The sequence below is a fragment of the Psychrobacter immobilis genome (genome assembly GCF_003148585.1).
Lineage (GTDB): Bacteria > Pseudomonadota > Gammaproteobacteria > Pseudomonadales > Moraxellaceae > Psychrobacter > Psychrobacter immobilis.
In genome coordinates this window covers 1-115,343 of sequence record NZ_QGGM01000007.1, presented here as the reverse complement: position 1 = coordinate 115,343, position 115,343 = coordinate 1, and the positions used below count along the sequence as shown (strand labels likewise).

Annotated in this window: 99 protein-coding genes and 4 tRNA genes (1 of these 103 running past the window's edge); 56 read left to right on the top strand and 47 right to left on the bottom strand. The window is 43.3% G+C overall.

Annotated elements, in window-relative coordinates; genetic code table 11:
* Positions 1-720 carry the beginning of an McrB family protein gene (locus C8D84_RS07610; protein ID WP_109591239.1) on the bottom strand. It extends 741 nt beyond the left edge of the window, so 720 of the gene's 1,461 nt are visible here — the first part of the coding sequence; it begins with the start codon at positions 718-720; its stop codon lies off the left edge, out of view.
* 346 nt (positions 721-1,066) lie between these two features.
* Here C8D84_RS07610 and C8D84_RS07605 point away from each other — a divergent pair, with 346 nt between their 5' ends.
* Complete coding sequence (locus C8D84_RS07605; protein ID WP_109591217.1) at positions 1,067-1,768, top strand: DUF4442 domain-containing protein; 702 nt, start codon at positions 1,067-1,069, stop codon at positions 1,766-1,768.
* A gap of 118 nt (positions 1,769-1,886) precedes the next feature.
* Positions 1,887-2,375, top strand: a complete 489-nt coding sequence (locus tag C8D84_RS07600) for a RidA family protein (RefSeq protein ID WP_109591215.1) — start codon at positions 1,887-1,889, stop codon at positions 2,373-2,375.
* Positions 2,376-2,535: 160 nt separating this feature from the next.
* Here the strand turns inward: C8D84_RS07600 and gspE are convergent, their stop codons facing one another.
* Positions 2,536-4,089: a type II secretion system ATPase GspE gene (gene gspE, locus C8D84_RS07595; RefSeq protein WP_109591213.1), complete on the bottom strand. Its 1,554-nt coding sequence runs from the start codon at positions 4,087-4,089 to the stop codon at positions 2,536-2,538.
* 161 nt (positions 4,090-4,250) lie between these two features.
* Between gspE and C8D84_RS07590 the strand changes: the two genes are divergently transcribed.
* Positions 4,251-5,075, top strand: a complete 825-nt coding sequence (locus C8D84_RS07590; RefSeq protein ID WP_087814573.1) for a thiazole synthase — start codon at positions 4,251-4,253, stop codon at positions 5,073-5,075.
* Between the two features lie 113 nt (positions 5,076-5,188).
* A complete protein-coding gene (locus C8D84_RS07585; RefSeq protein WP_109591211.1) occupies positions 5,189-6,628 on the top strand; it encodes a WS/DGAT/MGAT family O-acyltransferase in 1,440 nt (479 codons plus the stop codon).
* Between the two features lie 53 nt (positions 6,629-6,681).
* Here C8D84_RS07585 and C8D84_RS07580 read toward each other — a convergent pair whose 3' ends face one another.
* Entirely contained in the window at positions 6,682-7,509 is an 828-nt protein-coding gene (locus tag C8D84_RS07580; RefSeq protein ID WP_045452546.1) for an inositol monophosphatase family protein, read from the bottom strand.
* 346 nt (positions 7,510-7,855) lie between these two features.
* Positions 7,856-9,913 (bottom strand): 1-deoxy-D-xylulose-5-phosphate synthase, encoded by a 2,058-nt coding sequence (gene dxs / locus C8D84_RS07575; RefSeq protein ID WP_109591209.1) that lies wholly within the window; start codon positions 9,911-9,913, stop codon positions 7,856-7,858.
* A 554-nt stretch (positions 9,914-10,467) separates the two neighbouring features.
* Here dxs and ribA point away from each other — a divergent pair.
* From ribA to C8D84_RS07560, 3 genes are all read left to right on the top strand, one after another.
* Entirely contained in the window at positions 10,468-11,142 is a 675-nt protein-coding gene (gene ribA, locus C8D84_RS07570; RefSeq protein WP_109591207.1) for a GTP cyclohydrolase II, read from the top strand.
* 30 nt (positions 11,143-11,172) lie between these two features.
* Positions 11,173-12,180: an oxygen-dependent coproporphyrinogen oxidase gene (gene hemF, locus C8D84_RS07565; protein WP_109591205.1), complete on the top strand. Its 1,008-nt coding sequence runs from the start codon at positions 11,173-11,175 to the stop codon at positions 12,178-12,180.
* A 493-nt stretch (positions 12,181-12,673) separates the two neighbouring features.
* Complete coding sequence (locus C8D84_RS07560) at positions 12,674-13,144, top strand: c-type cytochrome (RefSeq protein ID WP_045443409.1); 471 nt, start codon at positions 12,674-12,676, stop codon at positions 13,142-13,144.
* 112 nt (positions 13,145-13,256) lie between these two features.
* Here the strand turns inward: C8D84_RS07560 and C8D84_RS07555 are convergent, their stop codons facing one another.
* The 3 genes from C8D84_RS07555 to C8D84_RS07545 all read right to left on the bottom strand — a co-directional run bounded on the left by C8D84_RS07555 (position 13,257) and on the right by C8D84_RS07545 (position 15,745).
* Positions 13,257-14,243: a mechanosensitive ion channel family protein gene (locus C8D84_RS07555; RefSeq protein WP_109591203.1), complete on the bottom strand. Its 987-nt coding sequence runs from the start codon at positions 14,241-14,243 to the stop codon at positions 13,257-13,259.
* Between the two features lie 115 nt (positions 14,244-14,358).
* Positions 14,359-14,940, bottom strand: a complete 582-nt coding sequence (gloA, locus tag C8D84_RS07550; RefSeq protein WP_109591201.1) for a lactoylglutathione lyase — start codon at positions 14,938-14,940, stop codon at positions 14,359-14,361.
* Between the two features lie 166 nt (positions 14,941-15,106).
* Positions 15,107-15,745 (bottom strand): carbonic anhydrase, encoded by a 639-nt coding sequence (locus C8D84_RS07545; protein ID WP_045443399.1) that lies wholly within the window; start codon positions 15,743-15,745, stop codon positions 15,107-15,109.
* 492 nt (positions 15,746-16,237) lie between these two features.
* Between C8D84_RS07545 and potA the strand changes: the two genes are divergently transcribed.
* From potA to C8D84_RS07520, 5 genes are all read left to right on the top strand, one after another.
* Complete coding sequence (gene potA / locus C8D84_RS07540) at positions 16,238-17,500, top strand: spermidine/putrescine ABC transporter ATP-binding protein PotA (protein ID WP_109591199.1); 1,263 nt, start codon at positions 16,238-16,240, stop codon at positions 17,498-17,500.
* Positions 17,500-18,378 (top strand): spermidine/putrescine ABC transporter permease PotB, encoded by an 879-nt coding sequence (gene potB, locus C8D84_RS07535; RefSeq protein WP_109591197.1) that lies wholly within the window; start codon positions 17,500-17,502, stop codon positions 18,376-18,378. The genes potA and potB overlap by 1 nt, the downstream gene beginning before the upstream one ends.
* Positions 18,378-19,208 carry a spermidine/putrescine ABC transporter permease PotC gene (gene potC, locus C8D84_RS07530; RefSeq protein ID WP_109591195.1) on the top strand — a complete coding sequence of 277 codons (831 nt, stop codon included), beginning with the start codon at positions 18,378-18,380 and terminating at the stop codon, positions 19,206-19,208. Before potB ends, potC begins: the two co-directional genes overlap by 1 nt.
* 108 nt (positions 19,209-19,316) lie before the next feature.
* Positions 19,317-20,207: a LysR family transcriptional regulator gene (locus C8D84_RS07525; RefSeq protein WP_045452563.1), complete on the top strand. Its 891-nt coding sequence runs from the start codon at positions 19,317-19,319 to the stop codon at positions 20,205-20,207.
* A gap of 321 nt (positions 20,208-20,528) precedes the next feature.
* Complete coding sequence (locus tag C8D84_RS07520) at positions 20,529-21,521, top strand: tetratricopeptide repeat protein (protein ID WP_109591193.1); 993 nt, start codon at positions 20,529-20,531, stop codon at positions 21,519-21,521.
* Positions 21,522-21,648: 127 nt separating this feature from the next.
* Here the strand turns inward: C8D84_RS07520 and C8D84_RS07515 are convergent, their stop codons facing one another.
* The 4 genes from C8D84_RS07515 to C8D84_RS07500 all read right to left on the bottom strand — a co-directional run bounded on the left by C8D84_RS07515 (position 21,649) and on the right by C8D84_RS07500 (position 24,484).
* Positions 21,649-22,020: a CrcB family protein gene (locus tag C8D84_RS07515; protein ID WP_109591191.1), complete on the bottom strand. Its 372-nt coding sequence runs from the start codon at positions 22,018-22,020 to the stop codon at positions 21,649-21,651.
* Between the two features lie 61 nt (positions 22,021-22,081).
* Complete coding sequence (gene tsaD, locus C8D84_RS07510) at positions 22,082-23,140, bottom strand: tRNA (adenosine(37)-N6)-threonylcarbamoyltransferase complex transferase subunit TsaD (RefSeq protein WP_109591189.1); 1,059 nt, start codon at positions 23,138-23,140, stop codon at positions 22,082-22,084.
* 351 nt (positions 23,141-23,491) lie between these two features.
* A complete protein-coding gene (locus C8D84_RS07505; protein ID WP_109591187.1) occupies positions 23,492-24,001 on the bottom strand; it encodes a c-type cytochrome in 510 nt (169 codons plus the stop codon).
* A gap of 84 nt (positions 24,002-24,085) precedes the next feature.
* Positions 24,086-24,484 (bottom strand): hypothetical protein, encoded by a 399-nt coding sequence (locus C8D84_RS07500; RefSeq protein ID WP_109591186.1) that lies wholly within the window; start codon positions 24,482-24,484, stop codon positions 24,086-24,088.
* A gap of 409 nt (positions 24,485-24,893) precedes the next feature.
* On the opposite strand from C8D84_RS07500, the gene rpsU reads away from it, so the two are divergent.
* Both rpsU and C8D84_RS07490 read left to right on the top strand, forming a co-directional pair.
* Complete coding sequence (rpsU, locus tag C8D84_RS07495) at positions 24,894-25,109, top strand: 30S ribosomal protein S21 (RefSeq protein WP_010195908.1); 216 nt, start codon at positions 24,894-24,896, stop codon at positions 25,107-25,109.
* Between the two features lie 144 nt (positions 25,110-25,253).
* A complete protein-coding gene (locus C8D84_RS07490) occupies positions 25,254-25,703 on the top strand; it encodes a GatB/YqeY domain-containing protein (RefSeq protein ID WP_109591184.1) in 450 nt (149 codons plus the stop codon).
* Between the two features lie 47 nt (positions 25,704-25,750).
* On the opposite strand, the gene C8D84_RS07485 is transcribed toward C8D84_RS07490, so the two are convergent.
* A complete protein-coding gene (locus tag C8D84_RS07485) occupies positions 25,751-27,421 on the bottom strand; it encodes a M48 family metalloprotease (RefSeq protein ID WP_228244510.1) in 1,671 nt (556 codons plus the stop codon).
* A 493-nt stretch (positions 27,422-27,914) separates the two neighbouring features.
* Between C8D84_RS07485 and C8D84_RS07480 the strand changes: the two genes are divergently transcribed.
* The 4 genes from C8D84_RS07480 (at position 27,915) to thiS (ending at position 30,291) form a co-directional block, all read left to right on the top strand.
* Complete coding sequence (locus C8D84_RS07480; RefSeq protein ID WP_109591182.1) at positions 27,915-28,370, top strand: sulfurtransferase TusA family protein; 456 nt, start codon at positions 27,915-27,917, stop codon at positions 28,368-28,370.
* A 241-nt stretch (positions 28,371-28,611) separates the two neighbouring features.
* On the top strand, positions 28,612-29,475 hold the full coding sequence (rpoH, locus tag C8D84_RS07475) for an RNA polymerase sigma factor RpoH (RefSeq protein WP_198329691.1): 864 nt from the start codon (positions 28,612-28,614) through the stop codon (positions 29,473-29,475).
* A gap of 113 nt (positions 29,476-29,588) precedes the next feature.
* Complete coding sequence (locus tag C8D84_RS07470) at positions 29,589-29,966, top strand: DUF423 domain-containing protein (protein WP_109591180.1); 378 nt, start codon at positions 29,589-29,591, stop codon at positions 29,964-29,966.
* A 124-nt stretch (positions 29,967-30,090) separates the two neighbouring features.
* Entirely contained in the window at positions 30,091-30,291 is a 201-nt protein-coding gene (gene thiS, locus C8D84_RS07465) for a sulfur carrier protein ThiS (RefSeq protein ID WP_045443372.1), read from the top strand.
* A 237-nt stretch (positions 30,292-30,528) separates the two neighbouring features.
* On the opposite strand, the gene hpf is transcribed toward thiS, so the two are convergent.
* Together hpf and C8D84_RS07455 are read right to left on the bottom strand one after the other, a co-directional pair.
* Positions 30,529-30,897, bottom strand: a complete 369-nt coding sequence (gene hpf, locus C8D84_RS07460; RefSeq protein ID WP_060490316.1) for a ribosome hibernation-promoting factor, HPF/YfiA family — start codon at positions 30,895-30,897, stop codon at positions 30,529-30,531.
* A 416-nt stretch (positions 30,898-31,313) separates the two neighbouring features.
* A complete protein-coding gene (locus C8D84_RS07455; RefSeq protein ID WP_109591178.1) occupies positions 31,314-32,969 on the bottom strand; it encodes an RNA polymerase factor sigma-54 in 1,656 nt (551 codons plus the stop codon).
* Positions 32,970-33,282: 313 nt separating this feature from the next.
* Here C8D84_RS07455 and C8D84_RS07450 point away from each other — a divergent pair, with 313 nt between their 5' ends.
* A complete protein-coding gene (locus C8D84_RS07450) occupies positions 33,283-34,179 on the top strand; it encodes a nitrilase-related carbon-nitrogen hydrolase (RefSeq protein WP_109591176.1) in 897 nt (298 codons plus the stop codon).
* Positions 34,180-34,227: 48 nt separating this feature from the next.
* Here C8D84_RS07450 and C8D84_RS07445 read toward each other — a convergent pair whose 3' ends face one another.
* The 4 genes from C8D84_RS07445 to C8D84_RS07430 all read right to left on the bottom strand — a co-directional run bounded on the left by C8D84_RS07445 (position 34,228) and on the right by C8D84_RS07430 (position 38,305).
* Positions 34,228-35,262, bottom strand: a complete 1,035-nt coding sequence (locus C8D84_RS07445; protein WP_109591174.1) for a tyrosine recombinase XerC — start codon at positions 35,260-35,262, stop codon at positions 34,228-34,230.
* A gap of 14 nt (positions 35,263-35,276) precedes the next feature.
* On the bottom strand, positions 35,277-36,164 hold the full coding sequence (dapF, locus tag C8D84_RS07440; protein ID WP_045443366.1) for a diaminopimelate epimerase: 888 nt from the start codon (positions 36,162-36,164) through the stop codon (positions 35,277-35,279).
* A gap of 260 nt (positions 36,165-36,424) precedes the next feature.
* On the bottom strand, positions 36,425-37,780 hold the full coding sequence (gene lysA / locus C8D84_RS07435; protein ID WP_109591167.1) for a diaminopimelate decarboxylase: 1,356 nt from the start codon (positions 37,778-37,780) through the stop codon (positions 36,425-36,427).
* A gap of 93 nt (positions 37,781-37,873) precedes the next feature.
* Positions 37,874-38,305, bottom strand: a complete 432-nt coding sequence (locus tag C8D84_RS07430; protein ID WP_109591165.1) for an LptM family lipoprotein — start codon at positions 38,303-38,305, stop codon at positions 37,874-37,876.
* A 527-nt stretch (positions 38,306-38,832) separates the two neighbouring features.
* Between C8D84_RS07430 and C8D84_RS07425 the strand changes: the two genes are divergently transcribed.
* The 11 genes from C8D84_RS07425 (at position 38,833) to C8D84_RS07380 (ending at position 53,965) form a co-directional block, all read left to right on the top strand.
* Positions 38,833-40,065 carry an acetate/propionate family kinase gene (locus C8D84_RS07425; protein WP_109591163.1) on the top strand — a complete coding sequence of 411 codons (1,233 nt, stop codon included), beginning with the start codon at positions 38,833-38,835 and terminating at the stop codon, positions 40,063-40,065.
* Between the two features lie 215 nt (positions 40,066-40,280).
* Positions 40,281-42,437, top strand: coding sequence for a phosphate acetyltransferase (pta, locus tag C8D84_RS07420; RefSeq protein ID WP_109591161.1), 2,157 nt, complete (start codon positions 40,281-40,283; stop codon positions 42,435-42,437).
* A gap of 281 nt (positions 42,438-42,718) precedes the next feature.
* Positions 42,719-43,633: a nicotinate-nicotinamide nucleotide adenylyltransferase gene (locus tag C8D84_RS07415; RefSeq protein ID WP_109591159.1), complete on the top strand. Its 915-nt coding sequence runs from the start codon at positions 42,719-42,721 to the stop codon at positions 43,631-43,633.
* Between the two features lie 141 nt (positions 43,634-43,774).
* Positions 43,775-44,188: a ribosome silencing factor gene (gene rsfS, locus C8D84_RS07410; protein ID WP_045443355.1), complete on the top strand. Its 414-nt coding sequence runs from the start codon at positions 43,775-43,777 to the stop codon at positions 44,186-44,188.
* Between the two features lie 225 nt (positions 44,189-44,413).
* Positions 44,414-45,196, top strand: a complete 783-nt coding sequence (locus tag C8D84_RS07405) for an MOSC domain-containing protein (protein WP_109591157.1) — start codon at positions 44,414-44,416, stop codon at positions 45,194-45,196.
* Positions 45,197-45,396: 200 nt separating this feature from the next.
* Positions 45,397-46,272, top strand: coding sequence for an N-acetylmuramoyl-L-alanine amidase (locus C8D84_RS07400; RefSeq protein ID WP_109591155.1), 876 nt, complete (start codon positions 45,397-45,399; stop codon positions 46,270-46,272).
* A gap of 211 nt (positions 46,273-46,483) precedes the next feature.
* Positions 46,484-47,230, top strand: coding sequence for a pyridoxine 5'-phosphate synthase (locus C8D84_RS07395; protein WP_109591153.1), 747 nt, complete (start codon positions 46,484-46,486; stop codon positions 47,228-47,230).
* Between the two features lie 265 nt (positions 47,231-47,495).
* Positions 47,496-48,686: a glycine C-acetyltransferase gene (gene kbl / locus C8D84_RS07390; RefSeq protein ID WP_109591151.1), complete on the top strand. Its 1,191-nt coding sequence runs from the start codon at positions 47,496-47,498 to the stop codon at positions 48,684-48,686.
* Positions 48,687-48,774: 88 nt separating this feature from the next.
* Entirely contained in the window at positions 48,775-49,800 is a 1,026-nt protein-coding gene (gene tdh, locus C8D84_RS07385) for an L-threonine 3-dehydrogenase (protein ID WP_045443351.1), read from the top strand.
* 117 nt (positions 49,801-49,917) lie between these two features.
* Complete coding sequence (locus tag C8D84_RS13745) at positions 49,918-50,091, top strand: hypothetical protein (protein WP_170108287.1); 174 nt, start codon at positions 49,918-49,920, stop codon at positions 50,089-50,091.
* A 142-nt stretch (positions 50,092-50,233) separates the two neighbouring features.
* The gene (locus C8D84_RS07380) at positions 50,234-53,965 is read left to right on the top strand and encodes a hypothetical protein (RefSeq protein WP_109591149.1); all 3,732 of its coding nucleotides are present in this window, start codon (positions 50,234-50,236) and stop codon (positions 53,963-53,965) included.
* 369 nt (positions 53,966-54,334) lie between these two features.
* Here C8D84_RS07380 and purL read toward each other — a convergent pair whose 3' ends face one another.
* The gene (gene purL / locus C8D84_RS07375; protein WP_109591147.1) at positions 54,335-58,345 is read right to left on the bottom strand and encodes a phosphoribosylformylglycinamidine synthase; all 4,011 of its coding nucleotides are present in this window, start codon (positions 58,343-58,345) and stop codon (positions 54,335-54,337) included.
* Positions 58,346-58,794: 449 nt separating this feature from the next.
* Between purL and C8D84_RS07370 the strand changes: the two genes are divergently transcribed.
* Positions 58,795-59,289 carry a pyridoxamine 5'-phosphate oxidase family protein gene (locus C8D84_RS07370; protein ID WP_109591145.1) on the top strand — a complete coding sequence of 165 codons (495 nt, stop codon included), beginning with the start codon at positions 58,795-58,797 and terminating at the stop codon, positions 59,287-59,289.
* A gap of 92 nt (positions 59,290-59,381) precedes the next feature.
* On the opposite strand, the gene C8D84_RS07365 is transcribed toward C8D84_RS07370, so the two are convergent.
* The 7 genes from C8D84_RS07365 to acs all read right to left on the bottom strand — a co-directional run bounded on the left by C8D84_RS07365 (position 59,382) and on the right by acs (position 66,751).
* On the bottom strand, positions 59,382-60,155 hold the full coding sequence (locus tag C8D84_RS07365; protein ID WP_109591143.1) for a hypothetical protein: 774 nt from the start codon (positions 60,153-60,155) through the stop codon (positions 59,382-59,384).
* A 485-nt stretch (positions 60,156-60,640) separates the two neighbouring features.
* Positions 60,641-61,312, bottom strand: coding sequence for a CDP-diacylglycerol--glycerol-3-phosphate 3-phosphatidyltransferase (gene pgsA, locus C8D84_RS07360; protein ID WP_045443785.1), 672 nt, complete (start codon positions 61,310-61,312; stop codon positions 60,641-60,643).
* A 790-nt stretch (positions 61,313-62,102) separates the two neighbouring features.
* Positions 62,103-62,339 (bottom strand): hypothetical protein, encoded by a 237-nt coding sequence (locus tag C8D84_RS07355; protein WP_227675952.1) that lies wholly within the window; start codon positions 62,337-62,339, stop codon positions 62,103-62,105.
* A gap of 132 nt (positions 62,340-62,471) precedes the next feature.
* Positions 62,472-62,723, bottom strand: coding sequence for a hypothetical protein (locus tag C8D84_RS07350; protein WP_109591141.1), 252 nt, complete (start codon positions 62,721-62,723; stop codon positions 62,472-62,474).
* 134 nt (positions 62,724-62,857) lie between these two features.
* Positions 62,858-63,286: an MgtC/SapB family protein gene (locus C8D84_RS07345; protein WP_109591139.1), complete on the bottom strand. Its 429-nt coding sequence runs from the start codon at positions 63,284-63,286 to the stop codon at positions 62,858-62,860.
* A 79-nt stretch (positions 63,287-63,365) separates the two neighbouring features.
* Entirely contained in the window at positions 63,366-64,559 is a 1,194-nt protein-coding gene (locus tag C8D84_RS07340; RefSeq protein ID WP_109591137.1) for an NAD(P)/FAD-dependent oxidoreductase, read from the bottom strand.
* Positions 64,560-64,789: 230 nt separating this feature from the next.
* Positions 64,790-66,751: an acetate--CoA ligase gene (gene acs, locus C8D84_RS07335; protein WP_109591135.1), complete on the bottom strand. Its 1,962-nt coding sequence runs from the start codon at positions 66,749-66,751 to the stop codon at positions 64,790-64,792.
* Between the two features lie 532 nt (positions 66,752-67,283).
* Between acs and C8D84_RS07330 the strand changes: the two genes are divergently transcribed.
* Positions 67,284-68,600, top strand: a complete 1,317-nt coding sequence (locus C8D84_RS07330; protein WP_109591133.1) for a BaiN/RdsA family NAD(P)/FAD-dependent oxidoreductase — start codon at positions 67,284-67,286, stop codon at positions 68,598-68,600.
* Positions 68,601-68,895: 295 nt separating this feature from the next.
* On the top strand, positions 68,896-69,864 hold the full coding sequence (locus tag C8D84_RS07325; protein WP_109591131.1) for a pirin family protein: 969 nt from the start codon (positions 68,896-68,898) through the stop codon (positions 69,862-69,864).
* 138 nt (positions 69,865-70,002) lie between these two features.
* Here the strand turns inward: C8D84_RS07325 and nemA are convergent, their stop codons facing one another.
* The 3 genes from nemA to trpB all read right to left on the bottom strand — a co-directional run bounded on the left by nemA (position 70,003) and on the right by trpB (position 73,772).
* Complete coding sequence (gene nemA / locus C8D84_RS07320; protein ID WP_109591129.1) at positions 70,003-71,106, bottom strand: alkene reductase; 1,104 nt, start codon at positions 71,104-71,106, stop codon at positions 70,003-70,005.
* A gap of 341 nt (positions 71,107-71,447) precedes the next feature.
* Complete coding sequence (locus C8D84_RS07315) at positions 71,448-72,350, bottom strand: DMT family transporter (protein ID WP_109591127.1); 903 nt, start codon at positions 72,348-72,350, stop codon at positions 71,448-71,450.
* 216 nt (positions 72,351-72,566) lie between these two features.
* Positions 72,567-73,772 (bottom strand): tryptophan synthase subunit beta, encoded by a 1,206-nt coding sequence (gene trpB, locus C8D84_RS07310; protein WP_228244514.1) that lies wholly within the window; start codon positions 73,770-73,772, stop codon positions 72,567-72,569.
* 413 nt (positions 73,773-74,185) lie between these two features.
* Between trpB and C8D84_RS07305 the strand changes: the two genes are divergently transcribed.
* Entirely contained in the window at positions 74,186-75,784 is a 1,599-nt protein-coding gene (locus C8D84_RS07305) for a GMC oxidoreductase (protein ID WP_109591123.1), read from the top strand.
* A gap of 246 nt (positions 75,785-76,030) precedes the next feature.
* Here the strand turns inward: C8D84_RS07305 and C8D84_RS07300 are convergent, their stop codons facing one another.
* From C8D84_RS07300 to C8D84_RS07290, 3 genes are all read right to left on the bottom strand, one after another.
* Positions 76,031-76,585, bottom strand: a complete 555-nt coding sequence (locus C8D84_RS07300) for a YfbU family protein (RefSeq protein WP_087814528.1) — start codon at positions 76,583-76,585, stop codon at positions 76,031-76,033.
* A 14-nt stretch (positions 76,586-76,599) separates the two neighbouring features.
* On the bottom strand, positions 76,600-77,100 hold the full coding sequence (locus C8D84_RS07295) for a hypothetical protein (protein WP_087814527.1): 501 nt from the start codon (positions 77,098-77,100) through the stop codon (positions 76,600-76,602).
* A gap of 93 nt (positions 77,101-77,193) precedes the next feature.
* A complete protein-coding gene (locus C8D84_RS07290; RefSeq protein ID WP_087814526.1) occupies positions 77,194-77,637 on the bottom strand; it encodes a hypothetical protein in 444 nt (147 codons plus the stop codon).
* A 233-nt stretch (positions 77,638-77,870) separates the two neighbouring features.
* Between C8D84_RS07290 and C8D84_RS07285 the strand changes: the two genes are divergently transcribed.
* From C8D84_RS07285 to C8D84_RS07245, 8 genes are all read left to right on the top strand, one after another.
* A complete protein-coding gene (locus C8D84_RS07285; RefSeq protein WP_109591121.1) occupies positions 77,871-78,890 on the top strand; it encodes a lipoate--protein ligase in 1,020 nt (339 codons plus the stop codon).
* 220 nt (positions 78,891-79,110) lie between these two features.
* Positions 79,111-80,058, top strand: a complete 948-nt coding sequence (locus tag C8D84_RS07280; RefSeq protein ID WP_109591119.1) for a PAAR domain-containing protein — start codon at positions 79,111-79,113, stop codon at positions 80,056-80,058.
* Between the two features lie 73 nt (positions 80,059-80,131).
* On the top strand, positions 80,132-80,824 hold the full coding sequence (locus C8D84_RS07275; protein ID WP_109591117.1) for a hypothetical protein: 693 nt from the start codon (positions 80,132-80,134) through the stop codon (positions 80,822-80,824).
* Positions 80,825-80,895: 71 nt separating this feature from the next.
* Positions 80,896-81,912, top strand: coding sequence for a PAAR domain-containing protein (locus tag C8D84_RS07270; protein WP_201554987.1), 1,017 nt, complete (start codon positions 80,896-80,898; stop codon positions 81,910-81,912).
* Positions 81,913-82,202: 290 nt separating this feature from the next.
* The gene (locus tag C8D84_RS07260; RefSeq protein ID WP_109591111.1) at positions 82,203-82,772 is read left to right on the top strand and encodes a hypothetical protein; all 570 of its coding nucleotides are present in this window, start codon (positions 82,203-82,205) and stop codon (positions 82,770-82,772) included.
* Between the two features lie 30 nt (positions 82,773-82,802).
* The gene (locus tag C8D84_RS07255; RefSeq protein WP_109591109.1) at positions 82,803-83,708 is read left to right on the top strand and encodes a tetratricopeptide repeat protein; all 906 of its coding nucleotides are present in this window, start codon (positions 82,803-82,805) and stop codon (positions 83,706-83,708) included.
* Positions 83,709-83,739: 31 nt separating this feature from the next.
* The gene (locus C8D84_RS07250) at positions 83,740-83,928 is read left to right on the top strand and encodes a lipoate protein ligase C-terminal domain-containing protein (RefSeq protein ID WP_109591103.1); all 189 of its coding nucleotides are present in this window, start codon (positions 83,740-83,742) and stop codon (positions 83,926-83,928) included.
* Positions 83,929-84,007: 79 nt separating this feature from the next.
* The gene (locus C8D84_RS07245; protein WP_109591101.1) at positions 84,008-84,907 is read left to right on the top strand and encodes a hypothetical protein; all 900 of its coding nucleotides are present in this window, start codon (positions 84,008-84,010) and stop codon (positions 84,905-84,907) included.
* Positions 84,908-85,069: 162 nt separating this feature from the next.
* Here the strand turns inward: C8D84_RS07245 and C8D84_RS07240 are convergent, their stop codons facing one another.
* On the bottom strand, positions 85,070-87,205 hold the full coding sequence (locus tag C8D84_RS07240) for an NADPH-dependent 2,4-dienoyl-CoA reductase (RefSeq protein WP_109591099.1): 2,136 nt from the start codon (positions 87,203-87,205) through the stop codon (positions 85,070-85,072).
* Between the two features lie 432 nt (positions 87,206-87,637).
* Here C8D84_RS07240 and C8D84_RS07235 point away from each other — a divergent pair, with 432 nt between their 5' ends.
* The gene (locus tag C8D84_RS07235) at positions 87,638-89,302 is read left to right on the top strand and encodes an AMP-binding protein (protein WP_109591098.1); all 1,665 of its coding nucleotides are present in this window, start codon (positions 87,638-87,640) and stop codon (positions 89,300-89,302) included.
* Positions 89,303-89,429: 127 nt separating this feature from the next.
* Here C8D84_RS07235 and C8D84_RS07230 read toward each other — a convergent pair whose 3' ends face one another.
* From C8D84_RS07230 to hemA, 5 genes are all read right to left on the bottom strand, one after another.
* Positions 89,430-89,849, bottom strand: coding sequence for a DUF6691 family protein (locus C8D84_RS07230; protein WP_109591096.1), 420 nt, complete (start codon positions 89,847-89,849; stop codon positions 89,430-89,432).
* A gap of 74 nt (positions 89,850-89,923) precedes the next feature.
* Positions 89,924-90,361 (bottom strand): YeeE/YedE family protein, encoded by a 438-nt coding sequence (locus C8D84_RS07225; protein WP_109591094.1) that lies wholly within the window; start codon positions 90,359-90,361, stop codon positions 89,924-89,926.
* 161 nt (positions 90,362-90,522) lie between these two features.
* Positions 90,523-91,656, bottom strand: a complete 1,134-nt coding sequence (locus C8D84_RS07220; protein ID WP_109591092.1) for an aminotransferase class V-fold PLP-dependent enzyme — start codon at positions 91,654-91,656, stop codon at positions 90,523-90,525.
* A gap of 388 nt (positions 91,657-92,044) precedes the next feature.
* Positions 92,045-92,221 (bottom strand): hypothetical protein, encoded by a 177-nt coding sequence (locus C8D84_RS13740; RefSeq protein ID WP_170108286.1) that lies wholly within the window; start codon positions 92,219-92,221, stop codon positions 92,045-92,047.
* A 100-nt stretch (positions 92,222-92,321) separates the two neighbouring features.
* Positions 92,322-93,677 (bottom strand): glutamyl-tRNA reductase, encoded by a 1,356-nt coding sequence (hemA, locus tag C8D84_RS07215; RefSeq protein ID WP_055123581.1) that lies wholly within the window; start codon positions 93,675-93,677, stop codon positions 92,322-92,324.
* Positions 93,678-94,228: 551 nt separating this feature from the next.
* Here hemA and C8D84_RS07210 point away from each other — a divergent pair.
* The 10 genes from C8D84_RS07210 to C8D84_RS07165 all read left to right on the top strand — a co-directional run bounded on the left by C8D84_RS07210 (position 94,229) and on the right by C8D84_RS07165 (position 103,274).
* Positions 94,229-96,205 (top strand): tetratricopeptide repeat protein, encoded by a 1,977-nt coding sequence (locus C8D84_RS07210; RefSeq protein ID WP_109591090.1) that lies wholly within the window; start codon positions 94,229-94,231, stop codon positions 96,203-96,205.
* A 156-nt stretch (positions 96,206-96,361) separates the two neighbouring features.
* Positions 96,362-96,994 carry a lipoprotein insertase outer membrane protein LolB gene (lolB, locus tag C8D84_RS07205; protein ID WP_087814722.1) on the top strand — a complete coding sequence of 211 codons (633 nt, stop codon included), beginning with the start codon at positions 96,362-96,364 and terminating at the stop codon, positions 96,992-96,994.
* Between the two features lie 66 nt (positions 96,995-97,060).
* The gene (ispE, locus tag C8D84_RS07200) at positions 97,061-98,023 is read left to right on the top strand and encodes a 4-(cytidine 5'-diphospho)-2-C-methyl-D-erythritol kinase (protein WP_109591088.1); all 963 of its coding nucleotides are present in this window, start codon (positions 97,061-97,063) and stop codon (positions 98,021-98,023) included.
* Between the two features lie 167 nt (positions 98,024-98,190).
* A tRNA-Gln gene (locus C8D84_RS07195) sits at positions 98,191-98,266 on the top strand.
* A 244-nt stretch (positions 98,267-98,510) separates the two neighbouring features.
* Positions 98,511-98,586: transfer RNA gene (locus tag C8D84_RS07190), tRNA-Gln, on the top strand.
* A 110-nt stretch (positions 98,587-98,696) separates the two neighbouring features.
* Positions 98,697-99,644 carry a ribose-phosphate pyrophosphokinase gene (locus C8D84_RS07185; RefSeq protein ID WP_045452669.1) on the top strand — a complete coding sequence of 316 codons (948 nt, stop codon included), beginning with the start codon at positions 98,697-98,699 and terminating at the stop codon, positions 99,642-99,644.
* Between the two features lie 421 nt (positions 99,645-100,065).
* On the top strand, positions 100,066-100,740 hold the full coding sequence (locus tag C8D84_RS07180; RefSeq protein ID WP_045443278.1) for a 50S ribosomal protein L25/general stress protein Ctc: 675 nt from the start codon (positions 100,066-100,068) through the stop codon (positions 100,738-100,740).
* 196 nt (positions 100,741-100,936) lie between these two features.
* Positions 100,937-101,518 carry an aminoacyl-tRNA hydrolase gene (pth, locus tag C8D84_RS07175; protein WP_109591086.1) on the top strand — a complete coding sequence of 194 codons (582 nt, stop codon included), beginning with the start codon at positions 100,937-100,939 and terminating at the stop codon, positions 101,516-101,518.
* Positions 101,519-101,618: 100 nt separating this feature from the next.
* On the top strand, positions 101,619-101,999 hold the full coding sequence (panD, locus tag C8D84_RS07170; protein WP_045443274.1) for an aspartate 1-decarboxylase: 381 nt from the start codon (positions 101,619-101,621) through the stop codon (positions 101,997-101,999).
* A gap of 294 nt (positions 102,000-102,293) precedes the next feature.
* Entirely contained in the window at positions 102,294-103,274 is a 981-nt protein-coding gene (locus tag C8D84_RS07165; protein ID WP_060490271.1) for a calcium/sodium antiporter, read from the top strand.
* A gap of 62 nt (positions 103,275-103,336) precedes the next feature.
* On the opposite strand, the gene C8D84_RS07160 is transcribed toward C8D84_RS07165, so the two are convergent.
* From C8D84_RS07160 to C8D84_RS07150, 3 genes are all read right to left on the bottom strand, one after another.
* Positions 103,337-103,990, bottom strand: a complete 654-nt coding sequence (locus tag C8D84_RS07160; RefSeq protein ID WP_109591084.1) for an RDD family protein — start codon at positions 103,988-103,990, stop codon at positions 103,337-103,339.
* 241 nt (positions 103,991-104,231) lie between these two features.
* Positions 104,232-104,308: transfer RNA gene (locus tag C8D84_RS07155), tRNA-Arg, on the bottom strand.
* Between the two features lie 187 nt (positions 104,309-104,495).
* A tRNA-Ser gene (locus tag C8D84_RS07150) sits at positions 104,496-104,585 on the bottom strand.
* A 351-nt stretch (positions 104,586-104,936) separates the two neighbouring features.
* Between C8D84_RS07150 and C8D84_RS07145 the strand changes: the two genes are divergently transcribed.
* On the top strand, positions 104,937-105,743 hold the full coding sequence (locus C8D84_RS07145; RefSeq protein ID WP_109591082.1) for a hydroxymethylpyrimidine/phosphomethylpyrimidine kinase: 807 nt from the start codon (positions 104,937-104,939) through the stop codon (positions 105,741-105,743).
* A gap of 102 nt (positions 105,744-105,845) precedes the next feature.
* Here the strand turns inward: C8D84_RS07145 and C8D84_RS07140 are convergent, their stop codons facing one another.
* Together C8D84_RS07140 and proC are read right to left on the bottom strand one after the other, a co-directional pair.
* On the bottom strand, positions 105,846-106,415 hold the full coding sequence (locus tag C8D84_RS07140) for a YggT family protein (protein ID WP_060490268.1): 570 nt from the start codon (positions 106,413-106,415) through the stop codon (positions 105,846-105,848).
* Between the two features lie 152 nt (positions 106,416-106,567).
* Positions 106,568-107,401, bottom strand: a complete 834-nt coding sequence (gene proC, locus C8D84_RS07135) for a pyrroline-5-carboxylate reductase (RefSeq protein ID WP_109591080.1) — start codon at positions 107,399-107,401, stop codon at positions 106,568-106,570.
* Between the two features lie 218 nt (positions 107,402-107,619).
* Between proC and C8D84_RS07130 the strand changes: the two genes are divergently transcribed.
* Positions 107,620-108,132: a GNAT family N-acetyltransferase gene (locus tag C8D84_RS07130; RefSeq protein WP_109591078.1), complete on the top strand. Its 513-nt coding sequence runs from the start codon at positions 107,620-107,622 to the stop codon at positions 108,130-108,132.
* 36 nt (positions 108,133-108,168) lie between these two features.
* Here C8D84_RS07130 and tilS read toward each other — a convergent pair whose 3' ends face one another.
* The 3 genes from tilS to ppx all read right to left on the bottom strand — a co-directional run bounded on the left by tilS (position 108,169) and on the right by ppx (position 112,515).
* Positions 108,169-109,728 (bottom strand): tRNA lysidine(34) synthetase TilS, encoded by a 1,560-nt coding sequence (gene tilS / locus C8D84_RS07125; RefSeq protein WP_087814731.1) that lies wholly within the window; start codon positions 109,726-109,728, stop codon positions 108,169-108,171.
* 230 nt (positions 109,729-109,958) lie between these two features.
* Positions 109,959-110,762: an acetyl-CoA carboxylase carboxyltransferase subunit alpha gene (locus C8D84_RS07120; protein WP_087814733.1), complete on the bottom strand. Its 804-nt coding sequence runs from the start codon at positions 110,760-110,762 to the stop codon at positions 109,959-109,961.
* Between the two features lie 226 nt (positions 110,763-110,988).
* Positions 110,989-112,515 (bottom strand): exopolyphosphatase, encoded by a 1,527-nt coding sequence (gene ppx, locus C8D84_RS07115; RefSeq protein ID WP_109591075.1) that lies wholly within the window; start codon positions 112,513-112,515, stop codon positions 110,989-110,991.
* A gap of 472 nt (positions 112,516-112,987) precedes the next feature.
* Between ppx and C8D84_RS07110 the strand changes: the two genes are divergently transcribed.
* Positions 112,988-113,329, top strand: a complete 342-nt coding sequence (locus C8D84_RS07110) for a DUF962 domain-containing protein (RefSeq protein ID WP_227697748.1) — start codon at positions 112,988-112,990, stop codon at positions 113,327-113,329.
* Positions 113,330-113,345: 16 nt separating this feature from the next.
* On the opposite strand, the gene C8D84_RS07105 is transcribed toward C8D84_RS07110, so the two are convergent.
* Positions 113,346-115,094 (bottom strand): AMP-binding protein, encoded by a 1,749-nt coding sequence (locus tag C8D84_RS07105; protein ID WP_109591071.1) that lies wholly within the window; start codon positions 115,092-115,094, stop codon positions 113,346-113,348.
* Positions 115,095-115,343: the final 249 nt, after the last annotated feature.

Genomic DNA, 115,343 nt, shown 5'->3' with positions numbered 1-115,343 from the left:
ATAATGCTGCTCTGGATCATTTGCTGCCCGTTGACACAGTTTTAAGAATGCACCATCTTGAATGGCGTAATTCATTTGAGATGAGCTACTCGTTGCATGATTAGACGCTACCATGACAGGACGAATGCCTTCGACAAACTCTTCATAGCCATACGCTTGATGGAAGCTAACCATGGTAAAGCGCTGCTGGCTAAAACCTTGATTTGGATTAGCTTGGCTTTGGTTGACACTGTTATCACGCTGCGCTTGCTGAAATTCGGCAAGTTGCTGCGATAGCTCTGTTAATAACTCAAAGCTTTCTGGCAGCAAATACCACGCACCGCCCTCATCTTTATCAAAATAGGCTTGGCTGGCACGGTTTTTATAAGTCACAGTTTTTGAATTGGTAGGGCTATGCATTTGAAGGACAGACCAAGCCGTATTGCTTAAGTTTTTTTCGCGGGCATTCTGCGCCGCTTTCGCGACAAAGAACGCATGATTGACGATTTCAGGCACTTTTACCAAGTCTTGGTGTTTAGATTGAAAATCCAAAAGTACCAAGCATACGATTTCACGCCAGCTAAGCTCTTGCAATAGCTGCCCCAACAAATCTGCCTCATCGGCTCTCGGCAGATAGTCGGTATATCGCTTAGCAATTTGTAACAGTCGATAGGTTTTCCCCGTACCAGTAACGCCTGTATAAATGATATTGGTCGGCACATGAATTGACGTGTCAGGCATAGCTTCATCCAGCATAGAAAAAGGAAATAAGAAAAATAATCAATAAGATACACTAAAATGTCATCATTATAGCGTGGCTGTCTTTATGGCATCCAGCAGCACTGTTTATGAAAGCATCTGAGTGATACGATAGTGCTTTGAGCGATAGCATTCCTAGCATCTAGAGTATCATGACGTTAGCCCTATTTTATAAGCGCAGCAGTTCATGCTAATAATAGTAGGCAGACGGCGGTTAATGTACCATAGTGAGCATGGCAGCTTGCACAATAGGCATCCTATCAGCTGCTATGATGAAATATATAACACTCAAAGCGTCATTTAATCTATTTACATTAAGGAATTTTGTATGTCAGGATTATTAAAAAAACTCCCTAGCAAGCTAACCAATAAATTGCCAGCCAAAACCTCTGACAGCACAAGATCGCCCGTCGAAAAACCCAACAGCTCGCTCAAGCCAATCAGCAATCAATTTACCAAACTGTTATCTATCACCAAGTACTTACCTGCCAGCGCACGTTCGAGCATTTTATCCAAAGCCTTTGGTAAAGTGGTGCCATATGTGGGCACAACGGGCGTCTATTATGAAACGGTCGAACCCAACCAAGTGGTCGTGAGCTTAAACAACACCAAAGCGGTGCAAAATCATATTGGCTCTATTCATGCGGTCGCCATTACCTTACTTGCCGAAACAGCGACTGGTTTTATTTTGGGTTTAAACCTACCCTCTGACCGCGTACTATTGATTAAATCGTACTCGGTTAATTTTTATCGCCCGATTAAAAAAGGCCAAATTGCAGCAGTGGCGTCTTTATCAGATGAACAGCGCTTAGATATCCTAAATACGCCAAAAGGTGAAATGGTGATTCCGTGCGTCATTCATGACCGTGAATCTGACAGTGATCGTGACCCTATCGTGGTTGAGATGACATGGGCTTGGATTCCTAAGTCTGAATTAGAAGCCCGCCGTCAAGGCAAAAGTAGCGAAAAGCCGCTAGAAGCTGACACTGAATCTAAAACAGAAGTCGAAGCTGAACAAAACGACCAATAACTGGTTAAGCATAAGTAAGACATAATGTGTCATCTAGTGTGATGAGACATTATGTTTGTTAAACTTGTATAGTGAATTTAGAAAAATTGTGAAAAAAACTTATAATAAGGAGACAGCGATGTCCAAGATTACCCATAAATTGACCGCCCATTTAACTCAGGCGTTGCTCGTGGGCGCGTGCTCACTAAGCCTTGCTATGACAGCGAATGCGGCGCCAATGGCAAATACCGCCAGCATCACTAAATCTAGTCCTGTGTTTCTTGGTGATGGCGGCAATTATCCTTTTTCAGAGGCAGTACGTGTGGGCGATACGCTATACATGTCTGGACAAATTGGTTTTAAAGATGGCAAATTGGTCAAAGGTGGTGTCAAAGCCGAAGCCAAGCAAGCATTGGATAATATTAATGAAACCCTGTTAAAGTACGGCTATCAAAAATCAGACATCGTCAAATGTATGGCGATGCTGACAGACATGGATGACTTTGACGATTTTAATAAAGTTTATAAAGCGGAATTGGCCCAACCTTATCCGGTACGTTCAGCCTTTGGCATCGCTGAATTGGCGGCAGGTGCCAGCGTTGAAGTTGAATGCATCGCTGCAAAATAATAGCGATGTCACACGTTAAATTATTAAAAGCACTGAAGTATTCAAAGCAGTAAAGAATGACCATCAAATAACTGGCTACCATAGCCAGTTATTTTTTTACCTGCTATTCAGACCCTTTGGCTGAAGTAGATTAAACCATCACCAATGCACTCTAGACATTTTACACAAGTATCGTGTCATCAGCTAAGGCACTCTCTTTCGTCACTCGTAGCACTTCCTCTAACGTCGTACGACCTGCAATGACTTTATGCAACCCATCCGCACGAATCGACGGTGTCTGCTGACGTGCGTACTCCTCTAGCTCATACTCGGCGGTATTACTATGAATCATACGGCGCAAGGTATCATCAACGGGCACCACTTCGTATATCGCCGTCCGTCCTTTAAATCCTGATTGATTGCATTTATCACAGCCAACTGGTTTGGGTAAATTGATAGGTTTACTTGTCAAAACTTTAGCGCCATTCTCTGAGACTGGCACAATACCAATTTCAGTAAATAACTTAGCCTGTTCGCTATCAGCCACTTGCCAGCCATGACAATGTGTACATAATGTACGCACCAAGCGCTGGGCGACGACACCAATCAGTGATGACGATAATAAAAATGGCTCAACACCCATATCTTGCAGACGCGTGACGGCACCAATGGCGGTGTTGGTGTGTAAAGTTGATAAAACCAAATGTCCAGTAAGCGACGCTTGTACGGCAATCTCTGCCGTTTCTAAATCGCGAATCTCACCAACCATCACCACGTCTGGATCTTGGCGTAACATTGCACGTAAACTTTTGGCAAAAGTCATATCGACTTTATTATTAACCTGCGTTTGCCCAATGCCATCGAGCTGAAACTCAATCGGATCTTCAGCGGTCAAGATATTACGGGTTTGGTCATTGAGATCGGTCAATGCTGAATATAACGTCGTGGTTTTCCCTGAACCTGTCGGCCCTGTCACCAAAATAATGCCGTGTGGGCGATGAATCAAGCGCTTGAGCTCGCTATAATCGTTATCAGACAGCCCTAAATACGTCATATTCAGGCGACCTGCTTGCTTATCTAATAGACGCATGACCACGCGTTCACCAAAACTCGATGGCAATGTCGATACCCGCACATCAACCTCACGCCCTGCCAGCCGTAAGCTGATACGTCCATCTTGTGGCACGCGTTTTTCGGCAATATCGAGCTTGGCCATGACCTTAATACGCGATACCAATAATGGCGCTAATTGGCGTTTTGGCGTAATAATTTCTTTTAATTCACCGTCAACGCGAAAGCGAACGACCAAGCGTTTTTCAAAGGTTTCAATATGGATATCTGAGGCGTTTAAACGTATCGCTTCGGACAACAACGCATTGATGAGACGAATGATAGGTGCATCATCTTGTTGATCCATCAAATCTTCAGTTTCAGGGACACTGTCTGCCAAACTATCGAGATCAGGATGGTCTTCGAGCCCAGCGGCAATATGTTGCGACTCACCAGTATTGCCTGCATAAGCGGCGTTCATGCGCTTTTCAAAGTCATCGGCGCTGATGCTTTCATAAGTGGGCACACCGCGTACACCTTGCTGCTGTAAAAATCGCACTGCCTCATTAATCGCTGATAATGGCGTGGCTTTGGTCAGCACCAAAGTCGCTGGCAGCTCAGGATCAATGGCAAGTATGGCCAAAATTTGATGGCGTTTCGCAAAACTGTACGGCAGTTGCATCATAAAAGCGACCTGATAGATAAAGATAAACTCAGAAAGAAACTCGTGTCAAAGCGTGGCAAACGTATTATGCTTAACTGGCTAAACCAAAAAAGACTGCAAGTAAGATTGCATGATTTTGTTATAATAGCATTTTGTTTTACTCGCCATTAGGATTTTCAGTTATGTCAGAGAACACAAGCACTGCTACTCATCCGACGCCCCTTTTACAAGACACTTTTACGGTCGGGAGTCGTACTTTTTCTTCTCGTCTGTTGGTCGGTACGGGCAAGTATAAAGATATGACTGAAACGGGCGCCGCCATTGGCGCGTCGGCAGCAGAGATTGTCACCGTTGCTATTCGTCGTACTAATATTGGACAAAACAGCAATGAGCCCAATCTACTTGATGTGATTTCCCCCGATAAATACACCATCTTACCCAACACTGCTGGTTGTTTCGATGCCGAGACTGCCATTCGTACCTGTAAGCTTGCTCGCGAGCTGTTAGGCGGGCATAATCTGGTTAAGCTTGAAGTATTGGGCGATGAAAAAACCCTCTATCCGAATGTGATGGAAACGCTAAAAGCTGCCAAAGTATTGATTGATGATGGCTTTGAGGTGATGGTTTATACCTCAGACGACCCTATCGTCGCTCAAGAATTAGAAAGTATGGGCTGTGTGGCAATTATGCCACTTGGTAGCTTGATTGGTTCAGGTCTTGGTTTGCTGAATCGTCACACCCTCAGCCTTATTATCGAAAATGCCAAAGTACCGGTATTGGTCGATGCAGGCGTTGGCACGGCCTCTGATGCAGCGCTGGCTATGGAGCTTGGCTGTGATGGCGTCCTGATGAATTCGGCGATTGCCAATGCGCAAAACCCAGTCATGATGGCCCATGCCATGAAGCATGCCATCTGGGCAGGGCGCGCGGCGTTCTTGGCGGGTCGTATGCCAATGCGTAAAATGGCGACTGCCAGCTCACCGCAAACAGGATACTTTTTTCAATAGCTTTTAAATTTAATGACCATTATTAAATTGATAGTATTTAATAAAAAGTCAGCTATAAAATAATAATAAAAGAAGTAACTTTTACTCAACTTATCGTCATAAAAGGATTTATTATGCGGCTTCTCACAGCAGTCGACCAGTTGTTTTTACTTCTTGAGTCGCGTAAACAGCCCATGCATGTTGGAGGTCTATTCCTATTCGAATTGCCAGAGAATGCGGGTAGCGGCTTTGTTTGCCAATTGGTCAAACAGATGCAAGATTCTGATGTGTCGCCTACCTTTCCTTTTAACCAAGTGCTTGAGCATTTGGCTTTTTGGAAAAAGGACAAGCATTTTGATGTTGAGCATCACTTGCATCATGTTGCCTTACCAAAGCCTGCACGGGTTCGCGAGTTGTTGATGTATGTTTCAAGAGAACATGGTCGGCTGTTGGATCGTGCCATGCCATTGTGGGAATGTCATGTGATTGAGGGTATTCAACCAGAAAACGAAGGCGACCCTGAGCGTTTTGCCCTATACTTCAAAATTCACCATTCATTGGTTGATGGCATTGCTGCCATGCGCCTTGTCAAAAAATCATTATCGCAATCGCCCACTGAGCCAGTAACGCTACCGATTTGGTCATTAATGGCACGCCATCGCAATCAAGTCGATGCGATTTTACCCAAAGAGCGCTCCGCATTACGCATCATTAAAGAGCAAATATCTACTATTAAACCTGTATTTACCGAACTGCTGGATAATTTGAAAAATTATGGTGATGACAGTTATGTCGGTACTTTTGATGCGCCGATGAGTGTGCTCAATAAACGCATCTCAGCATCACGGCGTATAGCCGCGCAGTCTTATGATATTCAGCGTTTTAACGATATTGCTGAGCGACTAAATATCAGTAAAAATGATGTGGTACTAGCGGTATGTGCGGGTGCTATTCGTCGTTATCTCATCTCCATGGATGCGCTGCCTAGCAAGCCACTCATTGCTTTTGTACCGATGTCGCTGCGTACAGATGACAGTGTGGCAGGCAATCAATTATCCTTTGTACTGGCCAATTTGGGCACGCATTTAGATGATCCCTTGAGCCGAATCAAACTGATTCATCGCAGTATGAATAACGGCAAACGCCGCTTTCGACGCATGAATCAAGCCCAAGTGATTAACTACAGCGTGATTGCCTATGCTTGGGAAGGTATCAACTTAGCGACCAGTCTATTTCCCAAAAAGCAGGCGTTTAACCTGATTATCTCTAATGTGCCTGGTTCTGAAAAACCACTATATTGGAATGGTGCACGTTTGCAATCGTTGTACCCTGCGTCTATTGTCTTCAATGGTCAAGCAATGAATATCACCCTTGCTAGTTATCTAGATAAGATTGAATTTGGGATTACGGCTTGTAGTAAAGCACTGCCGCATGTACAAGAAATGCTGACGCTTATTGAAGAAGAGTTGCAACTGTTGGAAACTACCAGTAAAGCGCTTAAGTTCCAAGGCATTACGGTTGAAGATAAAAGTAGCTATAAAGTTAATGGTAAAACAAAAAAGCTGGCTCCATAATGGAACCAGCTTTTTTGTTTTAATTTGTCTTAATAATTACGCTTAAGTGGTGCTTAAAATGCGTCACCCCACGTTGGAACAACCACTTGCATCAATGGCTTCAATAACTTAATGTTACAGGCGAAAATAGAGCCTGAAGTCATTGAGTTGTGTGCGCCTGTATGGTCAACCACCACGCCACGTGCTTCGGTCACGATAAGCTCACCTGCCGCGATATCCCAAGGCTTAATTGACATCTCAAAATAGCCATCAAAACGACCGGCAGCGACATAACATAAATCAAGCGCAGCTGAGCCTAGACGACGAACTTGACCGCCTGCTTCAGAGATCTTTTGCAAGCTTTCAAAATGCTGCTTGGCATAAGAGATGACTTCGCCATTGCGTTTACGCTCAAGCGGATGACCAGTGGTAAATAGACCACCATCAATCGTTTTGCGCTCGCTCACTTGCATGCGGCGATTGTTCAAGCGCGCGCCTTTACCACGGCTAGCAGAGAACATCTCATCACGGACAGGATCATAGATCACGCCATGTTGGGTTACGCCTTTATGCTGTACGGCGATAGACACACAAAACTGCGGCACACCATGGACGAAGTTTTTGGTGCCATCTAGCGGATCAATAATCCAGCACCAGTCTGCATCTTCACCGCGACCTTCTTGCATACCAAACTCTTCACCCAAGTACGAGTGATTTGGATAGCTGGCTTTTAGGGTTTCAATCGTCAGCTCTTCGCTAAAGCGATCAATACGCGTAACCAATCCATCAAGCCCTTTTGACTCAATATCCAATTCAATTTTATGGCGGTTTTGATGCGCATATAAAATCTCTTTACCAACTTTTTCAGCAGTACGTGCTGCGATGACGACCATGGGTTCCATAAATAACCTATTTGCTTGATGAATGAATGTCAAAAATAAGACGAGCTCTGTGCCCACAACATGCCAATCAGCCGCTGCATCACACTGTATTTATACGATTAAAAAAATGCGCCATTTAAAAGCGATGATCGCATTATACTAAAATTGTTCGATAAAAAACGAAAAAAACCATGACGTTCGCCAAACCAACCCAAATTTTGGTGGTCATCACAAACTGCGTAAGTTGTAAAAAAGTCAGCACCTACGACTAAGTAGGCGTTCGCTCTATCGATCGAGCTTTTATCTATTTAACCAATACTCTGTCCAAATGACAGCTAAAAATCTTAAAAATGTTCAAAGGTATAACTTACAACAGCAACTTTTCAAGCTGCCTTACCACACCATTAACATCTAAACCACAATCAGCCATTTGCTCTGCTTGTGAGCCATGGGCGACAAAGCGATCTGGAATGCCGATATTAATAACGGCAGGACGGTTATCTTTAAAGGCTGGTGATTCGTTAAGCAAATACTCATTTACTGCACTGCCCGCGCCGCCCATAATCATGTGCTCTTCCAAAGTCGCAATGTGTGTAATACCTTGCTCTAACAACTTTTCTAATAATGCCGTGTCTAAAGGTTTTACCCAGCGCATATTAATGACATGTACCTGACAATCTGATTCTATATCATTGTCAATTAAGCTTTCTGCCGCTTGCTGAGCCGTCGCAACCATGGTACCAAATACGAGTAGCGCCAGCTTTTTAGGCGCATCCTCACTACCTAATACCGACTCTATCACTGCCTCGCCAACGTTATAAGTCTGTGCTGGCGATGCGATAACTGCGCCAGTACCGACACCACGCGGATAGCGTACTGCCGTGCAGCCTTGATATTCATAGCACGTATTGAGCAAATGGTAGCATTCGTTTTCGTCTTTTGGCGCGGCGATCAGCATATTGGGCACGCAGCGTAAAAAGGCAAAATCGAATACGCCTGCATGCGTTGCACCGTCTTCACCGACTAAACCTGCTCGGTCAATAGCAAACATCACATCAAGGTTTTGCAAAGCCACATCATGAATCAGCTGATCATAACCACGTTGCAAAAACGTCGAATAAATCGCCACAATCGGTTTGACGCCTTGGGTTGCCATACCAGCAGCCAGTGTGACTGCGTGTTGCTCAGCGATGGCTACATCAAAAAACCGCTCCGGAAATTGACGGGCAAAATCAATCATCCCCGAGCCTTCTTCCATAGCAGGTGTGACGGCAAGCAGCTTATCGTCTGCGGTTGCTTTGTCACATAAGAATTGCCCAAACACTTGCGAGTATTTTAACGCAGGTTTGGTGTTGGACAGTGATTTTTCTGTGGCGACAGCCTGAGTATCATTCTTGACTTCGACAGGAAGCTTGCTGATAGCATGATAGCCGACGGGATCTAACTCAGCTGGGGCAAAACCTTTGCCTTTGGTGGTATAAATATGGACTAAAACAGGCCCTTTTATCTGCTTGGCAAGTGACAATACCCGCAGTAGCTCAGGGATATTGTGACCATCAAACGGACCAAAGTAGGTAAAACCAATCGCTTTAAATAAATTGTCTTCTAACTGCGGCACATCACGCATCTCTTTGTGACGCTTACGGCGATCAAAGCCTTGCATATCAGGGCGTTGGCATAGTACTGGCTCGCCTGCATCAGAGATATCAACCTGATATCCTGACTCCCACAGCATCGCTAAATGCCGTGAAAAACCACCGATAGAACAAGAGATCGACATGTCATTGTCATTTAAAATGACCAATAAATCCGCATCTTGTTGCACCGCATCATTCATCGCTTCAAACGCCATACCACCGGTCATTGCACCATCACCAATGATACAAGCTACTGTTTGCGCGCGACCTTGATAACGCAGTGCTAAGCTCATGCCTAGACCAGCTGAGATTGACGTCGATGAATGACCAACGCCAAAGGTATCGTAAACGGATTCTGCACGCTCAGGAAAAGCAGTCAAACCATCTTTTGAGCGAATCGTCGCCAACTGATCACGGCGACCCGTCAATACTTTATGAGCATAGGCTTGATGACCCACGTCCCAAACGATTTGATCTTGCGGCGTATCTAATAGGTAATGCAGCGCAATGGTCAATTCAACCACGCCCAAATTGGCACCAAAATGCCCACCGCTTTGACCTGCTGAATACAATAGAAATAGCCGCAGCTCATCAGCCAAGGTGATAAGTTGAGCGGTCGTCAGGGCATTCAGATCAGCTGGCGCTGCAATGCTATCCAGCAAAGGCGTATCAGGACGGACGCGTGGAATCACAGTATAAGTCTGCTGTAAATTCGACAGCTGGGCAGCAGAATCGACAGCTGGCATAGATACGGACTGAGACTGTGGGGAATGAGGTGACTGCTGCATAAACCGTACGATACCTACCAATCTGCTGACAAGACAGCCTCTTAGTGCAGAATGCTACCTAAGTGACGTCAATAATATCTACACCATTATTGGTGTAATCGACCATATAACTGTTCATAAATTTATTCAGGCGGCCTCTATGTCTTTATATAAACATATAGAAGCTGCGCCGAATAGCACATACGCTGCCGTAATGGACAGCGATGGAGCTTTGCTTTCGCGCTTTCATAACAAGGGATAATATTATGCCTTATTATTCTGCATCAATATCGGATGTTAGTGACGACATAGTAATGTAAGGGCAAAGACTTGTCACTGTATCCGTCAAAATAGTATGGCATAATAGCATTTATTTTTAATTGTCGCTTTAATCATCGTGCGTCGTTTGTGAACTTTGTGTGTTTTTATAATAAAGACAATCAGCATGCACTCTTTACGAATGAATTATACTGGCATCATCCTACTTTCATCATGCAGCTAGGATGTCATCGCTGTTTTAATATGGTTAAAAAAGACCCTCTACCGCCACGCTTATCGGCTTATGCAGGACATTAATGTCATATCAATTTATTACCAGTGCCAAACTACCTACTCGTCACGGCGAGTTTGATATTCATATCTTTGAAAACGACGAAGGTCAAGAGCATGTGATGCTGACTGTTGGTTTGCCTGTCGTCGACCAACATACGGCGGTGGATAGCTCACCGAGTCAAACGGACGCCACGCGAGCAGAAAAAACCATTCCATTGATTCGCATTCATTCAGAATGCTTGACGGGCGATGCTTTTAGCTCATTAAAATGTGACTGTGGGCCGCAGCTCAACACGGCGATGCAAGCAATACAAGAGACTGGCTGCGGGGCGATATTATACTTGCGCCAAGAAGGTCGCGGTATTGGTCTGACCAATAAGATTCGCGCTTACGCCCTGCAAGACCAAGGTCATGATACTTTAGATGCCAACCTCATGTTGGGCTTACCCGCTGATGCGCGCATTTATGATATGTGCGGCCCGATGCTCGCTCATATCGGTGTTGACGCCGTCAGACTCATCACCAACAATCCAGACAAAGTGGCTTATCTAACCGAGCACGGTATTAATGTCGTGGAACGCGTGCCTTTATTGGTTGGGGTAAATGATATGAATGCTGAATATTTAGCGACCAAGCGCGACCGCATGGGTCATTTGTTAGATAAAGATTTTAATACCGCGTTACATCTTAATAAGTAGACATCAATACACTAAATAAATAGATATTTTATGAGTATTTCAAATACAGATAATAAAACAGAGCTATCAGCGACAGACTTAACAGTGCCAGCCAATAACGACATCATGCGTGTGCGTGAGTTTTTGGTCGATTTGCAGGCTCGTATCTGTCAAGCCTTAGAAGCGCAAGAGCGCGATGGCAGCAGTGATAGCCAAACGTCGGCAGTCTTTATTCCTGATGATTGGGAACGCCCAGAAGGCGGCGGCGGTCGCTCGTGCGTTCTAGCAGCTGGTGAGGTGATTGAAAAAGCGGGTGTGATGTTCAGTCATATTCACGTGCATAACTTGCCTGCTTCAGCCACTGCACGTCATCCCCATATCGCTGGTCGTAAAGCCCAAGCCATGGGTGTCTCATTAGTTGTTCATCCCAAAAACCCGAACGTCCCAACCAGCCATGCCAATGTGCGTTTGTTCGTTGCTGAAGCTGAAGGCGAAGACCCTATCTGGTGGTTTGGTGGTGGTTTTGATTTGACGCCGTTTTATCCCGTACTCGCTGATTGCGTGCATTGGCATCAAGTCTGTCATGATCTGTGCGCGCCTTTTGGTGACAGCGTCTACCCTGATTTCAAGCAATGGTGTGATGAGTATTTTCACCTACGTCATCGTGATGAGCAGCGCGGTATCGGCGGCTTGTTTTATGATGATGTCAATACAGAAAGTCGCGGCTGGGACTTTGAAACCTGTTTTAACTTTATGAAGGCGGTCGGCAACGGTTATCTTGACGGTATCATGCCCATCTTTGAGCAGCGTAAAGATACTCCTTATACCGAGGCACAGCGCGAATTTCAACTTTATCGCCGTGGTCGCTATGTTGAGTACAACCTTGTTTATGACCGCGGCACGCTATTTGGACTACAAAGCAATGGTCGTATCGAGTCTATCTTAGTCAGTATGCCGCCGCTTGCCAGCTGGCATTATCGCTTTGAGCCGACTGAAGGCTCGCCTGAGTTTGCATTGACCGATTTTTATCTGAAACCACGCGATTGGTTGACTCTATAGTTTATGTGAATATAATAAAGGCTAAGGTATTTATTAGCTTGTCTTTAGAGAGTATCAAGAAGGTCAGCTATCTACGCTGACCTTTTTATATGAGCGCAAATTTATATGAGCGCAAATTTATATGAGCGCAAATTTATATGAGCGCAAATTTATATGAGCGCAAATTTATATGAGCGCAAATTTATATGACCGAAAATCACTGACTCAAAAATTACGATGATATAACAACTAAATTTACGTTCACTGCACAGATAACCGTTACAATGAAAACTATTGTTGGAAAAATCCTTTAGAAGCGAATGCGTTTCCAAAAGATGATGAGGTAATTTTTATAACAATACGCTTTATTTAAAAGCAGTATTTAAAAGAAACCTTTTAATTTAGAAGAAGCCTTTTTAGAAGAAGCCTTTAAGGGCAGATAATTAAAAACAGTATGTAAAGCCAGCGTTTATAAGCGCGCCTACTACTAACCAATTTTACAGGAGTAATTCACATGGCACAGGTTCATACCAACCAATCATTAAAATCTATCTTTGGTATCACATTGATGGCAGCCGCCCTAGGTCTAACAGCGTGTAGCACTGCCACTGACCCTGATGTAAAAGCCCGCCAAGATAGCATGAAAAGCTATGGTGATGCGATGGGTGTCATGGGTGATATGATGAAAGCACCTGACACCTTTGATGCTGCCGTATTCAAAGAGCAAGCCGCATTTTTAGCAGAAGACGCTGCTACGCCTTGGAGTCATTTTGAAAATAAAGAAGCCGTTGGCAATGCGACTGATGCCGTTTGGTCAAATGCCGATGGTTTTCGCGCAGAAGCAGAGAACTTTCAAAAAGTCACTGCTGAGCTGAACGCTGCTGCACAAACAGCCACTAGCATCGACGATGTCAAACCAGCCTTTGGTGAAGTCGGCGCTAGCTGTAAATCATGTCATACCGATTTTAAAGTCAAAACTGACTAAATTGTCATAAATTGATATCGTAAAAAAATCCGCCATGTCATTTGATATGGCGGATTTTTATTTCGAAAATATTGTGTAAAAGGTAGTTCTTTAAAATAACGCGCTAAACAAATTACTCTGCTACAGCTTTATTAACATCGTTATTAACATCGATCGCCTTTTGCTCATGCAATTTATTCATAATCGATGTCACTGATGGATCACTCAAATCTATCGTGCGTATCGGGAATGGAATGTTGACGTCTGCTGCATCGAGTGCGCTCTTAATCTCTACGATCACTTGATGAATCGAGGTCACTTTGTTGGCTTGAGTGCCATCTTCGATAAACCAACGTACCATCAAATCAATCGTTGAATCACCAAAACCCGTAGCAATCACACTTGGCTGCGCTTTCTTCGATACGCTTTCGACTTTATCTAACGCCTGTAGAATCTCAGCTTTTGCTGCTTCGATATCATCTTCATAGCCAATACCAACAGCCACTTGCAAACGGCGCTGCTTATAGGCGGTATTGACAGTCAATGCTGAGGTATACAAATCAGAGTTGGGAATAACCACTTGCCGACCGTCATACGTCTTGATAGTCGTGGCGCGTATTTTAATATCCTCAACCGTCCCTTCATAGTCGCCTGAGACAATCTGATCACCGATGCGAAACGGCTCTGAGATCAGCAGCAAAATACCAGAGAGCAAGTTTTGAAAAATATCTTTAAAGGCAAAACCAATAGCGACGGAACCAATACCGAGTGCACCAATCAGCTTGGCAGGCGTAAATCCTGGTACGGCAATCACCATAGCAATCATAAAACCGATAAAGATGATGAGTGCGCCGCCTACTCGCTGAAACACTTTAACCAAATTCTGATGCCGACTGCGACTGCCTAAAAGTTTGTATACCACTTTTTTGAAGACAATCGATAGAAACCAAAAAATCAGAATAACAATAATTGATGCGACAAAATAGGGAATGCGTTCAACAAAGCCAACCACTATCTCATTTGCTGAATCAATGATGCTTTGATATGTCAGCACATCTGTTGTCACTGGTTCAGGCGCTATATTGGTATTTACTGTCGTTTCTGCCTCAGAGGTAGGCATCTAGACGTCACTCCTTTGGTTGGTTGGCTTTATGCTTCCATTCACTCGATTAATTGATTGTTTGACTGGGGCATGTCCTAGATTAACTGACGTATTGACATACCAGCCTGTCAAGCTAGCCCATTAAATTTGCTTGTACAATTTCAATCCAGTAGCCATCAACATCTTTGATAAAGGCAATGTTTTTCATACTGCCATCTTCTGGACGTTTTTTGAATTCGACATTATTTTTATCAAACCAAGCAACCGCTTCATCGAGACTAGGTACGCTAAAGCAGATATGCCCAAAACCTTGTGGCTCACCATTACCATCATGATAACTGAAGTCAGCTTTCGTTTCGGTACCATAATTATGGGTCAATTCTAAAATGCCGCGTTGACGGAAGGCAAAGATTTCCAAATCATCACCCGCGGGCAAATTGTCGCGCTCGCTTTCGGTTAACTTGGCTAAAAAGTACAAATCAAAACCCATATCAGGGAATTTTTTTACCGCCAGCAAAGTCATACCAAGGACACCGGTATAAAACGCCAACGACTTGGCAGGATCTTTGACACGTAGCATGGTGTGATTAAAAGTAAAACCTGTCGTCTGTACTGAGATAGGCTGCACACCATCGGTATTGACGCTGCTCGTTGGCTGGGCGATAAGTGATTCGTTATTATTATCAGTGGCTGAGCCAGTATTTGCTGTAGACATAGTCATCCTAATATAGTCATCCTAATATTGACAAAATAGAGAGTTTAAAAGCAAGCGCGTGAATACTTTTTACGCGCTTGACCCTTTTATCATAATAAAAAATCGCGAAAGCATTGAGTGGGTTTTGTAAGAGCGCACACTTGGTGCTACCCATTTAACCGATTAATTAGCTGTCTAAGAAACGTACTTTTCCTGTCTCCAAATCATACTCTGCACCCACGACCAGCAATTGACCGCTATTGGTTAAATCCTCTAATGCCCGCGAGCCGTGTTTGAGCTGGCTAACTGACATACGGACGTTAGCGCGGATAGAGCGATCGACCAACTCGTCGGCATCGACATCTTGACCATTAGCAGTGGCCAGCTCATGCAAATTATAAACGCTTGGGCGAATGCGATCGACAATCGACTGCAAGTTGGGCGAATAGTTTTTCTCAGGATTGATCAGTGTCTCAACACAAGCCGTGACAGCGCCACAATGTGAGTGCCCAAGCACGACCACCAATTTTGTACCGAACTTTTCGGCCGCAAACTCAATCGAGCCAATCTGTGAAGGCGCGACGACATTACCAGCGACTCGAATAACGAACAAATCACCCAAGCCTTGATCAAATACAATCTCAACTGGTACTCGTGCATCCGAGCAACCCAAAATAATGGCCAAGGGATCTTGATCTTTAACCAATTCAGGTCGTCTTTGCATTGTTGGATCAGTAGTGGTCAAACTATCTATGTAGCGCATATTGCCTTCTTTTAAAAGCGCAAGAGCTTCTTGACCGGTTTTCGGGCGTGTATCGTTAGGCATAAGACATCCTTTATCATTAATAATATTAGCGTTATAAACAGCTTTCCACACATGTATTCAAACATAGATTTGCGAATGGCTACTAACCTATCAGGCGCATTGTGTTTGTCTGCCATACCGTGATTGTATAGGAATAAAAACCAAAAAATGATAAAAATTTTTGTTTAAATATCATCATAGAATGGCAGTTATTGCCAATCATACAGAATTATAAAGTTGGAAGTGAAACTGAAAAACAGAAATGCGTTAGCCAAAACCGAGCATCAAACAGACAACACCGAACTATCAAGCATCAACAGCCATTGACAGCTTAATCGTGTTGCTCGCAGAACTTATAACGAACTTGCACTGATTTATATCAAGGGTTTGTTATAATACGCGGCGACCAAATCGGGTTTACACCCATCGCTTATATCCATATCAAATCACCTTGACCACAGTGTCCTAAATAAATAGCTGTACTGCGATGTCGGACACGTAGGAATAAATATTATGACCAATTCACCGCCAAATATGCACAGAGCCTCTGCATCAGCTCAAGATGACAAAGTACTACTGCAACTGACTGGTCTAAAAAAAACCTATGATCAAACTGAAGTATTAAAAGACATCAATCTTGATATCAAGCACGGTGAATTTTTGACGCTGCTTGGTCCATCAGGCTGCGGTAAAACAACCTTACTGCGCCTAATCGCTGGTTTTGAGCAGCCAAACGCTGGGGCAATTTATCTAGACGGCGTACAGATGGCAGGCTTGCCAGCGGATAAACGTCCCGTAAACACAGTGTTTCAGCAGTACGCCTTGTTTCCACATATGAGTGTCGCGCAAAACGTTGCTTACGGGCTTAAGCTCAAAAAAGTACCCAAAGATGAGATTCAAACCCGCGTGCGCGAGATGCTCGCCATGGTACAGCTGGAGCATTTAGCCAATCGCAGACCACAAGACTTGTCTGGTGGTCAGCAGCAGCGTGTCGCCATTGCACGGGCCGTCATCAATCGTCCTAAACTGTTGCTACTTGATGAGCCCCTATCTGCGCTCGATCATAAGCTGCGTTTGCAAATGCAATCTGAGCTCAAACGGCTGCAACGAGAGCTTGGCATCACTTTTGTCTTTGTCACCCACGATCAAGAAGAAGCGCTATCGATGTCGGATCGTATCGCCGTGATGAAAGATGGCACTTTTCAGCAAATCGGCACGCCTATTGAGATTTATGAAACACCCGCGAATTTATTTACCGCCAAGTTTATCGGTGAGACCAACTTGTTTAAAGCGGAAGTCAGAGGCGTTTACCCTGAGCAACCAGATCGCGACGGTCGCGTGACCAATGGCCGTATCGAAGTCGAAGTTTGTGAAGCACAAGCACAAGATGGCCCGACCACCTTACGCAATCTACGCCGTCCTGATTTTGCTAACGATGTACAAGTGGGCGATATCGTTAATTTATTGCTACGCCCTGAAGATTTGCGAATTTATGACCCCAATGATAAAGAACATGGTGGCTTACTCGGGCGAGTGATTGAAAGCAACTATAAAGGTAGCACCTTAGATTCGATTATTGAATTAGCAAACGGTCACATTATTAAGGCTTCTGAATTCTTTGATGAGGATGATCCAAGTTTTGATTACAAGTTAAATGAAGGTGTCAAAGTATCATGGGTTGATGGCTGGGAGTGGGTACTACCAGAAGACGGTACGCTTGATGATGAAGCCAATCATCAAGCTGCCAGTTTAGCTGCTCAAAAGGATATTAGCTGATGGCAGGTCATAGCTTAGGCAGCAAAAGTCCTTTTCGTACCGTAACGCTTTGGCTGATTTGGGGTTGGTTATTGATATTTGCGCTATTGCCAAATATCTTAGTCATCGCTGTCAGTTTTTTGACCCGTGATAGCAGTGCTTTTATTAGCTTGCCTGTCAGCATCGACAGCTATATACGCATGATTGATCCGCTATATTTTGGCGTATTTATTCACTCGTTATGGATGGCAGGTATCACAACCATCATCTGCTTGTTACTTGGCTACCCTTTTGCTTGGCTGATAGCCAAGGCCAAAACGCGTTGGCAGCCGCTACTCATGATGCTGTTAATCCTACCATTTTGGACCAACTCTTTGGTGCGTACTTATGCACTAAAGTTACTGTTTGCCAATAATGGTTTGATTAATAAATCGCTGCTGGCAATCGGTATCATCGATGCCCCGATTGATATTTTATACACGCAAGTGGCGGTGATTGCTGGTTTGACGTACTTATTGTTCCCATTTATGGTGTTGCCGTTATACGCAGTATTTACCGATTTGCGTAATGACATGCTACTCGCTTCACAGGATTTGGGCGCATCAAAGACCCAGACTTTTTGGCATATCATATTGCCATTGACGACGCCTGGCATTATCTCAGGGGTATTATTGGTGCTGCTGCCTGCAATGGGTATGTTTTATGTGGCAGATATTTTGGGTGGTTCACGCAATTTATTGGTCGGCAATATCATCAAAAACCAGTTCTTGGATGCGCGTGACTGGCCATTTGGCGCAGCTGCCAGCGTGTTATTAACACTAGCAATGGCAGTATTATTACTCGCCTACCGTGCCAGTAGTCGCCGCATTGGCAAGACCGACTTTAATGAGGTGGCCTAATGTCTGATAGTTCACTGAATCATCAACTGAATAGCTCGGCAACTAAAAAAAGATCGTCTATTAAGATTGGCAGTATCGCGGCTAAAGGCTATCTTGGTCTCATTTATACCATGCTGTATTTGCCAATTATCGTCTTAGTCGTCATGTCCTTTAATAAATCAAAAGTCGGCTATAACTGGGGCGGCTTTAGCTTAAAGTGGTATGAGTCGCTGTTGAATAACCAAGCGATGCTCGATTCTTTTTGGCATTCTATTGTATTAGGATTGGTCGCAGCCACCGTCTCAACTTTGATAGGAACGCTAACTGCTCTCGCGCTACATCGGTATAACTTTCGCGGTAAAGGCTTATTAAATGGGTTGTTATTTGTATTAATGATGTCGCCTGAAATTGTACTCGCTATTTCATTATTGGCATTATTCTTATTAATAGGGTTGCAATTAGGGTTCGTCTCGCTGTTACTCGCGCACATTACTTTTTGCTTACCGTTTGTAGTCATCACGGTGTTTGCACGATTGAGCAGTCTGGATGAACGCTTGATGGAAGCCGCACGCGACTTGGGTGCTAGTGAATCAACGATGGTGCGTACCGTGCTCATTCCTGTCATTCTGCCCGCAGTGATGGCAGGTTGGTTGCTCGCCTTTACCTTATCGCTTGATGATGTAGTGGTTTCTACCTTTGTCACGGGGCCCAGTTATGAGATTTTACCGCTACGAATTTATTCGATGGTACGGGTAGGACTCAAACCAGAGGTCAATGCCATTGGGACTATTTTATTGGTTGCCTCGCTGATATTGGTCATTATTTCGCAGCTATTATTGCGTCGACGCTAATTTATCGCTGCTCATTTAATATTGCTGATTAAAAATCGGACTTTGAATGAAAATCAGCGCTATATCGATTATAATGAATTTTTCTCACTTTAGCGGTTAGGTTGTCTTATGTTAGAGCTTCGTCATCTCAATACCTTAACCGCGCTACGAGCGCATGGCTCATTGGCGGCGGCTGCCGATGAATTGCACGTCACAGCGTCTGCGGTCTCGCATCAGCTAAAAGAGCTGGAAAATTATTACGATATCAGCTTGGTCAATCGCCGAACACGCCCGCTGACTTTTACGCCAGCTGGCAAGACGGTATTGGCATTGGCAGATAGCATCATGCCGCAGGTCACTCGTACCAAATCCAACCTTAAACGCTTAGCTCACGGTCAAGCGGGTAGATTACGGCTAGCCTCTGAATGTCACAGTTGCTTCGATTGGCTAATGCCGATACTCAATCATTACCGCCGCGAATGGTCTGATGTAGAGCTAGATTTTGCGACTGGTTTTGAGCCAGAGCCGCACCACTTATTGATGGAAGGTGATATTGATTTACTCATTACCACCAGCGATTTACCGATAGACGGTATCAGCTATCAGCCGTTATTTGAGTATGAAAGTCGCTTGGTGCTATCACCAACGCATGATTTGGCGGCGCAGAAATTTATTGAGCCAGATGACTTAACCAATGAAACCCTGATTGCGTATCCAGTGGAAGCCAAGCGTCTCGATATTATTGCCAACTTTATGACCCCTGCGCAAGTAAGCTTTGATAGTATTCGCACTACAGAGTTGACGGCGATGCTGATTCAATTGGTTGCTAGTGAACGCGGTGTGGCGGCGTTACCTGATTGGGTGGTTGCTGAATATGAGAAAAAAGGCTGGGTCGTCTCGCGTCCATTGGGTACGGGTGTGCATTGTCAGCTATATGCAGCGACGCGCACATCAAGCCAAGATACCGCTTATATGCAAGGTTTTGCGAATTTATTAGAAGGTATTGTGAAGCCGGTGTAGTATTTCACTATCTACTAAATTATTCCAGTTAAGAAATATCATCCGCTCTCTTACGCTATGACGAGCGTTATGGTAAATAACGGTACCCTAGTGAGGACTTGAAGGTTCGGCTGTGTGCTAATGATAATAAGAGTTTGAATTATGGAAATAATTCCAGTGTACTTCGTAGTGTACATAACAGGCATTGAACATATTCCAATAATGGGTCTTATATTAAATGAAAATTAGCACAAAAAAGCCACCGAGCCGACAGCTCTAAAATATACCTGCTAACATGTTATTAACTTTACAACCTTCCAACTTTATAAATAGAGACTTGCCATGTCACTGCTGAAAAACTCAGTCATATACAAGCTAGTAATTTTTATAGTATCAGTATTTTTTTCTATATTAGCCACTGCCTCACCATTATCAGATGCTGAAATATTAGCCTTCGCATCAGCGACCATACCGGCTGAAGGTTCAACGATATTTAATCCTGTGAAACCTGTAACGTACCCAAAAACAGATGCAGATATAGCTCAAGATCGAGCAGATATAGCTCGGGCTGAGGCAGATATAGCCCAAGCGCAAGCAAATACAGCTAATGAAGACGAAATACATTTAGCTCAATATCAAGCAGATTTAGCTCAAGATCAAGCAAGTTTAGCTCAAGAGCTAGCTACATCTATGAAATTTAAAAATATTAGCAATCCACTGGAAGTACTAGCAGAGCAAGGTGATGCTAAGGCTCAGTATCTTGTTGGAGCAGAGTATTTCGGTGGTTTTGGTAGTGTCAAGGATTCTAAAAAGGCGTTTGAGTGGTGGCAGAAGTCAGCCAGTCAAGGAAATATTAATGCTCAATCTGATCTTGGAGGAATGTATTTTCATGGCGATGGAACCACTAAGAATTATAAAAGGGGGATTGAATGGTGGGAGAAAGCAGCTAATCAAGGAAATGTTAAAGCTCAACATAATCTTGGTGTGACATATCACAAAGGTTATGGTACTTATGGCGCAGGTAAGGATTATAAAAAGGCACTTGAATGGTATCAAAAAGCAGCTAATCAAGGGGCAGCCAGCTCACAAAATAATCTTGGTTTTATGTATTTCGAGGGTCTTGGCGTCCGTCAAGATTATAAAAAGGCATTTAAGTGGTATCAAAAAGCAGCTAATCAAGGAAATTTTGATGGGCAAAACAACCTTGGTCGGATGTACTTCAAAGGCTATGGGGTTCGCCAAAACAAGGCTAAAGCTAAAGAAATATTTGGTAAGACCTGTGATGGTGGAAATCAAGCTGGATGTGATAACTATCGACTACTGAACCAAGAATAGAGTTCTGGGTATACCCCAACGGAACCACCTAATTAGGCTGATTAATCAATTAATAGACCACTTAAAACAGACTGGTATAATGGAACCACTTATATTAGACCATTATGCGAATGGCATCTATCAAAGCTTATAAAACCAGCTTAAAGAAGTAAAATCCGATAGCGGTTGCTAGTAACGTCAGTCCCACATGTAGCCCAACCAATCCCAAACCTGCTAGTAGTTTACCAGCATTGATAAAGGTAAAAACTTCTGCACTAAAAGTACTAAAAGTGGTCAATCCGCCCAAAAAACCGGTAATCACAAATAGTCGGACATTGGGCGATAAACTGCTGCCCACGCGCTCAAACCACACCAGTGCCAACCCTATTAATAGTCCACCCAATACATTAGCACCAAGCGTCCCAAGGGGTATCCAGTGGTGCAGCGGATTAAAGCGAGCCAACCATGCCCGCAGGCAAGCCCCAATGGCAGCCCCTAGTCCAATAGCAAGCCACTGCATAGTTCATCCTTAGGTTTAATAAAGGTTAACGGAGATAGTATTAGTATTGAGCAAAGCCGTCTTACACTGCTGGTAGCTCAGTCATCGGCCAACGCGGCACACAGCTCACCGCTAAATCATCAGACTGCCCTGCCTGCAAGCGCTCATAACCAGCATAAGCAATCATCGCCCCATTATCAGTACATAATGCAGGCGGCGCATAATGCACAGTGGCATTTATCTTGGCAAGCTCACTCTCCAAAGTTTCACGCAAATGAGTGTTGGCACTGACACCGCCCGCAATCACCAATCGACTCATCTCTACTTGCTTTAGTGCTTTCACGCACTTTCGCACTAGCGTATCGACGACTGCATGCTGAAAGCTGGCGGCGATATCGGCGCGAACTTGCGGATCGCTGTCCGTATTATTCCCTGAGCCACCTGAACCATCGGTGTCTTTAATAAGGTTATGCACGGCGGTTTTCATACCACTAAAAGAAAAATCTAATCCGCGATGTAGCATGGGTCTTGGCAAATTGTAAGCAGTTGGGTTGCCTGTTTCAGCCAATCTGGCAATATTGGGACCACCCGGATAGGGCAAACCTAACATTTTGGCGGCTTTATCAAAGCATTCACCTGCGGCATCATCGATCGACTCACCCAATATCTCATATTGCCCGACACCACGTGCGGCGATGAGTAATGTATGCCCACCTGAGACCAATAACGAAACAAACGGAAAGGCGGGTGGATTGGCACCCATCAGCGGTGCGAGCAGATGTCCTTCCATATGATGGATACCAATGGCAGGAATATCCAAACCATATGCCAAACTGCGCCCAAATAATGCGCCCGTCATCAGAGCGCCAATGAGTCCAGGTCCCTTGGTATAAGCAATGGCATCAATCTCGCTTTTCTTCACATTACACTGCTCTAACAACTCATTAAGCAAAGGCACCAACTTACGAATATGATCGCGACTGGCAAGCTCAGGCACAACGCCACCATACAGTGCGTGCAGCTCTATTTGTGAATACAGGACTTGTCCAACCAGCCCTTGATTGTCACTATTCATCTGCTCACTGTCAAAAATCGCCAGACCTGTCTCATCACAAGAAGTCTCTAAACCCAATACTTTCATATTTTTGCCTTTATCATACTTTGGTCTGCGTATTATTTTTTACAACGCTGCTATCTTTTAGGTCGTGTCGTCTTTTTAAAAATGGTGATAAAAATGAGATAAATTGCCGTCAAACAAGGAAAGCAGCGTAAATACTATCGAGATATTAATAAGCTATTTGACAATGTTTGGCGATGTTTGGCGATGTTTGACAAAGTTTAGCCATTTTTAACCCATTTAGAGGTTAATCGATTGAATTGAGGACACGCCCTAGTATCTGCCAAAAAACGTGCATAAAAAAACCGCCATTGTCAGTCACAATGACGGTCAGTTTAACAAATTTCAATGGTCAATATCTCTTAATATACCGGATCAGCTAACTGCTTCAATCATGTAATCTACAGCTGCGTAAACTTGGGCTTCACTGACCTTATCGGTGGCTTGGGCTGGCATCTTATTAAAGCCTTTTGCCGAATGCATGTGCAGCGTCTCTGTGCCTTTAGCCAGACGCGGCTCCCACGCGGCTTTATCACCATATTTCGGCGCGTTCAGCAGCCCTCCTTCATGACAAACCTTACAGTTGGTCTCATAAAGCTTGGCGCCTGCATCCGCAGCCAACACTTCAGGCTCCGCGGAGATTTCCTGCACTGGCTTATCTTCAATGACCGTCGTCTCGGTATCTGCCACAGGTTCAGGTGTAACGACTTCAGGTTCGACTATAGGTGCGTCTTCTACCACTGCCGTTGTATCGGCAGATTCATTGACAACAGCAGGCTCTTCAACCGCTGCATTGTCACCACTACAAGCAGTGATTGCTAATAGCGCACTTAAACTAATGGCAGATAAGACCAGTTTATTCATACGCTGCTGTTTACTTATCATGATCACACCTCTATTCGATATTTCATGTTAGCGACTGTTTATGACAGCGCATAAATTCAAAACCTATCAACCCACAAACCGTGATTAGTTCGTAGCTGGTTCAGCGTCAGCAGTAGGCGTTGCCGCCGTATCAGCAGCTGGCACATCTGCACTACTAGCTGGCATAACTGCACTGTCAGCGACAGCAACATCGCTATCCGTTGCATCTGTCATATCAGTAGCAGTCGTCCCTGCTTCAGCAGCTGCAGCACCATCTACTGTGCCATCAGCTTCAGTTACTGGCGCTGGAGCCGTTTCTGGGAACTCCATTTTTTCAGCTTCAGGTGCGTTTTTGCGAGCCAGCTCAGCGGCTTCATCAACGCGATCTTTTGCCAATACTTCGTGTGATTCGCCTTCTTTTTCACCACTACAAGCGCTAATGCCAAAGCCAAGAGCAAGGATAAATGCGGTGCTTAGCGCTATATTTAGTCCTGTTTTTTTCATTCCAACATCCTCAATAAAATACACATAAAATGGTTAATATGCTGACTATTATATGCAAATTATCATAGCATAAACTCCAACCAAACCGTTATAGACAGTAGGGTTTTTTATTCATAGTAATTTTATACTTTGCATTTATAGTTTCATTAAAGCGGGAGCAAAAACCTGCGTTCTAACTACTTTTCTAATTGTCTCTGCGTATTGTACCTTGCAACTTAATGATAAATATGGATTAATGTGCTAAAATCATTGACTTAACTGACATTTTTTATTAAAATGCTTGCCCTTGTGCTCATGCGCAAGATTATCCTAGTTTGAGCTGATGCCTGTAATCTTGAGATATTACGGCTAAATACTAATACACAGCCAGACTAATGCCCTTATATCTCATCCTAATCGAGGAGTCTTCATGCCTGCAGTTAAGGTTAAAGAAAACGAACCAGTTGACATCGCTATCCGTCGTTTCAAGCGTGCTTGCGAAAAAGCTGGCGTATTATCAGACGTACGTAAGCGTGAGTTTTATGAAAAACCAACGCAAGTACGTAAGCGTAAAAAAGCTGCTGCCGTAAAGCGTTATAAGAAAAAATTACAACGCGAAACTATTCGTACCACTCGTATGTACTAATCGATAATTCGATTAATTAAGTACAAGTGCTACATTAACGCCACTGTTATCCATTGATATCAGTGGCGTTTTTTATGCTACAATTTTTATTATTATTGCTTAAAAATTTGAATAAATACCTCTTAACAAATAAGGATAATAACAATGAGCCAACTGAAACAGACTTTATCAGACAATGTCAAAGTGTCTATGAAAGCGCGTGAGCTTGAGCGTGTCAAAGTACTGCGTAACGTGCAAGCGGTTATCAAGCAAATTGAGATTGACCGTCAAATAGAGCTTGATGATGCGCAAGTCTTAGATATACTGCAAAAGCAGCTAAAACAACGCCATGAGTCGTTGAATATTTTTACCAAAAACAATCGTGATGATCTGGCAACCAAAGAGCAGTTTGAGATTGATATCATCAATGAATTTATGCCAAAACAAATGGATGATGCTGAACTTGCGGCCTTGGTCAATGCGGAAATCGCTGCACAAGGCGCAACCTCTATGCGTGACATGGGCAGTGTGATGGGTGTATTAAAGAACAAAACCGCAGGACGCGCAGACCCTGCGCTCATCTCTAAGCTGGTGAAAGATGCGCTGCAAGGCTAGTAATTAGTGTCATCAAAAGCTAATGACGACATCGTAAAAATAACCGCCTAAGGCTCAAAGTCTTTGGCGGTTTTTACTGCTTTGATTTCTGCATTGATATTGGCAAGCAATGGACGGGCGCTACTGGCTTGAGCCGTGGTTTGTAGTTTTTCCGCCAGTTGTTTGGCTTGGGTCAGTGACGTCAACGCACTCTCGTAACGACTACTCCATAGTTGGTCATGACTGCGATAGCGTAGCGCGTTAATGGTGGCAATATTTTTCAGGGACGCAGAGTCGGTCATTTTTGCCAGTTTTTCATTGGCCAGTTGCAGACTTTGCCAAGCATAACGGTCGCTTGGCTGCTGCTCGGTCAGTGGTTTAAGCAACGCTTGGGCTTTGATGGGCTGATTGCTATTGGTAAGCGCTTCTGCCAAATAAAGACGCAGATCACGACGCTCAGGATAAACACGCTGCTGGCTGGCTAATACGTCCGCCGCTTGTGACCATTTATTCTGCTCCGTTAGAATTTGGCTATGAGTAATCGATAGTAAAGGCTCTAAATTTTGGCGCTGCGTAGGCGGCAGTCGATTGATTTCAGCCAGTAAATCGCTTGCCTCTGTAAAGCGTTGCTGTTCGCCATACCAGTTCATCAAAGCCAATTTGGCACCTATGCTATTTTTAGCAGCCGTCATTAGCACTGTCTCTGAGGCGTGTTTACCCGTACTTTGGACACGCCAATAGAGCAGATCAAACAACGCCTGATGGCGCTGCTGCTGATTTAGTGACAGTGAGGGATAATGCTGGGCACGACTTTGTGCTTCACTTAAGCGCTCGTTACTCAGTGGATGCGAGCGTACGAAGCTTGGTAAAAATCGATTTTCAACTTGGTTGAGCTGGCTACGTTGGTTCATCGTGGCAAAGAATCGCGGCATCGCCCTTGGGTCGTAGCCTGCTTGGGTCATGATTTGCATGCCCACCCGATCGGCCTCGCGCTCATTATTTCGACTAAATGCCATCGTGCTGTTCATCGTTGCCGTTTGGCTACCCATCATCACTGCCGCCGCTGCATCACCATCGACCGCCGATGCTGCAATCGCAGCCAGCATACCGCCTATCTGCATCAGCAAGGCCTTTTTGCGCTCATCAGCACCACTTTCATAATGGCGCTGACTGATGTGAGCAACTTCATGCGCCACCACACTGGCAAGCTCATCCATACTGCTAGCGGCCAGAATCGTCCCTGTATTGAGTCCAATGACACCGCCTGGTGCTGCAAAGGCATTGATACTTGGGTTATCAATGATAACCAAACCCATCGGCGCTTGCTGCCTTGCTTGCGCATTGAGACGCCAAGTCATGTCTTTGACCGTTTCTTGAATCCAAGGATCATGCTCCATTTTGATACGACCATTGACGTTCCGTAACGACCATTCGCCGAGCAATTTATTTTGATATTGCTCAGCGAAGCTCAAGCCTTGTCCGCGCAAATTGGGCAGATTTAGCTCTTCTGAGCCGGTGGTTTGCCATGAATTATAATTGGATGCCATCGCTTTGCTGCTCGTATTAGCATTATTAAGACTATTCTCGCTCATGGCAGCAGTGGTCATCGTCATTAGTATCGCCGACAACGCCAATTTAATAGCGCTCGATAATGCCATCGAACGCGCGGCACTTTTACATTTTTTTCCCTGAGTCATGGGCGCATTACCAAGTATCGATTGTCTATTAAAATGGTTCAAGTACGTATCCTATGCAAGTGAGTAATGATACTGTTTTTGAAGTAAGGTGTTTTTGAAATAAGGTCTTTTCGAATGATTTTTTGACTAAACGTTTTTCGACTATACGAGCTTGCTGATATAAGGTCAATTCTAGTCTGCATTCGACTACCAATAACTCAGCTGTCCGTCACTATTGTGCAACATGGCTTTAGTCAATCCCCTATAAAATAGATATGGTGTCAGGCGCGCTCAGTCTACTATTTTTAGTACTTTTGCTCGTTTTCCTTGTATCTAAATTATCTTGAACAAACTATAGGTGATTCTAATGAACTGAATGTGACGTTGATTATATTCAACTTCAACTACATATCGGCTATTTGGTATAATGGCATTTCATGATTATAGGGTCTGGCCACTGCCGAGTGTCTTTTATGAATTACAGGCACTGTCATTGCGTGTTTGCGAATGTTCAATACAATCTAGTACAAATCAAAATATTTATAAGGTTTATTTTATGTCTGCTGATCGTCAGTCAACCACCGTATATTTTCCTTATTCTATAAACTTATCAGCAGATTTGTCTGATACTGAGCAGCAAGACATCAGCAACCTGTTAGACTTGTTACCAGCGCATACTGTCACTACAGATCATGAGGCGAATGAAACGCAGCCTGTTCATGTTCAACGTTTCGTTGATGGTCGCGGACTTGCTTGTCCAATGCCGCTGTTAAAAACCAAAGTGGCACTACGTGACGTCACAGCTGGCGGTTCATTATACGTGGTCGCAACTGATGCCAACTCACAGGCTGATATCACCGCTTTTTGTCAACAAAACCAGCAAACAAATGCCGCAAGTCAACTGCGATTAATCGTTAGTAGCATGACGGATCAGCCATCAGCGGATAGCTTATCAGCACAGCGTTTCGATACAATATATCACTTCATCATTACTAAAACTGATAGCAACTAAGTGTCGCTATCCTTTACAATTACAACTATAAAGATTTTTATCTGACTATTTGCGTCACTATTTAATCAAGGTCAAGAATATGGCTAATAATTCTACTGATACGGCAAAAACGAATAAAAAAGATGAGGCAGCTCCTATAAAAAACGAAGCACGTGATGCCGCATTAAAAGCTGCCGCCCAACGTCCACCTTATGATGCTAGCGCCTTAGGCGACACTAGCACCCGTGACTTAGTGCCAGCGATGCCGACTCATTTGTCAGCGCCTGGGGTCAATTTGGGCGCTTATATCAACACGGTGCACCAAATCCCAATTTTGACACCAATCCAAGAGCAAGAGCTGGCACATCGCTATTATGATGAAGGCGATGTAGAAGCGGCGCGTCTGCTCGTGATGTCGCACCTGCGTTTTGTGATTCATATTGCCCGCAGCTACTCGGGTTATGGTTTGCCGCAAGCAGACTTAATCCAAGAGGGCAATCTGGGACTAATGAAGGCTGTAAAACGCTTTGACCCGAATAAGGGCGTGCGTTTGGTGTCATTTGCAGTGCATTGGATTAAAGCAGAAATTCATGAATTTGTAATTCGTAACTGGCGCATTGTCAAAGTCGCGACCACCAAAGCGCACCGTAAATTATTCTTTAACTTACGTAGTCTCAAAAAAACCAACAACCAGCTAACGCTAGAAGAGGCTGATGCCATTGCCAAGGACTTAAATGTCACACGCAAGCAGGTGTTAGAAATGGAATCGCGGCTTACCTCTTATGACGCCTCGTTTGAGGCGCAATCTAGCGATGACGACGATGGACGTTATGCACCGCAGCTATTTTTGGAAGATGGTATCGATCCTGCCGAGCAGTTAGAAGAAGCAGATTGGGAAGAAAGCAACTCATCTGCATTGATCGCGGCAATGGATACCCTTGATGAGCGCTCACGCGATATCGTGGAGCAACGCTGGCTCTCTGAGCAAAAATCAACCTTACACGAATTGGCAGCCGTCTACTCTATCTCAGCAGAACGCGTACGCCAAATCGAAAAAAATGCCATGGACAAAATCCGCGAGGCAATGACCATTGATAGCGTTATTTTGCCAGATGATATTCAATAGTTATTACTTGTCAATAATTACTACCTGTAAATAGTTGTTACCTGTAAATAGTCACTACCTGTCAAGAGAAATTGGCTTTCAACAGCTATAGTTTTCAATAATACGAGTTTGTCATGTTAAATTGGATAGGCATTGCGGCGATCAATATGGCCATCGCCGTCGCTTTAGGGGCGTTTGGGGCGCATGGCCTAAAAAATATCGCCAGTGCTCAACAACTCGAATGGTGGCACACTGCAACACTTTATTTGTTTATACATGCGCTGGGTTTATTACTGGTTGGTCTGTTTATTCGCATGAAATATGCTACTCAAATCACTGCATGGCTATTACAAATTGGCATTATCATATTTGCTGGTAGCTTATATGCGATGACACTTGGCGCACCACTTTGGTTTGGCGCGATCACGCCTATCGGTGGTGTACTAATGATTGCAGGTTGGCTATGGCTAGCATTGTCATCATTTAAGATGAACAAATTGGTCGCAAAATAACCAATCGATCAAACAATAAGTAAGTTGCACTCTATAGCGTATCCTCGTTTTGAAAATGGAGATAAAAATGAGGACACGCCTTAGTACGCATAAAAGGATAAAAAATCATTAAGGAGTATATTTTATGAGTACCATTATCGTTAATGGTAAGAAACTACAGACTACCCATCAGACTGTGCAACTGGTCATCAATGAGCTTGGTCTTAGCCAAGGTCGTTATGCAGTAGAAGTCGATGGTGAACTGATTCCAAAGAGTGAGCTTGCTCAATTAAGTATCGCTGAAGGTATGAATATCGAAGTGGTACAAGCAGTCGGTGGTGGCTAATTAGCTAAAATGATGATCTATTGATTTGAAAATGAATGTGCTTAAAGAAATGTATTTAAAGGTGAGTTTTTAAAAAATAATTGCTCATAAAAAAGACCTCAACGTAGCAAACGTTCGAGGTCTTTTTCCGTTTTAGGCAATGTCATTTAGAGATATCTAAAAATGCGGCTATTTATACTATTTATTATTTCATCAGCCAGTAATCATTAACCTTTAAATATCCTAAACTCTATAACATTAGACTGCTGGAGCGGCATCATCTGTCATCAGCTCTTCATAGCGTCCATCACGCCCAGCACCCTGAGTCTTTTTGCTCTCCAACTTAGTTTTGTACTTGCGTACTTGTCTATCAAGTTTGTCTGCCATCTCGTTAATGGCTTTATACATATCATCGTCAAGCGCTTGGACAAACATCTCTTTACCCGATACTCGCATAATCGCTTCAGCCTTATGGCTCTTTATAGCACCGCTGTTATCTAATGATAAAATGACTTGAATACTTTGTATTTGATCAAAATGACGACCAATTTTATCAAGTTTTTCTTGAACAGCTGTGTTCATAGCGTCGGTAACACTGATATGGTGACCACTGATAGAAACATTCATATTATTGTCCTTTTATTATGACTTACATTGTTGCCTACGTTGTTGCTTACAATCAACAGATGAGCCAGCATTCCTGCTTTTTCACCCTGCCTTACCAACAATGAATGGGGTGTCTTTATTGATCAGCGCCTTTAGTAATCGATGCTTTTAGCAAAAATCGAACGTGTCCTTTCGTTGTCATTTTGATTAATGAGATAAGTAAATACGCTAAATCGACACTTAGATTTCGTTGTTGGTATGACTCTAATTTGTCATGAATATCAAATAGTAGCAAGACAGCAAAGTGTAATTAAATGTAATAAAAACGGTTGTTTCCTGAATGTTTCTATATAATCAAAAAATTTTATTTTTTATATTTATCAAGAAATATATTAGCGATAGCACGATTTCTCTCTTAACTCATTGAATTGTGACATTTAATATTTCTGTTTACGCTGAGTAGACGAGCCAATATTCATTGCTTCACGATATTTGGCCACGGTTCTTCTGGCGATATCGATACCTTCCGATAATAAACAATCTTTTATGCGACTGTCAGATAATGGCTTTTTGGCATCTTCATCGGCTATCAGTTGCTTAATCATGGCGCTAATGGCAGTCGATGAAATATCACCGTCGGTACTGCTGACATGAGATGAAAAGAAATGTTTGAGTGAAAATAATCCCTGCGGCGTCAAAATTGTTTTACTGGTGGTTAGACGTGAAACGGTCGATTCGTGCAAATCCACTTCTTCCGCAATGGCTTTTAGAATGAGCGGTTGCATGGCAGTTGCGCCATGCTGCAAGAACTCTTGCTGATAACGCACGATACTGGTTGCCACTTTTAATAAGTTTTGATTACGCTCTTCGATACTACGAATAAACAAGCGGGCATCGGTGAGGTTTTCACGCAGATATTGATTGTCGGGGCTGTCATCACCGCGCTTCACCAAATTGGCATATTCTTGATTGACTCTTAGCTTTGGCATGGTGTCAGGATTGAGGCGCACATTCCAGCCGTCCTCTTGCGTCGATTTATCTGAACTCGTCTGACTCTGATGGTGACGTATAGGCGTGACCAAAACATCAGGAATATCATAGCTGGCTGGCGACTGAGTATAGTCTGGTTGGCTGCTTTGAAATAGCAGGCCAGGTGACGGATTCAAGGTACGCAGTAAGTTAAGCGCGGGGGTAATCTGTGCAGGCGCGAGTCCAGTCCGCTCAGTCAATACTTTGATGTTATTGCTCACCAAATGCTCACTGGCTGACAATAATGCTTGCGCTTCTTTTAGATGGTCAGTATTTGCATCGAGCTTGGACAACTGAATCGCTAGGCACTCACTGAGATTTCGCGCCCCAACACCCAGCGGATCACAAGACTGAATAACACGTAAAACAGCCATGACTTCATCGTGCTCAACCGATTCGTCCCATTGATAAAAACTTGCCATCGTATCGAAGCTTTGCAACAGCTCATCGATATCAAGCCGCACAAAACCCATGTCATCCATAGAGTCTATCAGATAGGTTGCAATCAACATGTCCGCTTCTGAGAGATGCTTAAAGTTCAGCTGCCAGCGCACATGGTCTTGTATGGTGGCAGAAGTGCCGCCTTGATAACTGTCAAAATCCTCGTCACTTTTGCTCCCCGAACTGCTCGGCGTAGATGCATAATTACTGCTATCAGCACTACTTTCAAAGCTACTATAGTCGTCACTATCCATCGTATGATTGTCTATGGCACCATCATCGATACTGGCTTGCTGTAATTTGTCCAAGCTGTCACTAAAGTCTTCATCTGGTTCAGAGGTATGGGTATTACTCTCAGAGGTTGCACTAAATGAGTCAATATCAGCGCTCTGGTTCCAGCTATCAAGTGTCAATGACTCATCTACTCTATCGCCGCTGCCATAATCGTATTCATCTTCATCATCCTCAATACGTTCAAGCAATGGATTACTATCCAGCTTGGCCTGAACTTCTTGCGCAAGCTCAAGACTAGAGAGTTGCAGCAATTTAATAGCTTGCTGCATTTGCGGGGTCAGTTTTTGTGAGGTGCTCAGCGTGGTCGCCAATCCGAAAGACATACTCATGGGTGGCTTATTACACTCCGATACTGGTGATAGTCTATATATGTTGCCACTTAAAGTAGCGAGTTAACGTTATCAGGACATGACGATAGCATTTTTCGTGGCAATTTTGCTATGATAATTTATAGACGGTCCAATACGCTTATTACTTTCTACTTATAAAACTCTATAAATTTGACCGTTTTAGCATGAACTGCTAAACAATAAACAACCAAATCTTGTTGATAATAATAAGGCTATATAAAAAATACAAGGTACATGACACAAAACCTTCGAGCCAATTGAACCACTCTTAACATTAACCGAGAATAATACGATGAATGACCAAGCAAATAAACCACATCTTGTCACTGCTGCGATTCAAATGAATAGCCAGCAAGACATCGAAAAAAACGTAGCGGCTATAAAAGCTGCCATCAGCGATGCCAGTCATCAAGGTGCTCACCTTGTTGTCTTACCTGAAAACTGCTGTAGCATGGGCGAGCAATTTACCACCGCAGAGCGCTTTGATGCGCTATCAGCGACGATAGCAGACTATGCCAGTACTTACGGTGTCTATGTGCTGGCAGGCTCACTACCCTGCCCTTATCGCCCTGATGGCGTCATCGTGCCTGATGGCAGACTGCGCCAAGTCAGTCAGCTATTTGCCCCTGATGGTACGCGAGTGGCACGCTATGACAAAATTCATCTATTCACGGCGACGGTAGCAGATAAACATGGCAGCTATAATGAAGCGGCGACGTTTGAGCCCGGCACACAGACTGTAGTTGCAACAGTAGAGAGTGATCATGCTGCTTATCAGCTCGGTATGATGGTTTGTTTTGATTTGCGTTTTCCTGCATTGGCACAGCGCTTACGTCAAGCAGGCGCTGACCTATTAAGTGCGCCATCGGCATTTACTTATTTAACGGGGCAAGCACACTGGTCGCTGTTACTTCGCGCGCGGGCGTTAGACAGTCAGTGCATGGTCATTGGCGCAGCACAAGGCGGCGACCATATTTATAAAAACGGTGATATCCGTCAAACGTGGGGGCATACCACTATCACAGCTTTTGATGGCACGATTATTAACAGCTATGAGGATAGTGAATTAAACAATGCTATTCATAAAGATAATAAAAATTATGCTTTGATCTTGGCAATCTTAGACAAACAGACTCAACAGCAAGGCCGCCAAAAAATGCCCATTTTTGATTGTCATCGTTTGGCGTAAGTCAGTTTCAATGCTGAGTACTGAATAGTAAGTATTGAATATCGGATGTTAGGTGGTATTTTTTTCAGTGCTTGCATGAGTCGCGCGCGGATGAGCGCGATCATAGACTTGCGTGAGTTTAGCAAAATCGACATGGGTATAAATTTGCGTGGTACTGATATCGCTATGCCCAAGCATTTCTTGCACCGCGCGCAAATCACCACTGCCCGACAGCATGTGCGAGGCAAAACAATGACGCAATAGATGCGGATACATATTTTGTGCGATGCCAGCACGGGTAGCCGCAACTTTGAGACGCTGCTGCACTGCCCGTGTCGATAAACGCGTACCCAATTTTTCACTAATAAATAATGCGCTGTCCATTTGCTCCACCCACAGATTACGATGCGGTAGATAACGACTAATCGCTTCTGCTGCCTTGATACCTAACGGCACCAAACGCGTTTTATTGCCCTTACCTGTCACTCGCACGCGCAAATCAGCCAAATCTACATCTACCACATCCAACGCGACCAACTCACCTACGCGCAGACCGCTGCTATAAAGCAATTCAAACATCGCTTTATCACGTAGCCATAGGCGCGCTTGTTCCGGTGTGTCAGGCATCTCTTGGTCAAGCAGCTGAGTGAGCAAATCAACATCAGCGATAGACGGCAGCGGTCGAGGACTACGTTTGAGCTGATAGCCAGTCGTTGGATTGATACGTGCCAAGTTCTCTTCTATCAACCAGCCATAAAAATGGCGAATGGCTGACAGCTCTTGCTGGACGCTAGCAAGTGCCAGTTTATCTTCATCCAAGCGTTGACTAATATGCTGGGCTAATTGGCGCTTATCGCAGCGCGTCCACGTCAGGCGTTTCCCACGTAAAAATAGCGCCAATTGGTTCAGTCCTGCAAAATAAGCGGTCAACGTATGCGGCGAATGATTGCGCACCGACAAGACATTAAGCCAACGATGCACGGGCGCTAACAAATCACGTAATGCAGCATCCGACTCTATAGCCGCGGCGTGCTCGACTGATAGCCATGCTTTTGCCTCAGAATCTGAGGTAGGCTCCATCGTATGATTGTTTTTATTAGACATAGCCCTATTATCCATTAGCCTTCTGGATTGGGCTTGATGCCCGCTTGTGCCATCAGACCATCTGGGCTAAATACGCCTTCGTAAACAAAGGCGGTCGGACCGGTCATCATCACTGAATAACCCGGCTGCCATTTGATGATCATACTGCCACCATAAAGCTGCGCACGCACGTCTTCGCCTTCATCGAGCCAGCCTTCGCGGATACCAACCGCTACTGCGGCACAAGCGCCAGTACCACAGGCTTGTGTCTCACCGACACCGCGCTCATAGACACGCAGACGAATGTGACGCTGATTCATCACTTGCATAAAGCCGACATTGACACGGTCAGGAAAGGCGGGATGCGATTCGATGGCTTTGCCTAAGGTTTCAACGTCGGCATCGAGCACGTTATCAACTTTGATAACGGCATGCGGGTTGCCCATATTGGCAACATAAAGCTGTACAGGAGTACCATTTACATCGAGATGATAGGCGTTTTGAATTTTGGTTGTGGCTCTGGGGGTAAAAGGAATCTCGCTTGGTTCAAATTTCGGCTTACCCATATCGACTTCGACCCAGCCATAACGATCAGTGGTCAATGAAATGATGCCGCTTGCCGTCTCAACGCGTAGGCGCTGTTTAAATGACAGTTTACGCGCTTGCACAAAACGAGCAAAACAGCGCGCACCATTACCGCACTGCTCAACTTCTGACCCATCAGCATTAAAAATGCGATAACTAAAATCAACGTCAGGACGCATCGGTGGCTCAACGACGAGCAGCTGATCAAAGCCAATACCCAAATGACGGTCACCCAGTAACTGTACCAAATCCTTGGTCAAATCTAAGCGCTGAGTCACCAAATCGATGACCATAAAATCATTGCCCAGACCATGCATCTTCGTAAATTCTATTAGCATATCCTTGTTATCCTATCCTATTTTTATGTATGTCTTATATTAGCACGCTGTCAGATACAATCATAACTATCACCGCTATCAAATGCTAAGTTAACACGATGCTAAATCCACCTTGTACAGCCAAACTGACATCTCTCATTAGAGCAGGCCATAAAAAAGCCCATCATCAAAGACAACGGGCTTTTTATCTAGGGCATGTCCTCAATCTGAACGAAAACGCCTAAATGGGCTAAAAATGGCTAAATCTGTTGGTCACCGATTTATTTACCTTGCCACAATACTTCGTCTGCATATAGCGCTTCAATGGTTTCGCGTTTGCGAATCAGTTGATGGCTATCATCGGCGACCATTACCTCACTAGCACGCGGGCGTGAATTATAATTACTACTCATGGTAAAGCCATACGCACCAGCGCCTGTGATTGCTAAAACATCGCCTGCCGCGAGCGACAATAAACGGTCTTTCGCTAAAAAATCACCCGTTTCGCAAATAGCGCCAACGATATCCCATGGCTGCGTGCCATCAGTGTCGATGCCATTATCAGGCAAAGCACTTGGAATGACTGCCATTTCAGCTTGATATAACGCCGGACGAATCAAGTCATTCATTGCTGCGTCAACAATGGCAAAGTTCTTATGTTCCGTTGGTTTTAGCACATCAACCTTAGTCAATAATACCCCAGCATTTGCCACAATACTGCGACCCGGCTCAAAGAATACCGTTAAGCCAAGCTCGCTAAGTTTCGGTAATAACGCTTGAGCAAACTCGTCGATAGATACTGGTGTCTCATCGATATAACGCACACCCAAACCACCGCCCAAATCGATATGACGCAGCTCAATACCTTTATCATGTAAGTTATATATCAGCTCAATCACTTTATCCAAAGCCGCGACAAATGGCGCAACTTCAGTCAACTGCGAGCCAATATGACAGTCAATACCGACGATATCGATATGAGATAATTGCGCCGCTTGCTCATAGACGGCAACTGCGTCTTCGTGGGTGATACCAAATTTATTGTCTTTTAACCCTGTTGAGATATACGGATGCGTCTTGGCGTCGACATTCGGATTAACCCGTAGTGAAATTGGCGCAGGCTTATCCAATTTCTGTGCCACATCATTAATCAAAGTCAGCTCGCTGATTGACTCTACGTTAAAACAACCAATACCTTGGGTCAGGGCATACTCGATATCGCTATAAGTCTTGCCCACGCCTGAGAACACCACACGTGAAGCGTCACCACCTGCCGCCAATACCCGCATTAGCTCGCCGCGTGAAACGATATCAAACCCTGCGCCTGCTTGCGCCAATATACCAAGTACTGCAAGGTTAGAATTAGCTTTTACAGCATAACAAATCTGGTGCGTTAAACTGGCAAAGCTATCGCTATAAGCTTGATAGACATCCAAAATGGCTTGTTTTGAGTAGACATAACAGGGCGTACCATAGTGTTTAACCACATCATCAATGCTCACCTGCTCCATATACAATGCACCATCGCGATAATCTAGCGCGGGTAAATGGGCGGTTAAAGCTTGAGGATTAACATACAAGCCTTGCTCAGTTTGGATCGTGACAGATTCGCCAGTTTGTTGCTCAGAATGACTCATATAAACATCTCTAATTTCATCAGGTTACAAAGTTAAAAAAATCTTAGGGTGCACACCGAAATCTCGTTGACGGCATTGAGTTTTTAATAAAAATCAATAATCATTCGGGTCTTCACTGGGTTCCGGTAGCTTAAAATCATCCATTTCTTGATGACCATCATCTTGTGTCGAATAGGTACTACCCTGTATGTTAGCGCTATCCGTAGCTCCTTGAACCGTCTGGCTACTAGCGTCGGCGAGGTATAGATTGCCTTTTTGACCGCAACCCGTCAAACCCATTATAACCACCCCACTAATAATAAAAGTGGAGATAACACGGCGACCAAGATCAGCGACATTAGTGTGCTCAGTTTTCGAAAAGCGGTTAATAGTAAACATAGAATAGAGAACCTGTGACTTTGCAATGGCATGAGAATGATAAAAAGCACGAGTCATAAAGGCGATAGATCCAACCCTATAGACAGCTAAATAAAAGCTATCGCCATCGCTAAAAAATGACAATATGACTGCTTTGGATAATAGCATTATTACATAATGCTGTGTGCATACTGAATATCCCTAATCAATAAATTTGGACGAGTTTGGTTTTTCTAAGTTTTACTAGACCGTGCGACTGCCATTTACTAAGCGAGCGTTGATACTAGCGGTCTTAATGTATCGCTATAATGGTAAAACAGTCTATTATATTTACTTAGACAAATTTTCTTACAATTTATTATGAGCTATTATATTTGGCTGTAGCAGCCGACAAACCCTAGCGACACTCGGTGTACAGTTGTATTGTCTATACCACATTCTATCGATTTAACCCTTATAGTTATCGTGGTATAGCCCTAAAACTATGGTACATTATGTGTAGACCTTGCGACTGTGTTGAGGCGCTAGCATGCGACTTAACAAGCACTGATCAATAGTGCCAGCCCAAGAGTGACCAGAATCAGCAATGTACTTGCTTGACCTATGTCGGCATGGATGCGGCTGGTTTTTGTTTATTCAACCGGTACTCGTCTGTGATGAGTCACCCTTTACAAAATACAATCTAAGGACAGAGTATGAGCGCCAGCCTAACCACCACTTTTGATGACAAAAATACCGAAACATCGAATCTAATCAATCCCACCTTAGTCCTCAACTGTGGTTCCTCTTCTATCAAATACGCGCTGATTAGCGAAGACAATTCTATTCGTATCACTGGTTTGGCCGAAAACTTAGGACTCGATACTGCTCGTATCAAACACACGACGTTAAATGGAGATAAGCTGGAAATCTCTATCTCAGGTGGTCGTCATCAGTTAGCACTACAAAAAATCCTTGAGCTATTAGAACAGTATCATTTCATCGCCGTTGGTCATCGCGTGGTTCATGGTGGCCGTGAGTACTCTGCAGCAGTCCGTGTCGATGAGCATGTGCTGGACGAAGTAAAACGCTTAAAAATACTCGCACCCCTACATAACCCTGCCCATGCTTTAGGTATCGAAGCGGTACAGGCGATTTATCCTGATATTCCTCAAGTCGTCGTCTTTGATACGGCCTTTCACCAAACCATGCCTCCTGTTGCTTTTCGCTACCCACTACCAAAAGCCCTATACGAAGAACACAAAATCCGCCGTTATGGCTTTCATGGTACCTCTCATGCCTATGTCTCAGAGCGTGCCAGTGAAATTACTGAGTCTAAAGGCCCACATGGCTGGCTTACAGCGCATCTGGGTAATGGCTGCTCGGCAACTGCCGTTTATGACGGCAAAAGTTTTGATACCAGTATGGGTCTGACCCCGCTTGAAGGGCTCATGATGGGTACGCGTAGTGGTGATGTTGACCCAAGTCTACACATACACCTAAAGCGCCAGCTCGGTATGAGCTTGGAAGAGATTGATGCCATGCTCAATAATGAAAGTGGTCTATTGGGTGTCTCAGGATTGTCTAATGATTTACGTACCGTCGAACAAGCGGCGAACGAAGGTCATGCAGATGCCAAACTCGCTATCGAGATGTTCTGTTACCGCGTCGGTAAATATCTTGCCAGCTTAAGCTGCGCGTTACCAGAATTCACAGGCATTGTCTTTACAGGTGGTATCGGCGAAAACTCAGTCACCACCCGAACCAGTATCCTAGAAGTGATGCGTCATTTCGGCATAAAAGTAGACGCTGACAAAAATGCGAGCTTGTTTGGTGGTAGCGAAGGCAGCTTCCACGCAGACAATAGCAGTATCGAGCTATGGGTTGTGCCAACTGATGAAGAGTGCCGTATTGCTCAAGAAACACGTGAAGCATTGGGCTTACTCTAAGCTCGACACTTTTTATAAGTTGCTTATATTATAAGTTACTTGTAATTTTCTCATAAGCTTCTAGTCGTCTTATAAGCTTTTATTCATTAGACGTGTTAAGTTATTTTTTTGCCCAGCGCTTCTTATACATAGCCTATGATGAGAAGCGCGACGTTTTACTCATTCCAGCAAGGATGAAGTGAGCTTTAAAAATATAATAAACCGTAGGATACTTTATGCAAACCATTTTACTAGTTCCCATCAGCCGTGGTATCGGCGTAACGTCAGCAGCGCTTGGATTGATCCGCGCTCTTGATTACAACGGTATCAAAGCGGGCTTTATGAAGCCATTTTTGCAAGATGATACACTTGATAAGCAAAACAGTTTAGACAGCTCAAGCGCGTTAGCAATGCATGCTTTTGGTCTGACGCCACCTAAATCTATCAGTCGGCAGCGTGTCGAGCGTATGATTGGTGATGGTAATCTTGATGACTTGATGGAAGAAGTGGTCGTCAATTATCATACTCTGGGCGATGATTACGATGTGGTGATCTGTGAAGGCTTAGTACCGACCACAGAGACCTCTTATGCCTCACAAATCAACCGTGCGATTGCCCATGCATTAGATGCTAGAATCATTTTTGTTAGCACTGCTGATACCAGTAAACCAGCCTATCTGGCTGATAAGCTTGACGTTCACGCTCGTGAGTTTGGCGGCATCGCCCATGAGCGCACACTCGGCGCGATTTTGATGCGTGTACATGACTTGCCAAATGCGCAAAGCACCGTAGAAAATCAAATCGTTGCCCCTGGTGAAGCGGTTGTGAGTTTAGATGAAGGCTTTATGCAAGAAGTCCAGCGCCTATCACCGCATTTTAATACTGATGCGTTCCGTTTAATCGGGGTAGTGCCATTCAGTGATTCACTGTCCGTGCCTCGTACGTGGGATATCGCCACTGAGCTTGATGCCAAATGGCTCAATGTCGGTGAAGCTAAGTCACGCCGTATTAACCGCATTAGCCTAACCGCACGCTCGGTCGCACGCGTCGATGAGGTGTTTAAACGTGGCACCCTTATCGTCGTACCGGGCGATCGAGATGATTTACTATTAGCAGCAGGTTTGGCTTGTATCAATGGTATCCCGCTGGCAGGATTGGTATTAACTGGCGGCGTCGAGCCGAGTGCAACCGTCGCTGAGCTATGGCAATCTGCCCTCAAAACAGGCATCCCTGTCATGAGTGTCGAAAGCGACAGCTATGAGACCGTACAAAGCCTCATGCACATGAGCGCAGAGATTCCAAGTGATGATACTGAACGTGCTGAAGAAGTGGCTCGTTATGTCGCCGCCCATTTAGATCTTAGCTGGATTAAAGACTATTTTAGTCAAAATCATGAGCCGCGCCTCTCACCATCTGCATTCCGTCATCAAGTGGTTAAAAAAGCACAAGACGCCAAAAAACGCATCGTGCTACCAGAGGGTTCTGAGCCGCGTACGGTTGAAGCCGCTTGTATCTGTCAAAGCCGCGGCATCGCCAACTGTGTACTACTCGCTAAGCGTAGCGATGTCGAGCAAGTGGCTAAAAATCTCGACTTAGTTTTACCTGAAGGTCTTGAAATAATTGATCCTGACACGCTTGATATGGATAAGTATATCGCTGCAGTGGTCGAACGCCGTAAAGGTAAAACCAGCGCAGAAGTCGCTGCTGAATACTTAAAAGACACCGTATATCTAGGCACGACCATGCTACAGATGGATGAAGTCGACGGCCTCGTTTCTGGCGCGATTCATACCACCGCCAATACCGTCCGTCCAGCATTTCAGTTGATTAAGACCGCACCGCAATATTCGCTCGTATCATCAGTATTTTTTATGCTGCTACCTGAGCAAGTGGTTGTCTACGGTGACTGTGCCATTAATCCTGATCCAAATGCCGAAGAACTTGCTGAGATTGCCATTCAATCAGCACAGTCTGCTGCCGCCTTCGGTATTGATCCAAAAGTTGCGATGATTAGCTATTCTACAGGCTCATCAGGAACTGGCGCGGACGTCGAAAAAGTCACCCGTGCGACCCAAATCGTCCGCGAGCGTGCGCCACACCTAAAAGTCGATGGACCGCTACAGTATGACGCCGCTTCTGTCATGAGCGTCGGCAAGCAAAAAGCGCCTGATTCACCGGTTGCTGGGCAAGCCAATGTCTTTATTTTCCCAGACCTCAATACGGGCAATACCACTTATAAAGCCGTACAACGTAGCGCCAATGTGGTGAGTGTTGGCCCAATGCTGCAAGGTTTGAATAAGCCAGTAAATGACTTGTCTCGCGGAGCCTTGGTCGATGATATTATCTACACCATTGCCCTTACTGCTATTCAAGCTCATAGCGACGCGATTTAATTGCATTAAAATGTAGGACTAATTGCGCTATAAGTAACCGACTATCAAAATGATGGTCGGTTTTTTATTGGCTATATTCATAACTGACTTTTTTAAAAATTTTCATCACGGATAGCTAAGCGCTCATTTTACCTAGTATTTCAGCGCTTTTAATGACAGATGCCCGCTTGCCCTCTACAATAGCGCTACCATCGAAGCATTTAACCTAAAAAGGTCAGCTGATAAAAGGGTAAAATGCATCAACGACAACGTGCCTCTTATCTATTTTTACGCATTTATTTATGCCAAATACCAGCAAAAATTCTCAAAAAAATACACCTGCGCCAGCTATTCGTGCTTATCTTGGCGGCTCATTTGATCCCGTACATGATGGTCATCTGCAAATGGCGATGACTGTTTATCAGCGTTTGCTACCGATAGCCAAGCAGCAACAGCGCGCGCTGCACGTGTCACTATTGCCCAATGCGCGCTCACCCTTTAAAGAAAAAAGTACAGCTCCTAAACATCGTCTGGCGATGTTAAAGCTTGCGACACTCCATACACCGCTACAAATTAATGAGCTTGAGCTGTGGCAAACACCGCCTGTTTATACCATCGATAGTGTACGCACGTTGCGCCAGCGTTATCCGCATGACAGTCTAATATTCATCATCGGTATGGATAGCGCGCTGAGTTTGAGCAAATGGAAAAACGGTTTAGAGCTTACGGATTACGTCAATCTTTGGGTGTTTAATCGTGATGATCTGTCTGATATTAATCATAAAAATAATCACCTGTTGGCAACCACGTCTCATTCCGCGAACAAAACGTTAGTCGCGCAGGATACGATGAACTTGCACATCCAATTACCTGCGCAGCTGCAATCTTTACGCATCGATGCGCCTATTGATTTATTACAGCCCACCTCTCAAGCATCGACCGATAGCCGTCTCTTGAAAAACACCCATCAAGGCCACATCTATATAGACTCGCGTCCTATCGCCACGATATCCAGTACACAGATACGCCAACAGTTGCAGCCGACAGACAATCTATCGAATATAATATCCGCAGCGGCAAGGCAAATGACATCTATCGCACCAATAAATGATATCATAGACAATACTGCACCCAATCCATTAGCTAAATGGCTAAATCCTGCTGTTTATCAATATATTATCGCCCATCAGCTATATTCTGCTGCTCAATTCCGTTAAAATCGCCTTATCTTTGTCATTTTGCCCATCCAGTCTCTACAGCTGACTGGCGACATCTAGTCCATTCGACAATGCCAACGCATGCAAATTGACGATTTACCTTTTTATTTTTAATATTGACGATTCAAGAGATCAAAATTTATGACCAACACCATGACTGAAGAACGCTTAAAAGAATGCTTAGCCGTTGTTGAGACCGCTCTAGACGATATGAAAGCGAAGAACATCACCGTAATGAATGTAGAAGATTTGACTGACGTAACCGAACGCATCGTTATCGCTGACGGTACTTCTAAGCGCCATGTACGCGCGATGGCTGACAATGTCGGTGCTGAGGCGAAGCAAGCGGGTTTTATGCCACTTGGTCGCGAAGGCGGTATCGACTCTGACTGGACATTGATTGATCTGGGCGCTGTCGTCGTGCATGTGATGACGCCACAAGCCCGTGAGTTCTATGACTTAGAAGGTCTATGGTCATCACCTGAGCAATTGGCTGAGCTGGTCGCTGTACCACGTGAAAAGAAAACTGCTGGTCGCCGCAATAAAAATAAATAATTTTATTTATTTTTATAACGCTGTGAAAACCAAAAAGACCAGATATCTATTCTGGTCTTTTTTTGTCTAAAATTTACCGTTCTAATACCCTTTCATGTACTACTAAATTTTAAGCGGCTGAATGCTTAGCATTAGATGAATGATTAAGCTAAGATAATACGCATTATTAATACCAGTATTAAAGTAGCCTCTCCCCTAATAAATCCCTATAGATTAGGAAAACCTATGAGCTTAGAACCTATAAATATAGCAACGCTAACATCCTCTACCCAAAAAAATGTAGCCGACTTTAACCAAACCCTGCCGCTACATATCGCCAATCTAATCTGCGTCCGCGCTGGCAAAGCCATGCCATTCACCCGTGAGCAACTAAGTGCCATCGATAAAGCCCCAATCAAAGCCCCTGTTGCGGTCAATTTCATGGGATTGATTACTGATGAGCAAGCCGATCGCAAGCATCATGGCGGCCCACTCAAAGCCGTGCATCAACTGGCACCTGCAACTTATGAAAGAATCAATACAGAGTTTGGGCTAAACGTGCGCGTCGGTACATTGGGCGAAAACTTCACGACCGAAGCAGTAAATGATTTGCCTGAAATGACCGAATCTACAGTTTGTATTGGCGACGTTTTTGAATATGGTAATACGGCTACTAGTACAGATGATGTTGATAATTTACAACTGCGTATCGTGCAACCGCGCCGCCCCTGCTACAAAATCAATGATCAGATCGGACAGTTTACCAAAGTGCCGAATATCGCGGCATGGATCAGCAAACAAGGTATCGCTGGTTGGTATTTCAAAGTGGTACGTGATGGCATGATTAGCGCTGATTTACCAGTTTACTTGATAGAACGTCCCTATCCTTTTGCGACACTTGAGACATTATGGCAGCTATCAAATTCAAAAGAAAAATTTGCAGCGGAAGTCATTGAACCTTGGCTTGCGATTGAGTGTTTAGAGGACAGTTGGAAGAAAGTGTTGGCGAAGAAGATTCGCAAGGATTAAAAAAGCTTTCAAAGATATCTCGAACTCATCTATCTACTATCAATAAAAAATAAAGGCAAGTATAGTCAATCCTATATAAATCAGATACGGTGTCAGGCTCTCTTAGTCTACTATTTGTAGTACTTTCGCTCGCCTTCCTTGTATCCAAATTATATTGAAACGACTATATCAAAGCTCACCTTTATCACACAGAGCATTTCATGGTAAAAAACATCTTTTTAGCGTTTGGCTTAACACTGCCCTTGATTGGCTGCGTAACCACAACCTCTCCAGTCGCAACCACCAAGAGCTACATCGTGGACAGTAAAACCCACCAAGCCACTGGCAAAAGCGAGCGCATCAAAACCATCGTCCTGCACTATACGGTGTCAGACAACGACAGATCGATCAAAACACTGACCACAGGCAAAGTCAGCGCCCACTATTTATTGTTAGATAATGACGATGATAAAATCTATAATCTAGTCCCAGAAAACGAGCGGGCTTGGCATGCAGGTGATGGCGGCTTTGCAGGACGGACGATATTGAACGATACCTCTATTGGCATAGAAATCGTCAATGCAGGGATTGCGCCTAAGTATCAAAATGCATTAAAAGACGGTAAGTTGGCGTATCATCCTTATGAGCATTATGTCGCCTTTAATGAGTGGCAGATTAAAAAGGTCGCGGAGTTGGTGCAAGATATCACGGCGAGATATGACATTTCACCAAAGAATATCATCGGTCATTCTGATATGGCACCCTCGCGCAAAATAGACCCCGGTGCAAAGTTTCCTTGGGAGCAACTGTATAAGCAATATGGCATCGGTGCTTGGTATGATGACGCTGATAAGCTTGCTTTTATGGATACAGACACATTTGCAGCGGCCACGATACCTGAGCTTAAGCAGCAATTTCGAGACTATGGCTATCAGATTAACAGTAGCGACGAGTGGGACAAAGCCAGTCGCGATGTCGTCTATGCGTTTCAACTGCACTTTAGACCCCGTAACCCAACAGGAACGGTAGACTTAGAGACTTATGCTATTTTAAAGGCATTGAATAAGAAGTATGCTGATACCAATGATTTTTATTAGGGCATGTCCTCATTTTAAAAATGGTAATAAAAATGAGATAAATTTCCGTCAAACGAGGAAAATAGCGTAGATAATATCAGGATATTAACAAGCTATTTGACGATGTATGGCAAGATTTAGCCATTTTTAGCCCATTTAGAGGATACTCAATTGAATTGAGGACACGCCCTAATTATGTCATCAATAATAAACGAGCTGTACAAGGAATTTTATGAGCACATTGTTTAGCGTAAATTTGAATAAATTGGCTTTAATCCGTAACTCGCGCGGTACTGATTACCCTAACTTGTTGACCTTTGTGAAAAAGCTGATTGACCTAGGGGTTAAAGGCTTTACCGTACACCCGAGACCCGATGAGCGTCATATCAGATACCAAGATGTCTATGATATCAGTGCATTCTTAAAGGACTACCCAGAGATTGAGTTCAATATCGAGGGCAATCCAAACGAGCAGTTCTTAAAGATTATCCGTGAGGTAAAACCGCATCAATGCACGCTCGTGCCAGACAGTGACGATCAACTGACCTCCGATCATGGCTTTGATATCATCACTCATCATGAGTTTTTATCAACGTTGAGTAAAGAGCTGCAAGCCTTTGGTACGCGCTGTGCGGTATTTATCGACCCTGATATCGAGCAAATCAAAGCGGTCATCGAGAGTGACGTACAGACGATCGAGATGTATACCGAAGAATGGGCGCGCGCCTACAGTAATGGTAAGAGCGATGACAAGTTTGATTTCGATGAGGTCAAGCAACGCTTTAGCGACTGTATTAATCTAGCCAATCAAAACGGTATCCGCGTCAATGCGGGTCATGATTTGAATTTGGATAATTTGGCTGATCTGCTTGCGCTTAGTGATATCGCTGAAGTGTCGATTGGTCATGCATTTACGATTGAATCATTGGAGCAAGGCATGGAGAATGTCGTGCGTCAGTATTTAGCAATTTGTGGTTAGTTCATACTAGGGCGTGTCTTCAATTCACTCGATAGTCATCTCAATGGGCTAAAAATGGCTAAATCTTGCCAAACATCGTCAAATAGCTGGTTAATATCCTAATATTATCTGCGCTATTTTTCTTGTTTGACGGCAATTTATCTCATTTTTATCACCATTTTTGAAATGAAGACACGCCCTAATAAGCAAATAGTTTGGTTCTATCAGTAGTCTTAATATCTACATTATCAGCGCAAACGCTAATAATATTAAAAAAGGAATCTTTATGTATCAAGACTTTCAGAAACACCTACAACAAGAAATCAATGATATACGCGCGGCAGGACTGTATAAAACTGAGCGCGTGATCACCTCTCCGCAAGATGCGCTCATCAAGATCACTGATGGCCGTGAGGTGCTTAACTTCTGTGCCAACAACTACCTTGGTTTGTCTGACCACCCTGAAATTAAAAAGGCGGCTATCGGAGCTATTGAAAACTCAGGTTATGGCATGTCATCAGTGCGGTTTATTTGTGGTACGCAAGATTTGCATAAGCAATTAGAAGCGGCGATTTCTAAGTTTTTTAATACCGAAGATACGATTCTTTATGCGGCTTGTTTCGATGCCAATGGCGGTGCATTTGAGCCACTGCTGACTGCTGAGGATGCCATTATTTCTGATTCGTTAAATCATGCCTCAATCATCGACGGTGTGCGCCTGTGTAAAGCAGCACGTTATCGCTATGCCAATGCAGATATGCAGGATTTGGAGACGCAATTACAAGCGGCGCAAGCACAGCGTTTTCGTTTGATTGTCACCGATGGTGTGTTTTCGATGGATGGTAATGTCGCGCCAATGGATGAGATTTATGCGTTGGCACAAAAATATGATGCCATGGTGATGATTGACGAGTCGCATTCAGCAGGCGTGGTCGGTCACACTGGTGGCGGCGTGACTGAATTGTTCAATCTACGTGGTGATATTGAGCTGATCACTGGTACTTTGGGCAAGGCGTTTGGTGGTGCTATTGGCGGCTTTACCACGGGTAAAAAAGAAATCGTTGAGATGTTGCGTCAACGCTCACGCCCGTATCTGTTTTCAAACTCCATTCCTCCTATGGTGGCAGCGGCTGGGGTAAAAGCGTTTGAGATGCTGTCACAAGACAATACCTTACAAGATAAATTACATGAAAATACCGCTTATTTTGTGAAAAAAATGCAAGATGCAGGCTTCGATATCAAGCCCACCGCATCGGCGATTTGTGCGGTTATGCTTTATGATGCCAATGTCTCTCAGCAAATGGCAGATGAGCTGCTGAAAGAAGGCATTTATGTGATTGGCTTCTTCTATCCTGTCGTGCCCAAAGACGAAGCTCGCATTCGTGTCCAACTCTCTGCCGCCCATACTCGCGAGCAGCTAGACAAGTGTATCGCCGCCTTTATCAAAGTCGCCAAGCAAATGAAGGTGATTGATTAAGCGTCGTTCGGTATTCGTTCGGTATTCGTTCGATATTCACTCGCTAGATTCAATCATTAAGTACAACACAGCTAAATAAGAGAAAAGTATGAAAGCACTGGTTAAAGCCCATGCCAAAAAAGGCATCTGGATGCAAGACATGCCAGAACCTACTGTTGGCATCAATGACGTTAAAATTAAAATTAAAAAAACCGCCATTTGTGGGACAGATTTGCACATTTATAAGTGGGATGAGTGGTCAGAAAGAACCATCAAGACGCCGATGATCATCGGACACGAATACGTCGGTATCATTAGCGAAATAGGCGATGGCGTGAAGCACTTTGAAGTGGGTGATCGAGTCACTGGCGAGGGTCATATCGCTTGCGGGCATTGCCGTAACTGCCGCCGTGGCAAGCTGCATGTGTGCGAAAACACCATCGGCGTGGGCGTCGACCGCGATGGCGCGTTTGCCGAATATTTGGTGATACCTGCCGATAATGTCATCAAACTCGATGAGCGTATCAGTGATGAGATGGCAGCCATTATGGACCCCTTTGGCAATGCCACGCATACTGCCCTTTCATTTCCTGTCCTTGGTGAGGATGTACTGATTACGGGTGCAGGACTGATTGGTTCTATGGCAACAGCGATTTGCCGCTTCGCAGGGGCACGTAATATCGTGGTCAGTGATATCAGTGATTATCGCTTAGCGCTTGCCAAAAAAATGGGTGCAACCATGACCATCAACCCAGCCAAAGGTGAAACCATTGAAGGCGCCATCGCTGAGTTAAAAATGCACGGCTTTGATATTGGGCTTGAGATGTCAGGCTCGCCTCAGGCTTTTGATTCGATGATTAGTAACATGTATAACGGCTCTAAAATCTCTCTATTAGGCATTTTACCTAATACTACCACGGTGGATTGGAGCAAGATTATTTTTAAGGCGTTAACCCTAAAAGGTATTTATGGGCGCGAGATGTGGGAGACGTGGTATCAGATGGAGCAAATGCTGATTAGCGGTATTGATCTATCGCCCATCATTACCCATCGCATGCACATCGATGACTTTCAAGAAGGCTTTGATATCATGGAAAGTGGACAATGCGGTAAGGTAATTTTAAGCTGGGATTGATAACGTGGTGAGTCAGTATTTGAAAAGTCGTGGTTAGGGTTTACATTGTCACGACTAATAAAACGGCACTGATTTCAGTGCCGTTTTTTTATGGTAAAAATTATACGAGGATAAACTATGGGCAATTCTGAAGCCGATAAACTTGAAAAGTATTTGGAAGAAAAAGCCAAACAAGATCAGGAAAAAGAGCATGTATCTGAGCCGCTCTCTGCTTATGATGCTTGTGTGCTAAAGGAAAGTGCTAAGATTCATGAATTGATAGCGGAGGCTCAGAGAATTATTGAAAAGTAAATCTGTGGAATATAAAACTGAAATATAAGAGGTGGGCTTTTTAGCTCACCTTTTTTGTGTATATAGATTGAGAACCAAACTAAAGCCCTCATTTAAATTGGTAGTAACGGACTATTGACTCACAAATATCTAAGGACTCAAATTGAAAGTATCCGCATCCAATATAATTAGCTGGGTAGAAAACAATAATAAAATAGCGCAGCAAGAGCTACCTCAAATAATAAGGCGGCTCTGCTTTCATGCAAAAGATACAAAGGCAATCTCGTTCCCTGCTGGTGACTCTACTTTTATGCCATCATGGGACGGAACTCTTGAATCAACTGACGGGAATGCATGGATTCCTGCTGGGAAATCCGTTTGGGAGATAGGTACAGATAGTTCAATAGGTAGTAAAGCTAATAGTGATTTTGGGAAAAGAACAGAAGACGCTTCAGAAGAGTTTAAAGCTGAAAATACTTATATCTTTATTACTCCCCGACGTTGGAAGAATAAAGAAAGATGGATTACTGACAATAAAAATACAGAAGGCTGGAAAGAAGTTAGAGCATATGATGCTACTGATTTAGAGGAGTGGATTGATAGTCAGCCTTCAAATGCAGTCTATATTGCAGAGGTTCTAGGGATTGGTGGCTACGGCATTAAAAGTGCTGAAGTTTATTTCAATGATTGGGCGCATCAATGTAAACCAGCTATAACTAAAGAAGCGCTAACATTAGGAAGAGAAAGCTCTTTCGAATCATTGGATAAAGAATTTACTAACAATTTTATTAAGGACAATTATTCAGTTATTAGTGTGTACTCTGACAGTATTGAAGAGTCTGTGATAAGTGCTATCGTTACCGTAATTAATAATAACAAGCTTCTCTTAAACTCTCTAGTAATTACTAATGAACAAGGTTGGCAATACGTTCAAAATAATCCAGAAGTTAAAATCATAATCTGTGCGTCACCTGAAATTGCTAAACAACCTAGTGTTAGAAACGACTTAACACTAATATCACCTCAATCATTAGGCAACAAACCTGCTGATGAGAAAAATATTATTCTAGAAAGAGCCAGTTACTCAGAGTTTGAGAAAGCTTTAGTAGCTTTAGGAGAAGAAGAAAGCGATGCAAAACGCTTATCACATCAAGCAGGTAGGTCATGGTCAGTTTACCGAAGACTTAAAGCTATCAATCCAGCTATCTCCAAACCTGACTGGTCAGACGGAAATTCTCTAGCTCTTAGTTTATTATCCCTGATTGGTTCATGGGACGGAAACAATGCAAATGATAAGGCTTTTGTGTCTTCTATTGCACAAACTGAATATCAAAATATTGAATCGGAGCTTTTGAAGTTAGCTTCTATTGATGATACGCCTGTAATGAAAATTGAGCAGGTATGGAAGATCAAATCCCCTGTAGAGGCATTACCTTTTGTTAGTAGTTCCATTAGCAGTGAGTTAGTCCAACACTACTTTGATAGTTTGCTTGAATTATTTTTAACAAAGCATCCAAAGTTTGAACTAGATATCAATCAACGCTATATGGCTAAAGTCATTGGTAAACAATTCCCTTATTCAGAAGTATTGCTTGAAGGTATTACTAACTCATTGGTTAAGCTCGCTGTCATAGGTGATAGATTCGTCAAGCTAACAGCTACTAATTTTCAATTTGAAATCAATCAACTGATAAAAGAAATATTATCAAACAATAGTAGAGAAAACTGGTTGACACTAGAGCCGTACTTTAGAAGCTTTGCAGAAGCTAGTCCAGAAGAATTCTTGGGTTCGATAGAAAAAGACCTTCAAAGAGACACTCCTTTAATTCAAACTTTATTTACAGAGAGTAGTAGTGACGTCATGACTGGTCGACGTTATTTCAATAACCTATTATGGGCATTCGAAGTTTTAGCTTGGAATCCTCGATACATTACTCGTGCCTGCAAAATTTTAATTGTGTTAGATAAATTTATAGTTCCTTCAAACTGGTCTAATAGTCCATTTAACACTCTTTATTCCTTCTTTAGACCATGGTTTCCACAGACCAATACAACTGTAGAACAACGTATAACACTGCTAGAACGAATCATAACGCTTGACGAAGAAACTGCTTTCAAAATATTTTTAAGACAAATAGATTTGAGGGGTGATCATGCATATTCAAATGCTCAGCCAGTTTGGCGAGATGATAATGCTGGTCATATTGTATTAGAAGCTGATATGCATAAAGGCATAGAATATGCGAATGACAGCATAATAAAATTAGCAAATCTTAATTCGGATAGAATTTTACAAATTCTTGAGTTATATATATTTGATAGTTTAGACTTATGGCAAAAAGTACTTAACTTGCTTTATGATTTGGCTAAATCATATATAGAAGACGATGTTCGTATACGCTTTCAAAGTAAATTAAGACAATTTAAAAATCATCACCCAAGAACCTCTTTGAATTCTGAGGATCTAACACGTCAGCTGGATTATTATATTGAAATTTTTAAACCCGAATCTATTGTTAATGAGTATTTATGGCTATTTACTAATCAAGCTGATAGCTGCTTTAAAGGAGCTTCTAATGATTACGATTACAAAGAGCGCCAAGAGATAGGCGATAAAAAAAGAATTGAAGCTATCATAGTAATCTATGAAAAATATGGAAAAGAAGTAATATTTAAACTACTAGCTAAATCAAATAATAAAAGACTCTGCTCAGTTGCAATCATTCAATCCAAAATTTTAGAGCCCAAAAATATCATAGATTTGTTAGTACAGAATATCGATTTATATGATCTTGATATCCTAGATAGTATTGTATGGTCTGAAGGCAACTCAAAAGTTATCACAAACTTTAAATTAATCATGGATGAATCAAATATATCTTCTATATTGAATAATGAAGATAAAGTTAGTTTGCTTTTGAACTTACCGTTTAATAAAAACGTATGGGATACAGCAAAGCTATATAACCTTGAAGATGAATACTGGGACAGGTTTAATGGTTATTTAGCTTGGATAGGCGATGTACAGGACAAAGAATACTGTATCGGGAAGCTTATAGAAAGACAACGTCCAGTGGCTTTATTAAATGCTATTAGCTTAAAGTTTACAGTCTTACCAGTCGAGCAGCTTCTACAAATTTTAGAGCTTTTTATTAACAACCCTGAAGATCAGTATAAAAATTTCGACAGTCATATAATTAAAGAGATGATTGAATATCTTGAAGAGCAAAGTGGTTTTGACGAGTCAAGATTGGTATATATAGAATATCAGCTGTTTTCATTACTTGGGTACGATGAAGCGATCAGGCTAAAAACTCTTTATAGAAATATAATGAATGACCCAAATTTCTTTATACAATTACTTCAGTCATTTTACTTAAAAAATGATGATGCACCTAAACAAGAAAAACCTACAACTCTGCACAACTACAAAATACTTGATGAGTGTGAGTTTTTACCAAGTATTAATAAAGATATGGAACTTAATGAACCTGATTTTAGAGCTTTTGTTAAAGAAGTTAGAGTGCGAAGCGAAGCTCTTGGTATTTTAGAAGCTTGCGATAGAGTACTTGGTCGAATATTATCTCACTCTCCACATGAAGACGATGAAAAAAGTATATTGACGATGGTGGCAGATGTTTTAGATTTGTTTGACGCTGAAGATTTGAGACGAGGGTTCTATTCAGGTACTATCAACCAAAGAGGTGCTCACTGGAGGGACAAAGGTGGAAAACAAGAAAGGGCTTTAGCAGACAAGTACAGACAGTATGCTAAACCGTGGATTATTTCACATCCTTATGTAGCTGAAATGTTTGAGAATATGGCACGTTCGTATGAAGATACAGCTAAATACTGGGACAACCACGATAAGCTGATGTCTGAAAATCTTCGTTAGCTACAAATAGTGGCCTTGAGACGCGTTTTAGCCCCGACTGTAGCGGTATCCTGCTGGTTTGGGCAAGTTGCGATGGCTAGGTTTTGGGGTGTCGACGCGAAGCAAGCGACGATCCAAACCGTAGACAGCGCCGCGCCCAGACTGGCAGATACAAGCGTAAGGCGGGAAATAGCTCCCCTACTCTTAAAAACACCCAAATCCCAAACACAAAAAAGGTGAGCTTTGAGCCCACCTTTTTATTTTAAAAAACCGCTATCTAAAACTATCAGCAATTGCTAGAGGTTTGAGTAGCGAGGAAAACATGCGCAAGCACTACATGTCGTAGGCTCAGCAAGTTTGACGAAGCTAATCAAGCATCTAGGTTTGCGACTAGCGCAACCAAGCACGAGCGTTACGGAACATACGCATCCACGCGCCGTCTTCATCCCACTCTTCTGGTTTCCAGCTGTGGTTATAGGCTTTTAGGTTACGCTCAGGATGTGGCATCATAATCGTCACACGACCATCAGTGCTACACAGACCCGTGACACCGCCGACCGAACCGTTTGGATTGAGCGGATACGTCTCAGTTGGATGACCTTGGCTATCGACATAACGCATCGCAAGCTGACCGTGTTTGGCCATACCGTCAATCTCTGTGTTGTCTAGTGTGGCATAGCCTTCACCATGCGCCACAGCGATAGGCAAGATGCTGTCTTGCATGCCTTTGAACAGGATAGACTTGGTACGCTCGATTTTTACATTGACCGTACGCGCTTCAAAGCGAGCTGACTCGTTAGCGATGAAGCGTGGGAAGTTATCTGCACCTGGGATGAGGTCTTTTAACTGAGCCATCATCTGACAACCGTTACAGACACCTAGTGAGAAGGTCTCAGGACGGGCAAAGAAGCGGACAAACTGCATGCGTAGTTCGTCATGGAACAAGATAGAGTTTGCCCAGCCAGAGCCTGCGCCCAATACATCACCATAACTAAAGCCACCACAAGCGACTAAGCCATCGAAGTCACGTAGATTGATACGACCACTGAGTAGATCGCTCATGTGTACATCGACCGCTTCAAAGCCAGCTTGGGTAAAGCCTGCTGCCATCTCTGTCTGACCGTTGACGCCTTGCTCACGCAAGATAGCAACTCTTGGTTTGCTATTATCAGAATCAGCGCGACTATTTAAGTACGGCTCTTCAACTTTTTGATTCAAATCAAAGTTCGGCGCAGCGATTAGGCCTTGATGGCTTGCATCAGCGATTAAGTCATACTCTTGCTGTACACAGGCTGGGTTATCACGGCGACGGGCGATTTGATAGCTGACCTGAGTCCACGCTTGCTGTAATTCGGTACGGCTAAAGCTAAGAGTATCATCACCCATGAGCGTTGGCGTTTGGATAAGCAGACTGTCTTCTTCCGAGCTTTGACCCACGAGGCTGAGCATATCAGCAACGTTAAACTCTTCTGCCAATTGCATTAGAGCCGCGACGTTTTCTGGTAATACTTGGATGACTGCACCCAGCTCTTCACTGAACAGCTGACCGAGTAAGTTATCATCCGTCAATGACAGCTTGATACCTTGACGGCTGGTGAACTGCATCTCAGCGATAGTTGCCAAGAGACCACCATCACCGATATCGTGATAGGCGCTGATGACGCCTTGTGCGTTACCCGCTTGGATAAAGTTAAAGAAATCGACCAAGTCGCTTGGCTGTGCCAAATCTGGGCAATCGTTACCCAATTGGCTCAGCGTTTGCGCAAGGATTGAACCGCCTAGACGCAGCTTGCCTTTAGACAAATCAATACGGTAGAACGCGCTGTCGCCATTGATTAGCTCCGGGGTTAGCGTTTTTGCCACATCAACCACAGGAGCAAAGGCAGTAATCACCAAACTCATTGGTGATACGACTGATTTATCCGCCTCACCTGCTTCACTACTGTCAGTCCAGTTAGCACGCATCGATAGCGAGTCTTTACCGACTGGAATAGCGATACCCAATGCTGGGCACAGCTCTTCACCGACTGTATATACCGCGTCAAATAATGCTGCGTCTTCCGCATCATCGCCACATGCTGCCATCCAGTTCGCTGACATCGTGATATCAGACAACTGAGCAATGCACGCACCAGCGATGTTAGTAATCGCTTCACCAATGGCTAGTCGTGCTGACGCTTGTGGGCTGATTAGCGCAACTGGTGTACGCTCACCGATACTCATGGCTTCACCGCTCATCACCTGACCATCTAACGCCACTAAGCCTGACGCTGTCACTGCACAATCAGATACGGGCACTTGATAGCGACCCACATACTGATCACGCACGACCATACCCGTGATAGAACGGTCACCAATACTGATCAAGAATGATTTGCTAGCGACCGTTGGATGACGCAACACGTCTTTGATAGACTCAGCTAAATTGACATCGCCAAGCTCTAATGCAGGTAAGCTGCTGTCATGACGCTCAAAGCTACGCTTCATCTTCGGCGTGCCACCGAGCAATACTTGCATCGGCATATCAACTGGCTGCTCATCCAATAACGTATCGTCAACGACCAGCTGACGGACATCGGTGGCTGTTCCCAAGATAGCATACGGGCAACGCTCACGTGCGCAGATGGCATCGAATTGGGCTTCGCTTTCTGGGTGAATCGCAAGGACATAACGCTCTTGCGCTTCGTTTGACCAGATGGCCATTGGTGACATGCCGGCTTCTAATGATGGAACTTTACGCAGATTTAGTATCGCACCCATCTCGTGGTCATTGACCAGCTCTGGCATCGCATTAGAGATACCGCCCGCGCCCACATCATGCAATGACACGATAGGGTTGCCGTCTTTGCCATTATTACTCACATCGACATCACTACCCGCTAGTGCCCAGCAGCGATCTAAAACTTCTTGGCAACGACGCTCCATCTCAGCGTTATCACGCTGCACAGAAGCAAAATCCAAACCTTCATCAAGGTCACCACTATCAACCGAAGATGCTGCACCACCGCCTAGACCAATCTGCATCGCAGGGCCACCAAGGACGATTAATAAATCACCTTGCTGAATGGTGTTTTTTTCAATGAGGTTGCGCTTGATATTGCCGTAACCACCTGCCAGCATGATTGGCTTATGATAGCCGCGCATCTCGCTGCCGTCTTTTGCCGCTGAGGTATCAAGCTGAAAGCTACGGAAATAACCACACAGATTTGGACGACCAAATTCATTTGAGAAGTTGGCTGAACCGAGAGGCGCTTCGGTCATGATCTCAAGACTGGTTGCCATACGATCTGGCGTACCGTAATCCTGAGTACTCAACTGACCTGATTGCTCCCATTTTTCAGCGAGCTCTGGGATATGCAAGTGTGATACATGAAAGCCTGTTAGACCTGCTTTTGGCTTACCGCCACGACCAGTCGCGCCTTCATCACGAATCTCACCGCCCGCACCTGTCGCCGCACCCGAATAAGGGGCAATCGCGGTTGGATGATTATGGGTTTCGACCTTCATTAAAATATCGATTTCTTCTTGATGAAAGCCATAAGGATGAATTGAATTGGCATCCATCGCGTCAGTCGGGATAGGATAAAAACGTATGCCGTTAGAACCTGCCATTACCGCGGCATTGTCTTTATACGCTGACAAGATACCTTGTGGATTGGCTTTATAAGTGTTCTTAATCATTTGGAACAGTGACTTTGGCTGTACTTCGCCATCGACTGTCCATTCAGCGTTAAAAATCTTATGACGGCAATGCTCTGAGTTTGCCTGTGCAAACATCATCAGCTCAACGTCCGTTGGGTTGCGTTTCAACTCATTGACATAAGCATTGATCAAATAATCAATATCTTCGACAGATAGCGCAAAACCAAACTCTGTGTTGGCTGCTTCTAGTGCCGTACGACCTTGTCCAATAACATCGATATGATTCAGTGATGCTGGCGCTTGATCGTCGAACAATTTACTGACATCGCTCAAGTCATAGACCAAGCTCTGCGTCATACGGTCAAACAACACCTGCTCAGCGGCAGTAGACAGCTTTTCACTGATCTTGCTATCGATGGTCAGCGTATAGACAACGACACGCTCGACGCGATTGATCGCAATTTCACAGTTATTAAAAATATCGGTCGCTTTACTTGCCCATGGCGATATAGTGCCAAAACGTGGACCTACGATGACTTGTAATTGATTGCTTTTTGGGGCTTCAAGGACAGTGCTACTGTCGACAGCAAGTAAGTCTAGCGCTTTTTTATGCTCATCACCTTCTAGTTCTCGTGATAACACATACACTTGCTGGGTATGGATTTGGCTGACATTTAGCTCGGTTTTTTGCTGGAACTGACTGATGAGTTGCTGCGTCTGAAAATCGGTAAGAAACGGTTGTCCGGCGATGGTCATCATAAAGGCATAATCCGTAAGATCAAGGCATCTCTGCCATGCAAAGTAAATGGTCTGGGTATTATAACAAGAAGCCCTGTAATAAGCAGGTCAAAACCAAGATAAATTGCTGATGCTTGCTATTCAATAATAGTGAGATCTTTGCCATCGTTGAAACCCTTGTTACTTTTACAACAGGCTACTTTCACAACAGAAACTTAACAGCGATGTCGTCACAATTTTTACCTAAAGCTTATAGTCCTTACAAACCCTCACATCGCCTTACGGGCAACCTATATAAACACAAGGTCACAACTAGGTATTCTAGTTTCAGTTGTTAAGGCGATGATCGTTTTTCTCAATTCATCTTGTTTTCAATACTTGGAAAACACTTAGCCTGAATAAAAACTACTATAAACAATCAACTATTTAATCACTACAATTCAATCAAAATAAAGAAAGGGAAATTTACTATGAGTAGACAAGACCATATCAATAAAGTGCAAGAATTGGTAAAAGACATCAAGTTTGCCATGATGACAACTCGCACTCACGAAGGCCATTTGCATGCCTGCCCAATGACAACGAGCGAGACGAGCATCGGTGCAAAAGAGATTTGGTTCATCGGTGACAAGAGTACCGAAACCGTGAGTGACATTGAGAAAGATCCGCAAGTAAACTTGGCTTATGTCAGTCAAGATGCCAAAAACTATGTCTCAATTAATGGTAAAGCGGAACTGGTTGAAGACCATGAGAAATTAGACGAGCTATGGTCGCCGATCTACAATGCTTTTTATGAGCAAGGTAAAGAAGATCCAAATGTACAGCTGATTAAAGTCGTACCACACGGTGCTGAATATTGGCTCAGTGGTAGCTCGGTCGTCAATATGTTTAAGATGACTACTGCTGCCGTAATGGACGGCAAAAAAGCGACCAATCTGGGCGAAAATAACTCAGTAACGTTATAAGTTATCTAAACCAGAAATAGCAAAATTAAAAACGCCAGTGGCTAATGCGACTGGCGTTTCTTTATGCGTTATCTATTTTCTATCGATAGGCATTACTGCGGTGGTTTCGCATAACCATTGTCTGCTGGATACGCTTGCGGTTGCTTAGATTTAGGTCTAGTAGGATCATATAAGCCATAGATGACTGTACCTATTACACCTGTGTTATTGATAGAGCCTGAGCTGGTATTAGCGGCATAAGCACTCTCTGGCTTGCTAAATATAAACGAAGCTACTGAGCTTTGGCTCTTACGGAAACCTTCAATCACCAAATTATCATTTGGATTTAGCACATATCCACTGTCATAACGACTGGCAGCGCTGCCATTGAGGACATTGATTCCATCGACACTAGCGACGATTTCATAAGTGTTGTCGCTGTTATTATGATACACCAAACGGTAGGCCTGACCCGCTTGACCTTGCACGTAGTAATTGCCCGAGTCTCGATAAAGGGATAGTGCACCCGTATCTGTTTCCATCGAAAAATCCACCTTGCCCGCCAGTAGTGACATGCTATTAACCGCACGTCCATTATAAGACTTATCAGCATAACGGACTTGCATCTGCTCGATAGGCTCACTGCTCGTACGGCGCAGATCAACAGTCGTCACTTTTGAGTCGACGTCATCGCCCCACTTTGTCCCCAAACGCTCCGATTCTGCCGCGTCCTGAGTGGAACGTTCTGCAGTAGCGTCTGTTTGAATAGATTTTTCTCGCTGAATGGTTGAGGTGGATTCTTCCTGCATGTTTGAGCCAGAAGAACACCCCGTTAATAATGCCAACAATAATACGGCAACGCCCGACTGTGTCTGATGTAATGTCATGCTTATTTCCTTATTTAAAGGCCGTTTCATGATAACTCGATCAATTTTCTTGTATTTTGTTCAGGGTCTGTTGAACATTCAAATGTGGTACTGGCAGTCATTATTTTTTAGACAATATGCAGTGAAATTTTTGATGCCTAGTCATTCTAGGTTAAACAATTTCGCCATATATTGGCAAAAAAGAGTATTGCCCTGAAAGGCTGATGCTAAAATCACCCCAAACGTTGTTGCAAGCCTAGCTAAGGTCTCGACATTATCGTCGGTTTGCGCCTAGTTTGGTGCAATTTTAGCAATCAGCAGCCCTAATATTTGAATGTTCAACAGACCCTAATAATTTCGAGTATATATCAACCATACAAACAATGTCTAAGGCAAATAGGCAACATCAACCGTATTTCAAACAGACCATAAAAAACGCCAGTCGCATTAGCCACTGGCGTTTTTTGTTGTCTATGTTGTTTATTGATCATATCTGCGTTATATATTTACCCGCTTTGCTTTAGGTACGGCCAAGCCGCTTTGAGATAAATCATCATCGACCATAGCGTCAAAATAACAGCAGCAACCATGAGCACATAACCGATCGTTTCGAGCGATTCCCAATTGAGCAATAACACCGTGATGGCAACCATTTGAAACGTTGTTTTTAGCTTGCCGACATACGACACCGCCACACTGGTGCTTTTGCCCAGCTCTGCCATCCATTCACGTAGCGCTGACACCGCAATCTCACGCGAGATAATCACAATCGCGGCGATTGCCATAATAATATTGGGATGCCATTGCACCAAGATAATAAGCGCCGCCGCCACCATTAACTTATCAGCGACGGGGTCTAAAAAACGACCGAAGGCTGACATAACATTAAGCTTACGGGCAAAATATCCATCAAGCCAATCAGTAATCGCTGCAATAATAAAAACGCTAGTCAAAAGTAAATGGCGTAACAAGCTATCACTAAATTCGCTCATGCCGACCCGCGCAATCACATTGTCTGAGATAGCAGGCATGCCAATTCCCATAGCAGGTGGCCAATAAGCAATCGCGACAAACAGCGGAATCATTAAAATCCGCGCGATAGTAAGGTTATTAGGCAAGTTAAAAATACTCTTGGTATTTTGCGGCTCCTGCGTATGCAAATGCGTATTCTCAGTCATGGCAAACCCAGTTTTATATAGACATATTAATGGTAGATAGCTTAGCATTTTTCACGCAGGTCGTCATGCCATCTCTTTAGCTATTCAGTTATCGATATAGTCAGTTGAATTTAAAAATAGTCAGTTGAATTTAAAAGTAGCACAAGGCAACCGAGTGTAGATGTATAGCTAATACTTCAAGCGAGGTTAACGCAGTAATATTTTTATAGTGAAATGACTATTAAAATTAATCAATCTTTCATATATAACTACAAAACTCTGCTACGCATTTATCAATGTTAGATATGACAAGGCCAAAAGACTCATCTACTGGAGATACAATACGACGTTAATTTTCTCTCTCATGAGCTCTAAACGTAATGTCATGTAACCAAAATAGCCAAACCGCTGCTAATTGCGCTATGATAGCGATTCTAATAAAAACACTTGTACACTTAAATATGTAAGTAAATATATGCAGTTATTGAATTAATCACCACCACCCTAATATTAATTAATATAGAAAAACTCATAATAACAATAGGTCACAACCACTGCCTCTGTAGTTCCTTTACACGATCAGTTTTCCTCGGCCCACAGTTCCTCCTCTGTGGGCTCTTTTTTTGCCTGTAATTCATGCTTAGTTAAAGGTTCTTGTCATATACAAGTATGACTATCTGCAAAAATCTTTATCGTTTGATCACTAATCTAAGAAGCGGCATATTGCTTATAAGGAAAAACCCACCATAAGGTGGGCTTTTATAATACAAATGATGAGTCGGCGATGGCTTAATTAGACAAAGAAAGGTATTTAGAGCTTTACATCACTAAGTGTCATCGCCGTTATCTTAATTGGCACAGCGAATAGCCACGCAGTACCAGCAGTACAATAGAATCTGTTGTTATGATAAGACACGATTTGGGCAGTAAAATCGTTTGAATCTTGATCACACATAGCTTCTTCATCACTATTATCATCTACCGCACACCATATCTCATGGCAGCCATGCTCAAGCATTACACGAGTCAGCTCACTTCCTCTAAGCACTATATTCACCTCTAACTTCGTACTATTTTGTATATTATGTTATACGAATATAACTGTTTATTAGCAATTTGGGTAGCTTTATTTTCAATTAAAGTATTACAAATTAATACACAAATTTTCAGTTATAAGCGGCTATAGATTTAGATCATCATAAAGAAGTTCCACTTTTTTTACTGGTATGGCGCATTGCCATTCAACGCCTTCTTTACAGGAGAATTTATCATTTTCAAAAGAAATAATGTGCCTTAGCGAATCATATTCAGTGCTATCGATACTAGCCATCGCCTGCTCGTCGCTCTCATTATTGACCGCGCATAAAACCTGCTTATCCCCTCGTGCGAGCATGGCACAAGTCAGCCCACTTCCTCTCAATCTGGTACTCATAAACTATCCTCTATTTTCAACAATTTATAGATTTCTTGCTATATCATATAGATATAGAAATATCTATATAGTATTGATTTATAGTCTCTTTAGTATTTAAGTGTACATGCAGGTTAATCCGTCGCACCCATCGCTTAGTATTTTTTAACTTTAAAGGGCTCTGAAAATTGCAAAATCAAAAAGCCAACGACCGATAATATAATGGCAATCTCATAACGACCGTAAGCCACCGAAATACCGATGGCACCTGTATTCCATAAGCTCGCTGCCGTGGCAGTACCTTTTGAGCCTTTTTCATTTTTAAAAATCGCCCCACCACCGATAAATCCCATACCTGTGATGATGGCATACATGATTCTCGCTTCACCAGTAGCATCATAAATATCCATACCAACCAACATGAACGCGCATGACGCAATGGTTACCAGTGGAAACGTCCTTAACCCCGCGCCGTTGTCTTTCATCTCACGATTAAGGGCAATCGGTAATGACAATATAAAGGCGATGCCCAACTGGAAAAAATGATAGCCCATCAGCTCTAAATCTATATCGAATCCAAACATCGTTATCACCTTTTCATATTAAGAAAACACCCTTAAAGTCCAGTTTCGGATAGCGCAGTCGCTAAGTAAACTTTCGCCATCACTTTGCTTTGTTGATTGCTTCAACCGTTTGTTGCGCCATTTGATAGCAACTTTCGATATTGCCTTGTCCGCACCAATCACCACTGACAATCCATTGATGAGACTCGTCTATCAAGATGCCTAATGCTTTTTTATCACTATCAGAAACAGTGGCGGCATAGCGCCAACGATGGCAATCTATTTGGCTAGGAGCATGCTCATCATTCCAATTCAATGCTTGCTTGGCAGCTGTTAATAACTGCGCTTTGATCGTCTCCATATCGTCATCGACATGCTGCTCTGACCAGTCGTTGCGCGCATGAATAGTGACACTGGGTAGCAGGTCATCGCGAGCAGGTTTTTGGTGCTCGATAAATATTCTATCGAGTATAGAGCCATCCAGATAAGCCACATCCCAGCGTGGCGCTGCTTGAGCGCTTAACATTTTTGGTAATGTATCAAAATTATTCCATCCTAACATCAGCGTATAGCACGCCAGCATTTTTGGCTTAGAAATCTTGGCTTGCTCAGCAAAGCCGCTCTCTGCCATTAACTCTATGGTCTGACCATTTGGCGCGGTACACATCACCCAGTCAAAGTGCCCTAGACTCGCACCAGTCTCGTCAAATAGCTCAGTTTTTTTATCGTTTTGTGCCGCTATAGACCTGTCATATTGAGCCAATGGCGCAACGCGGGTTTTAAATTTTATAGTACTGTACTGCAACTCATCAGCCAGTGTACGCCCCCAACTGGTCATTTTTGGCGTACTGATATAGCGGGCTTGCGTGGTGTTCCATTGCTCCTTACTCTGAATATCGGGCGCTTGGATATCAGGCGATTGAGTATCATGATTCGCTGGTGTTAAATCGATCACCTGCGCGCACCATGGCTGTAGCAATCCCGTCTCTAACCAAGGCGTAATAAATTGCTTAAAACTTGCCGTCTTAGCCGTAAAAAACTGTGCCCCAAATGCCCATTGCCAGTTTTTGCCAGTGTGGCTATCAGTACGATATCGAGTGGCTAAACGCCCTACGCTACGTGACTTTTCAAAGACAGTAATTTGCGGTAAGGGTGTTTGCGCACTATCTTGTGCTATGTTCTGAGCAAAGGCGCGCTCTAATAATGTAGCGGTAAACAGCCCCGTCAAACCACCACCAATGATAGCGATTTTTGGTGATTCTGTAACGACAGCGGGCAAAGAGTGATTGGTCATAATGACAGCAGGCCTCATATAATGTTTGATAAAAAAGGGAGTGATAATAGTAGGAATGTTTTCGACAGTATGGTTATCGTTAGATAAGATGGTTATAGAAAGTATTGAACCTTTAAAGTTTGTTGATATCAATATCGTCTGCGTAAAAAAGCCATGCTAGTTTTCATAACATGACTTTTCTGAACGCTAATCGTCTATTTACTGAACGTGCTTTTAATCGATAATTTAGCCTACTCTCCTCGCGCAGCTTTGACTACCTCAACCAGCTGATTAATCACCGAGCTATCCGCAAGAGTAGACAAATCACCCAAACCAACATATTGTCCTGCCGCAAGGTTACGTAAAATACGGCGCATGATTTTGCCCGAGCGAGTTTTGGGTAACGCTTCAACGATATGAATAGCATCCAAATTGGCAATCGGACCAATCTCAGCGCGAACATGTCGATTCAGCTCAGCCTTTAGCGCCTCTGTCTCTTTTTCACCCGATTTCAAAATGATAAAGGCACAAACGCCCATGCCGCGAATCTCGTGCGGCATCCCGACAATGGCGGCCTCCGCTGTCGCAGGATGCGCGACCACGGCGCTCTCAATTTCTGCTGTTCCCAGGCGATGCCCTGCGACGTTAAGCACATCATCGACGCGACCCGTGATCCAGTAATGTCCATCTTCGTCACGCTGCGCCCCATCACCAGTGAAATAATAACCGGGATACTCACTAAAGTACGTCTGTAAAAAACGCTCATGGTCATTATAAATAGTACGCATTTGCCCCGGCCAACTGCTGTTAATTGCTAGGTTTCCTTCAGCAGAGCCTTCTAGCATAGTACCGTCACTATCAACAATCTCTGGTTTGATACCGTACAAAGGATTCATCGCTGCGCCCGGCTTGAGGGCGACCGTGCCTGGTATCGGTGCCATAAGGATGCCGCCTGTCTCAGTTTGCCACCAAGTATCTACAATCGGACACTTGCCACCGCCGACGACATGATAATACCAGTCCCATGCTTCGGGATTGATCGGCTCGCCGACTGTTCCGAGTAATCGCAAACTTGAACGATCAGACTCCCGCACAAAGACATCGCCCTCCTTCATCATCGCTCGAATCGCCGTCGGTGCAGTGTACAGAATGGTCACATCGTGCTTATCGATAATATGACCGATGCGTGCCCATGTGGGGTATTCTGGTACGCCCTCGAACATCACCGTCGTCGTACCATTGGCAAGCGGTGCATAGGTTGCATAGGTATGACCTGTGATCCAGCCTACGTCCGCAGTACACCAGTAGACGTCATCGTCTTTAATATCGAACACATCTCGAAAAGTAGAGAGAGCATAGGTGATATAGCCGCCCGTGGTATGCAGCACACCTTTAGGTTTGCCAGTAGAGCCAGAGGTATACAACAAAAATAGCGGGTCTTCGGCATTCATAACTTCTGGCTCGCAATGTTCTGACTCGCCATCGACCAAGTTATGATACCAAACATCGCGGCGACCACTCATCGGTACAGAATTACCCGTACGATGAACGACAATGACGTTGGTCACGCTATCAGTGCCATCCATATCTAGTGCCCGATCGACATTGGCTTTGAGCGGCGTATGCTTATTACCACGTAAGCCTTCATCAGCCGTAATGATGATTTTTGAGCGACTGTCTACCAGGCGATTACCCAAGCTCTCAGCAGAAAAGCCACCAAAGACCACGGAATGTACAGCGCCAATACGTGTACATGCCAGCATCGCTATCATTGCTTCAGGTATCATCGGCATATATAAGGTCACGCGATCGCCTTTTTTGACCCCAAGCTTACGCATGGAATTACCCAAGCGACAGACCGCTTGATGCAGCTCTTTAAAGGAGATGATTTTGTGCAGTGAAGGGTGATCACCCTCCCAAATAATAGCAGGCTTGTAAGGATTTTTTTTGACATGTCGGTCAAGACAGTTGACAGAGATATTCAACTCGCCGTCCTCAAACCATTTTATGCGAAAATCATCCAAATCATAGTTAACATTGCTGATTTTGGTCGGTTTTTTTATCCAATCGATCAGCTCGGCACGCTTCGCCCAAAAAGCATCATTAGCCTGAGGTGATTCGATAGATTTTTCGTAGTCTTCGCGATATTGTTCAGCGGTAGTATTGGCAGCAGCGATAAATTCGGCCGCAATGGGGAATGATTTTTGAGTCATCGTATTTGTCCTTTTTAATTATTATGACCTGCACGCATAACGGTCGAAAACGACTGCCTGTACAGGTGATAAGGGTCATCTTCCATAATGTGTGACACTCATGGTTAGTTTGACAAATAAGCAGAACGGTTGCAAGGTATCAAAAGCCATTCATAACAATATGCCTATATAGCGGTATACTTGCTCACCCATGATAAAATTTATTGACGAGGTGTGGTTTTGCATCTACTCGCTATTGGTATTGGTATTGGTATTGACTAACTTAAAACATGTTTTGATTTTGGCATAAACTTTTATTTTGGTATAAATAAAGGCATCACCGTCCAGATATCAGATAATGATATGACATTTAACCCTTGTAACCTTGTATGAAATATGGACAATAGCTACACGCGAGATACGACGCCAAAATACACCCTTCACCAAACCCTCTTATTGACCTGCTGCTATAAAGATAAGCAATCGACTCTATTGTTGATTCGATAACGGATTTGGTGGCTGGTTTTTAAACCTATTATTTTATGAGACTACCATGAGCAATCACCGCAATGCATCACAATACACCCACTATGATGTCATCATCATCGGCGCTGGCGCGTCAGGGCTATACTGTGCGCTCACAGCGGGTCGCCGTGGTCGCCGCGTACTGGTATTAGACCATGCCAATAAAGCGGGCAAAAAAATCCTCATGTCAGGTGGTGGACGCTGCAACTTTACCAATTATTATGTGGAGCCTGAGCACTTTATCGGTGCCAATCAACATTTCTGTAAATCCGCGCTCAGTCGTTATCCCAGCTGGGAATTTATTGGTATGGTGGCAGCACATAAGATCCCTTACCATGAGCGCGAACATGGTCAGCTATTTTGTGATGATTCAGCGCAAGATATTTTGACCATGCTCCTCGCGGAATGTACGGCAGCTGGTGTACAAGTAAAGCTAAATGCGCAGATTGACAGTGTGCAAGCTATCGAAAACGGCAAGAACGCCAAATTTGAATTACTGACCAGCAAGCAGCTTAGTAAAAAAGAAAAGCAAGAAAGAAAAGAATCCGCCAATCAAACCAAACTGCCGCAAATAGGCTACCGCTGTGAGTCACTCGTGGTCGCTACTGGCGGACTGTCTATTCCAACGATGGGAGCCAGTGGTTTGGGATATGAATTGGCGCAGCAATTTGGGCACACGCTGATTGCAACCGATGCCAGCTTAGTGCCTTTTACCTTTACGGATAAAACGGGTGAGCTTATTCGATCTTTGGCTGGTATTAGTTTGCCAGTCATCGCTAGTAATGAGCGCATCTCTTTTAAATTGTCTATGTTGTTTACCCATCGCGGACTGTCAGGCCCTGCTATGCTACAACTATCAAACTATTGGCATACTGGCGAGACCATTAGTATCAACCTGCTGCCAAATATCGACATGACAGCGCTGCTCCTTGCGCACAAAAAATCGCACCCAAAGCAACTGATTCGGACGGTCGTCGCGGATTATACCGATAGTGGCGATGACAGTAATAAGCTACCAAAAAAGCTGCTTGCCGCGCTACAAACGCACCTTTGGGACGATATCAAAGACACCGAACTTGCCAATATTAAAGATGAGCGGCTGACGGAGCTTGGCGCGACTTTGAATGGTTGGCAGCTCAAACCCTCTGGTACAGAAGGCTATCGTACCGCTGAGGTGACTCGCGGTGGCGTAAAAACTGATGAAGTTTCCTCAAAGACCATGCAAAGTAACATGCAGGAGGGCTTATACTTTATCGGTGAAGTGCTGGATGTTACTGGTTGGCTCGGCGGTTATAACTTCCAATGGGCATGGGCCAGTGGCTTTGTCTGCGGTGAAGTGGTTTAGCCTCATTTAATCATAACGATTTGGCATTGCTTAATCATAAACAGTGCTTATCAGCAGTGTTTACAGACAGCACTTATAAACAGCATTTATAAACAGCACTTATAAACAGCGCCATGGCTAAATGCCCACCACGCTCTAATGAGATATCCCTATTTTTATTCTACTTAAGTTGCCTTTTATCGACATTAGTCCTTGATAAATTATTAAAATAAACACAATATAGGTAGCTATAAATGTAGCGTAACTTAACAGAACTTCTTTATTGAAAAACATGTTTCGTCTGACGAGGTAATAAATGCGTCCTATTAAAAATATTCATGGTGATAAAGCGCCGCACTGGGTAGGTGACGGCTTTTATGTAAAGACCTTAATCAACCATCTTGACGATAACCCTCATTTTAATTATAGCCATACCGACCCTTTTTTATTATTCGATTATGGCAAACCAACAACCTTTGATCCGAACCCCAATTATAAAACACAGCCGCATGGAGTCGGACAGCATCCACACAAAGGCTTTGAAACCGTCACTATCGCCTACGAAGGTGAAATCAGTCATGCCGATTCAGTAGGCGGGCAAGGGATTATTCAAAAAGGCGATGTGCAATGGATGACCGCAGGTCGTGGCATCATGCACGAAGAGTTTCATTCCGAGGCTTTCGGTCAACGCGGTGGCGTCTTTAGTATGGTGCAACTGTGGGTTAACTTACCAAGTGCGCACAAACTGACCGACCCAAACTATCAAAGCATCAAACGGGCAGATCTGCCTATCGTTGAGCTGATCGACAGCAGCACTCCTAACCACCAAACGACGATTGGTAAGGCGGCTATCATTGCTGGTGCATGGCAAGAAATCACAGGCGCGGCAAATACCTTTACTCCGATTAACTTATGGGATATTGAACTGCATACTGCGGGTGCGACGACGTTAAAAGTGCCCAACACCCACAATACGCTACTGCTGGTACAAGAAGGTGAACTACTGGTCAATGGTACGTCAGTCAGTGCCGGTAATTTGATTCAATTTGATGCGCCAACTCAGCACCGCACTGATGGGCAAGCTCAGCAAACACTGGCTACTGATAACATTGAGCTGCATTATCCTGCTACCGAAAATAGCGAGCAAGCACCAGTCAAGCTTTTACTATTGAGCGGCGAACCTATCGGCGAACCAGTCGCAGGTTATGGACCCTTTGTAATGAACACCCAAGAAGAGCTCCGCCAAACATTTCGGGATTACCAAACGGGTAACTTTGTTAAATAGTTAAAATACAGGCATCAAAAAGCCACCTGACGGTCTGCGTCAGGTGGCTTTTTATTATGTGCTTATGTATCGGCTAACGGTGAGGGTGTTTTTAACACACCCTAAGGTTAGCTAATCATAAGGGCAGCTGATTATCCATTATGCTTGGTTAAGGAATGGATAATCGGTATAGCCTTCATTGCCACCACCATAAAAACTCTCTGGATGCTGCTCATTGAGCGCCGCCCCTTCTCGGATACGCTCAACCAAATCAGGATTGGCGATATAATCACGGCCAAAAGCAACCGCATCGATATAGCCTTCCTTGATATTTTTCTCCGCTTTTTCAGCAGTATAGCCACCAGCAGCGATAATCATATTATCAAAAGCATCACGGACACGCTGACGGAATGCATCACTATAAGGCGTACCACCTGCCCAATCAGGCTCAGAGATATGCAAATACATCAGACCACGCTTGTTGATCTGTTCAACTAGCCAGATGTTTTCGTCTTCGTTGTAGCCTGCTTCTACATTGTTAAACGTGCCAAGTGGCGAGATACGAATACCCACATGATCAGCATCCCACGCATCAATACAAGCATCGATGACATCAAGAGTCAGACGCGCACGATTCTCACGGCTACCGCCATACTCATCATCACGCTGGTTGGTTTGCTCAACCCAAAACTGATGCAATAGATAACCGTGTGCACCATGAATCTCTACCCCATCAAAGCCTGCTTCTTTAGCATTTTTGGTCGCTTGGGCAAAATCAGCGATGACTTGCTTAATCTCATCAAGTGTCGCTGGACGTGGCGTGGTCGCTTCAACACGGATGGCGTGATTATTGCTATCACGCAATGACGTACGCACACCGACATGCACATCAGACGCTGAAATCGGCGCTTTGCCATCAGGCTGCACGCTTTCATGCGCGACCAATCCTGTGTGCCATAGCTGTACGACAATTTTACCACCTTTGGCATGGACATTATCAACGATGGTTTTCCACGCAGTGATTTGATCTTGAGTATGGATACCGGGCGCGCCAGCGTAGCCTTTTGCCTGAAAAGATACCTGCGTCGCTTCAGTAATAACAAGCCCAGCACTCGCACGCTGTGAATAATACTCTCCAGCAAGTGCCGTCGGTACATCACCAGGTTCGATCGAACGCAGACGTGTCAACGGTGCCATGATGATGCGGTTTTTTAGGGTTTGCGTACCCATTTTTACGGGTTCAAATAAATTATCGTGTGCCATAAAAAGCCTTATTTGTTGTTATAAAACCATAATGATTGGTTTGTTATTAATGAATAAATAGCGCGCTCATTTTTCAATACGCTATTTATAATCCGTAGTCTTTATAGGGGGCAAACGTGATAATTCCAAGGAAAAATGACCAATAAAAATATCAATATGGCATTATATCGGTATTGATAATACTCATTATTCAACGCCTCTTATCAGCCTATTAAGCGAATGGCTTTAATCATTTAAAAACATAAATGGCAAAACAATATTATTTATCAATAGCATGTACTCATAACCTCTCAGTCAAAAGTCTACTTGGGGCATGTTGAACAATGACCCAATCAAGATTTTTACAACTTGAGCATCTTTTTAATGGACAACTCTAAAGACAAGTAAGTGCCAAACAATATCACCATCGAGCCGATGATCGCAGGTGTGTCCAATGCTTCACCAAGCAATAAGTAACCCAATATAATCGCAAAAATCGGAATCACCAAGGTAATACTGGTTGCACGCATAGGACCAATACTTTTTATCAATTGATTCATAAAAATCAAGGCAATGGCGGTTGAAAATACGCCAATACAAATGACAGAAACCCAAGCAGTAAGGCTAATGCTTTTACCATATGGGAATTCGTAGACTGCTATCGGCAACATGATAATACTGGCAATGATGAGCGAACCTGCGGTAATAGCGACTGGTGAGACATTGTATAAGTAGTTTCTAGTGATATTGGCACCGACGGCATAACCGACACAGGCCAATAACGCATAGCCCATTGGTAGCAACCCTGAACTTGACTCAGCGCCCTGCCCGCTACCGCCAAATAAGTTTTCACTCATCAAAATAATCACACCGATAACACCGATGACTAAACCGAGAAGTTGTGTTCTTGACAGTCTGTCTTTAAAAAAGGTACTGGCGATGAAACCGCTCATCATTGGCACAGACGCATTGAGCACCGCCAACACCCCTGCGTTTACCGAGCGCGCTGAAAAGGCAAACAGGATAAAGGGAATAGCCGCAGAAAATAATCCAACCAGCATCAACACTTTCCAATTATCCCGTATACCCTCTCTATTTTTTGGGCTGATTAAAACAAAAACCAGCATGGTCAGCCCAGCCAAGACCACACGAAGGCTCGCAAAAGCTAACGAGCCAAATTCAGGCACGCCGATACGATAAAAAATAAAAGACAGCGACCACATAAAGGATAAGGTGATAAAAATAATGAGGTCGCGGTTAGACATGGGGTGATCCTATCAAGCGTTAGACGATTGCTCCTTACTTATAAAATGGCTATTTATGAACTTCTCGTTATGAAATGATTATTAGCAGACATTCATCATAAAAGCGCAGTTATAAAAGGCTCAGTCGTAAAAAGTATCGTGTGATAAAAAACCTCGATGATAACTTTTTAATTGCTCGATTGATGTTGTATTTTCTGTATTTATCGCTGATTTCTTCTACAAATTCACTTTATCCAAAATAAAGTCAATATCTTTATCGCCGCGACCTGACAAATTGACCAAAATCGTCTCATCCGCTGACATATCTTTGGCGATTTTCATCGCATAAGCAATGGCGTGTGCCGATTCTAACGCTGGGATAATACCCTCAAGACGTGATAGCGCCATAAAGGCTTGTAAACATTCTGCATCAGTCGCTGACTCATAGGTAGCAAGCTCTAAATCTCGCAGGTGTGAATGCTGTGGCCCAACCCCCGGATAATCAAGCCCTGAGGCAATCGAATGTACCGGTGCGGGGTCGCCTTTTTCATCAAGCAGCACGTAGCATTTAAAGCCGTGAATCTCGCCTTTGACGCCCAGTGACATCGTCGCCGCATGGTTAGGCGTATTTAAGCCCTCACCCGCTGGTTCGACGCCAATTTTTTCTACCTCGGCATCATCGAAAAAGCCGCTAAACATACCAATCGCATTCGAGCCACCGCCGACACAAGCGACCACTTTATTAGGCAGCTTACCCGTCGTCGCTAAGAACTGCGCCCGTGCTTCATGTCCGACCACTGACTGAAAGTAGCTGACCATTTCAGGATAGGGCGCAGGCCCCAATGCCGAGCCAATCGCAAACATGCTAGTATCAAGCTCATTCAAATAAGTCTCAAAAGCGCTATCGACTGCTTCTTTTAGCGTCCCTGCGCCGCGTGAGACTGGCACGATATTGGCACCCAAAATCTTCATCCGGCTGACGTTTGGATGCTCTTTTTTAATATCGACTACGCCCATGTGTATCTCACACTCTAGCCCCATCAAGGCCGCTGCCGTTGCCAATGCGACGCCATGTTGCCCCGCGCCCGTTTCCGCAATGACCTTTCTTTTGCCTAATTTTTTGGCTAATAATACTTCACCTAAGCAGTGATTAATCTTATGCGCGCCCGTATGATTTAAATCTTCACGCTTAAAATAAATCTGTGCGCCGCCGCAATGCTCCGTCAAACGCTGCGCATGATAAATGGGGCTTGGACGACCAACATAAGTCTCACGTAAGCGCTTCATCTCTTTGATAAAGTCGTCGTTTTTGATAATGTCACGAAAGCCTGCCTCAATCTCACTCATGGCTTTAGCAAGCTCTGGGTGAGCAATTTTGCCACCGAATTCACCATATAAACCCTCGTTATTTGGCAAGATAGATTGATGTAATCCGTAGCTCATGGCGGTATTTTTCGTTGTCATAGATAAGCCTTATTGTTTTAAATGGCGTATGAATATTGGCATTTTTGCCGAATTATTTAGCTTTTTAAGGATAAGAACAATCAAATGTATTTGTGTTCTAGTACATTGAAACAAGATGATAAGCGAAATTATCTATTCGGTCAAGTTTACGCCTTACTCTAAAAACAATTTGCTAAGTAACTGGCTAAGCCATTGACTAAAAACTGGCAAGAATAATCGATGAACGAAAGCCCGATTTATCTATAAGTATTATAGCAATCGTGTGACTGAAGTAATAACGCAACCTATGTTTTCTAATATGATGCTCGCTTGGCTTAGCGCACCTTTGCGGTCGAAAGCTAATATTATTCAAATCGGGCTTTTTTAGCTTAAATATCAAATTAGGATACACCATGCAACGTCGCCAACTGATTAAAGCCATGGGTTTAAGCTTAGGCGCTATCAGCACCTCCGCTGCGGTGAGTGGCTGCCAAACGCTTGCCAAGCAGCCAAAACTACCAAGCAAAATTACTCAAGCTGGACACTTCCCCAATATCATCGTCGGTAGTGGCTATGGCGGCGCGGTATCTGCGCTACGATTAAGCGAAAAAGTTCATAAAGTATTGATACTTGAGATGGGTATGCGCTGGGATAGAACGCCCGAACATAATACCTTTTGCAAAATGATTAGCGCCGATAAACGCTCAAGTTGGTTTAGCAATATGCCAAACGCCCCTATCCCGATTCCAATTCCTATCAGAAAATACCCGGGAGTTTTGGATTTAATCGAATACGACGAGATGAAAGTATTCGCAGGGCGTGCTTATGGCGGCGGCTCTATCGTCAATGGCGCGATTGCCATTCAGCCAAGACGCTCGCATTTTGAAGAAGTGTTTCCTTGGGTTGATTCTGATGAGATGTACGATACTTATTTTCCCCGTGCCATGAAAAATCTGAAAGTTAGCCAAATCCCTGAGTCATTTTTTAATGAGTCCGAGCATTACGAATACACTCGCGCTGCTGAACGCCAAGCAGCAAAAGCCGGACTAAAAACCGAGTTCTTTGGTAATAGCTACGATTTTGACTATATGCAAAAGGAAGCGCGCGGCGAAGTCTATAAATCTGGCCTTGGAGGTGAAGTTATCTATGGCAATAACGCGGGTAAGTTTTCACTGGATTTAACCTACTTAAAAGACGCTGAAGCCACGGGCAATGTCACGGTCAAAACCTTGCGCAAAGTTAATAGCATTCAAGCGCTCGATAACGACCAACTGCGTTTAGAAGTCCATGTCATCAATAAAACTGGCGGCATTGATAAAGTGGAGCATTACACTTGCGATAAGCTCTTCCTTAATGCTGGCAGTACGGGCACTTCAGAGTTACTGCTTAAAAGCCAAGCGGAAGGCAAGCTTAATAACTTAAACGAGCATATTGGTCAACATTGGGGGCCAAACGGTAACATCATGACGGGACGCAATTTCGTCCACGCGGCTGGCACGACCCAATCTACTATTCCAGTCAAGGGCATCAATATGTGGGACGGTGATAGAGACGGCTCGAAGTACAAAATCTTTGCCGAACTCGCGCCCTTACCACTAGGACTTGAGACGTGGACGACGCTCTATCTCGCCATCACTGACAATCCAGAACGTGGCAACTATTACTATGATAAAGCCAGCAAAACCGTCAAACTAAATTGGAAACGCGAGCAAAATAAGTATTCAGTAAATGCTGCCAAAGAGCTGTTAGATAAGCTAGCCAAAGTAAATGGCGGCTCTACTTCAAGCCTTTTATTTACCAAAGGCTTCGGCGATAACTTCTGCTATCACCCACTCGGCGGCTGCGTATTAGGCAAAGCGACTGATGAGTTCGGTCGCGTCAAAGGGCATAAAAATATCTACGTGCAAGATGGCGCGTTAATCCCCGGTAGCGCTGGCGTCAATCCATATGTATTTATCACAGGACTTGCTGAGCGTAATATGGCGGCTATTTTGAAGGAAGATTTTGGGTAGGGTTTAGTAGGATTAAAACGCTTTTTAGGAGCGTTTTTTGGGTTTGATGAATTTGACCTTGCTACCCACTTCTATCTGCTCATGTGAGAGATTGTTTATTGAAGTAAATGATCGATATTATATGATGCTTTATGCTATCAGCAAATTATCCAACACACTTTTATTAATGACCAGTTTACGTATACCATTAAAAGCAAGCACGTTACCTTCTAGCATCGTCCTGTATTTTTTGTTTGTTATAGTACTTTATCTTCTACTAGGATGAATACGTTCTTTTAGAATCTTAGCTAAATCTTCAACAGATAATGGACCAAAATTCATAGTTTCTTGTATTTCTTTAAACATATTAAGCATTCTTTCATGACCATCTAAAGAAGGAAAATGTGAGTTGAAGTTTCGACCTTTAAACTCTTCAAATCGATCCAATTCATTTACAATGAATGATGCTATCCCCATATAAGATGATTCATTATTACCATCGAAGCCAGGGAACTTAGGATTCTCACCAAATGGCTTAGCAACAGTTTCCTGTAAGTATTCTTTTTCTTTTTCTGAAAGTTGTTCATAGCTATATTCTATAGAGCTCCACATACCTAAAATATCAAGAACTTCTTTAACAATCTCTGGATCGTCTTGATCTTCAAAAGGTATTCCAGAATACTTCCAAGGTATCGCCCAGATATTGTTACTAAAGATTGCAGAGCGAATAAATTCTGACTCAATTTCTCCATTAATTTCTAATCGATCATATAGCTCACTAAGCATTAAAAGTATAAGCTTTTCACCATCTGAAATTTTCATGATATTTACCAAATTTATTTAGCTGAAACAGGATACTCTCGCTGCTCATCAGCGAGATCTTTAACAAAAGGCATAAAGCTATTTATCTTATAATATATGCGCTTTCCTACATTTTTTATGACTTCAGGACTGGATGCTTCTGATAGATCCTCAATATCTTTTTTCAACTCATCGCATAGTAAACTAGCCTTGTTCACGAAATCATTAGAAAAGTTTGAGCTTTGCTCATTAATAAACCTTGCATACTCTTCAACATCCTTTGCAATACTATGAAAATCAATACCTTTAAGATTTTTCGTATTGCATGAAGGTCCTATTCTTGAAACGACAGATAATATTCTATCTGTTTGTGCATGAACCTTTGACACTTCACCTAATCGTCTTCGATCAATCATTTCGTTTCTAGCTTCCTCTGCTTTAGAGGCTGATGCAGCGGCTTTCTTCGCTTCCAAGAATGCCCATACAGCAGCTCCTATAGATGCAACCGAACCAAATATCGATAATAAGCTTTCCATCTATACCTCGAATTTCCTTTACACTTCACTAACGCAATATCTAACAGAATAATACTAGCGAGAATATATGGTTTTTTATGTTGCAAGAGATCGTTATATACTTTTCCACTCATTCATTCTTTGTCGAGATATTTCTACTGCACTCTCAGAGAATAGTTCAGGATAGCGAAGTATTACTGCTTCGAAAGCATAGGCTTCCAAGCCCATCTCTAATAATGCGGTATAACCTTTTGTCTCAGATTTACGATCAACAGCGCGCTCGACAGCATTAATTATTCCGTATTTTTGAATCATTGGCCAAGTTCTAGATGCGCGTGTTTTCTTACCATTTTTGGCACTTAGCACCTCTTCATAAGCATAGACTGCTTTTATAGCTTCTTTCTCTGCCGACGTTTCAGCACCATGATTTTCAGCTTTTAAGTGAATAGCTCGTTCTTTTGCTTGTTTTACCAAATCTTCTCTGCCTGCATTCAAAGCATTTTTAGCAAAAATCTCACATTTCTTAGGAGTGTCTAAGTTTTTTATCCTTTCATTCATAACCAAACCTCTTCTTATGCATCAGTTAGCTGGTTTGAACCAATGCTATTTGTTACTTAATATCAGTCGTAATCATAACAGAAAGACTAAAAATAAGTTAACTTCTTAAAACCTCAGACTTAAACCGCTCCCATACCACACACCCATTGAATTCCAACCACGCATCGGCAACAATGACAGTATCTATTTATGACACTCAATCTATAAAAACTATTCGAAAAAAAGGATAAATAATGAAACTGCGCATCTTAAAATCTGCCGTGACCAACCCTTGGTTTAACCTCGCGACCGAGGATTGGATATTTAATACGCTCAATCCCGACTCGCACACACTGTTCTTATGGCGCAATAGCGAGACTGTGGTCATCGGGCGCTCGCAAAACCCATGGGTAGAATGCAAAATTGATAAGATGGAAGCCGACAATGTATTTTTGGCGAGGCGTCAGAGTGGCGGTGGCGCGGTGTTTCATGATTTGGGCAATACCAACTTTACCTTTTTATCGCCCAAAGACGACTATGACCAAGCAGCGAACTTTACCATTATTATTAATGCGTTAAAGAAACTGGGCATAGACGCTGAGTTATCTGGTCGTAACGACATGCAAGTCGGTGATAAGAAAATATCAGGCAGCGCCTTTAAACATGCGGCTGATCGTAGCTTTCATCATGGTACGTTACTCGTAAATGCCAACATGCAAAAGCTGGGCGATTATCTCAATCCGCATCCGCTGAAACTGAAAGCCAAAGGCATCAAGTCCGTACGTTCTCGTGTCGCCAATTTGGTTGAGTTTAATGCAGACATCAATCACGAGATCTTATCCGATGCGATTATCGAGGCCTTTTGTGAATATTATCGTGACACTGATTATGGAGACACTACGCCAGTCGAAGAATTGGATGAAGCCACACTTGCAAAAGAGCCGTCATTAAAAAAATACTATCAACAAATGGCAGATTGGGATTGGCGTTTTGGTAAGACCCCTGAATTTACCCATCATATTGAGACGCGCTTTGATTGGGGCATTATTGATTTGCACCTTGATGTAAAGCAAGCAGTGATTACGGAGGTGGTTATCTTTTCTGATGCGTTAAATGTCGAGCTGATTGACCTATTAAAAGAGTCACTGACTGACGTTAAATATAATAAAGAAACTATTAAAGCAAAGCTGGACGAATTAGGTATAGGGCATCCTGAATTGGCAGCGCAGATTGATGACGTGTCTGTGTGGCTAATTGGAGAGATGGAAGGTTAGATTTTTGCTTGTTATTAATAATGAATAAAAGGACTCAATTTCCTTTTGTGTTCAATTTTTCAAAATCTTTCATAGTTTACGCCGACTGAGCTTGCCATATAATTTATACCTTTAAATAAACTTAAGTTTGATATTTTACGCTGTAGCCATCTATAATGTGATGCAAATAATAGAATCGCTATAACAATCCAAACTTTAAACGTTTAAGCAAGGTAGCACTATGGCAGCCTATATCACCGTCGGCGCAAAGACCTCTCACGGTGGGACGGTCATCTCCGGCTCACCGCACACCACTCATAACGGTATCCCAGTCGCGCGTAAAGGCGATAAAGTCATCTGTAAAAAATGCAAAAAGGTGACCACTATTCTTAGTGGTGATGCATCCTTTATTGTCGATGGCGCACCTATTGCTCGCGACGGCGATGTCACTAGCTGCGACGCTAAGCTGATTGCGATTCAGCAAGCGTTTGCAGAGTCTGACTTTGATGTTGGCAGTATTGCACAGGCAGCGCCTTTGGTGTTTGCGAAGTCGGAGCCTGATGCTTTATTTGGGAATAGCTTTGTAGAGGATGATGAGGAGCCTATTGAAGATGACTATGTCATTACTAATTTAGGTGATGACGTTGATAAAATTGCAGCTGACTCACCTACTTTGCAGGAAAATATCAAAGATTTGCAAGAAGCAGATTGGAACATAATGTATGGTCCTGATTCTGGAGGAACATATACTAATTATGAAGATAGAGAAATAGTAGTTTCTGAATATTATAGAGATAAGCCAGCTATGGCTATGCATGCGCTCACTCATGAGGTAGGTCATGCTACCTATCAAGGAGAGATCGACATATCAAGTAGAGATGCTTATATTGATAGTAAGCTAAAAGGAGAAGGAGGCGCTGCGATTTACAGTGTCATGATCAGAGAAGAGTTACTAGATAATGGTGCCATAGATATTATGAAACCGCATAGTGATCCAAATGAGCTTAAAACTCTTGTATCAGCATATGAGAAATATGGTGATGATCATAGCGCTTGGAGTGAAGCGGGAAAAGTATATGGAAATCGTAAGACATCTACTACAGGTGAAAAATATAACGACTTTTACGGTAACCGTTATGATGAATATGAGAACGAAGGCAATTTAAATGAGCTGCTATTGAATTTTTAAAAATAGTATTTACTACAGTAAAATAAATTTTTACTAATAATAGTAGTTTATTAAAAAATATAGGTTGATACTTGTGAATAACGATAAAACAAAAAAAATCATTAGAAATATTTTACTATTAAGTACAATAATGTTTTATTGCACAACTGCCCACTCATCTATTACTATGAACAATGCATCCCATATAGATATTGATAGCTTAAATGAAGAAAAACGAATGATTTTTAACACAATTGACTATTTTTCAAATAACTACCCGTATTCAATTCATCAAGTTGAAAATTTTTATAACCATCAATTTCAATTAATTGAAGTAGCGCATGGTCTTAATAATTTTTTTGAAATTTCTCAGGACACAAACGAGCATCCTTTTATTCAGGACATAGACTTAAGGGTAAGTGATATAAATAGCAAGTTGCTTATTATTGATTTCAAAAATCCTATCTGCTTCAATAGTTCAGAATATAATAAATTAATATCTGATTACAAAAAATCTTATAACAGTCACTTTCAATCATACTACCGCGTTTTAGATAAAAAGAACGATATAGGAAAAGTCTTTCTGACCAATAGGTTAGTTATTGTTGGCATAAAAGATCACATAAGAGGCTACAGCTCCTCCTCAGATCAAAGCAACAACTCAAAACCTTTAAAAATAATCAGTGATTTAGAGAAAGAAAATAATAGTCGATGTATTACTAACTTAACATTTAATACATTTGATTCGATAAAACCAAAACGTTATGGTCGCTACATTAGAAAATAAACGATAGATAGTTCTGTGGTTTTATACTCGATGATACATAGCGCCCAGAATAGCTTAAATATCAGGGACACATCTACCCAAGTCTGGCTTTAAATATAAAGCTTTTATCGGAGGTAGTAAGCTCCGGCTCATCACACACACACCACACCACTCATAACGGTATCCCAGTCGCGCGTAAAGGCGATAAAGTCATCTGTAAAAAATGCAAAAAGGTGACCACCATTCTTAGTGGTGATGACTCCTTTATTGTCGATGGCGCACCCACTGCACGTGGCGGTGATGTCACCAGCTGCGGCGCTAAACTAATTGCCAGTCAGCAGTCATTTGCGGAGTCAGGTTTTGATGTAGGCAGTATTGCGCAGGCAGCGCCTTTGGTGTTTCCTAAAACTGATCCAGAAACTGTACTTTCTAACTTTGCAGCTTCTGACAACAAAGATTCTGTAGATGAAATGTCTGATGATGAGTTAGGGATGTGGGTTGACGTATCTACTGAACAAGCATTGAAAGACGGTGGGCTTTGGGCAGGAGCAGGTACTCCCGAAGAGCTAATTTATCAAGAACGTCTTAATTCTCTCTGGATAGATGTCAATGGTGATCGTGCTAAATATTATGAAGGTGTGCAAAAAATTGGTGATGAGGCGGGATTAGTTTTTGACATTATGTCATTTCCGCTAGGTTTGGGTGCTTTATCTGCTAAAACTAGTGTTAAAGCTGGACAGTACGTGATTCGAAAACGAGCGGTAAGTAATAACAATATCTACAGAGACTCTGAAAAAGGTTTCGACTGGACTTCTACTAAGAAAAGATATCCTAATACAAACCTAGCAGAGCATTGGAGTAAACATAGCAAAGAATTTCCTGAGCTAAAATCTCAAAATGACTACTATCGTCATGCTCAAGAGTTTGTCAGTGACCCTCCGCGTGGAACTTTAAATAAAACAAGAAAGAATGGTGATACGGTTTTATATAATCCGAAAACAAACACATTTGCCGTCAAAACGAAAGATGGTGCACCTCGAACAATTTTTAAGCCTGATGCTTCCACACATCCCTACTCAACTAATTTGGAATATTTTCATGCTCAATAGAGAGTTACACAGTTGTAAAATATGCGGTTACTATGATGAGGATTTCTTGCCATGGGGTCTTGACGGTGAATTCCCATTATATGAAATATGTCCTTGTTGTGAAGCGGAGTCTGGTTATGAGGACTTTACCTTAGAATCAATTATTCATAATCGTAATAAGTGGATTGAATCTCCAAAATTTAAATCGGATGAGAAATATAGAGAACAATTAGTTAACTACTTAGAATATTTAAAGCGCATTAAATAACCTAGTTTTGAAAAATATTATTGAGTATGTAGGAAAATAATCAGTGAAAATAAGAGGTAGAGAATATAAGTTTTCTGATATTTCACTTATTGCATTCGTTGTTATTTTATTTGTATGGACTGTAGACTTAGAACCAAATAAAGAGCTTGAAATATACCAACGAGAATTGGTTGAGAAAGAAAGCTGGCTTATATCCGAACTTGATACAATTGCTAAGTTTATGAACTTCAAAGTAAGCGATCATAGTTATTCTAATAGGGATGTGTGGTACACATCCAGATATGCAAGCCCCGAGTTTGACAAGAATAGACTGTTACATTTACATGGCTTTCTTCTCAAAGAAGGCTGGGTAGATATGACTGATAAAATTGACGAAAACGATTATATAGCTAATACCTCAAGTAGATCTGATAAAACAGCCAAACGTGTCCGTATTCTATGTAAGGATAAAGCTACCATTTTTATGTATATGACCGAAATGCAAAATGATTATCTTATTGATTTATTTAAAGCTCGTACTTTGGTAGAACTTAAGTATGATTACAGTTTATCTTGTTATGACTTGAATATAAAAAAACATGATAATTCTATTGCTATAGAGTTGGATAATTAATAGTTATAACAATTAAAAAAAGGATATTCAATGCATCAAAGAAAAAATACTACTCTCATTCAGTCTTTACTATTAGCTACTTTATTATCAAATATATTAATCGTTTCCGCTTGTTCAGCTGAATCATCAAACGCACCAGTACTATCAAATCAAAGCACTCCTGCTGAGACCTATGATCTTGGCCTTGCCTACTATGAAGGCAACTCAGTTCCTGAAGATGATAACAAAGCTTTTGAACTATTTGAAAAAGCTGCCAATCAAGGCTATGCCCCTGCTAAACATTATCTAGGTATTATGTATTATGAAGGTTTAGGCGTAGATCAACATTATCAAAAAGCATTTGAATGGGTTAAGCAAGCTGCTAACCAAGGAGATTCTGATGCTCAATTTGATTTAGGTGTTATGTACCACGAAGGTATTGCTGTTAAGCAAGATGATTTCAAAAAATTTGAATGGTTTCAAAAATCTGCTAACCAAGGAGATTCTGATGCTCAATATCGTATAGGCATCATGTATTATGAAGGTAGTGGTGTTGAGCAAAATTACCAAAAAGCAATGGAGTGGTATGTATTAGCTGCTGACAATGGATCTTTTGATGCTCAAAACAATATTGGCAATCTTTATGAAAACGGCTACGGCGTGCCACAAAGCTATACCGAAGCATTGGAATGGTATACCAAAGCTGCCGCTCAAGGTCTGGATTTAGCACAACTTAATATCGGTGGTCTCTACGAAAACGGCTATGGCGTCCCTCAAGACTATGACGAAGCTTTTGAATGGTACAAAAAAGCGGCCGATCAAGGCAATCAAGAAGCCAGTAATCGCATTGGTAGATTGGTCATGAATGGTAAAATTGATGATACTGGCATCACTATCTATAGCACTCAAGAAACGGGGCTTACATTGGGTGATATCGAGAATAGTTTAAACAACTAGAGTGATACGCAACTTGGTTTAATATTTATACATGATTGCTATCTTCTCAGATGCGCTAAACGTTGAATTGATTGATTTGTTAAAAGATACGCTGACGGGTATTAAATACGATCGCAATACTGTCAAAGCGGCACTGGATGGGCTAAAACAAGCGCATACGGAGTTGGCGGCGCAGGTTGATGATTTTGAGCAGTGGTTGGTTGGGGAGATGGAGAGTTAACTTTTCGCATATATGGTTCATACCTCTTATAAACTATATATTTATTTTTCCTTATAACAGCCTATTAAGGTGATTAACCATGTCGGACAGTCAAGATTCTATAGATAATGAGCTGAAAATAAAGATACCGAAAAGAGCGAGATTTATTGCTATAGGATGGCTTTTTACTTGTGGAGTCATTTTTTCTTTTTGGCTAAATTTTTCTCCTGATAATACAATACACTCCCTATCACTTGGCGACATTGGTGCATTTTTGTCGGGCATATTTTCTATATTAGCTTTCTATGGGTTTATAGAAGCTTACCTTATACAAAGTAAGGAGCTTAAATTACAGCGATTTGAGCTAAAAGAATCTATCAAAGTTCAGCAAGGTTCTGAAATAGCGCTTAAAGAGCAATCAAAAGCTTTGGAAGCTCAGTTGGCTATAACTGAAAAACAGTTTAATCAATATCAAGATGAATTAAGAGCTAGAGTGCCTATCTTTCGCATGCTTGGTAGGCCTTTGATAACGGTTAAAGCGATGGATAAAGAAGGTCAAACTTATCTGATTGATGAACTAGATTATATAAAGGACTTTAGTTCAGAAAACGTTCATGTTAATGACATTTTAGATAAATGCAGTAAATCTATCGAAATTTCATTTAAGTTAAACAACATTGCGATGGAATGCTACGTAACAGATATTAGTATAGTTAGGAATGATGTATTAGGTAATAACAGATTATTGACACCTATAAAAAAAGATGGTGAACATAATTCTATAGGTCAAATTGATAATTATCAGTTCTCTTTTAGTATTTTTGGGGATGATATAGACAAACTCAGTGTTGTGGGAAATTTTGAATATATATATAAGTTACTAAGTTCAATTGTCATAAAAATATCTTATAGAGGAAAAGACATCTCATCAACTGTACAATATTTACTGTACTATGAATATGGTTCATACTGTTTTATGGAACTTACCGATAAAGTATAAATAGTAATTATGAATAAGCATAATATAAGCTAGCTTATTAAAATTTCATAGAAATTAAAAAGTGAAGAAACTACCCGATCCTGAAATCGTAAACACCCAAACCTAAAAAAGACGGCAGGAAATAATATTCCTGCCGCCTCATAGTTACTTTCTATTTAACCATTAAATCCCTGCTGCAACCTCAGCACCATCACGAATCGCGCGTTTGGCATCTAGCTCAGCTGCGAGCTTAGCACCGCCGATTAGGTGATATTGAGCGTCTGGCGCATCACCGACATTTGGCATCAGCTCGACCACGGACTCTTGACCAGCACAGACCACGACGCTATCAACACGTAGCAACTGGCTTTGACCTTGGTTATTAGTGATCCAAATGCCTTCATTGGTGATCTTATCGTACTGAGCACCTGATACTTGGATGACGCCGTGTGATTTGACATGGGCGCGATGTACCCAACCCGAGGTTTTATTCAGCCCACTGCCCAAGCGACCTTTGGTACGCTGCATCAGATACACTTGACGTATAGGTTTGATGGCTTCAGGCTTAATCAGTCCACCGTCAGTTTGATAGTTGGTATCATTAGTCACGCCCCACTCTTCACGCCACTCTTCAATAGACTGCGCTTTTGGACGATAGCTTGGATCTTTTAGTAATTCAGGACCAAGTTCATCTAATGGCTGACCATGTTTGGCGGTCAGATATTCACTGACGTCAAAACCAATACCGCCAGCACCGATGACGGCAACCGTGTCACCAACTGATTTTTCACCAGAGAGTAATTCCGCATAGCTCATTACTTGTGGCAAATCCGCGCCTTCCAGTTTGCCAGCTAGGCTTCTAGGGACAACACCAGTTGCGACGATGACATGATGGAACTTGGCTTTCTCAAGCATGGCTTTATCGACTTTGGTATTAAGTTTAATCTCAACGCCTAAATGCTCAAGCTCATTAATATAATAGCGGATGGTTTCAAAGAACTCTTCTTTACCAGGAATGACTTTGGCGTAGTTAAACTGACCGCCCAAAATATCTTTGGCTTCAAATAGTGTCACTTCATGACCACGCAAGGCGGCAACATGAGCGGCTGACATACCAGCAACACCGCCACCGATAACGGCGACTTTTTTAGGTTTTTTGGTCTTCTTATAAACCAATTCTGTCTCATAACACGCTTGTGGATTGACCAGACAAGTTGAGCGTTTATTTTCAAAAGTATGATCGAGACAAGCTTGGTTACAGGCAATACAGGTATTAATGCGATCGGCTTCGCCATTTTTAGCTTTATTCACCCAATGGGCATCGGCTAAAAATGGACGCGCCATTTGAATCATATCAGCCTGACCACTAGCCACGATTTCTTCTGCCGTTTCTGGCATATTGATACGGTTAGCCGCCATCATGGGAATGCTAATATGCTTTTTAATTTCAGCAGTGAAATCAACAAATGCCGCACGCGGTACGCTGGTGACAATCGTCGGTACACGCGCTTCATGCCAGCCGATACCCGTATTCATGATGGTCACGCCCGCTTCTTCTAACGCTTTGGCAACGGTAATGACTTCGTCCATCACGTTGCCGTCTTTGACCAGATCAATCACTGACAAGCGGAATAAAATAATAAAATCTTCACCAGCAGCTTCGCGTACGGCTTTGACGACATCGACCGCCAGCTTCATACGACCTTGAATATCACCGCCATATTCATCGGTACGTTGATTCACATGACGCGATAAAAACTGATTGAGCAAATAACCTTCTGAGCCCATGATTTCCACACCGTCATAACCCGCTTGCTTGGCAAGTTTAGCCGAACGGGCATAATCCTTTACCGTTTGTTCGATGTTTTTAATGCTCATCTTACGCGGCTTAAAGGGTGAAATTGGTGATTTTATTGGACTAGAGGAGACGACAAACGGATGATAGCCGTAACGACCACTGTGCAAGATTTGCATGATGATTTTGCTGTCATATTTATGCGCCGCACGGGTCACTCGTTGATGATTAATCACGTCAGCGCGCGTATTCATGGTACCACCAGCAGGGAGTAACCACCCTTCGCGATTGGGCGAGATACCGCCAGTAATCATCATCGCCACGCCACCTTTGGCACGTTCTGCGAAATACGCCGCCAGTTTACCGTAGTTATAAAAACGGTCTTCAAGCCCCGTGTGCATTGAGCCCATCACCATGCGGTTTTTTAGCGTCGTAAAGCCCAAGTCTAATGGCTCAAATAAATGCGGATAGTGTTCATTGGTGCTAGCAGTTTCAATCGTATTGGCAGTGCGGCTGGCGGACATATCATTTTCCTTATGAATGGTTTGTGGAAATGCTTGTTAAAGCTGGCCGGGCTTTTTAAAAGTTAAGATTTTTAAAAATGAGGCTTTTAGAAATAGTTAAGCGATAGGATTTAACATCACTGGTATCGTAACACACCGCCATTATCATCAGCTATGCAGACAAGCGACTGATGAGTGAACACTATGTGAATTAGGGTAATTGATCATGTGATTCAATATAAGAAAGCGCTAAAAACATACTCGCTTTTCACAGAGCATTGTCTATAATGGACGAACAAATATTTACCGTGAGTCATTTATCGGCGAGTTGCTACAAGGAAGGTCAGCAAAATATTAACGGCTTATCAAATTGTGATAAATAGCGAAGCCAACTTTATAGCAGGTTTGTAGCGTATTCACCGAATTATAACAGCAAGATAAAGGACTATCCCCATGACAGACTTCCACACAGGTCTTGGCAAAAACGCTGCCAACCATCAACCGCTTACCCCTATCGACTTTATTATCCGTAGTGCTCAGGTCTATCCTGATAAAACCGCTATCATCTATGACGATTTAGAACACAATAACCTCACGCAAACGTGGCAACAGACTTATGACCGTTGTCGTCAATTGGCGGATGGTCTACGTAAATTAGGCATTGATAAAAATGACACAGTTGCGGTCATGATGCCAAACACCCCAGCGATGGTCGAATGCGCCTTTGGTGTACCTATGTCAGGTGGCGTACTTTGCACCCTTAATACCCGCCTCGATATCAATGCCCTGACCTTTTGTCTGCAACACTCAGAAGCCAAAGTGTTGATTCTAGACAGCGAGTTTGCTGAACATGCTGAAATTATCGACGAAGCATTTCCTAATCTCATCGTGATTCATGCGACAGATGCGGCGCTCAATACTGAACGTTTTGGACAAATGAGCTACGAAGCATTAATCGCCAGCTCAGACAGTTTGGATAATTGGGAAAAGCCGCTCGATGAGTGGGATGCTATCGCCCTCAACTATACCTCTGGCACCACGGGCAAACCCAAAGGCGTGGTTTACCATCATCGCGGTGCCACGCTCAATGCCGTCTCCAATATTTTAGATTGGGATGTGCCCAAGCACCCGATGTATCTATGGACGCTACCATTATTTCACTGTAATGGTTGGTGCTTTCCCTGGACGATTGCCGAACGTGCGGGCGTCAATGTCTGCTTGCGTAAGATTGATGCTGATTTGATTTTGCAGCTGATTGCCAAGCATAAAGTTAGCCATTATTGCTCAGCGCCTGTGGTGCATAATATGATTGCTGGCGGCAAGCCTGAATATAAAGACGCCATCAATCATGAAGTCAAAGGCTGGGTCGCTGGTGCGCCGCCGTCTGAAACCATGCTCGCTGCCATGGAAGCTATGGGCTTTCATATCTCTCACGTTTACGGTCTTACCGAAGTCTATGGTCCAGTCACCGTCTGCGCTGAGCAGCAAGAATGGGATGAACTGGATGTCGCTACTCGTGCACAAAAGAAATCACGTCAGGGCGTAACGTCACATTTGATGACTGGCTTTGAGCTGTTTAAACAAGGCACCACGGAGCCAGTTGCCGCGGATGGCAAAGAGATGGGTGAGCTGGCACTACGCGGTAACATGGTGATGAAAGGTTATCTAAAAAGCCGTAAAGCGACCGAAGAAGCCTTTGCTGATGGTTGGTTCCGTACTGGTGATTTGGGCATTAAATATCCTGATGGTTATATAAAAATCATGGACAGGCTCAAAGACATTATCATCTCAGGTGGCGAAAACATCTCTAGTATCGAAGTCGAAAACATCTTATATAAAATGCCAGAAATCCAAAGCTGTGCGGTCGTTGCAGCGCCGCATGATAAATGGGGTGAAGTGCCCGTCGCCTTTATCGAGATTCATGAAGGCAGCACCTTGCAGCGCGACACTGTGATGGAACATTGCAAGCAACATTTGGCGGGTTTTAAAGTGCCCAAATATATTATCTTTGCTGAAATTCCAAAAACCAGCACCGGTAAAGTGCAGAAATTTGAGCTGCGTCAAGCGGCTAAATCATTAGCACACGAAACGCCAAAAGTAACGGCTAGCGCTAAGTAAGACTTTATCATTAAGCCTTAATAATACGGAAGTATCGTTAATATTAATGAAGCATCATTGATAAAAAAGGGTCAGCCTAATCGAATTAGACTGACCCTTTTATTGCGCTAAAAAAACCAAGCCAATGTTAATTAAGCTTAGGTTCTAGCCACTGATACACCAACATCCCGACTATCATCGCAGGAATAAAGACATAAGCCTGCCACTGTCCTGTACCAAGCAGCACAATACCGGGGCCCGGGCAAATACCAACCAAACCCCAACCGATACCGAATAGCATCGCGCCAATCAGTAGTTTTTTATTAATAGTGGTTTTGGTTGGCATCTCAATTGATGACCCAGTCCAGCTGGTCTTTTGACGCTTAGCCAATTGTACACCGACTATCGCTACCATTAGACCGCCGCCCATCACCAGTGCCAGAGAAATATCCCATGCACCAAAGACGTCCAAAAAGCCCTGTACTTTAACAGGATCAGTCATACCTGATATCAGCAGTCCAAAGCCAAATAATAACCCTGCCAGTAATCCAATTATATTTTTTAGCATGTTTTTTCTCGCTGTCTTTATTTTTTCATAATAGTACTAAAATCTTTCTTCGCAACGTACTTTCTATGTGATGTTTAAATCAAACCCAAGACATGACGACCAATATAAACGGTCACAATACCAAATAACATAAAGGTCACCGTCGCCGCCATCGAACGTGGCGACAGTCGCGCATTACCGCAGATACCATGTCCACTGGTGCAACCTGAACCCAAACGTGTCCCAAAACCAACTAGCAATCCTGCCCCAATAAGCAGTGGCAAAGAGCTACTAATCTCTATATCAGGTAACGGTTTTACCAGACCATAAAGTAATGGCGAGATAACAAGACCAAGTATGAATAACACCTGCCACATCTCGACGCACTTGGGTTTAAGAAGACTTGAGAAAATACCACTAATACCCGCAATACGACCAATGCCCAATAGCAAGATGACCGTTGCAACGCCTAGCATCAGCCCGCCTACCAAGGAAATTGGCGTAAATGCCTGCCAGTCTATTTGTATACTCATAATAGTTACCTAAGCCAATTTTTATCAAAACAGTTTTGAATGTCGTTTTATATAAATACATTATATTATAAAATATAATAAATAGGTAAAAAAATACTGAACCCTCGTTACACGGGCTCAGTATTCTTTTTACTTAAAGAACATCTTACGAGATAAAGATATTATTTCGCCAATACTTCATCAAGTGCAGTTTCAAAACGCTGTACCGCTCCGTCTACATCGGTCAATTTATCTAGACCAAATAAACCTAAGCGGAACGTTTTAAAGTTATCTGGCTCACCAACTTTTAGCGGTACACCAGCAGCGATTTGCATGCCTGTTTCGGCAAACGCACTGCCTTTATGCATATCATCGCGATCGGTATAAGCAACCACAACGCCTGGCGCTTCAAAACCTTTTGCCGCAACGCTTTCAATGCCTTTAGCGGCTAATACTTCACGAATACGGTTGCCCAATTGCCACTGCGCGTCACGCAATTTATCAAAGCCAATCTCTTTTGACTCTAAAATAGTATCGCGGAATTGACGTAAGCTATCGGTTGGCATGGTGGCATGATAAGCGTGACCGCCATTTTCATAGGCGCGCATGACATTTAACCACTGCTTTAAGTCTAAGCTAAAGCTATCTGATTCTGTATTGTCTACTTTTTCGATTGCCGCAGCGCTTAGCATGACTAAGCCTGCACACGGAGTACTGCTCCACCCTTTTTGCGGGGCGCTGATGAGAACATCAATACCCAAGTCTTTCATGTCCAACCACACACAACCTGAAGCGATACAATCAATGACCAATAAGCCGCCAACGCTATGTACAGCCGCGCTTATCGCTTTGATATAGTCTGATGATAAAATAATACCCGATGAGGTTTCGACGTGCGGCGCAAAGACCACTGCTGGCTTCTCTGCTTTAATTTTAGCAACGGCTTCATCGATATCAACGGGGGCAAATGGTTTTGGTGACTCACCCTCTTCACGATGTGCCGTCAATACCGTAGACGACTTGGCGATTTTGCCTTTTTCTAAAATTTGTGTCCAGCGATAGCTAAACCAACCGTTACGAATAATGAGGCAATCTTCATCATTGGCCAATTGGCGCGCAACGGCTTCCATTCCATAAGTGCCAGCACCCGGCACAATCACCACCGCTTCGGCGTTATACACGGATTTTAGGTCGCTAGATAAGTCATTCATCACTTGTTGAAAGACTTTTGACATGTGGTTTAAGGCGCGGTCAGTATAGACCACTGAGTATTCTAATAAGCCGTTTGGATCAATATCTTGACGTAATGCAGTCATAGGAAGCTCCTAGTTTATAGTTAGATAGTTTAATTTTCTCAAGCATTGGCTATAGCAAAATCCAGATACTCTCTTAAACCAACCTGCCTTAATAACGCTAACCAATCTAGACAACTACTGTTCGCCAACTTAGCCAAATAATGCTTCTATTAGATAACATGGGTGTGAAATAACGTTTTTGTTAAATAATCTGGCTATCAAATAGCATTGCTGACCAATAGCATAGTCGTTAGATTGCATAGCAGCTAGATACTACTATGGGTAGTATTAACTGAATATTAATATTGGGTAATAGTCGAGAGCATGACGCAGGGTTGACGATATAGCACTTTATCCTAGCGCTATTGCCGTTGGTGATTGTGTTTTGCACGCCGTGTTTTTATTGATTTTAGACAAAGTCGTACAGAACAGGTGCGCCACTATAGGGGCTACGCGGTGGTAGGCTAATAATGGTCACTAACAACTGATGAGATGAATAGGCATCAAGCGAGAACATATACACTAAGGTTTTTGGAGAATAACCGCTCGCATATAACAAAAGATTATCATCGCTTAATATACTCATAACAGCTTGATATTAGCACTGATAATGCAGGTTGACAACGATATGTTTGCGCAATAATAACGTTTGCGCCACTTATGTTTTTTTGATCAGTCCATAATGGCTATCGACGTCCGCGATGAGCCTCTTGCAGCCCAGACACCACAAAGTCTAGCAACTCACTATCCCCTTCACGGGCAGCCTTGCGCATAAGCTTCGATGGTGCGTGGGTTAGCGTCTGCGTCAGGCGGCGTGACAGCTCAATGATAATATCTTCAGGACTGGCATTATCCTGTTGTAGCTTGGCAATGGATTCATGCAGGAGTTTATCTACTTGATCCTGCGTATGCGCGCGATACTGCTGAATGTCTTTACCGACTTGGCGCACTTGAAAGCTGCGATCCATCTCAACGACTAATTGGCTAACGAGCAATTCTGCATCAACTGCTGCTTGCCTCCGCTGTTCAATATTTCCAGCGATCACGTGTTGTAAATCATCGACAGAGTAGAGATAAACATCATCGATACGACTAATGGTCGAGTCAATATCGCGCGGTACGGCTAAGTCAATCATCAACATGGGCTGATAACGACGATGTTTCAGCGCGCGCAAAGTCATGGTTTTATCGATCAACACATCCATACTACCGCTACAGCTACTAACGATATCGGCTTCTGCTAAAACTTGTGGTAACTCTTGCAAAGGTCTGACTTCTACCAAGTGACCTGCGCGGCGCAGCTCCACTGCCAGCGCTTCAGCGCGCTCAGGGTTGCGGTTGCAAATAATCACGCGACCTACACCAAGCCCAGCAATGTGGGTGGCAACCAAACGGTTCATCTCACCTGCCGCGACCACCAGCAATGTGCGACTGGGTAAATCATCAAATATTTGCGTCACCAATTTGGCGGCCGCATAGCTAAGCGATACCGCTTGAGCACCCACTTGGGTCTCATTACGTACGCGTTTGGCAGCAGCAAATACTTGATCGATAATCCAGCCAAGCTGATTACTCAGGGCTTTTTGTTCTTGCGCGAGCTGTACTGAGCGCTTGATTTGACCGAGTATCTGCGGCTCACCCAATATCATAGAGTCAAGCCCTGCGGCGACCCTAAGCCAATGGGTCAGCGCGTGAGTGTCACGGTGTACATAAAGATAGGGATCAATCTCAGACAGTGACAACTGCTTAAAGTCAGCAAGCCACGCTTTAATTTTTAAGATATGAGCACTAATGGCCGCCGAAGATGTCTGAGCACCAACCGCGCCATTAGCAGACATAGAGGGGACATCTTGCGGCTCTGCTAGCTGCGGCACAAGCGCATAGATTTCCGTACGATTGCAAGTCGAAACAATCACACTGCCATCAGTAAAGGCCTCTAATTGTTTGAGCGCGATATTCACATCGTCACCCACAAGCGCCAAACGCTCTCTCAGAGCGACTGGTGCAGTTTTGTGATTGACCCCAATGACCACTAATCTCATTATTGATAGACCATAAACATGACGCTCACCTGCCAGCCCACGCTATCTCATTATTTTTAAAAGACAGTTGTAGACGACAGCGCTGAAAGGAAGACTTTAAAAGCCGCTTATTATATCATTATTGCCAGCTTTAATTAACACTCAGCTATCGATGATAGCTATTTGCTTGTATCTGGGCACATGAGTAACAAATCAACTACCGATACGATTGTTAAAACCAATATCTATGTTTTAGCGAGTGCTTATAGAAATGGATAGAAATCATTCGCTTACTTGACGTTAACTTGTTATATTTTCACAATATTTAGGCTAAGACTTACAACCAATGAAATACCTCGTTGATACAGGTTATCGGCCAATCCTACTTTGTTAGCAAAGACTTGGTAGAGCGGCGGCTATTAATAACGGAGTAACACGGGCACTATTGTTTATCCCATCAGTCTGCTTTTATAATGTCAGGCATGGGTACTCGTTACCAATAGTTAGTTTGAAATGATTAAAATAAAATTGTCTTATCGATATAGATGAACAATGGGCGAATACGGTTATCTATGATTTTTTTTGGGTCATTATTTCGATCACAACTTGCGCATGACGACCAATCTAATCTGCGTGCTCTATTGCATGCGGTTATCGAACGTCTGTGCCAGCGTTATAAGCTAACCTTGTCGTTGGCCTTTTGCCTATGCTTAGGATCGTCTTCCGTTCATGCCAGTCATCCTGATATCTCGCTCGAAGCCCATGTACCCAAACTATCCATTGAAGCCCATGTACCCAAACTATCCATTACTGATAAGAACGACAAGGCAGTCCGTAGCGACGGTATTGATAATAGCCGCTCAACGCTACCAGCAATTGCTCCTGCCAATACACAACCAATAGAAAATGTCGCCAATATTAATGGGTTAGCGCCAACTACCTTATGGCAACCTGAGCTCAAAGAGCCTAGCCTGTATGCGCTGCTTGATGCAGAATTCGCAGCAGATCGCGGTGATAGACAACGAGCGATTACCATCTATAAGCAGCAAGCATTTAAAGATGATGCAACTGCCGTGTTTGAAAGAGCACTTAGCCTTTCTTTACGCACTGAAAGGGTTGAGAAATCGTTACAATTTGCTAAGTCATGGCAAGACCAAAATCCGGATCACGTGCCTGCTTGGTTTTATGTGGCGCATTTGGCCCTGCGAGCACACGATTATCTGTTAGCTGGTGAAACCTTGAATCGTATTTTGCTTTATGACCCTCGAGCGGACTTAAGCGAAATCCTTATCGGTATCTATCCAAACAATGATGAAGATAAACGTGAATTACTTGCTGCTTTGCAACCACTAGATAGCGAGCAGAATGCCTCATTGTCGGTATTGAAAGCAGGGTTGCTTTACCAATTTAACGAGCCTGAGATTGCCATTGTCCATATCAATCGGGCGCTAGAACGCCAGCCTGACTATGTACCTTTTATTACGCTAAAGGCAGACATACTGCGCAAAATCGTCACGGCTGAAACCGTCGTCAATTATGTGAGCCAAGCACGCCTGCGTAATCCCGATAGTAAAAGTCTCTATCTGTATGAGATTCGCTACTTGCTTGACTTAAAGCAAAGCCAAGAAGCGTGGCAATTATTGCTGGATGCCCATGGTCGCTTTGCTGATGATGCCGAGATTACTTTGTTGGCTGCATTGGTGAGCTTAGATATCGAAGAATATAACAGTGCCGATGAGCTACTCAATATGCTCGCAAAAAACCCCGCTTACCTTGATCAAGCTTATTATTACCTTGGCATCAGTGCCGAGCGTCAGCAGCACTTTGACCAAGCCAAATACTATCTCAACGGTGTCATGCAAGAAGACTTGGTATTAGAAGCTCGTAGAAAAGTAGTGGCTTTTGAATTGCTTAACGGCGATGTAGATGCGGCGATTGCTACTTTAGAAAAACTGCGTAAAGACTTCAACGTCTTTGCGCCAGATACCTTTGTGCTGCAAGCTGATATTTTATGGCAGCAAGATGAGTCCGAAGAAGCCCTGCGCCTACTAACCAAAGCTGCTCGCAAGTATCCTGATAATGAGATGCTCTTGTTTGCACGCGCCCAGCTCCTTGACGACAAAGACGACTATATCGTTAAGCGCACCTTGCTCAATCATCTGCAAACACTTGACCCAACCAACCTCTCCTACCGGCTCAGTTACGCGCAGTTATTGCTAGCCAATGAACGCAGCTCTGAACAAGGATTGGCATTGGCCACCGCGATTATTCAAATTCGCTATGATGACCCACGTTATGACAATGAGCTGCACCTGCAAGCGCTGAATGTGCTGGCTGGTAATGCATTGGCCAATGAAAACTATCAACAAGTCATCGACTACCTACAAACCCCTTACGATGTGTTTCCTACCTTGCGCTCTGGCAGCTTACTACTGCGCGCTTATCAAGGTTTAGGCAACAATGAAAAAGTCGAGGCATTACTCGCAGACTTGCAGCAGCGCTTCTCATTTGGGCAACACAATATCAATGACCGCATACAACTTTACTGACCCGCCGTTTTATAGTGGACAAATCGTTGCGTGCTATGATTACAAGGCACTCATAAGATACTAACAGCCACGCATAACTGAGTAACATACAACCATTAAGCTAATCTATTTTCGAAACAATGATTTCGTAAATTTGTCTATCTTTGAGGAAACATCATGTCAGTATTGGTCCATGCTAATAAGCCTAATAAATTGGCGCTATTCGCTGCCGTGACAACCGCGCTCGTCATCACGTCTGGTTGTCAATCACTAAAAACAGCCAACGCTACTAACCAACCCAGCACGACTTTACAAGGTCAAAACGCTGAGCCACCGCAAAAGCTTGAGAACTTTAATATCACTGGCAAAATTGGTGTGACGATGCCCGCCAATGACACCACAGGCACTCAAGGTGGTAGTGCGTTCTATGCATGGGGGCAGCAGAATGATCGCTTTGCCATTGAGCTGATCGGCGCGCTCGGCATTGGTAAAACCAACATCGAGTATAATGGTCAAACCGCCACTTTAGTCAGCGAAAAAACAGGTACCTTAACTGCTGATGATCCTGAGACTTTGCTCAAAAAAGCCACAGGGTGGCAAGCGCCTATTTCACAAATGCCCTATTGGATATCTGGTCGCCCAGCGCCTTCCGATAGCGCACCACAGCTCGATGATCAAAATCGTTTAATCAGCTCAGTAAATGGTGAATGGACCGCAAGCTTCACCTATAAAGGGTCTGATAAGTTACCAAATAAAATCAGTGCCGTGCTGCCACAAGGCAATAAGGTAGTAATGACGATCAATCATTAAGACGTCACGTAAATACGATGAAAACTGCTTATTACTTATTACCATAGCCGTCTACAACCAAACATTATGATTAAAAACCTAGCCGCTACGCCTACTTCCACCATCACCCGCTTATCACCGGCAAAGATTAATCTATTTTTGCATATCACAGGTAAGCGTGCTGATGGCTATCATAATTTGCAAACCGTGTTTCGCTTGCTCGATTGGGGCGATTATTTGCATTTTTCAGTCACGGATGATGTGGTGATTTCTACGGTAGATAATGCCTTAGATGCCAATGAGCTCTGTCACCAACTTGTAATATTGGCTGGTGCAGAGACTATAACTATCAATATAGAAGACAACTTAATATTTAAAGCAGCACGTGCATTGCTAGCGGCTGTCATACAGTCAAATACTCTACCTGAGCAGTTAGCACAGGTGCATATCGCTTTAGATAAGCATTTGCCGATGGGTGCAGGCTTGGGTGGCGGCTCATCCAATGCCGCAACGACATTGATGACACTTAATGAAATTTGGCAGCTTAAATTGACGCAAGATGAGCTGATAAAAATTGCTGCCACTATTGGCGCAGATGTGCCAATCTTCATCTTTGGTCAGGATGCGATTGCGATGGGTATTGGAGAGCAGTTAACCGCAATCAAGTTGCCCGACCAGCAGTATTTAGTATTGACGCCCAATGCTCACGTTAATACTACCCAGCTGTTCGCGCATCCTAAATTACAACGTGATATCGCTGTGCTATCGGTTGAGACAATTAAAAATAAACAAGCTGACTATGTACAACATTTAAACACGCCCTATCACAATGTCTTTACGCCAGTGGTGACGAGCCTCGCCCATACGGTCAGCGAAGCATTACGTTACTTGCAAGGGTTAAAAGCGCAAGCACTCGGCACAGCACGAATGACAGGCTCTGGTAGCGCGGTGTTTTTGCCTTTGGATGTAAGCGTGGCTACTGACAAAGCACTTTTAGAAAAGTGGATTGAAGAGGCGCCTTGTTCTGCCTATTTAGTTCGTAATCTATGAGTTAGATTTGAGCTGTAGTACGAAGATAAAATGATTATAGATACAACGTAAAGCGTTTTATTGACCCAATATTCGTTTTGTTTTTAACCTATTTTTCAATAAACGCCATAAAAAGCCGCAAATGACTTGCAAATTCTGAAAATTTAATTATAATAGGTCGCCTCAATAGGGGTATAGCCAAGTTGGTAAGGCATCAGGTTTTGATCCTGACATCCGTTGGTTCGAGTCCAGCTACCCCTGCCATTTTTTAGTACGAAGCGTTTGATATGCAGTGATCATAGGTGGTTTATAGATAGCCGCTTATCTTATTGACATTGACAACGTCATCCCAGTTTCGGTATAGTTCGCAATGGACACCGCTAGGGAACAGTTATGTTTTAAATGGTTTATCCGTTTACAATATAGCGAACAGGTCGTGACGCTATTCTAACAATGACTTTTATTAAAAGTTGCTATTAGATATCAACGTACACAGCCTAGACATTACAGGGGTATAGCCAAGTTGGTAAGGCATCAGGTTTTGATCCTGACATCCGTTGGTTCGAGTCCAGCTACCCCTGCCATTTTTTACTGTAATAGTAGTCATCAAAACTTTTCACCACTCTTTTCTGAATTTGAGCAGTTTGACACTGCTTAGCGGTCGCTGCTTGAGTCAATCAATAGGACTTCTGTCATGCCTTATTTGGCGATTTTTACGGGTAATGCCCACCCTGAATTAGCAAAAACCGTAGCCGATCATCTCCATATACCTCTTGGTAAAGCTGACATCACGCGTTTTTCTGATGGCGAAATCGCCGTAGAAATCAAAGAACACGTGCGCGGTAAAGACGTGTTTATCATGCAGCCAACTTGTGCACCAACCAATGACAATTTGATGGAAATCATGATGATGGCCGATGCGCTGCGTCGCTCTAGTGCGGGTCGCATTACAGCAGTCATGCCCTACTTCGGTTATGCCCGTCAAGACCGTCGTCCACGTTCTGCTCGTGTGCCTATCTCTGCTAAAGTCGTTGCTGATATGCTCAATATCGTTAGTATCGATCGGGTGATGACTGTTGATTTGCACTCAGACCAAATTCAAGGTTTCTTTGACATTCCTGTAGACAATATCTACGGCACGCCTGTGCTATTGAATGACCTACAAAAACAAGATTACGACAACATCATGGTTGTTTCACCTGATGTAGGCGGCGTGGTGCGTGCGCGTGCTATGGCTAAACAGTTGGGCGATACTGACATGGCGATTATCGATAAACGCCGTGCCCGTGCCAATGAGTCGCAAGTCATGCACATCATCGGCGATGTTCGTGACCGTGATTGCGTCATCGTTGATGACATGGTTGATACCGCAGGTACGCTATGTAAAGCAGCTGAAGCATTGAAAGCAAACGGTGCACGTCGCGTATTGGCTTATATTACGCACCCTGTCTTATCAGGCAACGCACTACAAAATATCAGCGAATCTGCGCTAGACGAAGTCGTTGTTACCGATACGATTCCATTGTCTGAAGCGGCAAAAGCCTGTAGCAAAATCCGCCAAGTGAGTATCGCACCGATGCTTGCTGAAAGCTTACGCCGTATCAATAACGAAGAATCTATCAGCGCCATGTTTGACGCTTAGATTTTTAATGAGCACTTGCTCTACTTTCTGTTGGCAATGCTCGTTATAAAACACTGCTTAAGTTTAAAAAAAGCGTCAAGTATCTTTACTTGACGCTTTTTTTGCCTATTGGCGCTGCACAGTCATTTTGCGTAGGTCTTTATTATTACTACAAAATCACGTATAATGCGCGCCTGTGCCAACCATTTGTTCGATTTAATTAGGTTGGCATTCTCAAAAGTGCTGATCATGCCCAAAAGTAACGATTGTCATGATAATGACTATCCAAAAAATCGTTATGATGAGCAAATGGCTACATTTAGCAATTGCGAATTTTATTAGCAATCATAAATGTTAGCTATCATCACGTATTAGTGGATTGGTCGCAAATCCACTTTTTTATGACCAGACACTTCATCATTCTTTTTATAGGATTATATCCATGAGCATTAATCATTTTGAACTAAACGCTGTTGATCGTTCTGCTGAGCAACAAGGTAAAGGTGCGAGCCGCCGCCTACGTAAGCAGAATCTAGTTCCTGCTATCATCTATGGTGGTAACGAAGAGCCAACGTCTATCTCTATCAAAATCAACGAGCTAGTAAAGTCACTTGAATTCGAAGCGTTCTTCTCACACATTTTGACCATCAATGTTGATGGCGTAGAGCATCAAGCGGTTATCAAAGACTTGCAACGCCATCCAGCTAAAGGCTTCCCAATGCATGCTGATTTCCAGCGCGTTGTAAAAGGTCAGAAAATCAACATGAACGTTCCTGTGCATTTTGCTGGTCGTGAAGAAGCACCTGGTACTAAAGCTGGTGGTGTTCTATCAACGCTAGTATCTGATATCGAAATCGTTTGCCTACCATCACAATTACCTGAATACCTAGAAATTGACGTATCAGGCATGGAAATCGGTGATCTATTCCGTCTATCAGACATCAAACTACCTGAAGGCGTTATCATCTTTGATCTTGACATGGAAGATGCTCACGACCGTACTATCGTTAACATGCAGCCACCAACGGTTGAAGAAGTTGACGCAGACGCTGAAGAAGTTGATGCTGCTGACGTACCTGCTACTGAGCAAGGTACTGAAGACAAAGACGGCGAATAATAAACCACGGTTACATAGAGCACGCAATCTAGCGTCTGCTATGTAATACAAGGTTTGTTTAGTCAAAAAACAGCAGGTGATAAATATCTCCTGCTGTTTTTGTAAGTAAGGTTTGAAAAATAACAGATATGCTATGAATAAATAGCATAATCGCAAACCTTATGCCCCATTTATTCAATTTAAGCAGGGTGTTTTTATGGCCATAAAGCTTATTGTCGGTCTTGGTAATCCTGGTCAGCAGTATATGTTTACACGTCATAATGCAGGGTTTTGGTTTGTCCATCACTTGGCTCAGCAGTTCAACATTACCCTCTCTCATGATAAAAAGTTTCATGGAATCACAGGACGTGGGCAGATTCATGGGCATGACGTACGTCTATTGATGCCGCTCACCTTTATGAATAAGTCTGGTCAGTCAGTGGTGCCGATGGTGAAATTTTATGGCATTGAAAATAATGAGTTACTGATTGCTCATGATGAGCTCGATATTCCAGCTGGCAGTATCAAACTTAAGACGAATGGTGGTCATGGCGGTCATAATGGTCTGCGTGATATCACCCCTCATATCGGCAACGACTTCCATCGTTTGCGTATTGGTATTGGTCATCCTGGTCATAAGTCTAAAGTTAGTGGTCATGTGCTCTCAAAAGCTGCGCCCGATGAACAGATTGCCATTGATAGCGCTCTGACAGCAGCGTTTGAAGCGCTACCATTATTACTAAATGGCGATATTGAAAAAGCACGTTCACAAATTAATGGCTTCAAACTGCCAGAATAAAATCATGCTTTAACCATAATAGCCTTTTATTTTAGCAAGTTATCCCCCATTAACCTTTTGATTTGAATCATTAATCTCAGTTACGCTAAGGAAGCAACCTATGCTACTTAATATGCTTAAATGCAAATTACACCGTGCGCGCGTCACCCATGCCGAACTTCATTACGAAGGCTCATGCGGTATCGATGGTGATTTATTAGATCTTGCTGGTCTGCGCGAAAATGAGTCTATCGATATCTACAATGTGACCAATGGCAAGCGCTTTCGCACCTACGCTATCCGCGCTGAAGCGGGTTCTGGTATCATCTCGCTAAATGGTGCGGCGGCTCACATGGCAGATTTAGGCGACATCGTTATCATCTGTGCCTATGCTCATTTTGATGAAGTAGAAGCGGCAACCTACCAGCCAAAACTGGTGTATTGCAACGAAGATAACACCGTAAAAGACACAGCAAACATCATTCCGGTACAAGTGGCTTAAAGCACCAGAACACCGAAGATTTTTGGATAAAGCAAGGATAAATAATCGACTAAGCTGTTGAAGTTATTCTTATTATCCAACCAAAACCGCTATGCTAATATGAGAGCTGAATCTCCATTCTGATTCAGCTTTTTTTATGCCATTTTTATATGGCAAATTCACATTTTATACCACTCTTAAAAGATGAAGTCGTCAGAAAAATAAATGTCAGTGCTATGTTTTTAGGCTAAATGAATTTGACACGGCTAAGCGTATTTTTAGGTTTGGTATTAACACTAATAAGGAAACAGACTGATGTGGTTGGCAGTTATTGCAGTATTGATCGGACTAGCTATTCTTGTTTGGAGTGCAGACCTTTTTGTTGATGGCGCCACTGCCTTGGCAAAAAAATTCAACGTCCCCAGTTTCTTAATAGGTGTGTTGATTTTGGGTGTCGGTACATCCGCCCCTGAGATGGTCGTGTCAGTATTGGCGGCACTAGAAGGCAGCCCTGATTTGGCATTAGGCAACGCTTATGGCTCAAACATCATCAATATTGCGCTGGTATTGGGTGCAACCGTATTGATTAGCCCTATTATCATTCGTAAGGGCATCATCAAGCGTGATTTACCTCTATTAGTATTGATTACTATGGTCGCCGCATGGCAGCTGCGTGATGGGCAATTAGACCAAGCAGATGCGATTGTGTTGATAGCGCTGCTGGTGGTGACTTTAGGCATTCAGATTGTACTAAGCTTACGTGAAGGCAACCATGAGCACGAAGGGGAACCCATAGCTGAAAGCGTCGATGCTGAACATATCGAACAAACCCTAACACGGGGACTAATCAGCTTAGTTATCGGCATGCTTTTACTGGTCATTAGCTCGCGAGCTATAGTTTGGGGTGCAGTAGAATTGGCAACGCTGTGGGGCGTGAGCGAACTGGTGATTGGATTGACGATTGTTGCTGTGGGGACCTCGTTACCTGAGCTGGTATCGAGCCTATCAGCCGCCCGTAAAGGCGAACACGACATGGCACTGGGTAATATTATTGGCTCTAATATATTTAACACCTTAGGCGTCGTTGGTCTCGCAGCGCTTATAGCGCCAATCACAGTCAGTCCAATTATCTTATCACGCGATATAGTGGCGATGGGATTGGTCACCTTATTACTCTTGGTATTGTGCGGGTTTGCCTTTATGAGTAAGCGTCCATTCGGTCGCACTTCTGGATCGACTTTGGTCTTATTCTTTGTCGGCTATACTTTATGGCTGATACAAACCGTCAACCTGTAACGCTTAGAGTGTATTAACAGACCTAAAAATCTATGAACAGACTATGGCGATGATAATGTGGTCTATTTTCCTTGCTTGCGATTTCTAATCACCCGCCATAGTCCTTCATTCTCTGTTTTTGGCATTTTTAAGGTAATGGTATTCGATAGCATATCTTGCACTGCGAGACCACGTGGGTTAAAGAGGCAAAAAGCATAGTTAAAGACAAAGCCCAAAAAGGCACTGGTCAACAGAACAGCACGCGAGCCATCGATGACACTACCAATGATACCAAATATAAGTGGCATGATACTGGCCGCTAAAATCCGCTTAAATGACTGTCCCCATGTTAGCAAATGACCATTACTATTGATCGTCTTTAACCGCCAAGTCTGCATACCTAATGTCTGCCCACCGCGACGCCAAAATATCCCATAGAATCCGACTAACGTCAGTATAAAAGACGGCGTCATAACAACGTTTTGATACCACGTTGGCAGCGATTGCGCTTGAGAAGAGTCTGTACCGGTATTCATGGTCAGCAATGTACCAATCACGGTTAGCAAGGTACCGACCAAAAACAACAACGCTAAAATCAACATGCCATCATAGAGAATGGCTGCCATACGGGTGCCAGGTTTAGCAATCGCTAGCTCTTCACTTTCAGAGGCATGGCGTGCTGATGCTTTAGTTTTAGCATAAGATTTGGTAGGTCGTTTAGGTAAACTTTTTGACATGGTACAAGCTCATAGCAAGCAGTGAATAGTGGCTCTATTGTACCGTAATTCACTGTACTATCGTACATTATCCTAAGATGCCGTAAGTCATATAACAATGTGGTATAACCATGTCGTATGACTCATCAGCTCATAAAACTATAACACAGAAATTGCAGACATAAAAAAATCGCCAAATTGTCATAAGACAGGCGATTATTTTAATGTTTCTTTAACTGGGTTAAAGAATTGATGATGCAAATGGTGCGCTTGGAGAGATTCGAACTCCCGACCCCTTAGTTCGTAGCCAAGTGCTCTATCCAACTGAGCTACAAGCGCGTACTTTGCACATCATTTACTGCGTTGTTAAGAAACAATTGCAGCAAATTAGGTTGGTTATTATATAGATAATTTCGCTTGTGTCAACATCTTTTTTTATTAAAATCAAATTATTTTTTGCTTTAATAAAATAGAAGATTATTAACGCTTTTATATCGCGTTACTACTCTACTAAAAACCGAATAAATGGAGGTGAAGGAGGGATTCGAACCCTCGATACGCGCAAACGTATGGTTCCTTAGCAGGGAACTGGTTTCAGCCACTCACCCACTTCACCAAACGATGTAAGACTTTTTAAGTTCTAAAAAATAGTATTATTGCTGATAATACGTCTTATCCCGTGGGCGAGTATTATAGCAAAGCCAAAACGAATTGCAAGCACTGTCTACGAATTTAATGCAGTTTTTATCATATTTATTTGTTTACATGGTTTCATAGCCTCTTGAGCAGCTCAAATATCAATAAAAACTAGTAAAACGATATTTAAGTTAGTCAGCACGCTCTGGGTTGTTGTTAATTGATTAATTAATGGATTGTCTATGTACCATCTCTCGCCTACTATGGCTTTTTTAGCAGTGGGTGTCTATAGTATTTGTTACTCATTTTAGATTATGTCAAAGGAATTTTTATGCGACCAGTGGTACTGTGTTTTTCAGGATTAGACCCCTCAGGCGGCGCTGGATTACAAGCGGATATAGAGGCCATCGGTCAAGCAGGTGCGCATGCTGCCATTGCTTGTACAGCTATTACCATACAGAACTCGCAGCAAGTCTTTGGTTTTGAAGCTTGTGCAGCAAATTTGGTAAAGGATCAGGCCACCGCAGTACTCGATGATTTGCCTGTTGCAGCTATTAAGTCAGGTATGTTGGGTACGACTGATAATATCGCTATGCTGACTCAATTGTTTGCCGAGCGCCTTATCACCGCTGATACGCCATTTGTATTAGATCCCGTATTGGTTGCCAATAGTGGTGGCAGTTTGGGCGATGAAAAGACGCTCGTTAGCGCATTTAGAGAGCTGTTACCATACGCGACCCTTATCACACCGAATACTCATGAGCTACGCGCATTAAGCGGTGAGCAAGACTTACATATTGGCGCGCAAAAATTATGCGCTCAAGGCACTTATGCCGTATTGGTAAAAACCTCACACGACTTTGATAGCGGCGATATAGAGCAGTATTTGTATATAAAGGGTGAGATGGTACATAAAAGCACCTTGCCGCGCTTAACAGGCGAATTTCATGGCTCTGGCTGTTCGCTTGCCAGCTTTATCGCTGGACGCTTAGCAATGGGTGATGCGCTTATCGATGCAGTAAGGGCCGCAGACAGCTGGATTACCCAGACGCTGCGTGCCGCTGATGCACCGCACCCTAATAATGAGCAAGCCCAATTAATACCCAATCGTTTTATAGACTTTCAGCATAACCGCTAAATGATCAATAAAAAAAGGGCGCTCTATATCTCGTAGAGCGCCCTTTTTTAGATAGCTATTGGTAATATTAGATAGCAGCTTTCAAGTGACCATTAATCCAGCTCAACCCAACATCGGCATGAAGCTCGCGGCAAAGCCACCAATAAACATCTCAAGCAAAATAAAAGCAATGAATGCGACCATTGGTGATAAATCAATCATGCCCAAGTTTGGCGTGATTCGACGAAATGGTGCCAAGATTGGCTCCGCTAAATTGACAATGATACCAATAATCGGATGCTGAGATTGGGTAAATACCACAATCCAGCTGACAATGATGGAACCAATGACGAGATAGCGACACATACGTAAAAAGTCTAATACCAAGCTGATAGTACCAGTGAAAAATAACGGTACAGGAGCGATACCTTTATGTGTCAGTGCTGCTTTTCCAGAGATATCGATCAAACGAATCAAAAACATCAAGACGATAGCCGCAATACTGATACGCCCTTGCCCGACGGTTGGAAAAATACGCCCAAACACGTCGACAATGTGCGTTGCTTTGTAGGCAGGCGCAATCATGGGATTGCTGGCATCCATCCCTGCAAATTGCAGCATAAAGCGAATAAACACCAACATCATGGCGAAGGTGGTGACCAAATCAAAGATTTGAAATAACATGTTGTTCATGAAGTGCTACTCAATGTGACATTATTAACAGGTTTTGGGATGACGACTGTCATTACTAGGTGCTTGGTATTGGTGCTTAATATTGGTGCTTAATATTGGTGCTCAGGCGCGTCATGCGCTTGTAGCAAATAACGCGCCTGATATAGGGATGATTATTTACTCATCTCTTCACTCAAGGCTTGGCTACGGTCATAGCAAGCCTGCATAGCCTCAACGATTTGACCACCGATATCATTGGCTTGCATTGACTCAACGGCGGCTTGGGTTGTCCCATTTGGAGAGGTAACCTTGCGACGCAATTCAGCAGGTGCATCCTCACTATTCATCGCCATTTTTGCCGCGCCTAGCATGGTTTGCATAGCGAGCGCTGAAGCCTGCTCTTTATCCAGCCCAAGAGCGACTGCCCCATCGACCATCGATTCAATGAAGTAAAACATATACGCTGGTGCTGACCCTGATACGGCGGTTACCGCATGCATGTGTTCTTCATTATCGACCCACATGACCAAACCTGATGCTTCCATCACCGCCGTTGCTAACTGCTTTTGTTCAGCAGAAATATTATCAGTACCGTACAGACCCGTTGCGCCCATTTGAATCATTGCAGGGGTATTTGGCATCGCGCGGACGATATTGTCATAGCCACCCAACATGTCAGATAGAAGCTCAGTTGACAAACCTGCTGCCACTGAAATCACCAGCTGCTTGTCTAAGATATCCGCAAAGCTACTGACTACCGCTTTCATCACTTGCGGTTTGACCGCCAGCACCACAATGTCAGCATCGATAACGGCAGCTTTTGCATCAGCAGTTGGATCAACCGTGTTCAATCCTTTAGCAGCCAATTGCTCACGCGCCTCACTACTAGGATCAGCAACGGTAATTAAACTCGGTTTGACACCGCAGCTGACAAGCCCGCTAATCAAAGCCTGCGCCATATTACCGCCACCGATAAAGCTGATTTTCTTATTATCTAATACTGACATACATGTCTCCTATTCAACAATCCAAAGGTACTCAAACTAACATAATGATAGGTAAAATGACACTCAGTTTACCATACTGCTACTGGCATCGTTTGATAAATTGACGGCATCTAGCCCGGCTGTAAGCTCCGTTGAACCACTTAATTACCATGGACTATTGCACAACCAAACGGTTAAATTAACAAGGGCATTATATAAAATCAGTGACGGAGAGTAATATGTTTTTCATTCGTAAAGCTAACCCAGAGGATTATGCAGACATTGCTAACATTCACTTCAAAAGTTGGCATGTAGCCTATTTAGATTTGCTACCAGTGTCCTATATCAATGATAAAAACAACTTATGTAATAAGACAAAAATGTGGCAGGAGTTAATGGCGCATCCTGATGTTATTGTCTGGATAGCATATGATGCTCATCATCATAATTTGGGGTTTATTGGCTACTTCGTTAATAATAAAAATTATGAAATTACCACGTTGTATGTTTTGCCCGACTACCAAGGATTGGGTATAGGCACTCAATTAATGACAGTATCATTGAAAGCTCTCTTAGAATCTCATATCCATGCCCATTTTTATTTATGGGTATTAGAAAATAATGTGGCTGCTATTGATTTCTATCAAAAATTTCGCTTTGTAGCTAATGGCGAAAAGAGTGAAGAATGCTACAAAAGCACGCAAATAATAGATATCAAAATGGTTAGAAAACTTGTTGACCTAATGTCCTAGATAACCTGACCTTCCCAAAGATTTAGATCGCCAATATTAAAAAGCGTTATTGATGCTTAGACTGTTTCTAATAACACTATCTAAAACACCAGTATTGTCTATCGTGTCTATTAGCGATCTACTCGTCCCTAGTATCCAGCGCTCAAAAGGTGAAACCAGCAATAATGGCCACTCTTTATCCTGCTGTACGGATACGGCACTGACCACCACCAAACTCTCGCGCAACCATACAGGTACACCAAGCGTTTGATATAGTTTCTTGCCCGCTTGTGGACGTGATGCCAATGCAGTTTGCACACGCTGTTGACGACCTAATGGTGCAAAGGTAATCTCAAACTTCTCATCACCATCTTGGTCGCTGTCTAATAGCTCTGCCAAGGCATTTGGCATCATTTGCGCTTGCCAAGTCAATTTATTATCCCTGCGTAAGGTAACTGACACAGGCTGGGCAGCCGCTGAATCAGCATCAGCCACAACAAAATCAGATAAGGGTTGAATCTGTTTGGTAAGCGGTAATGCTAACCACTTGCGCCACTCACTGCTTAAACGATAAAGCTGCTGACGGTAGCGGCAAATCGTATAGGACTGCTTACGAGCTTGCCAAAAAAGCGCCGTTTGGTGATCAGCATCTCCACGTTGGCTTAGCATAAATACATCATCGACCAGCTGCTTAGCAGGCGGTAACGGTTCATCTTGACCGAGCCAATGATGCAATAGTTGCCGCTGACGATAAATGGGTAATGCTTGTAGCTTGTCTATACTTAGCACACGCTGGGCAGACGATAGCTGTAATGATGCTACCTCTATCTGCTGTAAATCTTCTGCCGCTTGTGCATTGATTATTAATTGGGCATCACGCAATAGCTGTGCGCTACGGGCGATATTGTCAATGACATTAGAATTATAGGTCGCCAATACTGGCATGATGTCGAGGCGTAGCCCACTACGTACATTATCGCCAGCATCATTGGTTGGGTCATCAATATAAGGGAGCTTTAGGCGCTGAGCGTAATTGCTGATATTGCCGCGTTTGACCATCAGCCAAGGTCGCCATAATGCCATACGCTGTGCGCCCTGCGTTTGGATACGCCACGGCTGCATACCCGACAGACCATTCACCCCAGCGCCTTGTATCAGCCGCATCAGCACCGTCTCTGCTTGGTCATCGGCATGATGTGCTAAGAGCAATACATCATCTTGATTGAGTTGCGCTCGCATGACATCATAACGAGCTTGCCTTGCGGCTTGCTCATCATGACCATTCACTTGCGCACGTAAAATCCGACACGGTATCTGCTGCACTGCTGCCCAATGAGCGACATGCATCGCCCAAGTGTCACTATCTGCTTGCAAACCATGGTTGACATGCAGCAATTGCGGCAAAAATGGCAACTTACCTTGGCGATAGAGCTGCAAACACAGCGCAGCCAATGCTAATGAATCACGACCACCACTACACGCCAGCCAAAGCCGTCGACCGTGCAGCTGTTCACCATATTCAACCATACTGCTCAATAATGCTTGTGCCAGATCGGCATCGACAGGCAAGTCTGCGATTGGCTTCATAGGATGCGGGAGGATTGCACTGCTGGTCATAATCAGCCTTATTTATTTAGCATACATACATGAATTGACATATAAATGAATCAGCTTATACGTCAGCTACGACATCAGTTACAGCGTCAGTTACGACGTATATTAACAGCCACAAAAAAACGCGCCATAAAATGACGCGTTTTTATTTTAGCATTAAGACTCAGTCTCTAATATGAAAAGCTTTGTGTCCATGAATAGCGGCTTAGTAACAGAGGTGTGATAGCGACCAATTAGGCAGGCAACATCACTTCTGAGTTAAAGGTTTTCAGCTTCTCATAACGCAGCTCACAACGCGCTTGTGCGTCTAAATCTTTAATCTCATCTAACTGCTCAGCAATAAGTGCTTTCAAGGCGATCATGACTGGCTGCGGCTTGATATGTGCGCCTTCACCTTCTTCAATGACGGCATCAATCAGCCCCATTTGATATAAATTAATCGCATTTAATTTCAAGGCTTCACTAGCGTCTTGTGCTTTTTCAGCTGTTTTCCACAGGATAGAGGCACAGCCTTCCGGAGAGATAACCGAATAAATACTATTTTGTAGCATATTGACTTTGTCACCAACACCAATTGCCAACGCCCCACCTGAGCCGCCTTCACCGATGATAGTCACGATAATAGGCACTTTTAGGCTAGAAAAAACGGCGATACTTTCGGCAATGGCTTGCGCTTGTCCGCGCTCTTCAGCACCGATACCCGGATAAGCGCCTTGGGTATCGACAAAGGTCATCACAGGAATATTAAAGCGCTCAGCCATTTTGACCAAACGAATCACTTTGCGGTACCCTTCAGGATTGGCCATGCCAAAGTTATGGGCAATACGCTCACGGGTACTGCGACCGCGATGTTGACCAATCACCATCACAGGCTGACCATCAAAACGTGCCAGACCACCAAGAATGGCTTTGTCATCGGCAAAAGCACGGTCACCGTGCAGCTCATCGAATTCGGTAAACAGCTGATTAACATAGTCCATAAATAATGGACGCTTGGCGTGCCGTGCAAGCTGCACACTATCCCAGACAGTGCTCATAGACGCTTCCCTTTAATAATTATACTTAATGTATTTATGTTTAAGAATAATATCGTTATCGATTTTCAGATAATGAAAGTACAGTTGTAAACTCAATAGAAGCTATAGTAGCACATCTTAAATGGCATGACATTACTGACAAAGCCGCTTTTGTTACGTTAATCTATAGCATACTCATTACAATAGTAACGGCATCATGTTGATCGTCAGTGCAAAGCAGCGCTGCCTAGCCCTCAACCACGCTCAGCGTCACGCCCCATTTGGCAAACTGCTCAATCTCAGTATGCAAATCGGGCAATAAGAAAGCATAATGCTCACTGTTATCGGCAACGGTGATTTGCCAGCAATGATCATCCATGGCTTGTAACTGTAATTCTGGTAATTCATGATCGCTGCGGCTGTGATGCGCCAGTACAGCCAAACGTAGCAGCAGACAAAGATAAACGAGCTGATTACCACCGATAGTACAGGTCTGCTCTAACATATCGGCCTTGAGCTTACGACGATGATTGAGCATCAGCTGTGCCATACGCTTTTGATCGACTTGCGAGAATCCTGGAATATCAGAATACTCAAGCAAATACGCGCTATGCTTATGATAACTACTATGACTGATGGCCAATCCTATCTCATGCAAGAAAGCCGCACGTCTGAGTAAATCACAATCATCATTGGTAAGGGCGAGCTTCTCCTTCACTTGCTCAAATAAATGACGACTGGTTTTCACCACTTGTTTGGCTTGTTTTTTGTCCCCTGAATAACGCTTAATCAGCGCCAGCACACTGCGGTCACGAACATCTTCGCTAGCAAAGCGTCCAAGCATGTCGTACATCACACCTTCACGTAGTGCACCATCTGAGTAAGTAATGGTATCTACACCCAGCACTTTCATGACTGCACGCAGTACCGCAACGCCTGCTGGGAAGACGGCTTTGCGATGTTCCTTAACACCTTCTAAATCGATGTCATCGACGTTGCCAATTTTAAGCAACAGTTTCTCTAACTTTTTGACACCTTTATAAGTGATGCGCTCTTGCTCATCAGCCCAGCCCTTAGATACCAGCACATTACGTACCGCTTTAATCGTCCCACTCGAGCCAACCACACTACTCCAGCCCAATTTTTGATAACGACCCTGAATCGCTAACACTTCTTTGCGAGCGGCTGATATCGCATTATTAAAGGCTTCTTTCGTGATTTGACCATCGGCAAAGTACTTCTGGGTAAAGGCGACACAGCCCATCTGCAAACTCTCGGTCAATAGCGGATCGAACTCTTGACCAATGATAAACTCTGTCGAACCGCCACCAATATCGATGACCAAACGCTTGTCACTACTGGCATTGGTGTGTGAGACGCCCAAATAAATCAAGCGTGCCTCTTCTCGTCCCGCGATAATCTCAATAGGTTTCGGCAATATTTTATTGGCACGGGCAATAAAGTCATTGGCATTTTTGGCTTGGCGTAAAGCGTTGGTCGCAACCACGCGAATGCGTTCGGGTGGTACCGAATCCAAACGCGCCACAAATCGGCTCAAACAGTCGAGACCTCGCTGTGCAGCTGCCGCACTTAAGATATTATTTTCATCCAAGCCTGCGGCGAGCTGGACTTTTTCAGACATAGAAACGACTTTTCGCACCTCACCATGGTCAAGACGCGCAATGGCCAGATGAAAACTATTGGAACCGATATCAATGGCTGCCATCATTTCATCATCAGCAAGCGGCGGATTTGTAAGGTAGTCAATAGGCATAAGAGGAATCGTTACCGTGTTGGATAAAAGGGAGAGGATATGCGCTAAAAATCAGATGATTGGGTCATATAAACATCATAGCTGCACCAACTAGAGCCATTTACGCAAAGCGGCTCACGTATTTGACGTAATTTTCGCCATTAAAGCATTTATGCCAAACACTGGCAAGTGACCCAAATGCTAATTAAGCAGCAAGCGCATCATCAACAAAATAACCAATGCGCCATAAACATCCATTGCTTGTGTTAAGGATAGCGTTTTGCTACATTAAAAACGACCAATATTATAATAAATAACAGTTACTTAATGACCGCCTAGCCGCTTTATTAAAACAGAAAGCCCCCTAATGACTCGCCCTAATATCTATACTCAATAAAAGATTAGCAAGGAAGCTAAACAAATGAATCAAACGACCACACAAAACACTACCAAAAACGCCGATGCTCAAGCGGTCAGCAATGCTAAAAAAAACATGATGACAACCGTCAGCCCAACAAAGCAGAAATTTTATGACTTCTACTTAGCTGAACATCAAAACATGGCTTGCCGCCGCTTACATTTCGCCGGTAGTAGCTTTGGCTTATTGGGACTCGCAAAGTCGGTCAAAACTGCTTCGCCAAAACCATTACTCAAAGGCATCGCTGCTGGATATGCTTGCGCTTGGGTCGGTCATTTTTTCTTTGAAAAAAACAAACCTGCCTCGTTTAAATTTCCTTTAAAAAGCTTTGCTAGCGACTTTCGTATGTACAGTGATGTCCTACGCGGTAGACTCAGCTTAAAAGACCGTAAATTTGATAAAATCGGACGATCATAACTCGCCACTAGCCCAACTAACGTAAAGACTTACGTAATATTTTGCCTACCGCAGTTTTGGGCAATTCATCGATAAACTCGTATGACTGCGGGCGTTTATAACCTGTTAAACGCTCGCTTGCGAAGCTTTGTAACTCTTCTACCGTTAGGCTCAACTCCTTTTTAACCACAAACGCTTTGGGTACTTCACCGCTGTGCTCATCTGCAATACCAACCACCGCGACTTCAAGTACTTTCGGATGCGCTGTCAATGCCGCTTCCACTTCGTTTGGATAGACGTTAAATCCTGAAACCAGTATCATGTCTTTTTTGCGATCCACCAGTGTCAAAAATCCATGTTCATCTAGCACACCAATATCACCCGATTTAAAGTAGCCATCCTTTGTAAAAGTATCTGCATTGTCTCGTTGCCAGTAACCACGCATGACCTGCGGGCCTTTAATACAAACCTCGCCCCGTATACCTATTGCACAAGTTGCACCCTGTTCATCAATGATTTTAATATTCATCATCGCAAGTGGCAGACCAACGCTACCGTTGAAACGATCTATACCAGGTGGGTTAAAAGAGATAACTGGTGCAGTTTCGGACATGCCGTAACCTTCATTGATAATCATACCAGTGACTTGTTGCCACTGATCAGATACGGCTTTTATAATTGCGGTGCCGCCACCGATAGATAGTGCCAAGCGACTAAAATCAAGGTTGGCAAACTTTGGATGATGCAGCATACCAATGAATAAGGTATTAACCGAAGGAATGACATGCGGACGATGCTGCTCGATGGTATTGACTAATCCATCGATATCACGCGGATTGGTGACCAGTATGTCTTCCCAGCCGCCATAAATACCTAGTAAGCCGCAAACGGTAAATGAGAAGATATGATAGAGCGGCAACGGATTGAGTATTTTAATCTGCTCGCTACGACCCGCTTCAATCGCATGACCAAACATCGCATAACACTGACAGACATTGGCCATGACATTGTAGTGCGTGAGCATCGCACCTTTTGGCTTGCCAGTCGTGCCACCCGTATATTGCAATAAAGCTAAATCTTCACGCCCGATAGTAACAGGCTGATATTGCTCAGCGTGGTATGCACTCATAATATGGGCAAAGCTTACACTCTGCTCTGAGATATTTTTTGCAGCATTATCGGCTGTGGTTTGGCTGGTTTGATTGAATTGACGAGTAGTATCGGTCGACAGTTCAAGTTGGGTAAGCAAGGCAATATCGTTATCAGCAGGTCCAGCATTTGGATTGACGGAACAATGTACAACCAATGACAGTTGCGCTTTGACTGCATCATCTAACTGATCGTAAGCAGAGGTCATACCATCGAGGACAATCAGCACACTAGCTTGAGCATCCGTCAGCTGATGCGCCAATTCATAATGGGTATACATCGGATTGACATTCACCAATACCGCGCCTGCTCGCAGACAACCAAGTAACACCACGGCATACTGCAATATATTGGGTAATTGCACAGCGACCCGGTCGCCTTTACTGATTCCTTGTGCTTGCAAAAAAGCAGCAAAACGGCGGCTGGCAATATCCAATTGTGCAAAGGTAAGGGTGGCGGGCCCCATACTAAAAGCCACAGAATTACCATGCTGATCTATCTTGGGTTGCAATAAATCCAGCAGGTTGTGCTTGTCCTCTAATACATCTAAATTATTTCTTATTCCATATTTCTCATATGAAGCTTGCCATAACGGTGGCGTATTACTGCTAGGCATATCATTAGTGCTTGTAGTCATCAGTTGGCGTCCTTGCTCAATTGTCTTGATTCATCTCAGAATAGCATAATTTATTGTTTATTTTGCAATCACCCAAAGAAGGAATTGTCTTAGTCTTGGTTTTTTCATTTATGCAGTCATCGTCAGAAAATCTTTATCTTTTATAGTAAAAATCGGTGTAATGGACAAAATTCATGCTGGCGTAGGGTCTAACGCTATATACTGTCTATATTTGCAAGGAATCAACGCCATGAATCAAAAAACTGCCCT

Excerpts from the sequence above, each read along its gene's own strand:
- C8D84_RS07605 (WP_109591217.1), top strand. The coding sequence starts at position 1,067 with ATGTCAGGATTATTAAAAAAACTCCCTAGCAAGCTAACCAATAAATTG.
- C8D84_RS07600 (WP_109591215.1), top strand. The coding sequence starts at position 1,887 with ATGTCCAAGATTACCCATAAATTGACCGCCCATTTAACTCAGGCGTTG.
- gspE (WP_109591213.1), bottom strand. The coding sequence starts at position 4,089 with ATGATGCAACTGCCGTACAGTTTTGCGAAACGCCATCAAATTTTGGCC.
- C8D84_RS07590 (WP_087814573.1), top strand. The coding sequence starts at position 4,251 with ATGTCAGAGAACACAAGCACTGCTACTCATCCGACGCCCCTTTTACAA.
- C8D84_RS07585 (WP_109591211.1), top strand. The coding sequence starts at position 5,189 with ATGCGGCTTCTCACAGCAGTCGACCAGTTGTTTTTACTTCTTGAGTCG.
- C8D84_RS07580 (WP_045452546.1), bottom strand. The coding sequence starts at position 7,509 with ATGGAACCCATGGTCGTCATCGCAGCACGTACTGCTGAAAAAGTTGGT.
- dxs (WP_109591209.1), bottom strand. The coding sequence starts at position 9,913 with ATGCAGCAGTCACCTCATTCCCCACAGTCTCAGTCCGTATCTATGCCA.
- ribA (WP_109591207.1), top strand. The coding sequence starts at position 10,468 with ATGTCATATCAATTTATTACCAGTGCCAAACTACCTACTCGTCACGGC.
- hemF (WP_109591205.1), top strand. The coding sequence starts at position 11,173 with ATGAGTATTTCAAATACAGATAATAAAACAGAGCTATCAGCGACAGAC.
- C8D84_RS07560 (WP_045443409.1), top strand. The coding sequence starts at position 12,674 with ATGGCACAGGTTCATACCAACCAATCATTAAAATCTATCTTTGGTATC.
- C8D84_RS07555 (WP_109591203.1), bottom strand. The coding sequence starts at position 14,243 with ATGCCTACCTCTGAGGCAGAAACGACAGTAAATACCAATATAGCGCCT.
- gloA (WP_109591201.1), bottom strand. The coding sequence starts at position 14,940 with ATGTCTACAGCAAATACTGGCTCAGCCACTGATAATAATAACGAATCA.
- C8D84_RS07545 (WP_045443399.1), bottom strand. The coding sequence starts at position 15,745 with ATGCCTAACGATACACGCCCGAAAACCGGTCAAGAAGCTCTTGCGCTT.
- potA (WP_109591199.1), top strand. The coding sequence starts at position 16,238 with ATGACCAATTCACCGCCAAATATGCACAGAGCCTCTGCATCAGCTCAA.
- potB (WP_109591197.1), top strand. The coding sequence starts at position 17,500 with ATGGCAGGTCATAGCTTAGGCAGCAAAAGTCCTTTTCGTACCGTAACG.
- potC (WP_109591195.1), top strand. The coding sequence starts at position 18,378 with ATGTCTGATAGTTCACTGAATCATCAACTGAATAGCTCGGCAACTAAA.
- C8D84_RS07525 (WP_045452563.1), top strand. The coding sequence starts at position 19,317 with ATGTTAGAGCTTCGTCATCTCAATACCTTAACCGCGCTACGAGCGCAT.
- C8D84_RS07520 (WP_109591193.1), top strand. The coding sequence starts at position 20,529 with ATGTCACTGCTGAAAAACTCAGTCATATACAAGCTAGTAATTTTTATA.
- C8D84_RS07515 (WP_109591191.1), bottom strand. The coding sequence starts at position 22,020 with ATGCAGTGGCTTGCTATTGGACTAGGGGCTGCCATTGGGGCTTGCCTG.
- tsaD (WP_109591189.1), bottom strand. The coding sequence starts at position 23,140 with ATGAAAGTATTGGGTTTAGAGACTTCTTGTGATGAGACAGGTCTGGCG.
- C8D84_RS07505 (WP_109591187.1), bottom strand. The coding sequence starts at position 24,001 with ATGATAAGTAAACAGCAGCGTATGAATAAACTGGTCTTATCTGCCATT.
- C8D84_RS07500 (WP_109591186.1), bottom strand. The coding sequence starts at position 24,484 with ATGAAAAAAACAGGACTAAATATAGCGCTAAGCACCGCATTTATCCTT.
- rpsU (WP_010195908.1), top strand. The coding sequence starts at position 24,894 with ATGCCTGCAGTTAAGGTTAAAGAAAACGAACCAGTTGACATCGCTATC.
- C8D84_RS07490 (WP_109591184.1), top strand. The coding sequence starts at position 25,254 with ATGAGCCAACTGAAACAGACTTTATCAGACAATGTCAAAGTGTCTATG.
- C8D84_RS07480 (WP_109591182.1), top strand. The coding sequence starts at position 27,915 with ATGTCTGCTGATCGTCAGTCAACCACCGTATATTTTCCTTATTCTATA.
- rpoH (WP_198329691.1), top strand. The coding sequence starts at position 28,612 with ATGCCGACTCATTTGTCAGCGCCTGGGGTCAATTTGGGCGCTTATATC.
- C8D84_RS07470 (WP_109591180.1), top strand. The coding sequence starts at position 29,589 with ATGTTAAATTGGATAGGCATTGCGGCGATCAATATGGCCATCGCCGTC.
- thiS (WP_045443372.1), top strand. The coding sequence starts at position 30,091 with ATGAGTACCATTATCGTTAATGGTAAGAAACTACAGACTACCCATCAG.
- hpf (WP_060490316.1), bottom strand. The coding sequence starts at position 30,897 with ATGAATGTTTCTATCAGTGGTCACCATATCAGTGTTACCGACGCTATG.
- C8D84_RS07455 (WP_109591178.1), bottom strand. The coding sequence starts at position 32,969 with ATGAGTATGTCTTTCGGATTGGCGACCACGCTGAGCACCTCACAAAAA.
- C8D84_RS07450 (WP_109591176.1), top strand. The coding sequence starts at position 33,283 with ATGAATGACCAAGCAAATAAACCACATCTTGTCACTGCTGCGATTCAA.
- C8D84_RS07445 (WP_109591174.1), bottom strand. The coding sequence starts at position 35,262 with ATGTCTAATAAAAACAATCATACGATGGAGCCTACCTCAGATTCTGAG.
- dapF (WP_045443366.1), bottom strand. The coding sequence starts at position 36,164 with ATGCTAATAGAATTTACGAAGATGCATGGTCTGGGCAATGATTTTATG.
- lysA (WP_109591167.1), bottom strand. The coding sequence starts at position 37,780 with ATGAGTCATTCTGAGCAACAAACTGGCGAATCTGTCACGATCCAAACT.
- C8D84_RS07430 (WP_109591165.1), bottom strand. The coding sequence starts at position 38,305 with ATGCTATTATCCAAAGCAGTCATATTGTCATTTTTTAGCGATGGCGAT.
- C8D84_RS07425 (WP_109591163.1), top strand. The coding sequence starts at position 38,833 with ATGAGCGCCAGCCTAACCACCACTTTTGATGACAAAAATACCGAAACA.
- pta (WP_109591161.1), top strand. The coding sequence starts at position 40,281 with ATGCAAACCATTTTACTAGTTCCCATCAGCCGTGGTATCGGCGTAACG.
- C8D84_RS07415 (WP_109591159.1), top strand. The coding sequence starts at position 42,719 with ATGCCAAATACCAGCAAAAATTCTCAAAAAAATACACCTGCGCCAGCT.
- rsfS (WP_045443355.1), top strand. The coding sequence starts at position 43,775 with ATGACCAACACCATGACTGAAGAACGCTTAAAAGAATGCTTAGCCGTT.
- C8D84_RS07405 (WP_109591157.1), top strand. The coding sequence starts at position 44,414 with ATGAGCTTAGAACCTATAAATATAGCAACGCTAACATCCTCTACCCAA.
- C8D84_RS07400 (WP_109591155.1), top strand. The coding sequence starts at position 45,397 with ATGGTAAAAAACATCTTTTTAGCGTTTGGCTTAACACTGCCCTTGATT.
- C8D84_RS07395 (WP_109591153.1), top strand. The coding sequence starts at position 46,484 with ATGAGCACATTGTTTAGCGTAAATTTGAATAAATTGGCTTTAATCCGT.
- kbl (WP_109591151.1), top strand. The coding sequence starts at position 47,496 with ATGTATCAAGACTTTCAGAAACACCTACAACAAGAAATCAATGATATA.
- tdh (WP_045443351.1), top strand. The coding sequence starts at position 48,775 with ATGAAAGCACTGGTTAAAGCCCATGCCAAAAAAGGCATCTGGATGCAA.
- C8D84_RS13745 (WP_170108287.1), top strand. The coding sequence starts at position 49,918 with ATGGGCAATTCTGAAGCCGATAAACTTGAAAAGTATTTGGAAGAAAAA.
- purL (WP_109591147.1), bottom strand. The coding sequence starts at position 58,345 with ATGATGACCATCGCCGGACAACCGTTTCTTACCGATTTTCAGACGCAG.
- C8D84_RS07370 (WP_109591145.1), top strand. The coding sequence starts at position 58,795 with ATGAGTAGACAAGACCATATCAATAAAGTGCAAGAATTGGTAAAAGAC.
- C8D84_RS07365 (WP_109591143.1), bottom strand. The coding sequence starts at position 60,155 with ATGACATTACATCAGACACAGTCGGGCGTTGCCGTATTATTGTTGGCA.
- pgsA (WP_045443785.1), bottom strand. The coding sequence starts at position 61,312 with ATGACTGAGAATACGCATTTGCATACGCAGGAGCCGCAAAATACCAAG.
- C8D84_RS07350 (WP_109591141.1), bottom strand. The coding sequence starts at position 62,723 with ATGAGTACCAGATTGAGAGGAAGTGGGCTGACTTGTGCCATGCTCGCA.
- C8D84_RS07345 (WP_109591139.1), bottom strand. The coding sequence starts at position 63,286 with ATGTTTGGATTCGATATAGATTTAGAGCTGATGGGCTATCATTTTTTC.
- C8D84_RS07340 (WP_109591137.1), bottom strand. The coding sequence starts at position 64,559 with ATGACCAATCACTCTTTGCCCGCTGTCGTTACAGAATCACCAAAAATC.
- acs (WP_109591135.1), bottom strand. The coding sequence starts at position 66,751 with ATGACTCAAAAATCATTCCCCATTGCGGCCGAATTTATCGCTGCTGCC.
- C8D84_RS07330 (WP_109591133.1), top strand. The coding sequence starts at position 67,284 with ATGAGCAATCACCGCAATGCATCACAATACACCCACTATGATGTCATC.
- C8D84_RS07325 (WP_109591131.1), top strand. The coding sequence starts at position 68,896 with ATGCGTCCTATTAAAAATATTCATGGTGATAAAGCGCCGCACTGGGTA.
- nemA (WP_109591129.1), bottom strand. The coding sequence starts at position 71,106 with ATGGCACACGATAATTTATTTGAACCCGTAAAAATGGGTACGCAAACC.
- C8D84_RS07315 (WP_109591127.1), bottom strand. The coding sequence starts at position 72,350 with ATGTCTAACCGCGACCTCATTATTTTTATCACCTTATCCTTTATGTGG.
- trpB (WP_228244514.1), bottom strand. The coding sequence starts at position 73,772 with ATGAGCTACGGATTACATCAATCTATCTTGCCAAATAACGAGGGTTTA.
- C8D84_RS07305 (WP_109591123.1), top strand. The coding sequence starts at position 74,186 with ATGCAACGTCGCCAACTGATTAAAGCCATGGGTTTAAGCTTAGGCGCT.
- C8D84_RS07300 (WP_087814528.1), bottom strand. The coding sequence starts at position 76,585 with ATGAAAATTTCAGATGGTGAAAAGCTTATACTTTTAATGCTTAGTGAG.
- C8D84_RS07295 (WP_087814527.1), bottom strand. The coding sequence starts at position 77,100 with ATGGAAAGCTTATTATCGATATTTGGTTCGGTTGCATCTATAGGAGCT.
- C8D84_RS07290 (WP_087814526.1), bottom strand. The coding sequence starts at position 77,637 with ATGAATGAAAGGATAAAAAACTTAGACACTCCTAAGAAATGTGAGATT.
- C8D84_RS07285 (WP_109591121.1), top strand. The coding sequence starts at position 77,871 with ATGAAACTGCGCATCTTAAAATCTGCCGTGACCAACCCTTGGTTTAAC.
- C8D84_RS07280 (WP_109591119.1), top strand. The coding sequence starts at position 79,111 with ATGGCAGCCTATATCACCGTCGGCGCAAAGACCTCTCACGGTGGGACG.
- C8D84_RS07255 (WP_109591109.1), top strand. The coding sequence starts at position 82,803 with ATGCATCAAAGAAAAAATACTACTCTCATTCAGTCTTTACTATTAGCT.
- C8D84_RS07250 (WP_109591103.1), top strand. The coding sequence starts at position 83,740 with ATGATTGCTATCTTCTCAGATGCGCTAAACGTTGAATTGATTGATTTG.
- C8D84_RS07245 (WP_109591101.1), top strand. The coding sequence starts at position 84,008 with ATGTCGGACAGTCAAGATTCTATAGATAATGAGCTGAAAATAAAGATA.
- C8D84_RS07240 (WP_109591099.1), bottom strand. The coding sequence starts at position 87,205 with ATGTCCGCCAGCCGCACTGCCAATACGATTGAAACTGCTAGCACCAAT.
- C8D84_RS07235 (WP_109591098.1), top strand. The coding sequence starts at position 87,638 with ATGACAGACTTCCACACAGGTCTTGGCAAAAACGCTGCCAACCATCAA.
- C8D84_RS07230 (WP_109591096.1), bottom strand. The coding sequence starts at position 89,849 with ATGCTAAAAAATATAATTGGATTACTGGCAGGGTTATTATTTGGCTTT.
- C8D84_RS07225 (WP_109591094.1), bottom strand. The coding sequence starts at position 90,361 with ATGAGTATACAAATAGACTGGCAGGCATTTACGCCAATTTCCTTGGTA.
- C8D84_RS07220 (WP_109591092.1), bottom strand. The coding sequence starts at position 91,656 with ATGACTGCATTACGTCAAGATATTGATCCAAACGGCTTATTAGAATAC.
- C8D84_RS13740 (WP_170108286.1), bottom strand. The coding sequence starts at position 92,221 with ATGAGTATATTAAGCGATGATAATCTTTTGTTATATGCGAGCGGTTAT.
- hemA (WP_055123581.1), bottom strand. The coding sequence starts at position 93,677 with ATGAGATTAGTGGTCATTGGGGTCAATCACAAAACTGCACCAGTCGCT.
- C8D84_RS07210 (WP_109591090.1), top strand. The coding sequence starts at position 94,229 with ATGATTTTTTTTGGGTCATTATTTCGATCACAACTTGCGCATGACGAC.
- lolB (WP_087814722.1), top strand. The coding sequence starts at position 96,362 with ATGTCAGTATTGGTCCATGCTAATAAGCCTAATAAATTGGCGCTATTC.
- ispE (WP_109591088.1), top strand. The coding sequence starts at position 97,061 with ATGATTAAAAACCTAGCCGCTACGCCTACTTCCACCATCACCCGCTTA.
- C8D84_RS07185 (WP_045452669.1), top strand. The coding sequence starts at position 98,697 with ATGCCTTATTTGGCGATTTTTACGGGTAATGCCCACCCTGAATTAGCA.
- C8D84_RS07180 (WP_045443278.1), top strand. The coding sequence starts at position 100,066 with ATGAGCATTAATCATTTTGAACTAAACGCTGTTGATCGTTCTGCTGAG.
- pth (WP_109591086.1), top strand. The coding sequence starts at position 100,937 with ATGGCCATAAAGCTTATTGTCGGTCTTGGTAATCCTGGTCAGCAGTAT.
- panD (WP_045443274.1), top strand. The coding sequence starts at position 101,619 with ATGCTACTTAATATGCTTAAATGCAAATTACACCGTGCGCGCGTCACC.
- C8D84_RS07165 (WP_060490271.1), top strand. The coding sequence starts at position 102,294 with ATGTGGTTGGCAGTTATTGCAGTATTGATCGGACTAGCTATTCTTGTT.
- C8D84_RS07160 (WP_109591084.1), bottom strand. The coding sequence starts at position 103,990 with ATGTCAAAAAGTTTACCTAAACGACCTACCAAATCTTATGCTAAAACT.
- C8D84_RS07145 (WP_109591082.1), top strand. The coding sequence starts at position 104,937 with ATGCGACCAGTGGTACTGTGTTTTTCAGGATTAGACCCCTCAGGCGGC.
- C8D84_RS07140 (WP_060490268.1), bottom strand. The coding sequence starts at position 106,415 with ATGAACAACATGTTATTTCAAATCTTTGATTTGGTCACCACCTTCGCC.
- proC (WP_109591080.1), bottom strand. The coding sequence starts at position 107,401 with ATGTCAGTATTAGATAATAAGAAAATCAGCTTTATCGGTGGCGGTAAT.
- C8D84_RS07130 (WP_109591078.1), top strand. The coding sequence starts at position 107,620 with ATGTTTTTCATTCGTAAAGCTAACCCAGAGGATTATGCAGACATTGCT.
- tilS (WP_087814731.1), bottom strand. The coding sequence starts at position 109,728 with ATGACCAGCAGTGCAATCCTCCCGCATCCTATGAAGCCAATCGCAGAC.
- C8D84_RS07120 (WP_087814733.1), bottom strand. The coding sequence starts at position 110,762 with ATGAGCACTGTCTGGGATAGTGTGCAGCTTGCACGGCACGCCAAGCGT.
- ppx (WP_109591075.1), bottom strand. The coding sequence starts at position 112,515 with ATGCCTATTGACTACCTTACAAATCCGCCGCTTGCTGATGATGAAATG.
- C8D84_RS07110 (WP_227697748.1), top strand. The coding sequence starts at position 112,988 with ATGATGACAACCGTCAGCCCAACAAAGCAGAAATTTTATGACTTCTAC.
- C8D84_RS07105 (WP_109591071.1), bottom strand. The coding sequence starts at position 115,094 with ATGACTACAAGCACTAATGATATGCCTAGCAGTAATACGCCACCGTTA.